This window comes from Microthrixaceae bacterium, from assembly GCA_016702505.1.
GTDB lineage: Bacteria > Actinomycetota > Acidimicrobiia > Acidimicrobiales > Iamiaceae > Aquihabitans.
On the sequence record JADJDU010000007.1, the window covers coordinates 57,672 to 173,014 of the forward strand.

106 protein-coding genes and 3 pseudogenes (2 of these 109 cut by a window edge) are annotated in these 115,343 nt (G+C 67.2%); 35 read left to right on the forward strand and 74 right to left on the reverse strand.

Annotated elements, in window-relative coordinates; genetic code table 11:
* A protein-coding gene (locus IPG97_07525) for an amidohydrolase family protein (GenBank protein ID MBK6856383.1) crosses the window boundary here: on the forward strand, positions 1 to 3 show its end. Its footprint begins 1,158 nt before the window's first position; 3 of the gene's 1,161 nt are visible here — the last part of the coding sequence; its start codon lies off the left edge, out of view; the stop codon is at positions 1 to 3.
* A gap of 70 nt (positions 4 to 73) precedes the next feature.
* Positions 74 to 1,841, forward strand: a pseudogene (locus tag IPG97_07530) (DEAD/DEAH box helicase).
* Between the two features lie 9 nt (positions 1,842 to 1,850).
* Here the strand turns inward: IPG97_07530 and IPG97_07535 are convergent.
* Both IPG97_07535 and IPG97_07540 read right to left on the reverse strand, forming a co-directional pair.
* Complete coding sequence (locus IPG97_07535) at positions 1,851 to 2,435, reverse strand: YihA family ribosome biogenesis GTP-binding protein (GenBank protein MBK6856384.1); 585 nt, start codon at positions 2,433 to 2,435, stop codon at positions 1,851 to 1,853.
* 27 nt (positions 2,436 to 2,462) lie between these two features.
* Positions 2,463 to 3,404, reverse strand: a complete 942-nt coding sequence (locus IPG97_07540) for a hypothetical protein (protein MBK6856385.1) — start codon at positions 3,402 to 3,404, stop codon at positions 2,463 to 2,465.
* A 134-nt stretch (positions 3,405 to 3,538) separates the two neighbouring features.
* Between IPG97_07540 and IPG97_07545 the strand changes: the two genes are divergently transcribed.
* Positions 3,539 to 4,957, forward strand: a complete 1,419-nt coding sequence (locus IPG97_07545; protein ID MBK6856386.1) for a cellulase family glycosylhydrolase — start codon at positions 3,539 to 3,541, stop codon at positions 4,955 to 4,957.
* 173 nt (positions 4,958 to 5,130) lie between these two features.
* On the opposite strand, the gene IPG97_07550 is transcribed toward IPG97_07545, so the two are convergent.
* The 5 genes and pseudogenes from IPG97_07550 to IPG97_07570 all read right to left on the reverse strand — a co-directional run bounded on the left by IPG97_07550 (position 5,131) and on the right by IPG97_07570 (position 8,904).
* Positions 5,131 to 5,370, reverse strand: a complete 240-nt coding sequence (locus IPG97_07550; protein MBK6856387.1) for an EAL domain-containing protein — start codon at positions 5,368 to 5,370, stop codon at positions 5,131 to 5,133.
* Positions 5,367 to 5,744: an EAL domain-containing protein gene (locus tag IPG97_07555; GenBank protein ID MBK6856388.1), complete on the reverse strand. Its 378-nt coding sequence runs from the start codon at positions 5,742 to 5,744 to the stop codon at positions 5,367 to 5,369. Before IPG97_07555 ends, IPG97_07550 begins: the two co-directional genes overlap by 4 nt.
* Positions 5,668 to 7,164 carry a sensor domain-containing diguanylate cyclase gene (locus tag IPG97_07560; GenBank protein MBK6856389.1) on the reverse strand — a complete coding sequence of 499 codons (1,497 nt, stop codon included), beginning with the start codon at positions 7,162 to 7,164 and terminating at the stop codon, positions 5,668 to 5,670. Before IPG97_07560 ends, IPG97_07555 begins: the two co-directional genes overlap by 77 nt.
* 187 nt (positions 7,165 to 7,351) lie before the next feature.
* Positions 7,352 to 7,645: a hypothetical protein gene (locus IPG97_07565; protein MBK6856390.1), complete on the reverse strand. Its 294-nt coding sequence runs from the start codon at positions 7,643 to 7,645 to the stop codon at positions 7,352 to 7,354.
* A 116-nt stretch (positions 7,646 to 7,761) separates the two neighbouring features.
* Positions 7,762 to 8,904: pseudogene (locus tag IPG97_07570) on the reverse strand (Mrp/NBP35 family ATP-binding protein).
* 56 nt (positions 8,905 to 8,960) lie between these two features.
* Between IPG97_07570 and IPG97_07575 the strand changes: the two are divergent.
* Positions 8,961 to 9,704 (forward strand): helix-turn-helix domain-containing protein, encoded by a 744-nt coding sequence (locus IPG97_07575; GenBank protein MBK6856391.1) that lies wholly within the window; start codon positions 8,961 to 8,963, stop codon positions 9,702 to 9,704.
* A 28-nt stretch (positions 9,705 to 9,732) separates the two neighbouring features.
* On the forward strand, positions 9,733 to 11,148 hold the full coding sequence (locus IPG97_07580) for a cysteine desulfurase (GenBank protein ID MBK6856392.1): 1,416 nt from the start codon (positions 9,733 to 9,735) through the stop codon (positions 11,146 to 11,148).
* A gap of 631 nt (positions 11,149 to 11,779) precedes the next feature.
* Here the strand turns inward: IPG97_07580 and IPG97_07585 are convergent.
* The 8 genes from IPG97_07585 to ccmA are packed head-to-tail and all read right to left on the reverse strand — an operon-like array spanning position 11,780 to position 17,484.
* A complete protein-coding gene (locus tag IPG97_07585) occupies positions 11,780 to 12,322 on the reverse strand; it encodes a cytochrome c-type biogenesis protein CcmH (protein MBK6856393.1) in 543 nt (180 codons plus the stop codon).
* Positions 12,319 to 12,897: a redoxin family protein gene (locus tag IPG97_07590; GenBank protein ID MBK6856394.1), complete on the reverse strand. Its 579-nt coding sequence runs from the start codon at positions 12,895 to 12,897 to the stop codon at positions 12,319 to 12,321. Before IPG97_07590 ends, IPG97_07585 begins: the two co-directional genes overlap by 4 nt.
* A complete protein-coding gene (locus IPG97_07595; protein ID MBK6856395.1) occupies positions 12,894 to 13,793 on the reverse strand; it encodes a hypothetical protein in 900 nt (299 codons plus the stop codon). The genes IPG97_07590 and IPG97_07595 overlap by 4 nt, the downstream gene beginning before the upstream one ends.
* Entirely contained in the window at positions 13,706 to 14,830 is a 1,125-nt protein-coding gene (ccsA, locus tag IPG97_07600; protein MBK6856396.1) for a cytochrome c biogenesis protein CcsA, read from the reverse strand. Before ccsA (IPG97_07600) ends, IPG97_07595 begins: the two co-directional genes overlap by 88 nt.
* Positions 14,827 to 15,375 carry a cytochrome c maturation protein CcmE gene (locus tag IPG97_07605; GenBank protein MBK6856397.1) on the reverse strand — a complete coding sequence of 183 codons (549 nt, stop codon included), beginning with the start codon at positions 15,373 to 15,375 and terminating at the stop codon, positions 14,827 to 14,829. Before IPG97_07605 ends, ccsA (IPG97_07600) begins: the two co-directional genes overlap by 4 nt.
* Positions 15,366 to 16,154: a cytochrome c biogenesis protein CcsA gene (gene ccsA, locus IPG97_07610; protein ID MBK6856398.1), complete on the reverse strand. Its 789-nt coding sequence runs from the start codon at positions 16,152 to 16,154 to the stop codon at positions 15,366 to 15,368. Before ccsA (IPG97_07610) ends, IPG97_07605 begins: the two co-directional genes overlap by 10 nt.
* Positions 16,151 to 16,825 (reverse strand): heme exporter protein CcmB, encoded by a 675-nt coding sequence (locus tag IPG97_07615; protein MBK6856399.1) that lies wholly within the window; start codon positions 16,823 to 16,825, stop codon positions 16,151 to 16,153. The genes ccsA (IPG97_07610) and IPG97_07615 overlap by 4 nt, the downstream gene beginning before the upstream one ends.
* The gene (gene ccmA, locus IPG97_07620; protein MBK6856400.1) at positions 16,822 to 17,484 is read right to left on the reverse strand and encodes a heme ABC exporter ATP-binding protein CcmA; all 663 of its coding nucleotides are present in this window, start codon (positions 17,482 to 17,484) and stop codon (positions 16,822 to 16,824) included. Before ccmA ends, IPG97_07615 begins: the two co-directional genes overlap by 4 nt.
* Before the next feature lie 216 nt (positions 17,485 to 17,700).
* Here ccmA and IPG97_07625 point away from each other — a divergent pair, with 216 nt between their 5' ends.
* On the forward strand, positions 17,701 to 17,979 hold the full coding sequence (locus tag IPG97_07625; protein MBK6856401.1) for a type II toxin-antitoxin system Phd/YefM family antitoxin: 279 nt from the start codon (positions 17,701 to 17,703) through the stop codon (positions 17,977 to 17,979).
* The gene (locus tag IPG97_07630; GenBank protein MBK6856402.1) at positions 17,976 to 18,398 is read left to right on the forward strand and encodes a type II toxin-antitoxin system VapC family toxin; all 423 of its coding nucleotides are present in this window, start codon (positions 17,976 to 17,978) and stop codon (positions 18,396 to 18,398) included. Before IPG97_07625 ends, IPG97_07630 begins: the two co-directional genes overlap by 4 nt.
* A gap of 529 nt (positions 18,399 to 18,927) precedes the next feature.
* On the opposite strand, the gene IPG97_07635 is transcribed toward IPG97_07630, so the two are convergent.
* From IPG97_07635 to IPG97_07660, 6 genes are read right to left on the reverse strand one after another with little or no spacing between them, the layout of a single operon-like run.
* Positions 18,928 to 20,301, reverse strand: a complete 1,374-nt coding sequence (locus tag IPG97_07635) for an RHS repeat-associated core domain-containing protein (GenBank protein MBK6856403.1) — start codon at positions 20,299 to 20,301, stop codon at positions 18,928 to 18,930.
* Complete coding sequence (locus IPG97_07640) at positions 20,301 to 20,990, reverse strand: hypothetical protein (protein ID MBK6856404.1); 690 nt, start codon at positions 20,988 to 20,990, stop codon at positions 20,301 to 20,303. Before IPG97_07640 ends, IPG97_07635 begins: the two co-directional genes overlap by 1 nt.
* Positions 20,963 to 22,090, reverse strand: coding sequence for an RHS repeat protein (locus IPG97_07645; GenBank protein MBK6856405.1), 1,128 nt, complete (start codon positions 22,088 to 22,090; stop codon positions 20,963 to 20,965). The genes IPG97_07640 and IPG97_07645 overlap by 28 nt, the downstream gene beginning before the upstream one ends.
* 22 nt (positions 22,091 to 22,112) lie before the next feature.
* Positions 22,113 to 22,823: an RHS repeat protein gene (locus IPG97_07650; GenBank protein ID MBK6856406.1), complete on the reverse strand. Its 711-nt coding sequence runs from the start codon at positions 22,821 to 22,823 to the stop codon at positions 22,113 to 22,115.
* Positions 22,816 to 23,217 (reverse strand): hypothetical protein, encoded by a 402-nt coding sequence (locus IPG97_07655; protein MBK6856407.1) that lies wholly within the window; start codon positions 23,215 to 23,217, stop codon positions 22,816 to 22,818. Before IPG97_07655 ends, IPG97_07650 begins: the two co-directional genes overlap by 8 nt.
* Complete coding sequence (locus tag IPG97_07660; GenBank protein ID MBK6856408.1) at positions 23,186 to 23,689, reverse strand: hypothetical protein; 504 nt, start codon at positions 23,687 to 23,689, stop codon at positions 23,186 to 23,188. Before IPG97_07660 ends, IPG97_07655 begins: the two co-directional genes overlap by 32 nt.
* A 1,021-nt stretch (positions 23,690 to 24,710) precedes the next feature.
* On the opposite strand from IPG97_07660, the gene IPG97_07665 reads away from it, so the two are divergent.
* The gene (locus tag IPG97_07665; GenBank protein ID MBK6856409.1) at positions 24,711 to 25,724 is read left to right on the forward strand and encodes a class E sortase; all 1,014 of its coding nucleotides are present in this window, start codon (positions 24,711 to 24,713) and stop codon (positions 25,722 to 25,724) included.
* Between the two features lie 28 nt (positions 25,725 to 25,752).
* On the opposite strand, the gene IPG97_07670 is transcribed toward IPG97_07665, so the two are convergent.
* Positions 25,753 to 26,472, reverse strand: a complete 720-nt coding sequence (locus IPG97_07670) for an enoyl-CoA hydratase/isomerase family protein (GenBank protein ID MBK6856410.1) — start codon at positions 26,470 to 26,472, stop codon at positions 25,753 to 25,755.
* Positions 26,473 to 26,583: 111 nt separating this feature from the next.
* Here IPG97_07670 and IPG97_07675 point away from each other — a divergent pair, with 111 nt between their 5' ends.
* On the forward strand, positions 26,584 to 27,057 hold the full coding sequence (locus tag IPG97_07675; protein MBK6856411.1) for a YfbM family protein: 474 nt from the start codon (positions 26,584 to 26,586) through the stop codon (positions 27,055 to 27,057).
* A 16-nt stretch (positions 27,058 to 27,073) separates the two neighbouring features.
* On the opposite strand, the gene IPG97_07680 is transcribed toward IPG97_07675, so the two are convergent.
* From IPG97_07680 to IPG97_07690, 3 genes are all read right to left on the reverse strand, one after another.
* On the reverse strand, positions 27,074 to 28,900 hold the full coding sequence (locus tag IPG97_07680; GenBank protein MBK6856412.1) for a transglutaminase domain-containing protein: 1,827 nt from the start codon (positions 28,898 to 28,900) through the stop codon (positions 27,074 to 27,076).
* Positions 28,897 to 29,772, reverse strand: coding sequence for a DUF58 domain-containing protein (locus IPG97_07685; GenBank protein MBK6856413.1), 876 nt, complete (start codon positions 29,770 to 29,772; stop codon positions 28,897 to 28,899). Before IPG97_07685 ends, IPG97_07680 begins: the two co-directional genes overlap by 4 nt.
* Positions 29,773 to 29,910: 138 nt before the next feature.
* Complete coding sequence (locus tag IPG97_07690) at positions 29,911 to 30,876, reverse strand: MoxR family ATPase (GenBank protein ID MBK6856414.1); 966 nt, start codon at positions 30,874 to 30,876, stop codon at positions 29,911 to 29,913.
* A gap of 56 nt (positions 30,877 to 30,932) precedes the next feature.
* Here IPG97_07690 and IPG97_07695 point away from each other — a divergent pair, with 56 nt between their 5' ends.
* From IPG97_07695 to IPG97_07705, 3 genes are all read left to right on the forward strand, one after another.
* Entirely contained in the window at positions 30,933 to 31,370 is a 438-nt protein-coding gene (locus tag IPG97_07695; GenBank protein MBK6856415.1) for a nitroreductase family deazaflavin-dependent oxidoreductase, read from the forward strand.
* Between the two features lie 67 nt (positions 31,371 to 31,437).
* Complete coding sequence (locus IPG97_07700; protein MBK6856416.1) at positions 31,438 to 31,680, forward strand: prevent-host-death protein; 243 nt, start codon at positions 31,438 to 31,440, stop codon at positions 31,678 to 31,680.
* Complete coding sequence (locus IPG97_07705) at positions 31,677 to 32,075, forward strand: PIN domain-containing protein (GenBank protein ID MBK6856417.1); 399 nt, start codon at positions 31,677 to 31,679, stop codon at positions 32,073 to 32,075. Before IPG97_07700 ends, IPG97_07705 begins: the two co-directional genes overlap by 4 nt.
* Before the next feature lie 28 nt (positions 32,076 to 32,103).
* On the opposite strand, the gene IPG97_07710 is transcribed toward IPG97_07705, so the two are convergent.
* The 7 genes from IPG97_07710 to IPG97_07740 are packed head-to-tail and all read right to left on the reverse strand — an operon-like array spanning position 32,104 to position 40,984.
* Positions 32,104 to 32,931, reverse strand: a complete 828-nt coding sequence (locus IPG97_07710; protein MBK6856418.1) for a YceI family protein — start codon at positions 32,929 to 32,931, stop codon at positions 32,104 to 32,106.
* Between the two features lie 51 nt (positions 32,932 to 32,982).
* Complete coding sequence (locus tag IPG97_07715) at positions 32,983 to 33,600, reverse strand: TetR/AcrR family transcriptional regulator (protein ID MBK6856419.1); 618 nt, start codon at positions 33,598 to 33,600, stop codon at positions 32,983 to 32,985.
* Positions 33,585 to 34,379: an enoyl-CoA hydratase family protein gene (locus IPG97_07720; protein MBK6856420.1), complete on the reverse strand. Its 795-nt coding sequence runs from the start codon at positions 34,377 to 34,379 to the stop codon at positions 33,585 to 33,587. Before IPG97_07720 ends, IPG97_07715 begins: the two co-directional genes overlap by 16 nt.
* Positions 34,380 to 34,395: 16 nt before the next feature.
* Positions 34,396 to 35,556: an acyl-CoA/acyl-ACP dehydrogenase gene (locus tag IPG97_07725; GenBank protein ID MBK6856421.1), complete on the reverse strand. Its 1,161-nt coding sequence runs from the start codon at positions 35,554 to 35,556 to the stop codon at positions 34,396 to 34,398.
* 14 nt (positions 35,557 to 35,570) lie between these two features.
* On the reverse strand, positions 35,571 to 37,595 hold the full coding sequence (locus tag IPG97_07730; GenBank protein MBK6856422.1) for a biotin/lipoyl-binding protein: 2,025 nt from the start codon (positions 37,593 to 37,595) through the stop codon (positions 35,571 to 35,573).
* A gap of 12 nt (positions 37,596 to 37,607) precedes the next feature.
* The gene (locus tag IPG97_07735; protein MBK6856423.1) at positions 37,608 to 39,206 is read right to left on the reverse strand and encodes an acyl-CoA carboxylase subunit beta; all 1,599 of its coding nucleotides are present in this window, start codon (positions 39,204 to 39,206) and stop codon (positions 37,608 to 37,610) included.
* On the reverse strand, positions 39,203 to 40,984 hold the full coding sequence (locus tag IPG97_07740) for a DUF1446 domain-containing protein (protein ID MBK6856424.1): 1,782 nt from the start codon (positions 40,982 to 40,984) through the stop codon (positions 39,203 to 39,205). The genes IPG97_07735 and IPG97_07740 overlap by 4 nt, the downstream gene beginning before the upstream one ends.
* Positions 40,985 to 41,104: 120 nt before the next feature.
* Here IPG97_07740 and IPG97_07745 point away from each other — a divergent pair, with 120 nt between their 5' ends.
* From IPG97_07745 to IPG97_07755, 3 genes are read left to right on the forward strand one after another with little or no spacing between them, the layout of a single operon-like run.
* On the forward strand, positions 41,105 to 42,223 hold the full coding sequence (locus IPG97_07745; protein MBK6856425.1) for an LLM class flavin-dependent oxidoreductase: 1,119 nt from the start codon (positions 41,105 to 41,107) through the stop codon (positions 42,221 to 42,223).
* 39 nt (positions 42,224 to 42,262) lie between these two features.
* Positions 42,263 to 42,685 carry a hypothetical protein gene (locus IPG97_07750; GenBank protein MBK6856426.1) on the forward strand — a complete coding sequence of 141 codons (423 nt, stop codon included), beginning with the start codon at positions 42,263 to 42,265 and terminating at the stop codon, positions 42,683 to 42,685.
* Positions 42,682 to 43,041, forward strand: a complete 360-nt coding sequence (locus tag IPG97_07755; GenBank protein ID MBK6856427.1) for a DUF5615 family PIN-like protein — start codon at positions 42,682 to 42,684, stop codon at positions 43,039 to 43,041. The genes IPG97_07750 and IPG97_07755 overlap by 4 nt, the downstream gene beginning before the upstream one ends.
* Before the next feature lie 33 nt (positions 43,042 to 43,074).
* Here the strand turns inward: IPG97_07755 and IPG97_07760 are convergent, their stop codons facing one another.
* The 3 genes from IPG97_07760 to IPG97_07770 are packed head-to-tail and all read right to left on the reverse strand — an operon-like array spanning position 43,075 to position 47,222.
* Positions 43,075 to 44,004, reverse strand: coding sequence for a haloalkane dehalogenase (locus IPG97_07760; protein ID MBK6856428.1), 930 nt, complete (start codon positions 44,002 to 44,004; stop codon positions 43,075 to 43,077).
* 53 nt (positions 44,005 to 44,057) lie between these two features.
* Entirely contained in the window at positions 44,058 to 44,897 is an 840-nt protein-coding gene (locus IPG97_07765; protein MBK6856429.1) for a ribonuclease Z, read from the reverse strand.
* A gap of 27 nt (positions 44,898 to 44,924) precedes the next feature.
* On the reverse strand, positions 44,925 to 47,222 hold the full coding sequence (locus IPG97_07770) for an arylsulfatase (GenBank protein ID MBK6856430.1): 2,298 nt from the start codon (positions 47,220 to 47,222) through the stop codon (positions 44,925 to 44,927).
* Between the two features lie 115 nt (positions 47,223 to 47,337).
* Between IPG97_07770 and IPG97_07775 the strand changes: the two genes are divergently transcribed.
* The 6 genes from IPG97_07775 to IPG97_07800 all read left to right on the forward strand — a co-directional run bounded on the left by IPG97_07775 (position 47,338) and on the right by IPG97_07800 (position 54,426).
* Positions 47,338 to 48,024 (forward strand): TetR/AcrR family transcriptional regulator, encoded by a 687-nt coding sequence (locus tag IPG97_07775; protein ID MBK6856431.1) that lies wholly within the window; start codon positions 47,338 to 47,340, stop codon positions 48,022 to 48,024.
* Positions 48,021 to 48,434, forward strand: coding sequence for an alpha/beta fold hydrolase (locus IPG97_07780; GenBank protein ID MBK6856432.1), 414 nt, complete (start codon positions 48,021 to 48,023; stop codon positions 48,432 to 48,434). The genes IPG97_07775 and IPG97_07780 overlap by 4 nt, the downstream gene beginning before the upstream one ends.
* A complete protein-coding gene (locus IPG97_07785; protein MBK6856433.1) occupies positions 48,431 to 48,925 on the forward strand; it encodes an alpha/beta hydrolase in 495 nt (164 codons plus the stop codon). The genes IPG97_07780 and IPG97_07785 overlap by 4 nt, the downstream gene beginning before the upstream one ends.
* Positions 48,926 to 49,127: 202 nt before the next feature.
* Entirely contained in the window at positions 49,128 to 50,585 is a 1,458-nt protein-coding gene (locus tag IPG97_07790; GenBank protein ID MBK6856434.1) for a DNA-3-methyladenine glycosylase 2 family protein, read from the forward strand.
* A 32-nt stretch (positions 50,586 to 50,617) separates the two neighbouring features.
* Positions 50,618 to 51,106 carry a methylated-DNA--[protein]-cysteine S-methyltransferase gene (locus IPG97_07795; GenBank protein MBK6856435.1) on the forward strand — a complete coding sequence of 163 codons (489 nt, stop codon included), beginning with the start codon at positions 50,618 to 50,620 and terminating at the stop codon, positions 51,104 to 51,106.
* 23 nt (positions 51,107 to 51,129) lie between these two features.
* The gene (locus IPG97_07800; GenBank protein ID MBK6856436.1) at positions 51,130 to 54,426 is read left to right on the forward strand and encodes a DEAD/DEAH box helicase; all 3,297 of its coding nucleotides are present in this window, start codon (positions 51,130 to 51,132) and stop codon (positions 54,424 to 54,426) included.
* A gap of 21 nt (positions 54,427 to 54,447) precedes the next feature.
* On the opposite strand, the gene IPG97_07805 is transcribed toward IPG97_07800, so the two are convergent.
* The 10 genes from IPG97_07805 to IPG97_07850 form a co-directional block, all read right to left on the reverse strand.
* Complete coding sequence (locus IPG97_07805; GenBank protein ID MBK6856437.1) at positions 54,448 to 55,803, reverse strand: acyl-CoA dehydrogenase family protein; 1,356 nt, start codon at positions 55,801 to 55,803, stop codon at positions 54,448 to 54,450.
* Between the two features lie 55 nt (positions 55,804 to 55,858).
* Positions 55,859 to 57,076 carry a hypothetical protein gene (locus IPG97_07810; protein ID MBK6856438.1) on the reverse strand — a complete coding sequence of 406 codons (1,218 nt, stop codon included), beginning with the start codon at positions 57,074 to 57,076 and terminating at the stop codon, positions 55,859 to 55,861.
* A 99-nt stretch (positions 57,077 to 57,175) separates the two neighbouring features.
* On the reverse strand, positions 57,176 to 57,964 hold the full coding sequence (locus tag IPG97_07815) for a cytochrome c biogenesis protein CcdA (protein MBK6856439.1): 789 nt from the start codon (positions 57,962 to 57,964) through the stop codon (positions 57,176 to 57,178).
* Complete coding sequence (locus IPG97_07820; GenBank protein MBK6856440.1) at positions 57,964 to 58,488, reverse strand: TlpA family protein disulfide reductase; 525 nt, start codon at positions 58,486 to 58,488, stop codon at positions 57,964 to 57,966. The genes IPG97_07815 and IPG97_07820 overlap by 1 nt, the downstream gene beginning before the upstream one ends.
* Complete coding sequence (locus tag IPG97_07825; protein ID MBK6856441.1) at positions 58,485 to 58,877, reverse strand: hypothetical protein; 393 nt, start codon at positions 58,875 to 58,877, stop codon at positions 58,485 to 58,487. Before IPG97_07825 ends, IPG97_07820 begins: the two co-directional genes overlap by 4 nt.
* Positions 58,861 to 59,424: a copper chaperone PCu(A)C gene (locus IPG97_07830; GenBank protein ID MBK6856442.1), complete on the reverse strand. Its 564-nt coding sequence runs from the start codon at positions 59,422 to 59,424 to the stop codon at positions 58,861 to 58,863. Before IPG97_07830 ends, IPG97_07825 begins: the two co-directional genes overlap by 17 nt.
* 41 nt (positions 59,425 to 59,465) lie before the next feature.
* A complete protein-coding gene (locus IPG97_07835) occupies positions 59,466 to 60,113 on the reverse strand; it encodes an SCO family protein (protein ID MBK6856443.1) in 648 nt (215 codons plus the stop codon).
* A gap of 80 nt (positions 60,114 to 60,193) precedes the next feature.
* The gene (locus tag IPG97_07840; protein ID MBK6856444.1) at positions 60,194 to 61,594 is read right to left on the reverse strand and encodes an NAD-dependent succinate-semialdehyde dehydrogenase; all 1,401 of its coding nucleotides are present in this window, start codon (positions 61,592 to 61,594) and stop codon (positions 60,194 to 60,196) included.
* An 18-nt stretch (positions 61,595 to 61,612) separates the two neighbouring features.
* Positions 61,613 to 63,286, reverse strand: a complete 1,674-nt coding sequence (locus tag IPG97_07845; protein ID MBK6856445.1) for an alpha-glucosidase — start codon at positions 63,284 to 63,286, stop codon at positions 61,613 to 61,615.
* Between the two features lie 97 nt (positions 63,287 to 63,383).
* On the reverse strand, positions 63,384 to 64,820 hold the full coding sequence (locus IPG97_07850; protein ID MBK6856446.1) for a multicopper oxidase domain-containing protein: 1,437 nt from the start codon (positions 64,818 to 64,820) through the stop codon (positions 63,384 to 63,386).
* 187 nt (positions 64,821 to 65,007) lie between these two features.
* Here IPG97_07850 and IPG97_07855 point away from each other — a divergent pair, with 187 nt between their 5' ends.
* From IPG97_07855 to ppk2, 4 genes and pseudogenes are all read left to right on the forward strand, one after another.
* Complete coding sequence (locus IPG97_07855; protein MBK6856447.1) at positions 65,008 to 66,396, forward strand: wax ester/triacylglycerol synthase family O-acyltransferase; 1,389 nt, start codon at positions 65,008 to 65,010, stop codon at positions 66,394 to 66,396.
* Positions 66,397 to 66,468: 72 nt separating this feature from the next.
* On the forward strand, positions 66,469 to 67,743 hold the full coding sequence (locus IPG97_07860) for a hypothetical protein (protein MBK6856448.1): 1,275 nt from the start codon (positions 66,469 to 66,471) through the stop codon (positions 67,741 to 67,743).
* A gap of 91 nt (positions 67,744 to 67,834) precedes the next feature.
* Positions 67,835 to 68,188, forward strand: a complete 354-nt coding sequence (gene trxA / locus IPG97_07865) for a thioredoxin (protein MBK6856449.1) — start codon at positions 67,835 to 67,837, stop codon at positions 68,186 to 68,188.
* A 42-nt stretch (positions 68,189 to 68,230) separates the two neighbouring features.
* Positions 68,231 to 69,033, forward strand: a pseudogene (gene ppk2 / locus IPG97_07870) (polyphosphate kinase 2).
* A gap of 6 nt (positions 69,034 to 69,039) precedes the next feature.
* Here the strand turns inward: ppk2 and IPG97_07875 are convergent.
* The 4 genes from IPG97_07875 to IPG97_07890 form a co-directional block, all read right to left on the reverse strand.
* The gene (locus IPG97_07875; GenBank protein ID MBK6856450.1) at positions 69,040 to 70,911 is read right to left on the reverse strand and encodes an ABC transporter ATP-binding protein; all 1,872 of its coding nucleotides are present in this window, start codon (positions 70,909 to 70,911) and stop codon (positions 69,040 to 69,042) included.
* The gene (locus IPG97_07880) at positions 70,908 to 72,641 is read right to left on the reverse strand and encodes an ABC transporter ATP-binding protein (GenBank protein MBK6856451.1); all 1,734 of its coding nucleotides are present in this window, start codon (positions 72,639 to 72,641) and stop codon (positions 70,908 to 70,910) included. The genes IPG97_07875 and IPG97_07880 overlap by 4 nt, the downstream gene beginning before the upstream one ends.
* Positions 72,642 to 72,746: 105 nt before the next feature.
* Positions 72,747 to 74,540, reverse strand: a complete 1,794-nt coding sequence (locus IPG97_07885) for an ABC transporter ATP-binding protein (protein MBK6856452.1) — start codon at positions 74,538 to 74,540, stop codon at positions 72,747 to 72,749.
* Entirely contained in the window at positions 74,537 to 76,369 is a 1,833-nt protein-coding gene (locus IPG97_07890; protein MBK6856453.1) for an ABC transporter ATP-binding protein, read from the reverse strand. The genes IPG97_07885 and IPG97_07890 overlap by 4 nt, the downstream gene beginning before the upstream one ends.
* Positions 76,370 to 76,404: 35 nt before the next feature.
* On the opposite strand from IPG97_07890, the gene IPG97_07895 reads away from it, so the two are divergent.
* Together IPG97_07895 and IPG97_07900 are read left to right on the forward strand one after the other, a co-directional pair.
* Entirely contained in the window at positions 76,405 to 76,842 is a 438-nt protein-coding gene (locus IPG97_07895) for a DUF2752 domain-containing protein (protein ID MBK6856454.1), read from the forward strand.
* 157 nt (positions 76,843 to 76,999) lie between these two features.
* Entirely contained in the window at positions 77,000 to 79,366 is a 2,367-nt protein-coding gene (locus IPG97_07900) for a hypothetical protein (protein MBK6856455.1), read from the forward strand.
* Between the two features lie 21 nt (positions 79,367 to 79,387).
* Here IPG97_07900 and IPG97_07905 read toward each other — a convergent pair whose 3' ends face one another.
* Positions 79,388 to 79,906 carry a gamma carbonic anhydrase family protein gene (locus IPG97_07905; protein ID MBK6856456.1) on the reverse strand — a complete coding sequence of 173 codons (519 nt, stop codon included), beginning with the start codon at positions 79,904 to 79,906 and terminating at the stop codon, positions 79,388 to 79,390.
* A gap of 49 nt (positions 79,907 to 79,955) precedes the next feature.
* Between IPG97_07905 and IPG97_07910 the strand changes: the two genes are divergently transcribed.
* Complete coding sequence (locus IPG97_07910; GenBank protein ID MBK6856457.1) at positions 79,956 to 82,088, forward strand: S9 family peptidase; 2,133 nt, start codon at positions 79,956 to 79,958, stop codon at positions 82,086 to 82,088.
* On the opposite strand, the gene IPG97_07915 is transcribed toward IPG97_07910, so the two are convergent.
* Together IPG97_07915 and IPG97_07920 are read right to left on the reverse strand one after the other, a co-directional pair.
* Positions 82,070 to 82,552, reverse strand: coding sequence for a flavin reductase family protein (locus IPG97_07915; GenBank protein MBK6856458.1), 483 nt, complete (start codon positions 82,550 to 82,552; stop codon positions 82,070 to 82,072). The genes IPG97_07910 and IPG97_07915 overlap by 19 nt on opposite strands.
* 34 nt (positions 82,553 to 82,586) lie before the next feature.
* Positions 82,587 to 83,435: an MBL fold metallo-hydrolase gene (locus IPG97_07920; GenBank protein ID MBK6856459.1), complete on the reverse strand. Its 849-nt coding sequence runs from the start codon at positions 83,433 to 83,435 to the stop codon at positions 82,587 to 82,589.
* Between the two features lie 110 nt (positions 83,436 to 83,545).
* Between IPG97_07920 and IPG97_07925 the strand changes: the two genes are divergently transcribed.
* Together IPG97_07925 and IPG97_07930 are read left to right on the forward strand one after the other, a co-directional pair.
* The gene (locus tag IPG97_07925; GenBank protein ID MBK6856460.1) at positions 83,546 to 86,107 is read left to right on the forward strand and encodes an EAL domain-containing protein; all 2,562 of its coding nucleotides are present in this window, start codon (positions 83,546 to 83,548) and stop codon (positions 86,105 to 86,107) included.
* 61 nt (positions 86,108 to 86,168) lie between these two features.
* Positions 86,169 to 87,767: an acyl-CoA/acyl-ACP dehydrogenase gene (locus IPG97_07930; GenBank protein MBK6856461.1), complete on the forward strand. Its 1,599-nt coding sequence runs from the start codon at positions 86,169 to 86,171 to the stop codon at positions 87,765 to 87,767.
* Between the two features lie 13 nt (positions 87,768 to 87,780).
* On the opposite strand, the gene IPG97_07935 is transcribed toward IPG97_07930, so the two are convergent.
* The 7 genes from IPG97_07935 to tatA form a co-directional block, all read right to left on the reverse strand.
* On the reverse strand, positions 87,781 to 89,307 hold the full coding sequence (locus IPG97_07935; protein ID MBK6856462.1) for a DUF222 domain-containing protein: 1,527 nt from the start codon (positions 89,305 to 89,307) through the stop codon (positions 87,781 to 87,783).
* Positions 89,308 to 89,724: 417 nt separating this feature from the next.
* The gene (locus IPG97_07940) at positions 89,725 to 90,633 is read right to left on the reverse strand and encodes a phosphotransferase (GenBank protein ID MBK6856463.1); all 909 of its coding nucleotides are present in this window, start codon (positions 90,631 to 90,633) and stop codon (positions 89,725 to 89,727) included.
* Between the two features lie 18 nt (positions 90,634 to 90,651).
* The gene (locus IPG97_07945) at positions 90,652 to 92,040 is read right to left on the reverse strand and encodes an aspartate aminotransferase family protein (protein MBK6856464.1); all 1,389 of its coding nucleotides are present in this window, start codon (positions 92,038 to 92,040) and stop codon (positions 90,652 to 90,654) included.
* Positions 92,041 to 92,101: 61 nt separating this feature from the next.
* Entirely contained in the window at positions 92,102 to 93,826 is a 1,725-nt protein-coding gene (locus tag IPG97_07950; protein MBK6856465.1) for a PQQ-binding-like beta-propeller repeat protein, read from the reverse strand.
* A gap of 3 nt (positions 93,827 to 93,829) precedes the next feature.
* Positions 93,830 to 94,288: a TIGR03618 family F420-dependent PPOX class oxidoreductase gene (locus IPG97_07955; protein ID MBK6856466.1), complete on the reverse strand. Its 459-nt coding sequence runs from the start codon at positions 94,286 to 94,288 to the stop codon at positions 93,830 to 93,832.
* Positions 94,289 to 94,325: 37 nt separating this feature from the next.
* Positions 94,326 to 95,102 carry a hypothetical protein gene (locus IPG97_07960; protein ID MBK6856467.1) on the reverse strand — a complete coding sequence of 259 codons (777 nt, stop codon included), beginning with the start codon at positions 95,100 to 95,102 and terminating at the stop codon, positions 94,326 to 94,328.
* A gap of 42 nt (positions 95,103 to 95,144) precedes the next feature.
* A complete protein-coding gene (gene tatA / locus IPG97_07965; GenBank protein MBK6856468.1) occupies positions 95,145 to 95,312 on the reverse strand; it encodes a twin-arginine translocase TatA/TatE family subunit in 168 nt (55 codons plus the stop codon).
* Between the two features lie 67 nt (positions 95,313 to 95,379).
* Between tatA and IPG97_07970 the strand changes: the two genes are divergently transcribed.
* Entirely contained in the window at positions 95,380 to 96,216 is an 837-nt protein-coding gene (locus IPG97_07970; protein ID MBK6856469.1) for a hypothetical protein, read from the forward strand.
* A 14-nt stretch (positions 96,217 to 96,230) separates the two neighbouring features.
* Here the strand turns inward: IPG97_07970 and IPG97_07975 are convergent, their stop codons facing one another.
* Positions 96,231 to 96,527: a WhiB family transcriptional regulator gene (locus tag IPG97_07975; GenBank protein ID MBK6856470.1), complete on the reverse strand. Its 297-nt coding sequence runs from the start codon at positions 96,525 to 96,527 to the stop codon at positions 96,231 to 96,233.
* 167 nt (positions 96,528 to 96,694) lie between these two features.
* Here IPG97_07975 and IPG97_07980 point away from each other — a divergent pair, with 167 nt between their 5' ends.
* Complete coding sequence (locus IPG97_07980) at positions 96,695 to 97,948, forward strand: alpha/beta hydrolase (GenBank protein MBK6856471.1); 1,254 nt, start codon at positions 96,695 to 96,697, stop codon at positions 97,946 to 97,948.
* Between the two features lie 13 nt (positions 97,949 to 97,961).
* Here the strand turns inward: IPG97_07980 and IPG97_07985 are convergent, their stop codons facing one another.
* From IPG97_07985 to IPG97_08005, 5 genes are all read right to left on the reverse strand, one after another.
* Positions 97,962 to 99,983, reverse strand: coding sequence for a hypothetical protein (locus IPG97_07985; GenBank protein ID MBK6856472.1), 2,022 nt, complete (start codon positions 99,981 to 99,983; stop codon positions 97,962 to 97,964).
* 79 nt (positions 99,984 to 100,062) lie between these two features.
* The gene (locus IPG97_07990) at positions 100,063 to 100,386 is read right to left on the reverse strand and encodes a hypothetical protein (protein MBK6856473.1); all 324 of its coding nucleotides are present in this window, start codon (positions 100,384 to 100,386) and stop codon (positions 100,063 to 100,065) included.
* 101 nt (positions 100,387 to 100,487) lie between these two features.
* Entirely contained in the window at positions 100,488 to 101,603 is a 1,116-nt protein-coding gene (locus IPG97_07995; protein ID MBK6856474.1) for a family 1 glycosylhydrolase, read from the reverse strand.
* An 8-nt stretch (positions 101,604 to 101,611) separates the two neighbouring features.
* On the reverse strand, positions 101,612 to 102,397 hold the full coding sequence (locus IPG97_08000) for an SDR family oxidoreductase (GenBank protein MBK6856475.1): 786 nt from the start codon (positions 102,395 to 102,397) through the stop codon (positions 101,612 to 101,614).
* A gap of 123 nt (positions 102,398 to 102,520) precedes the next feature.
* Positions 102,521 to 103,711: a hypothetical protein gene (locus tag IPG97_08005; protein ID MBK6856476.1), complete on the reverse strand. Its 1,191-nt coding sequence runs from the start codon at positions 103,709 to 103,711 to the stop codon at positions 102,521 to 102,523.
* 164 nt (positions 103,712 to 103,875) lie between these two features.
* Here IPG97_08005 and IPG97_08010 point away from each other — a divergent pair, with 164 nt between their 5' ends.
* Positions 103,876 to 105,216 carry a hypothetical protein gene (locus tag IPG97_08010; protein ID MBK6856477.1) on the forward strand — a complete coding sequence of 447 codons (1,341 nt, stop codon included), beginning with the start codon at positions 103,876 to 103,878 and terminating at the stop codon, positions 105,214 to 105,216.
* Positions 105,217 to 105,274: 58 nt separating this feature from the next.
* Here the strand turns inward: IPG97_08010 and IPG97_08015 are convergent, their stop codons facing one another.
* The 8 genes from IPG97_08015 to IPG97_08050 all read right to left on the reverse strand — a co-directional run bounded on the left by IPG97_08015 (position 105,275) and on the right by IPG97_08050 (position 111,720).
* Positions 105,275 to 105,685, reverse strand: coding sequence for a PIN domain-containing protein (locus IPG97_08015; protein ID MBK6856478.1), 411 nt, complete (start codon positions 105,683 to 105,685; stop codon positions 105,275 to 105,277).
* Between the two features lie 5 nt (positions 105,686 to 105,690).
* A complete protein-coding gene (locus IPG97_08020) occupies positions 105,691 to 105,918 on the reverse strand; it encodes a hypothetical protein (GenBank protein ID MBK6856479.1) in 228 nt (75 codons plus the stop codon).
* A 116-nt stretch (positions 105,919 to 106,034) separates the two neighbouring features.
* Complete coding sequence (locus IPG97_08025; protein ID MBK6856480.1) at positions 106,035 to 106,451, reverse strand: PIN domain-containing protein; 417 nt, start codon at positions 106,449 to 106,451, stop codon at positions 106,035 to 106,037.
* 15 nt (positions 106,452 to 106,466) lie between these two features.
* Positions 106,467 to 106,757, reverse strand: coding sequence for a type II toxin-antitoxin system Phd/YefM family antitoxin (locus tag IPG97_08030; protein MBK6856481.1), 291 nt, complete (start codon positions 106,755 to 106,757; stop codon positions 106,467 to 106,469).
* A 943-nt stretch (positions 106,758 to 107,700) separates the two neighbouring features.
* Positions 107,701 to 108,810, reverse strand: a complete 1,110-nt coding sequence (locus IPG97_08035) for an RHS repeat-associated core domain-containing protein (protein MBK6856482.1) — start codon at positions 108,808 to 108,810, stop codon at positions 107,701 to 107,703.
* 1,093 nt (positions 108,811 to 109,903) lie between these two features.
* Positions 109,904 to 110,599 (reverse strand): RHS repeat protein, encoded by a 696-nt coding sequence (locus IPG97_08040; GenBank protein ID MBK6856483.1) that lies wholly within the window; start codon positions 110,597 to 110,599, stop codon positions 109,904 to 109,906.
* 40 nt (positions 110,600 to 110,639) lie between these two features.
* Entirely contained in the window at positions 110,640 to 111,392 is a 753-nt protein-coding gene (locus IPG97_08045) for an RHS repeat protein (protein ID MBK6856484.1), read from the reverse strand.
* A 22-nt stretch (positions 111,393 to 111,414) separates the two neighbouring features.
* Positions 111,415 to 111,720: an RHS repeat protein gene (locus IPG97_08050; protein MBK6856485.1), complete on the reverse strand. Its 306-nt coding sequence runs from the start codon at positions 111,718 to 111,720 to the stop codon at positions 111,415 to 111,417.
* A 593-nt stretch (positions 111,721 to 112,313) separates the two neighbouring features.
* On the opposite strand from IPG97_08050, the gene IPG97_08055 reads away from it, so the two are divergent.
* Together IPG97_08055 and IPG97_08060 are read left to right on the forward strand one after the other, a co-directional pair.
* Positions 112,314 to 113,549 (forward strand): hypothetical protein, encoded by a 1,236-nt coding sequence (locus tag IPG97_08055; protein ID MBK6856486.1) that lies wholly within the window; start codon positions 112,314 to 112,316, stop codon positions 113,547 to 113,549.
* Positions 113,550 to 113,577: 28 nt separating this feature from the next.
* Positions 113,578 to 114,270 carry a maleylpyruvate isomerase family mycothiol-dependent enzyme gene (locus tag IPG97_08060; protein ID MBK6856487.1) on the forward strand — a complete coding sequence of 231 codons (693 nt, stop codon included), beginning with the start codon at positions 113,578 to 113,580 and terminating at the stop codon, positions 114,268 to 114,270.
* A gap of 16 nt (positions 114,271 to 114,286) precedes the next feature.
* Here IPG97_08060 and IPG97_08065 read toward each other — a convergent pair whose 3' ends face one another.
* On the reverse strand, positions 114,287 to 115,343 hold the 3' portion of the coding sequence (locus tag IPG97_08065) for a magnesium chelatase (GenBank protein MBK6856488.1). 350 nt of this gene lie beyond the right edge of the window; the window shows 1,057 of its 1,407 coding nt (coding positions 351–1,407); its start codon lies off the right edge, out of view — the gene reads right to left on this strand; its stop codon occupies positions 114,287 to 114,289.

Consider the following 115,343-nt stretch of genomic DNA (forward strand, 5'->3'; position numbering starts at 1 on the left):
TGACCCTCAGATAGGGGTTTGTGACGAAGCGGTGCGAGACTGGTGGAGTTCACCGAGCCCGTGGAGCCGTTCCATGTCAGACGACGTTCCATCCGGGACCGACCAGATCACCGACCCCGCCGGGGGATTCGCCGAGTTGGGCCTCCGTCCCGAGGTGCTGCGCGCCCTCACCGGGTTGGGCTATGAGGAACCGACTCCGATCCAACGCGAGGCCATCACCGAGATCGTGGCCGGCCGCGACCTGGTCGGTCAGGCCGCCACCGGCACCGGCAAGACGGCGGCATTCGCCCTGCCCATCTTGGAGCGGGTGGTGGAAGGTGCCGCTCCCGAACCCTTGGCTCTGATCCTGGTCCCGACCCGAGAACTTGCCGTCCAGGTGTCCGAGGCCATCTACAAGTACGGCCGCCACCTCGGCACCGAGGTCCTGCCCATCTACGGTGGCCAGCCCATCGTCCGCCAGCTCAAGGTCCTCCAACGGGGCGTGCACGTGGTGGTGGCCACCCCGGGCCGGGCCATCGATCACATCAACCGGGGCACCTTGAACCTGGACCACGTGGAGATCGTGGTGCTCGACGAGGCCGACGAGATGTTGGACATGGGCTTCGCCGAGGACCTGGACGCCATCCTCCAGGCCACCCCCGACACCCGCCAGACCGTCCTGTTCTCGGCCACCATGCCTCCCCGCATCGAGGCCATCGCCCGGCGCCACCTCACCGACCCGGTGCGGATCCGCATCCAGGCCGAACAGACCCCCCGAAGGCGAGGCACCCCGGGTCAGTGAGAGGGTCTACGTGGTGGCCCGGGCCCACAAGCCCGCGGCCCTCGGTCGGATCCTCGACGTCGAGGCCCCCGAAGCTGCCCTGGTGTTCTGTCGGACCCGCACCGAGGTCGACGAGCTCACCGAGACCCTCAACGGAAGGGGCTATCGGGCCGAGGCTCTCCATGGAGGTATGGATCAGCTCCAACGAGACCGGGTCATGGGCCGTCTGCGCTCCGGGGCCGCCGACCTGTTGGTGGCCACCGACGTGGCCGCCCGTGGCCTCGACATCGACCATCTGACCCACGTCGTCAACTACGACGTTCCCTCGGCCCCCGAGTCCTACGTGCATCGGGTGGGCCGGGTCGGTCGAGCCGGTCGAGAAGGGGTGGCCATCACCCTGGCCGAGCCCCGCGAACGCCGTCAGATCTCCAACATCGAGAGGGTGGCTCGACGCAAGCTCTCCCCCGAGAAGGTGCCGACGGTGGCCGACCTGCGCGCCGCCCAGAACGAACAGATCTTGGGGTCTCTGCGCGAGGCCCTCGAGGCCGATGATTCCGCCCGGTTCCTGCCCGCGGTAGAGGCTCTGGCCGGCGAGTTCGAGCTGGCCGACGTGGCTGCCGCCGCCCTCAAACTGGCCCACGATGCCACCAGCGGCAGCGCGGTCGACGACCAGGAGATACCCGACGCCGCCGATCGTCCCCGACGCGACCGTGGTGATCGGGACCGCCCGGACCGGGATCGTGGCCCGCGTGACCGAGATCGTGGCCCCCGACCCGACCGTGACCGGGGTGACCGGGGGGGTCGAGACCGGGACCGCAGTCGGGGCGGCGATGGCGACGTCGACAAGCTGTTCATCAACGTCGGCAAGATGGATTCGGTGCGCCCCGGTGACCTGGTCGGGGCCATCACCGGTGAGAGCCGGCTTCAGGGTCGAGACATCGGGGCCATCCAGATCTTCGAGAAGTTCAGCCTGGTCGAGGTACCGGCCGGATCAGCCGAAGACGTGATCCGGGCCATGCGCAACACCACCATCCGGGGTCGCAAGGCCACCATCAGGCGAGACCGGGGCCGCAACGACTGACCCGGTCGATCACTCGGCCAGCCACTCCCGGACCTGGTCGGCCAGGCGGTCGATGCCCACGTTCTTGGCGGCGCTGACCCAGATCACCTCGTTCTTCTCCAGGCCGCAACCCTCGGCCACGTCCTTCTTACGCTTCTCCCGCAGCGAGGACTTGACCTTGTCGTGCTTGGTGGCGATCACCGCGAACGGCAGGTTCTCGGCGCGCAACCATTCCAGGAGCTGCACGTCGAGCTTGGTCGGGCCGACCTCACCGTCGACCAGCACCATGATCATCACCAGTTCCTGGCGCTCGGTGAGGTAACCCTCGATCATCTGTTGCCACCCGGCCCGCATCGACTTGGACACCGCGGCGTAGCCGTAGCCCGGGCAGTCGACCACGGTGGTGCCGTCGGGCAGCTCGAACAGGTTGAGGAGCTGGGTCCGACCCGGGGTCTTGGAGACGTGAGCCAACTTGTTGCGCCGGGCCAGCGCGTTCAGCAACGAAGACTTGCCCACGTTGGAACGGCCCACCACCGCCACCTCGGCCGGGCTGGGGGGGAGCGCGTCGAGCCGATCGGCGGACTTTACGAAGCGGAGCTGAAGCGGCTGTGGCACGCCTGGCAGCGTGCCACAGCCGGAACCTCAGGGGATGGGTTGAGCCTGTCCGGAGTTGACGTCGATCATCATCCCCGACCCGTCGACGGCCACGAAGTCCGATCCCTTGATCTGGCTCAACGTCTGGAGCTGGTCGTTGTCCCACCGCTCGTCGGGGGCTCCGGACATGTACCACGAGGACCCGTTGTCGGCGATGATGGCCCCATAGGTCTTGAGGGCCACGATGATCGGGCGGACCTGGGCCGGATAGTTGTTCTCGTTGACCGTCGACTTGAGGCGGAACCGTTGGCCCATGGCCGGCCGGTTGACATCGGTGCTGGAGCTGGCGAAGTGGCTGGCGGGCCACAGGTACGTGCGCCGGGACTGGGGCACGGTCATGCGGATGGCGTGTTCGATCTTGCCTGCCGCCACCTCGTCGTAGCGGACCAAGCCGGGGACGATGGGTAAGCCAGCGGCGTCAGCGGAGGTCCAGCCCAGCGGACGTTGTGCGTTGGAGCGCAGATCCCAGATGGCACCGGATCCGGCGTGCCACGTTCCGTCACCGTTGGGGTAGGCGGCATACAGCTCATAGAGCTTGCACTCGGCTGGCTCCACCATGAGGATGTGGCGGTCGCCGTCGCTGTCGGGCCCGCCCTCGATCGGTGGGTTGGCGGGGACCGGGTAGCCGCCATGGTCGCTCTCGTCGTCGTACTCGAAGGTCACGTTCACCTTGGGCTGGCCGGGGGCGACCACCACGAACGGGATGCCGATGGGTCCGCCTTCCCACAATCCAGAACCGAAGTCGGCCTTGAGCCCTTTGGTGGCACCGACGGTGTTGACCAGGTTGGTGGAGTTGGTGAGAACCGGGGCGTTGGTGACCGGTGCATGCCAGTGGCTGTTGGACGGGAACATCGGGCATTCGGTGCCCGGAACCGTCGGGCCACAAGCGGTCAGCACCGCGGCAACCGCTACGGGAACGAGCCCAGCCACGGCGAGGCGACGACGGCGAAGGAGAGCGGGGAGAGCCATGCCCGTTGCATCGGCAGGTTCGCCCGGCCTCTACACCCCCGATCCCACAACCGAGCGAAGGCTCACGTTCACCGTCCGTGAGATACCGTTAGCCCATGGCCACCACCACGACGTCCAGTTCTCGGCGGTTTCATCGCCTTTCACGCCGCCGGGGTTTGGCCGTCGTTGCCGCCGTAGCGGCGCTGGCCTTCCCGCTCGGATCGACCACCAGCCCAGCGTCGGCCAAGGCCGACACCGGCCCCGGACCCGTGGCGAGGTGGGGCACCGTCACCGGGACCGACGGCCGGGTGTACATCACCGACAGTTCGGGACGGGCCCAGATCTTCCGGGGTTTCAACGTCAAGACCTCCGAACCGGCCGCCGACGTGACCGACCAGATGCTGGAGGCCGCCACCGCCCGGGGCATGGACCACGTCCGGGTCGGATTCTTCTGGCAGCACCTCGAACCCGAGATGGACCAGATCGACGAGTCCTTCCTCGACCAACTCGAGATCGTCTTGGACCGGGCCGAGGATCACGGCATCAAGGTCATCTTGGACATGCACCAGGACGTCTACGGCGAGAAGTTCGGGTCCCACGGTGTCCCGGCGTGGGCCACCCGTGACGACGGCCTGCCCTTCGAGGAGCAGGACAACTGGTTGCTGTCCTACCTCCAGCCCGCGGTTCAGGCCGCCTTCGAACACCTCTACGAGGACGCCGATCTGCGCCAGCAACAGATCGACGCCTGGCTGGCTGTGGTCAACCGGGTGAAGGACCACCCCGCGCTGTTCGGCTACGACCTCATGAACGAACCCTTCGGGAAGCAGCGACCCGGTGAAGACATATTCACCTCCGCGGCACGGGTGGAGCGCGAGCAGCTCACCCCCATGTTCCAGCGCCTCACCGATGCCATCTCGGCGGTCGACGCGGACCACTGGGTGTTCTTCGAACCGCCGAACCTGGCCTCGCTCGGTGTCGCCACCAGCCTGGGCCGCATCACCGGACCCAAGGTGGCCTTCTACCCCCACATGTACGACCCAGACATCGAGATCGCCACCTACTCCCCCGACGGCAAGATCGAGATCAACCCCGAGTTCTTCACCAAGTGGCGCGACGCCATCACCACCTACACCGACAAGTACCCCATGCCGATGCTCGTCGGGGAGTGGGGCATCGCCCACCCCGACCTACCCGGCATGGACGAGTTCGTCGACCTTTCGCTCCAGACGATGGAGGAAGTGACGTCGGGCTGGTCGATGTTCCAGATGTGCCGGGGCGGCGGCTACTGCCCCTTCGACGAGGCCGGCAATGCCAGGCCCAACATCGGGCGCCTGTTCCAGCCTTACGCGCGGGCCATCGCCGGACGCCCAGTCCGCACCCACTGGGATCACAACACCCAGACGTTGAAGATCACCTTCACCGACAACGACGCCCAGGGCCCGACCACCATTTACCTGGACCGCGGCGCCACCTACCCCGAGGGCTACGTGGTCGAGACGTCTGACGCCGACGGGTCGTGGACCGAGGCATCATGACGCCAACACCGACATATTGATGGTCGACACCCCCGACACCGGCGGTGAGCACACGACCACGACCGTGGTGGGCAACCGTCCCCCAACTGCACCCGGCGCTCAGCCGATGGCACGGGAACCCAACTACACCGGTTGACCCCTGGGATTGGCGACCTGAGGTTGTCGGCCCGGGCTCAGGGTCGGGTCGACAACCAGTCGGTCAGTTCGTCGGCCGGAGCGGGCCGGGCGAACACGAAACCTTGCACTGCGGGACAGCCCAGCTCGGTCACCACATCGAGCTGATCGACGGTCTCCACGCCTTCGGCCACGCAAGACAGCGACATGGCCTTGGTCAGCTCCACCACCGACCCCACGATGGCCCGACTCCTGGGATCGTCACCGGCGCGCACCACGAAGCTCCGATCCAACTTCACCGTGTCAACCGGCAGACTCTGGAGGTACCCAGAGATGAGTATCCGGTGCCGAAGTCGTCGATGGCGATCCGCGCCCCGAGGGCCCGGAGTTGGCTCAAGAACTCGGCGGCCTGCTCGGGGTCGGGCAGGATGCCGCTCTCGGTCACCTCGAAACCGATCCACGCCGGGTTCACGCCCGTCAAGGTCAAGATCCGGGAGATCTGTTCGACCACCGCCACCGAGCCGAGCTGGGTGGGCGAGAGGTTCACCCACACCACGAAGGGGTGCTCGCGGGTCTGGTTCCAAGCGATGGCGGCCTCACATGCCTGGGTGAGAACGGTCTCGAACAGGGCGGGGATGAGACCCACCTCCTCGGCCACCGGGATGAACAGCACCGGTGGCAAGATCCCGCCGGCGGGGGCTTCGCAACGGGCCAAGGCTTCGGCCCCGAGCACCATGCCGTCTTCGAGGCGCACGGTCGGGTTGAAAGTGGACGACGATCCCGTCACCTTCGATCGCCTCCCGCAACACCCTCTCGATGCGCACCCGTTCGGCACCAGCCTGGAGCATCTGATCGTCGAACACCTCGACTCGGCCCCGGCCCCGTTCCTTGGCGTGGTATAGCGCGGTGTCGGCGTCTCTCACCAGTGACCGCGGGTCCTCGGGCGGATGGATTGACAATGCCGCCCCGACGCTGGCCCGGAGGACCACCCGGTGATCACGAACCGTGTAGGGCACGGTGAGGGCGGTCAACAGTTCTTCACCCACCCTCACCAGGTCTTCGGGGCCATCGACCTTGGGCACCAAGACGATGAACTCGTCTCCCCCGAAGCGGGACACCAGCACCGGGTCCTCCACCGCTTCCTCGAGACGTTCGGCCACGGCCCGCAGCACCTCGTCGCCGAACTCGTGGCCCAGGGTGTCGTTCACCAGCTTGAACCGGTCCAGGTCGAGGAACAGCACCCCGACGTTGCCGTCCTCGGCCGCCTCAGCCAGCCGTTCGGAGAACATGGCCCGGTTGGGTAGGCCGGTGAGCGGGTCGTGCATGGCCTGGTGGCGCAGGTCGCGCTCGCGGGCGTCCTGGTCGATGGCGATGGCGGCCAGGCGAGACGCCAGCGACAGCACCCTGGACTCCGTGTCAGACGGGTGCCCGGCCTCGGTGCGATAGATGTCGATGGTTCCGAGCTGGCTGCCGTCGTTGAACGATCGGATCGGGATCGACCAGCACGCCCGGATCCCATGGGCGGCCAGCACCGGGGCCAGCTCGGCGTAGGCCGGATCGGTCGAGATGTCGGGGCTGAACTGGCCGACGTCGGCGTGGAAGGAGCCCGACCCTCCTGGGCCGCCGACTCGGGGCCGAAGCCCGATCAGGGCACCGATCACCGGAACCGGCAGATGCGGGGCGATCAGGGGGTGGAGGGCTGAGTCGACGGGGTCGTACTCCATGATGCAGGCCGAGGCGTGGGGATCTCGGTGCTCCAACAGGTCGATCACCCGATGGAGGACCTCACCTAGCGGTTCCCCGGCGCTCAGGCGGTTGAGCACGAACATCTGGTCACCCAGAAGGGCCAACTCCGACGCGGGATCGGCAATGCGCACGGCAAAGGCCATCACCCCCACGTCGCTGTCGCCCAAGCGGTTCTCGACCCACACGTCGAACAGCGGCGCATCCCCCGGTGCAGTGTTGAGGTGTACGGCCACGGTGGCGCTGCGCCCGGTTCCGCCCACGCCGCGTCGAAGCAGGTCGGCGGCCACCTCGATCTCGTCGGATCGCACCAGGTCCAACACCGGTGAGCCGACCAGGTCGCGCCCCACCGCCCAGCCCCAACGCCACCGCCTCAGCACTCGCCCAGATGACCTGCAAGGTCGTCGTCGACCACCACCACGCCCACCGGGTTGCCGTCGCGGTCCCGCCGGGCCTCGGTGAGTCGACGCTGGAGGGCGCCTCCACCTCGGCCGCCACGTGCCGGACCGCCTCGACAGGAACGCCACCCCCCGCACCTCACCGACGTGCACCCCGCCAACCGATACCGGCACTGCGATGTCGGTGGCCGGTGTCGCCACCACCGAGGCCCTCCACCACCGGCACCAGCGCCGCCGGCGACGGAACGCCGTCGGCCAACGGCGGGACCGGACCCCGCAGCCAAACCGACAGCGATCCCCCGGCCATCTGCTCGGCCAGCACGGCCAGTGATCTCAGGTGAGGATCGTCGTGGGCATCCAGGACCCCGAGCGCGTGGATGGCCGCGAGCGTCGCCCGGCTCTCCACATCAGCATCGGTTCCCGTCGACGTCACGCAGGCACCTTCCCCCAGGGATGTTCCTCCTGTCGGCGGGGCCGGTGAGATCTTGACCCTTGTACCGGTATGTGGCGCCGGTCACGCAGGGTGGGGGTTGATCGGCGGGACCGGGTTCAGCCGTTGAGCAGCGACAGCCCGGGGTTGTAGCGGCGGGTGGGAGCCAAGGCCACGTCGACCTGCTCGGCGATGGCGGCGAAGGCCTGTGATGCTTCGCTGCCGGGGTCGGCGGCCACCACCGGACGGCCCTCGTCGGAGCCCTCTCGCAGGTCGTTGCGAAGCGGGATCTGACCCAGGAGGGGCACGTCGAGCTTGTCGGCCAGTTCCTGACCACCACCGGCCCCGAAGATCTCGTAACGAACACCGTCGTCACCGGTGAACCACGCCATGTTCTCGATCACACCCTTGACCTCGAGGTGCACCTTCTCGGCCATGGCCGCCGCCCGCTGGGCCACCCGCTGAGCCGCGGGTTGGGGGGTGGTCACCACGTAGACCTCGGCGCGGGGCAGGAACTGGCTGATCGACAGCGACACGTCACCGGTGCCGGGTGGGAGGTCGATGATCAAGAAGTCGGGTTCGTCCCAGAACACGTCGGTGAGGAACTGCTCCAGGGCCTTGTGCAGCATCGGTCCGCGCCAGATCACGGCCTGGTCCTCGTTGGCGAAGAACCCCATGGAGATGCAACGCACACCGTGGGCCTCGGGCGGCACCAGCATGGAGTCGATCACCACCGGGTCGTGGGTGATGCCGAGCATCTTGGGGATGGAGAAGCCCCACACGTCGGCGTCGACGATGGCCACCGAACGACCTCGTTGGGCCAAGGCCACGGCCAGGTTGGTGGACACCGACGACTTGCCCACGCCGCCCTTGCCCGAGGCGATGAGCAGCACCCGGGTCCGGCTCGACGGATCGGCGAAGGGAACGGCTCGACCTTCGGCGTGACCGTGGGCCTGGTTGGTTCCGGCGGTGGCGGCCGGGTTCCCGTTGAGCTGCTGGCGCAGGCCGGCCAGCTCCTCGGCGGTCATGGCGGTGAAGTCGACCCGTACGGCCCGAACCCCTTCCAGGGCAGTGACCGCTTCCTCCACCCGACGGGTGATCTCGTTCTTGAGCGGACACCCCGGAGTGGTCAGCGCCACCAACACCCGCACCGCGCCGTCGGACTCCACCACTTCCTTGAGCATCCCGAGGTCGACGATGCTGCGATGCAGCTCGGGGTCCTGGACCGGACGGATGGCCTCGATGATCTCAGCTTCGGTGGGCACGTTGGCTTCCTGACGTGGGGAATTTCTCCTACAGACATAGGTAGAATACCGGGGTGACCTCGGCGAAGTTCAGTCCGCGGGAGGCTCCAGCCCTCAGCCCCACCGACTTCGCCTCCGCGGTCTCGGCCCTCACATCGGCCTTCGGCGATCCCACCCGACGAGACATCTACCTGTTCGTGCACGAGCAGCCCGACGGGGTCACCGCCACCGAGGTGGCCGAGCGGTTCGAGCTCCACGCCAACGTGGCCCGCCACCACCTCGACAAGCTGGTGGCCGGCGGCCACCTAGAGGTGACCATCGGTCGGATTCCGGGGCCGCCGGGCGCAGGCCGGCCGTCCAAGCGATACCGCTCCCGGGCCGAGGCCGTGCTGGTAGAGCTGCCCGTCCGCCACGACGAACTGATCATCACGCTTCTGGGTCGAGCCCTGGCCCGTTTGCCCGAGGCCGAGGCCACCGCCCTGGCCGAAGAGGTGGGTGTCGAGTACGGCCAGACCCTGGCCGCGGCGATGGGCCAGGTCGGCGATGCACAGCGTTCGTTCCGCGCCGCCCTCCACTCCGTCGCCGATGCCCTCTCGGCACACGGGTTCGCGGCCCACGCCGAGGAAACTCCAGGTGGTCTGCGCATCGTGTCCGACCACTGCCCGTTTGGTGACGTCGCCTTGGAACACCCCGTCATCTGCGCCGTCGACCGGGGAATGGTCAGAGGAATGCTGGGCGCCCTCTACGGCGAGGCCGCCGCCGAGACCGAGGCCTCCCGAGCTGGCGGCGACCCCACCTGCATCACCTCGGTGGGCTGAGCCCACGGTACGCCCTTAGGCTCGAGCCGTGTCGCTATCGCCGCACCGGGCCTACCTGGACCACTCCTCCACCACTCCGTTGCGGCCCGCGGCCCGGCGGGCCATGGTCGAGGCACTCACTTCGTTGACCGGCGACCCGGGCCGAATCCACCAAGAGGGCCTCACCGCCCGAGTGGCGTTGGAGACGGCCCGCGATCACGTCGCCGGGCTCGTCGGGGCCAGAACCCGGGAAGTGGTGTTCACCAGTGGAGCCACCGAAGCAATCGCCGCTGCGGTGTGGGGTGGCGCCACCCGGGCCACCGACCGCACCGGCACGCCGGGCCATCAGGTGGTCACCGCCGTCGAGCATTCCGCGGTGCGACTGGCGGCGGGGCGAGCCGGACCGGTCACCGTGGTTCCGGTCGACGGGACCGGTCGGGTTGACCCGACCGGGGTGGTCGACGCCATTGATGCCCACACCTCGATGGTCCACATCCAGTGGGCCAACCACGAGGTGGGCACCATCCAGCCGGTAGCCGAGGTGGTCTCGGCCTGTCGCGAACGGGGGGTCCTGGTCCACGTGGATGCCGCCGCCGCGGTCGGGCGCTTCGACATCTCTTTCACCGACCTGGGCGCTGATCTCATGTCGGTGAGCGGCCACAAGTTGGGGGGACCAGCCGGCACCGGAGCCCTGCTGGTCAGACGGGGCCTGCGCATACCGGCGCTGCTGGTGGGCGGCGATCAGGAGCGAGCCCGGCGGGCCGGGCTGGAGCCGGTGGCCCAACTGGTGGGGTTGGGCGCGGCGTGCGAAGAACTTTCGACCGTCGATCCTGATGGCGCGGTCCGCTGGGCGAGCGAAGCCGCCGAGGCCGACCGGCTCTCGAACCGCATCCGAGAAGTACTCGCCTCGATCGAAGGCATCGAGCAGTACGGCAACGTCGACCACCGCCTCCCCCACCTGGTCTGTGTCGGCGTGGAAGGGGTGGAGCCCCAAGCGGTGCTGTTGGGCCTGGACCGGGCCGGTATCGCCGCCCATTCCGGCAGTGCCTGCTCGTCGGAATCACTGGAACCATCCCCGGTGCTGGAGGCGATGGGCATCGACGCCCACCATTCATTGCGGCTGTCGGTGGGCTGGAACACCACCGATGCCGACGTCGACCGCCTGGCCGCCAGCCTGCCCTCGGTGATCCACGACCTGCGGGCGCTGCGAGCCAACCCTGATCAGCCTCGGACGGTTGTCGTTCGGGGAACGGAGGTGGACGAGGATGTCGAGGATGTCGAGGCGGGGGTAGTGGCGGTCGGCGCCGAGAGGGCCTCGTCGATCCGCTCGGCCAACTGCTGTTGTTCTATGACCGAACGGGCATCGGGCGAGGGGTCGTGGGCCTCGAACTCCTCCAGGTACTGCTTGGCCAGTTCGAACTCGCCGCGCCGAAAGGCCAGCACCGCCCGAAAGGCCCGGGCATAGCTGTAGTTGGGGTCGACCTCGATGGCGGTCTCCACCAGTTGTTCGGCAGCCTGTTCCAACGACGCCGCCTCGTCACCTTCGGCCAGCGATGCGGTCAGGCCGATCTGCCAACCGAGCCAGGTGTTGGCCACCGGGTTTCGGGGGTCATCGTCGAGCACCGCCTTGAAGCACTCCACCGCGGCGGCAGGTGACGCCGGGTTGATCTTCTGCACGCAGGCCTGGGCTCGTTGGCTGGCCGACTGCTTGACGTCGACGCCCCCGGTGATGGTGTCTCCCGCCTCCCGGGCGCCCATGGAACGGGCCACCGTCCAACCAGCCACCAGCGCGAACGCCACGACGCCCGCGGCCACCAGCGCGGCTCGGCGACCGTCACGGGGCGCACGGGCGTCGGCGAAGCCCTGCTTCTGCTCCTCGATGGCCCGCAGCACCTCGGCGGCGCGGGCGGTGTAATCGTCTCTGAGGGCGCGGTGATCGGCGTCGTCGAGGTCGCCGGCGTCATGTTCGCGGTCCAAATCTGTGATGGATCGCAGCAGGAAATCGCGCTGTTCTTCGAGGGCCGCCAGTTCATCGGGGTCGAGCCGAGCGGTCCGGCGTGGCTGCTTGGACGGCGACCGAGCGCCTGCCTTGGCGGTCACGTCGGGACCTCCCCGTCGACACCCGTCCCGTCGGCAACTGTCCTGTCGGCGCCCGTGGCCCCATCACCGCGCTGGTCCGCGGCCAGCGCCGCGTTCACCAGTTCCCGGTCGGCCTCGGTCACCTCGACCCGGCGCGGTTTCCAGTCCCCGAACCGCCACCCCAACGCTCCTACAGCCAGCACCGCACCCGCCACCGGCAGGGCCCACACCAACGCCCCGAAACCCGATCCGGCCGGGTCCAACAGAAGCTGACGGCCATCGGGGTAACGAGACGCCACATAGTCACGGATCTCTTCGTCGGAGTCACCGGCTTCGAGACGTTCCGCGATCAACACCCGGACGGCCTCCGCGGCCGGGGTGTCGCTGTTGGCCACGGCCTGGCTGGCACACGACGGGCAGCGGATCGACTTCTCCAGGTTGCGGGCCCGTTCCTCCATGGTGGGCGGGTCGCCGCCCAGAGTTCCCACCGCCAGCAACGCCCCGACCACCACGGCCATGGCCACCCACGGCCACCACCCCTGCCTCACCGATCCGCTCACGGGTTGGTTCCCGCCGTCGTCGACGCCTCGGCGGCAGCAGCCGCTTCGAAGCTGTCGATGGTCGCGTCGAGTTGCGCTTGGGTGACACCGCTCACGAACCGCTCCGCCACGTACCCGGTGGGGGTCACCAGGTAGGACTCGGGGACCTTGGCCACCCCCCAATCCAAGGCGGTACGACCCTGGTCGGAGTCGAACACGGTCCAGTCTCCACCCCGTTCGGCAAAGAACTTTCGCACCGCGTCGGCATCGTCGGAGTAGACGACGCTGATGACCCGGGCGTCACCGGTCTTGGCGTGGGCTTCGGAGAACTTCACCAGTTCGGGGTGTTCGGTGACGCACGGGGCGCACCAGGTGGCGAAGAAGTTGACCACCACCCACCGGTCGGTGGCGCCGATGTCGAACGGTTCACCCAACAGCACCTCACCGGCCACACCCGGGGTTCGCTGGCCGATCAGCTTGCTGGTGGACTTTCGTTCGGTAGCCGGATCTCGGGTGGCCAACAGCGCCACCAACAAGATCACCACCACCCCGGCCACCACCGCGGCGGCCAGCGCTGGACGACGGGGCCCGTTCATCGCGACACCGGTGCAGTCCCGACGCGCCGCCTCCCAGGGAAGATGGCCATCAACGAACCGATCGCCATAACGCCACCTCCGATCCACAGCCACACGATCAGTGGCTGAACGATGATCTTCACCGATACCGAATCGTCGGCGCCGGGCAGGTCGGTGAGGGTCAACAGCACCGAGTCTCGAGCGGTGTTGCGCACCGACGGCTTGCCGATCTGTTGGGTTCCGTTCACGAACTGCTGGATGGCCGGCTCGAACACCTTGCCGCCCACGTCGAGCTTGGCCCCGACCTGTCGGCGGGCCGCGGTCACATCCGACGTCGGCCCCAGGTAGGTGATCTCATGTCCTCGTACGGTGACGGTGGAAGGACATCCCGGTGCCGACTCCACGCACAGGCGGGCGTCGCGTTCCACCGAGTAGCTGTTGGACGCTGCCAATGCCACCGCGATCATCAGCACCCCGATGTGGACGATCATCCCACCGTTGGCTCGGCCGGTGAGGCCCCGCCACCCTTGACGTCGGGTGGCCAGGTAGAGCTGGCGGATTGCGGCACCGCCGGCGAATCCGGCCAGGAAGAACGCCAGCAGCGGGGCCAGGCCCCGGGCCCCCAAGGCCACCGCCAACGCCAACAGCCCAGTTCCGAACCAACCCGGCCACAACAGGCGGGTCCGCAACGTCTCACCTGATGCTTTGCGCCATGGCAGCACGGGGGCGACAGCCATGAGGAACAACAGCACCAACCCGATGGGTGTGGTCATGCGCTCGAAGTAGGGCTCGCCCACGGTCACCCGTTCGGCCGACAGCGCCTCGGAGATCAGGGGGAACACGGTGCCCAACAGCACCACGAAGGCGAAAGCGGCGAACACGATGTTGTTGAGTAGGAACGCACCCTCGCGTGACACCGGGGAGTCGATCGGGCCGGGGACCGCAACCGGTCACCCCGCCATCCGACCAGGCCCACGGTCACGGCCACGATCACCGCGAAGAAGCCCAACAACAGCGGCCCGATGGCCGACTCGCTGAAGGCGTGGACCGAGTCGATCACACCCGAACGGGTCAGGAACGTGCCCAAGATGGTGAGGGCGAAGGTGGCGCACAACAGCGACAGGTTCCACACCCGCAACATCCCTCGTCGTTCCTGAACCATCACCGAGTGCAGGTAGGCGGTGCCGGTCAGCCACGGCAGGAACGAGGCGTTCTCGACCGGGTCCCACGCCCAGTACCCGCCCCAACCCAGCACCTCGTGGCTCCACCAGGCGCCGGCCACGATGCCCATGGTCAAGAACATCCAGGCGATCAGCGTCCACCGGCGGGTCTCCACCAGCCAGCCTTCACCCAAGCGTCCGGTGACCAGCGCCGCCACCGCGAAGGCGAACGGCACCGTGAAGCCGACGTAGCCCAGGTACAGCATGGGCGGGTGGAACGCCATGAGGGGATGGTTCTGCAACAACGGGTTGGGGCCGGGGCCGTCGAGCGGCGGGTCGGCCAGCACCCGGAACGGGTTGGCTGGGCCGAGCATCAACCCGAAGAAGAACAGGCACACCGCGAACATCACGACCATCGCCCAGGCCACCAGCGGGTCGTTGAGGCGGTCCCGGAACTTGATGACCACCGCCACCGAGTAGCCAGCCAGGATCAGCCCCCACAACATGATCGACCCCTCCAGCGCCGACCACAGGGTGGCCACGTTGAACAGGGCGGGGGTGGAGTGCGACCCGTTGTTGGCCACGTACTCCAGAGAGAAGTCCCGGGTGATGAGGGCCCGTTCCATGGCCGCCACCGCCAGCACCGCGCCGCCCAGGACCATGAAGGCGTAGGTGCGTGACATGCGCAGCAGGTCGCTGCGACGACCCCTCAGTCCCACCGCCAGGGTGACGATGCCGCCAAGGGCTCCGACCAGGGCTAGGACGACGCCGCCCGTGCCCAGAGCGGCGTTCACGAGGCTTCGGGCACCCGGTCGGGATGCTGTTCCTCGTAGTCGCCGCTGTCGTCCTTCTTGTAGTCCTCGGTGTGTTTGACCAGCAGCCGGTCGCTGTCGAACTCGGTGCCAGCCGCGTTCCAGGACCCTTCGGCCACCACCGGCAGCCCGGGCTTGAACAGCGCCGGCTCCTTGCCGGTGTGACGGACCTTCACCGCCACGCCCCGGTAGGCCACCGAGAACACCTTGGCGTTGCCGTCGTCGACGGGCTCACCGACCACCACTCCCTGGAGGCGGAACCGGTCCCGGCCGAGGGTCTCCTGCTGGGCCACCGCCTCGTCGGCGTTGCGGTAGTAGAGGCTGGCTCCACGGGCCTGGATCACGATGAACACCACCACCACAGCCAGCCCGGCCAGCACGCCGACCGCCACCCAGCGACGCGAGCTTCGGCGCCGCGGGCTCTGATCCGACGCCACTCGGGGGGTCAGGTCCAGGCCACCCTCGTCCAGGTCGCGGTCGTCGGGGGTGTCGGGCCCGTCGGGATGGCGAGGCGTGGTCACATCCACCGCCGATCCTCGGGTGGCACCTGGCGGCCCACGGCCCGACCCCGACGAATGGTGTACACGGCGTACCCCTTCTCCTCCAGGCGAGCCCGGACGTATTCCAGTCTGAAGCGGTGGATCATGAGCCACCCGTAGACGGCCACCGCCACCAGCATCCCGAACATGAGGGCGAACAGCTTGAGCCCGTCGATGGTGGGGTCGAGCCGGCTGATGGTGGCGGGCTGGTGGATCCCCCGCCACCAGTCCACCGAGTAGTGCACGATCGGGACGTTGGCGAAGGCCACCAAGCCGACCACCGCGGCCCGCTTGGCCCGCACCACCGGGTCCAGGACAGCCGAGCGCAGGGCCAGGTAGCCGACGTAGACGATGAGCATCAGCAGGGTGCTGGTGAGGCGTGGGTCCCATTCCCACCAGGTGCCCCAGGCGATGTGACCCCACACCGATCCGGTGGCCAGGGTCAACAGCGTGAACACCACGCCGACCTCGGCCGACGACGCGGCGAGCAGATCCCAGCCTTCCGTCTTGCGGATCAGGTACATCACGCTGGCCACCGCGGTGACGAAGAACGCCAGGTAGCAGGCCACCGCCACCGGCACGTGCACGTACATGATCCGGACCAGCTCACCCATGCTGTTCTCCGACGCGTTGGCGCCGCTGTCGGGGGGTGAGATCACCAGGGCCACGGCCAGGAACACCGCCACCGCCACCGCCAAGAGCACCCCGAAGATCCGGCTACCGCGCGAGGCGGTGCCGTCGGGGTGCATTCGGAACAGGGGGTTCAAGGCTCCTCCAGGAGGTTTTCGAAGGCCAGGATCCCGATCACCAGGTAAAGGAGCGCGAAAACCGTCAGCAGCCCCAGCCAGCGCCAGCCCGACCCGGGGGTCTGGGCGTAGGCGGCGGCGAAGGCCTGCGTGGCCGATATCAACACCGGTGCCACCACCGGCAGGACCAGGAGCGGCAACAGGGTGTCTCGCACCCTCATTCCCGCCGACAAGATGCCGTAGAGCGAACCGACCGAGGCCAGACCGACGGTGGCGGCCAGGCAGGTGGCCACCAGCAGCGGAGCCCCGTGGGGGGTGGTCCCGTAGAACAGCGTGACCCCGGCGACCAGCACCGCCTGAAGCACCAGCAGATGCACGGCGATGCCGGCCACCTTGCCCAGGAAGATCCCCGCCGGGTCCAGGCCCGACAGCCGCAGGGCGTCGCCTATCCCGTCGGCGGCCTCCACCGAGAACGAGCGTTGCAACGCCAGCAGGGTGGAGAACAGCACCGCCAGCCAGAACAGGCCCGGCGTTGCCTCGCCCAGGATCCGCCGGTCGGGGTCCAACGCAAAGGCGAACAACACCAGCACCAGCACCCCGAACGGGATCACCTGGGCCATGACCACCCGGCTGCGCATCTCCAGGCGCAGGTCCTTCTCCAACACCAACCCGGCGTCTCGGAGGATGGTCATGACGCCACCGTCTCACCCGACGGCACGGCCGCGATACCTCCGGCGAGGTGAACCGTGCGATGGGCGACCACCGCGGCCCGATCCAGTTCGTGGGACACGAACACCACCGTCGCCCCGGCGGCCACAGCATCCACCATCAATCCGTCGACCAGGTCGCGGGCCTGCTGATCGAGGGCGGCGTGGGGTTCATCCAGCAGCCACAGCTCGGGCCGACGGGCCACCAGCACCGCCAACGCCGCCCGTCGACGCTGCCCGGCCGAAAGCCTGGCCACGGCCACGTCGGCCAACCTCCCGTCGAGGCCCAGCCTGGCCATGGCCGCGTCGACGTCGGTGGCCCGAGACCGACCGGCCCGGGCCCAGAACGCCACGTTGTCGGCCACCGTCAGGTCGGCGTAGAGCCCGCTGCCGTGTCCCAGCAACCCCACCCGCGACCGGACCGGCCGGGGGTCGGTCCGCAGGTCCACCCCGAGCACCTCAGCCGTACCGTCGACCACCGGAACCAGCCCGGCACAGGCCCGCAGCACCGTGGTCTTTCCGGCCCCATTAGGCCCCTGGAGCAGCACGATCTCACCGGCGCCCACCTCGAGGTCGACGCCGGCCAGGGCGGGGAACCGCCCAAGCAGGCAGACCGCCTGACGAAAACGAACGACAGGATCCATGGGGCCTCACAAGGCTACCGACCCCCCAACCAGCCCCACCAACCAGAACACCCAGCGGCGAAGCTTCGGTCCAGCTACGGCCACAACCGCGATGACGTCACGAACGCAGCCTGGTCAGGGCAACAGCGAGGCGATCTCGCAGAGCGGGGATCTCATCGACGGGCCGGACGAATGCGGGCCATGACCTCCGACAATGAAAGTAGCTACAATACGTCTATGAAAGTCGCTACACGTGACGAGGTCGGCGTGCGCGACCTCAAGAACCACCTCAGCCGATACCTGGACCGAGTGAAGCGCGGCGAACAGATCATCGTGACCGAGCATGGCAAACCCATCGCGCGGCTGACAGCCGTCGATGAGTCGACCGATCGCCTTGCAGCTCTCGTCGCGTCAGGCGCAGTCCGCCCACCGACGAGCAGGCAGCGGACGCGACCAAGCCAGCGCATCATGGCGAAGGGTTCGGTGAGTGACCTCGTCGCGGAGCAGCGGCGGTGATCACCTACGTCGACACGTCCTCGCTGCTGAAGCTGGTCATCGACGAGGACGGCTCGGACCAAGCTGAGTTGATCTGGGACAGTGCCGATGTGTTGGCATCCGTTTCCCTGGTGGTGGTCGAAGGGCGAGCCGCGCTAGCTGCGGCCCGGCGCGACGGGCGCCTCGACGCACGTCAGCACCGGCGCGCGATCCAAGAGTTCACCGCGCTCGTCGAGGGGATCTCGGTCGTGGAGGCCACCGAACAACTCGTCGCCGACGCCGGGGACCTTGCTGAGGCCGAAGCATTGAGAGGTTACGACGCAGTCCACCTTGCCGCGGCCATCACCATCGAGGCGAACCTCCTCACCAGTGCCGACACTGCGCTATGCGAGGCAGCACAGCGTCGCGGCCTACACGTCGCTAACCCCCTGGGGCCATAGCGGACTAGCCCCAATACCGTTCAGTTGGATTCCGAGGATTGTGGGCGTGGGTGGTCCGATGAGCAACCCTGGGGAGTGCGGCGAGCGTCAGCAACAAATCCTGAACGTCTTGTCCAACCACTACCGCGTCCGCATCCCAGCGGCCACCAACTAGCCATGACCACGCCGGCTACACACACATCCACAGTCCCCGGACAGAACCCCCATAGGAGAGGCTGCCCAGCACGCGGAACTCGTCGACCCCGGTTCAGGGTTAAACCATCCCGGCACACTACTCAAAGTAGATACTTCACAGACAACAGTCCAATACCCGTCGTGAGGCAGAAGACGAATATTGACCTTGGGAAAGCCCAAACAATAATTGCATAAAATGACGCAAAAGGAATTCTCGACATCTCCGCTCTCAGTTCTTCAAGCGAGCGGAGATGTCGCCGAATGACAAACCAGGAAACCGGGTACATCAAAACCGCGATACCGCTAGATGCCCATATCGCCACGATAGTGCTCCGAAGAGCGTCTCGCATACTCACTAGTCGGGGTCCGGCCAGAAGGCTGACCGAAGGCGATCAGCCACCGGCAATACTACTTCGCCGGCCATCTCTAGACAAAACTGAGCCACATCGCCGACTTCATCCAGATTCTTTGTAAGGGCATTCGAAAGACCAGCAGACATTGCACTCAAAGCAACGGACGTAACAGCCCAATAACACTGGGCAGAGGTGGGATCGGTACCGCACTCAATCACCATCTCCAGGACCGAGGACACGGTTGAAACAACACTAGCGGCCTTTGCGTAACCTCCGAATACGAGAACCCCGATTCCAGATTCAGATGTTGCAGCCGCAGCCGCAATACAAATCCCAGATACCAGCCCGCTCACTGCCCCCACTCTTCCGGCGGCTACACGGGCAGCTTGAGCACCCCTACAAGAACCGTTCGTGTTCTTTCCAAATGCACACTCCAGCTCGACGCCGATGGTCTCTTCAATGAGGCCGGCTGGCGTGCATGGGGCGTCTCCAAACGGCCCGCAGAGGCCGGTCGGGTCTGATCCGTTGGCGGGGTTTCCGCCTACATATCCGTAGGGTTCTTCGGTGATCGCCACTAGCGGGTCGACGGATGTGAATTGGCCGGTTGTGGGGTCGTAGTGGCGGGCTCTTAGGTAGATGTAACCGGTTTCGGGGTCGTGGTATTGGCCGGTGTATCCGTTGAGGAGTTGTTCGAGCCACCAGTTTGTGTTGGCTGTGATTTCGCCGTGGGCGTTGTAGGTGATGGTGTTTCGGGTGGTGCCGTTGGCGTTGGTGGTGAGGCGGGTGGAACCTTGGTGGTCTTGGTGGAAGTATTGGACGTCGCCGGTGGTGTTGATCTGATAGATCGGTGTCCCGCCCGGCCCGTAGATCACATACGCGCTCTGGGCGCCTTGATGCTCCGCTAGCAGCAACGGCAAACCACCGCTGGCGGTCCAGGTGTGTTCTTTACGCCACTCCACACCTGTACCGCTGGTGTTGTCGAGTTGTTTGGCGGTTCGCATGCCGGTGGTGTCGTATTCGTAACGCCACGTCCTAGTCGGCGCCCGGAACACGCCGATCACATCGACCGCCACATCAGTTTGCGTCCATGACCCGATCGTGAACGTCCCGGTGCCGGTGAGCGGGATGATCATGGTCGTCGACGCGTGTTGGGCGGGATCGAACACCACGATCCCTCCACCCAAGTCGGCTTCGGTTGTCCCAACACCGAGGACACCGGTGCCGGTCGGGTCGATAGCGGTGACCGAAACCATGACCGCCATGATCTCACCCGACAACCCGCCCTGCCCGGTGACAGCGACTTCGACCGGCGTGTTCGACTGGAGCGTGTCACACGGGCTGGCGTCGCAGATGCCGGTGCCGTTGGTCGTGTCCACTAGGCGGGTGGGGCGTCGAGCAGATCCAGGCCGAGACCGGTGTCGTTTCCGGTGGGAATCTTCCAATACCCCGTCACCGCCACCCTGATATTGGTCGGGCCGGCGGCGTGGAGGGTGATGGTCCCGTCAGGGTTCAACGGAACGGTGAACACCCCCGCGGCACCGACACTGCCTGTTTCCCACACCAACTCACCCGCAGCCGCATCCCCCGACGGGGCGACACGAACCTGCCCGCCGTTGGCGTGTTGGGCCAGGATCGACACGGTGACTGCGTTCACGCCTGTGGCTGGGATCCCGCCTCGTCCGGCGGTGGCGATGTCGGTTTCACCCGCGGGGAGCGTCCCGCACGGTGAGCCGTCACACACACCTGTTCCCGACACGGATTCGGCGGTGACCGTGGGGGTGAGCGGCCAGTAGTTCAGGGCCGGAACCCACGGCGACGGGGCCCGGAAATAGCCGACCACATCGACCGACACATCCACCCCCACCCCAGACGCCAGGGTGATCGTCCCGTTCCCAGCCAGTTTCGCGGTGACGGTCTGAGCAGTGGTTTGCCCGGTGTTGAGTGGGAGGGTGCCTGCGGCGGCGTCACCAGCCGGGTTCACTTCCAACCAGCCATCAGCAGTGGTGCCTGACGCGATGATCGACACCACCACCGCCGTCACCCCACTGGCGGGTACACCGCCCACACCGGTGACCTGGACTGCGACAGGGTCATCGGCGGCGATCCTCGCGCACGGGGCACCATCACACGTCCCCGCCCCCGTCGTCGTATCGACGATGCGGGTAGCGGGACGGGGACGTACTGGCGGGCGGTGTCGTCTTGCCACGTCGTGGGCAGGACCGCCGAAGTCATGCGGTTCTCGGCATCAAACCCATACGTTGCGGTCGTTCCCGACGGGAACGTCATCGAGGTCCGGTTCCCGCGGGCGTCATAGCCATAGGTAGTCGCGTCAGCGGGTGGGGTCCCACAATCACCGCCCTCGACGGTTTGCGATGTCCAACACAGCCGTTGGGCGGGGTCGAACACCTGCAACACCCCGTCCGCGTCGACCAGGTTCGTGGCCGCATCAAACCCGAACCCCTCCGTCCCCGTCGAAGTGAGGCGGTCCCGGTCGTCATAGGCCCACGACTGGTTCTGGCCAGCGACCACGCCGGTCCCGGTGACGGTGGTGACCTGGCCCTTCAGGTCACGGGGCCCATAGGAGAGGCTGCCCAGCACCGTGGAACCGCGGTTCCAAGACACACCGACCATCCGATCAGCGCGGTCAAAGCTGTAGACGTCACGGTTCTGTGAGGACACCGGGAACACCGTTTCGGACCAGTTGCTGTTCTCGTCATAGCCGAACGTGGTCAGCCGCCCGGTCCAATCCGTTACCGACTCCAACCGTCCCGCATCATCGAATTCTCTGGTCACCGCTGTGGTCTGGCCGGGGTAGGAGATCGAGGTCAGGTTCGACATGTCATCCCAGCCATAACCCGTGGAACGACCATTCACATCGGTGTGGGACTTCAACCTCGACCGGCCATCCCAGACCCACATCTCAGTATCACCACCCCGCGACGCGTGGGTACGGCGACCAACCTGGTCATAGACGATCCCCTCCACATCGGGTGTGGCCGGGTCGGCGTAGTCGACACCGGTCGGACGGCCCGCCAAGTCATATGCGTACGTGATGCAACCGGTCTTGGGCGAGGAAGCGCAGTTGCCGCCCGGTTGGGTAACCGACCCGAGGTGGCCCTCATCGTTCCACGTGTAGCCGGTGGTCGCGTTGGCCGGGTCGGTCACCGACTCGAGACGACCTAGCCCGTCATAGCCATAGGACCCATTGGCCGTTCAGTTCGTTCACGAACCTGGTTCGGCGTCCGTCAGGGTCATACTCGTAGGTACGTGCCCCCGGACCGGGTGGATCCACCACCTCGAGACGATCCACCACGTCATACCCATAGGTCGTGACATCGCCTGTGGTGACCGTCGCTGACAACCCGGTCTCCACCCGGTTCATGTTCCCGTTCAGGTCGTAACCGGTCTTCACCCGGTTCCCCAACGGATCGGTCTCCTCGATCACCCGACCAAACTCATCAGACACCAACACCGTCTTCCACAACTGCTGGTCAGCGCCCACCAGATTGCCTTTCGGGGCCACCACCCACTCCAAACGCCCGATCGGGTCATAGCCCATCGACGTCTTGTTCCCCAACGGGTCCGTCACCGACTTCAAATCCCCAGTACCGGGATCATAGGAATACGCCCAGTGCTGGCTACGACCGTCGATCACCTCCACCAGATCATCCCGACGCACCGGGTCATACACCAACGACGTCGACGCCTCCACAGGCGTGCCCACCGCGTCGACCACCGTCTCGGGCATCCCATCAGCGTTATAGGCAACCGTGGAGGTCACCACATTCACAGTCGACGCTGGCAACGGGGCCGCGGTCTCACCCACCGACACCGACGTCACCTGATCAAAACTGTTGTAGGTCCAACGCGTCACCCGCCCCGACGCATCCCTAGCCATCTCCCCGGTTCCCACGAGCATCGTTGTCGAACACCACCACCCCAGCCGGAGAGGTGACTTGTTCCAACGCCAACGTCACCGGATCCCGCTCATAGGTGACCTCTTCCTCCAACGCGGTGCCTGGTGCCATCGTCCGGCCCTCGATGACACCAGCGGTGTCGTAGTGGTCGATGCGTTGACGGCCCGACGGAAACGTCACCACCGTCGACCCCGGACCCGGCGTAAAGAAATCAAACCTCGTCACCTGACCGGCCTCATCGGTCTGGGTGTGCAGACGACCCTGATGGTCATAGGAGTTCACCACCTCCGGGCCCACCGGCTGATGACGGGGCTTGAGCACCCGGATCACCCGATGCTCACCGTCATAACCAAACGACCACCCCGTCACCAACATCGGTGAAAGACGTCAAATTGCCAGCCGGGTCATACCCGAACTGGATCGACCGATCTCCAACCAACGGATCATCGGCCACCGAATCCAACCGGGCACCGTCCCACTCGAAAACAAGACGCCGCCCCGCCTCGTCCTCCATGAACTCAACCTGCCCGCCCGACCCATAAAACAAACTGGTCTCGTTGCCGAACTGGTCACCCAACCCCACCAGACGCCCCGACGCATCAAACCGGAACACCTCGAAATGGTTCCGGGTAAACACCCAACCCCCACCCGCAGTCTCCACCAACCCGGCGCTGAACCGCCCCGGCGCCCCCCACACACCGCCCGACCTCGAGAACGGGACCGTCGCCCCCGTCTCCTCCACCACCGTCACCGCATCAGACCCATCCACCCGCACCCGCATCGACAACAAAGACGACCACCCAAACCCCGTCGGCCCATCCACCGCCGCATCCGACGACGAAAACATCAACCCAAACCCCAAACCAGCCCCCCGCCCCGACACCGACAAACCCGGCAACCCAAACCAGAAATTCCCCGTCCTCGTATCCACCGGATCACCCTCATCCGTCCGGCACGCGCACGGATCCTTCAACGACCCGCCAGGACGATTCGACTCGGTGTCGGGCCGGGTGCTCGTCGGACACCCCGGTGGCTTGACCCCAACCGCATTCGGGCCAAGATCAGTGAAGAACCTCGACCGGTACTCCAACCCGCTCCCACCCTCAAAGGTCCGAGTCGTCGTCACCTTCAAGATCACCTCACGACTCGCCCCGTCATTACGCCAAATCGAAATCACACGATCAGACTCATCAGGAGCCGGGTACTCACCCCACCCCGGCATCCCCGGCGTCCCAGACTCACGCCGTGCCTGGAACCGGAAATTGGTCTCAGCAAGCTGCTCCCCAGACGTCTCCAGCACCGTATAAACCGCGTCATAGGTCGCGCTGAAATACCAGCGATAAGGCTCCAAACCAACCCGCCCCGCCTCGTCCGCCCTCAACCACGAACCCCCACCAGGTACCCACAACCTCACATAGGCCACCGTCGGATTCCCCGCATGCCGGAACGTCACCGTCTGCGCCGACGAACACCACACCCTCGGAGCCGACCCGACATCACTGCCAGGCGCAACCTCAACCGGCAGAAACGGAGACCCAGGATGATCCCAAGGCGGCCGAGCCGCCACCGGCCCCGCCCCAAACATCACCCCAACCGCCGCCCCCAACACACACACACACACACACAGAAACCGCGCGAACCCGACCAATCCTGGAACCCGTCATAACGCTAGTTATCGGCACCGCCCTTCGGAAGTTGAGGACCATCTTCATGTCGCCTCCATCGAGCAGTGCGGCGCGTTCACCGGCCATGCTGGTCATTCCACTGCCGACCGGGACACTGTCGACCGGGAACGATCTAACCCCGTAGGCTTGGCGGGGCGATGGGGTTCGGCGGGGTTGGGCCGGTAGCCTGCCGGGCCGATGGTGATGTCTCGGGTACTTGGCGCGGTGGGGCGCGTGCTGGTCACGGCGGGGGTGCTGACCTTGTTGTTCGTGGCCTACCAACTGTGGGGCACCAACATCCACACCGCCCGGGCGCAGGACTCCCTCGAGAAGGAGTTCGAACAGGTCCTGGCCACCGCCTCCACCACCACGGTGCCGACCACGACCACCTCGACCACCGCACCCGGCCCCACCATCCCCGGAGAGGTGCAGGACCTGGTGGCGCCGGTATTGGCCCCAGCGAACCTGCCGTTGCCTGCCTACGGAGACCCGATCGCCCAGCTCAAGATCCCCCGAATAGGGGTGGATTCGGTGGTGGTAGAAGGCGAGAGCCTCGAACAGCTCAAGCGGGGACCCGCCCACTACCAGGGCACTCCCCTTCCCGGTCAGCGGGGCAACTCGGCCATCGCCGGTCACCGCACCACCTACGGGGCACCGTTCCACAACCTGGACAAGCTGGCCCCCGGCGACCAGATCATCGTGGAAACCATGCAGGGCAAGTTCGTCTATGAAGTGGACGTTCCGCCGTTCATCGTCAAGCCCGAACAGGTCGAGGTCCTCGACGACAAGGGCGACAACCGCATCACCCTCACCGCCTGTCACCCCAAGTATTCGCTGAAGGAGCGGATCATCGTGACCGGGGTACTGGTCGGCCAGCCGGCGCCACCGATCGAAGGCCAGGAGCAGGCCCGCCAAGAGGCCGCCGAGCTGGCCAGCGAGAACGCCGAGGCCGCGCCGGCCGGAAGATCTGAGATCGACGGCGAGTTCACCGCCGACTCGGGATCACGGGGTCCCGCCATCGTGTGGGCTCTGGTGTGCGCTGGGGTGTGGCTGGCGGCGTGGGCGGCATCCAAGAAGCTCGACGCCAAGGTGGGTCGGCGTCGCAAGAACCGCTGGCTGCTGACCTGGAGTCCTTACGTGGTCGGCCTACCGATCTTCTTGGTGTGCCTCTACGCCTTCTTCGAACACCTCGCCAACCTGCTTCCGGCCAGCTTCTGAAACCTTCGGGTCCGTTCTCGACCGCTGGCTACCGGCCTCGGAACTGGGGGGATCGGCGGTTGCGGAAGGCGTCGATGCCTTCGGCGAAGTCGGCGCTGGTCCAGGCCCGGTCGAAGGCGGCGGCCACGTCGACATCTTCTGGCGGTGTTGCCTCCAGGCGGTTGAGCATCAGCTTGTGGCCGGCGATGGTGAGCGGTGCCAGGGTTGCGATCTGTTCGGCCCAGGCCAAAGCCTCGGGCAACGCACCCTCGCGGTTGACCAAACCCAGGAGTAGGGCCTGGTCGCCCTTAACCACCTCGGCCGCCAACAAGATGGCACGGGCCACGCTGGGGCCGGCCATGGTGGCCACCCGCTGTACGGTCCAATGGTTGACCATCAGCCCGAGCTTGGCGGCCGGTACCCCGAAGCTGGCATCGGCGGTGGCCACCCTCAGGTCACAGGCCACCGCCAGCTGGGAGCCAGCCCCCAAGGCTGATCCTTCGATGGCGGCGATGGTGGGAAAGCTCACGTCTCGGAGACGGTCGAGCACACCCTGAAGCAAGGCGGCAAACGACGAATCCTCGACCCCGGTCAGGTCCGCTCCCGAACAGAAGTGGCCGCCGGCACCGGTGAGGATCAGGACTCGGGTGGGGCGACCGGCCGCACCCTCCAATGCCGAGGTCAACTCCGCCAATGTCTGGTGGTCGAGCGCGTTGCGACGCTCCTGGCGGTCCAAGGTGATGACGGTGATGGCGTCGTCACCGGCCACGCCGGGCGCCCCACGAGTTTCGATGTGCACGGTCACTGCGTCTCCCGACGGTCTGAGGCCAACGGCGCTGGACCCTACCGCCCGAGCTCGAAGCGCCCTAGGGTTCGCCAAATGGGGATGGTCTCGTTCTGGGTTCCGGTGTCGGCCGCCGAAGCAGAAGCACTGGCGGAGGGTCGGCTCGATCCGTGGGATCTGCTCGAAGACGAGCGATGTGTAGACGTGGACAAGGCCTGGCACGGCATTCACGCCGCGCTGACCGGCGGCGTCGACGAAGTGGACACCGCGCTGGGCCAGGTCGTCATGGGCGGGACCGAGTTCGGCGAAGACGGCGGCTACGGCCCGCCCCGGCTGGTCTCGGCCGAACAGGTGCGGGCCGCCAGCACCGCCCTAGACGAGCTCGGCCCTGGCGGCTTCGCCGAACACCTCGACCTGACCGAGCTCACCCGCCTGGGCGCCTACCCCGGAGTGTGGGACGAGGACGAGGACGAACTGCGGGCCTGGCTCGGCGACGCGTTCGACCTGCTGGCCGCCACGTTCCGCCACGCCGCGGCCCGAGGTGATGCCGTACTGGTCATGTTGTCCTGAGCCGACCTCGATCCGCTCATCGATCGATGCTGACCTCTTCGAGCAGCGCATCCACCCGCTGACGGGTTGACGCGTCGGGCCCTACCGGCGCGTAGAGGGCGTCGTCCACGGCTCGGCCGACATCGGCTACGCGGGGGTCACCGACCCTGGCCGCCAGGAGCGCGGCGTACGCGGTGGCGGTCTGGGCGTCAGCCCGAGGCTGGCCCGTGCTTCGGCCCCATTCTTCCAACCGTGACTCGGTCACCGCGGCCCAGCCCTGGGGACGAGACCGGCGGGCGGCCACCGTTCGCCGTACCAGGTGGAACACCGCCCAACCTGCCAGACCGACGGCGGCCAGCCCCACCAGCACCTGCACCCCGTGCTCCACCAGCCACTGGCCCGCGGCGGGCTCGGCCCGGTCGGCGCCGGCCAGGGGAACCGACGCGGTGGGATCGAACGGAACCCAGCCCAGGTCGGGGAACCAGACCTCGGCCCAGGCGTGGGCATCACGCTCCCGGACCACATAGGTGCCGGTCAGTGGCTTGGCTTCGCCGGGGACGTACCCGGTGACAAGGCGAGCCGGGATTCCGTTGACCCGAGCCATCACCACCAGGCTCGACGCCACCTGTTCACACCATCCCTCTCGGGCGGTGAACAAGAAGTGGTCGACCACGTCGACACCCTTCGGGGACAGGGCGGCGTCGAGGGAGTAGCGGGTGGTCCGGCCCATCCACCGCTCCAACGCCCGGACCTTGTCGTAGTTGGACGTGAAGCCTTCGGTAGCGGCCAACGCCGCGTCGCGAACCCTCGGTGTGGTCTCGGGGTCCGCCGCGTAGCGCAGGGTCACCTCCTCGGGGATCGGTCCATCGGCGGCGCGCAACACCTCTTCGGTGAGCGGACGACGGCGGCTGACCGCGGTGTAGGTGGCTCCTCGCCCGAACGCCTCGGCCCCGGTGAACACCGAACCATCGGCGGTCTGCACCACCTGGGACGCGGCATCGACCGAGACCGCCGACGCCGCGGCGAAGACCACGTCGCTGTAACCAGCCTCTAGCCGGAACCGCTGGACCAGCACGTCGTCACCGGTGGCTCCCAGATCGAATCGATCATGGGCCAACTCGCCCTCAGGCGTCGCCGCGAACCGACGAGGTTGGCTCTGCGTCCAGGTCCGGCCGTCCCACTGGTCGAAGATCTGTCCCCTCCAGAACGTGGCCCGGTCGGCATCGACGGTGAACACCACCTTGTCGGTCAGATCGGGGCGGTCGGTCATGTCCAGCCGATCCGAGGCCAGCACCGGCCCGGCCCCGTCGCCGTCGACCTCGAGGCGGGGGCCTTCACCCAACGACACCGGCCGACTGATCACCGGCACCACGAACGGTGCCGCCACGAAGATGATGGCCAGCACCGCCAGGGCGGCGGCCACGCTCGACACGGTCAGGCCCCTCCGAGGTGGGACCGGTTCGGTCCCCCTGATCGGCGGGGCCATGTCGGTGCCGACTCGATCGGCCACCACCAGGACCACCACCACCAGCACCGCCAGAGCCAGCACCCCCTGGCTGCCGGTGAACATCGAAGTCGCCACCGCGCCAGCCCGGATGTGCAAGAAGGCGGTGACCATGGCCATGCCCACTGCGGTGGCCGACAGCGGGGTGCCGGTGCGGATCAGCGCGGTCAGCACCCCGATCAACGCTCCACCGGCGAAGCCGACCATCGGTGGACCACCGGTCAACCCGACGATGATCTGCCCGACCGAGCCCATCATCAACACCAGGGCCGCGCCGAGGCCGACACGGAGCACGGTGTCGACGTCGTCCCAGTCTCCCGGGCGTCGCCGAACGGTGCGGTGGCCGGTGGCGGGGCTCATGCCCCGATCTCCACCACCGGCCAACCTGGCGGGGCCGAACCCGGGGTGCCGGGCACGGCCCGGGCCAGGCGCCGGCCGGCGTCGACCGGGTTGGAGACCCGGGCCACAACCGGGCCGCCCACCTCACAGGTGGCCAACACCAGTTCACCGCCGCTGGCCAACACCGCCCGGGCCGCGCCCAGCCCGTAGGAGGCGGCCCGCTCGGCCTCGACTCCGAGGCCGGTCAGGTCCACCACCACGGCCTGGCCCACCGGGGTGGGCGGCTCCAGTTCCTTCACCACCAAGGATCCGGTACGGGCCGATGTGGGCCAGTGCACCAGGTGCGGCGGGTCACCAGTCACATAGGGCCGGACCGAGCGCACCAGATCCCCGGCCAACGCTGGGCGGGCCACCGGGTGGGGTCCGGCGTCGACGGGGGCGGGCGCCGGATGCCATGTAACCGCCAGCGGCTTGGGGGCCACCTCGACGGCGTAGGGAAGCTCGATCTCGTGCACGCGGCGGGCAGACAGCACCCCCAGCGGGGCAGTGACGCGCACCTCCAGACGTACCCGTTGGAAGAGCCCCCGCTGGTCGGCCAGGTGCTCGACCTGGCCGATTCCGGGCGAAGCGCAGTGGGCCCACGGTCCGGTGGGGTCCAGGGCCCGGATGCTCAGCCGCCCGACACCGCCGTGGAGGTCGACATCGATCAGCACGGTGTCGCCCACCGTGACATCTCGCGGTGAGCGAGCCTCGACTGTGACCCGGCGCACCATCACCACCGGCACCACCGACCCAACGACCACCATGGCCATGGCAGCAGCCACCAGCACCGACGCCGACTCGGCGTCGGTCGACGGAGACGGCGACACCAAGATGAACGCGGTCCCCACCACCAGCCCCCATCCCAGCCCGGTGAGACGGGTCCCACCGACCCGGTCGAAGCGAACGCCTCGGCGGCGACCGCGGCCACTGCGGCCGCCAGGGCGACCTCGACCACCGGCCGGGCGGCGAGACCACCACGGTGCCAAGGTCTATCCCCGAGGGACCGGGGTCCGGGCCACGATGTCGGCGATGACCCGGCGGGCGGCGCCGGTGTCGACCACGCCACCCACCGCCACCCTATGAGCGAAGGACGGCGCCGCCACGGCCTGCACATCGTCGGGGGTCAGGTGGGTTCGGCCGCTGACCACGGCATGGGCCCGGGCCGCATGCAACACCCCAACCGTGGCCCGGGGCGACGCCCCCACCGTGATCTCGGGGTGAGTTCGGGTGGCGGTAGCCAGGTCGAGGACGTACTCGACCACTGCTGGGGCCCCATGGACGTGGCGGACTGCCTCTATGGCGCCGGCCGTCGCCGACGGGTCCGTCACCGGAGCCAACGAGGCAAACACGTCGGTGCCACCTCGCCCGGTCAGGATCTCCCGCTCGGCATCACGGCTGGGAAGACCCATCGACACCACCATGGCGAACCGATCCAGTTGGCTCTCGGGCAGCGGAAACGTACCGATCTGGCCGTAGGGGTTCTGGGTGGCGATGCAAAAGAACGGGGCCGGAAGCCGGTGAGTCGTCCCGTCCACGGTGACCTGGTGCTCCTCCATCGGCTCCAGCAGGGCGGCCTGGGTCCGCGGCGAGGCCCGGTTCACCTCGTCGATCAGCACCACGTTGGCGAACAACGGGCCGGGCCGGAACGTCCAACTCCCGTCCACCGGCGAATAGACCGAGGTGCCGGTGATGTCGGTGGGCAACAGGTCGGGAGTGCACTGCACCCGCCCGAACCGTCCGCCCACCGCGGCGGCCAGGCTCTTGGCCAACAGCGTCTTGCCGGTACCGGGCAGGTCCTCCACCAACAGGTGCCCGCCGGCCAGCAGCGCCGTCACGGCCAGCCGGACCTCGGCGTCCTTGCCCCGCACCGCAGTCGACACCGCCCGGACCAGAGCCCCGGCCAGGCCGATGGCCCCATCGAGTTGGTGCTGCGCCTCGGGTACCACCACGGTCATGGCGCAATGGTGCCACGGACGGGCACGACAAGGTCACCGTGCGCCAGACTGCGCCCATGCCGCTTGAAGGACATTACGAACCCGCCACCTGGTCGGTGGCCGCCGAACAGGTAGAGCTCTATGAGTCTTCGGGAGGTACCGAGGGCACCGTGCTCAACGGCGCGGTGTGCGTGGTGCTGTGGACCCGGGGCCGCACCAGCGGACACGTCCGCAAGTCACCGGTGATCCGGGTGACCGACGGGGAGCGCTACGCGGTGCTCGGGTCGATGGGTGGCGCCCCCAAGGACCCGAGTTGGGTCGGCAACATCCGCGCCGACAACCTGGTCAGCCTGCAAGACGGCCCGGTCATCGGCGACTACACCGCCCGCTTCCTCGACGGTGAAGAGCGGGCCGAGTGGTGGACCCGGGCAGTCGAGGCTTGGCCTCCCTACGAGGAGTACCAAACCAAGACCGACCGTGTGATCCCGGTGGTGTTGCTCGAACCCCGTCGCTGATCTACCGGTTGGGTTTGCGGCAACAACCTACCGATTGAGCCCTGCTCAGATCTGATAATCTGATTTCGTGCCTGATGTGACCGCCACTGATGCCGCCCGCAACTTCGCTGCTCTCCTCGATGCCATCGAGCACCGAGGAGAGCACTTCACCATTGTCCGTAGAGGCAAGGCCATCGCTCATCTCGAACCGACGGCCCGTGGAGGAGGGGCAGACGTGAAGGCACTCATTCGCCGGCACCGGCCGGACCCGGATTGGTCGAGCGACATCGACGAGGTCCGCTCCCTACTCGAGGTCGAAGACCGAGCGTGACCCGACTGCTGCTCGACACAACGTTCCTCATCGACGCTGAACGCTCGGGAGACATTCTCGATGAGTTCATCGAGGACGACGACGACGTGGCCGTCGCCGCAGTGACGATCGCCGAGCTGCGCGTCGGTGCTCTGCTCGCCGATGGAAGGCGTAGGACGACCCGAGCCGCGTTTGTTGACGAGGTCATCGACACGATCCCCGCCCTCGGCTACGACCTCGACGTTGCTGAGGCCCACGCCGAGCTCTTGGTCCAGGTCCGCGCGCAGGGCAAGCCCCGTGGCGCCCACGACTTGATCATCGCTGCGACCGCCAAGGCCTTCGACCGCACAATCGTCAGCGCCGACGACGGCGCCTTCCGCGAGCTGCCGGGCATCACGGTCCGCGGCCACCGGTAACGCACCACATGCAAGAACCGAGTGACTGCTAGCGGGTCAGCAGGAGCTGGAGCTCGAGGGTGCCTGTGTCGGACACCGACAGGACCACGGGGGCCGAGGGCACCTCGACATTGAAGTCGGCGAAGGTGATCTCGGTGGATCCGACGATCACCACCGTCCCGTCCACCAACTTGGCCTCGATGGCCATCTCGATCGACTTGGTGGTGCCCTTCACGGTCAGGTCGCCTACGGCGGTGGCGGTGACCGTCTCCCCATCGGCGGCTCCTGCACCCAACTCGATCGGCTCGGTCAGTTCGAAGGTTGCAGTCGGGAACTGATCGGTGGACAGCGCCGACTGAACCCGATCGTCGCGTCGGCTCTCGTTGGTGGTGATCGTGGTCATGTCGACCTCGAAGCTGCCCGACGTGACCGTGGTTCCCTCGATGGCGATCCCGCCGGTCACGTCGCCGGTGCGTCCCACCGCTTCGGTGGCGCCGACACCGGCCAGTTCCTCGTCGATTCGAAAGCCCACGAAGGATCCGGTGGCGCTCTCGTAGTCGAACTCACCGGTCTCGTTGTCCACCGTCCAATCACCCTCTATTCCGTCCGCCGTCGAGGCCCCGGCCGTGGTATCCGAGGGGTCCGATGGGTCGGTTGCCCCGCTGTCACCAGCCGTGGTGGTGGTGACCTGCGCGGCAGCGTCCTCGAGGTTCACCTCGTCGGGGGCGTCATCTCGAAGGAACCAGAACAAGAACCCGCCCACCAGCACCACGATCAACGCTGCGCCCACGATCAGCGGAGCTTTGGATCTGGACCCCTTGGACTGGGACCCGTCGGAGTCGGGAGTTGCGCCGGTTTCGTCCGAAGATGCGTTCATCACGGCATGATGCCAGCGAACCACCTAAAGCGGACGGAAATCAGTCGCCACTCACCGGTGGCCGATGGCACCGTCGAGCATCCGGGCCCACTGGTCGACGATGTGGCGACGGCGAGCCGAGTCGTCGGTGAGCAGGTTGGCCAGGCCCAGGCCTCGGGCCAGGTCCAGGGTGGCCTGGATCGATTCCCTCACGCCGGGAACCGACTCGTCGGCGCCGAGCAGTTCCACCACCAGCCGGTGGACCTGACGGCCGATCCGCACCTCCAACGGCACCACCTGTTCGGCCAACTCCGGTTCGGCCGCGGAGGCCACCCACAGGGCCAGCGCAGCCCGGAACATCGGCCCGGTGTAGAGGTCGACCACCAGTTCCACCACCCGGTGGGTAGTGAGCCCCCGACCTTGGGCGGCGGCCTCTTGCATCTGGGCGCGGATCTCAGCGGAGCGCTGTTCGGCCACGTGTTCGACGGCGGCCACGAACAACACCTCACGGGTCGGGAAGTGGTGTTGGGCCGCACCCCGCGACACCCCGGCCCGTTCGGCCACCACCGCCACCGTGCTGCGGGACCAGCCGATCTCGGCCAAGCTGGCCACTGCCGCCTCCAAGAGCTTGGCCCGGGTGGCTCGGCTTCGGTCCTGCTGAGGTTGTCGGCTGGTCAGGTCGCCCACGATGGTGGGCGCTTCTCCAAGAAGGCGGTGATCCCTTCCCGCGCCTCCTCGGAGGCGAACAGCCGGGCCGACATGAAGGCCAAGTCCTCGGCCCGCTCCTCGAACGCCTCCAACAGGTCTCCGGTCATCAACGGCTTGGTCTCGGCCAGGCCCTGGGGCGAACAGGCCCGGAAGGCGTCGAGCACCGGGGCGGTGATGGCACCAACGTCGTCACCGGCCTCGGTCACCAAGCCGATGCGGGCCGCCTCGTCGGCGTCGAAGCGCTCGCCGGTGAGCAGGTAGCGCGACGCAGCTCGGTCGGTGAGGCGAGGCAGCACGGTCAAGGAGATGATGGCGGGGGCCACCCCCAAGCGGACCTCGGTGAAGGCGAAGCTCGAAGCCCGGCTGGCCATCACCAGGTCGCAGGCCCCCAGCAGACCCAGGCCACCGGCCCGGACGTTGCCGTCGACCACCGCCACCACCGGTTTGGGCAGCTCCACGATCTGGCGCAACAAGCCCACCAGCCGTTCGGTGCCGGCCATGGGTCCACCTTCTCGGGCGCTCTCGGCCAGGTCGGCACCGGCACAGAAGGTGTTACCGGTGTGGGTGAGGACCACAGCCCTGACCGATGGTTCTATCCCCGCCACCGACAGGTGGGCGGTCAGCTCCCCCACCAGTCGGGCCGACAGCGCGTTGCGGTTGGCGGGCGAATCCAACGTGAGGGTGGCGATCCCGTCGGCGATCTCGCCGTGAACCAGTTCAGGTTCCTGGTTCGGCTCGGGCTCTTGGTTCGTCTCGGACATGGCCATCTCGCCCCTCTCAGTAGGACTTGGGAAGGCCCAGGCTGTGCTGGGCCACGAAGTTCAAGATCATCTCCCGGCTCACCGGAGCGATGCGCATGAGCCGCGACGCGGCGATCAGCGTTCCCAGGCCGTACTCGCTGGCCAGGCCGTTGCCGCCGTGGGTGTGCACCGCGGTGTCCACCGCCTTCACCCCCGCCTCACCCGCCGCGTACTTGGCCATGTTGGCGGCCTCGCCCGCCTCGATGTCGAGGCCGGCGTCATAGAGGGTGGCGGCCTTCTGCATCATCAGCTTGGCCAGCTCCAACTCGATGTGGGCCACGGCCAGCGGGTGGGCGATGCCCTGGTGGGTGCCGATTGGCTTGCCTCCCCACACCGTGCGCTCCTTGGCGTAGCCGGCACCCTTGTCCAGGGCGTAGCGCCCCATGCCCACGGCATAGGCCGAGGCCATGATGCGCTCCGGGTTCAGGCCAGCGAAGAGCTGGGCGATGGCGGCGTCCTCCTCGCCGACCAGCGCTTCGGCGGGCAGGCGGACGTCTTCCATGAAGAGCTGGTACTGGTTGTCGGGAGCCACCAGGTCCATGTCGACTTTGGTCTTGTCGAACCCGGGGCTATCGGTGGGTACCACCAGCAGCACCGGCTTGAGGGTGCCGGTGCGGGCGTCCTCGGTGCGGCACACGATCAACACGTTGTCGGCCACGTCCACCCCGGAGATGAACACCTTCTGGCCGCTCAACAACCAGTCGCTGCCGTCGCGACGGGCGGTGGTGGTGATGCGATGGGAGTTGGACCCGGCGTCGGGTTCGGTGATGCCGAAGGCCATGATCGACGAGCCGTCGGCCAGGCCCGGCAGCCACCGGCCCTTCTGCTCGTCGGTACCGAAGCGGGTGATGACCGTGCCGCAGATGGCGGGCGACACCACCATCATCAACAGGCCACAGCCCGCCGCGCTCAGCTCCTCTTCCACGATGGCCAGCTCGTACATGCCCTGGCCGCCCCCGCCGTACTCCTCGGGCAGGTTCACCCCGAGGTAGCCGAGCTGGCCGGCCTCGGCCCACAGTTCGTCGAGTGACTGGTCGGCCCGGGCCTTGGCCGAGGAGTAGGCGTAGCCGTACTTGGCGCCCAACTGGGCCACCGCGGCGCGCAGGGCTTGTTGTTCTTCGGTCTCGGTGAAGCTCATGGTTCCTGTCTCTTTCAATCCGTTGCCTGAACGACGGCCAGCACCTGACCGACATCGACCTGTTGGCCTTCGGTGACCGCCAACTCGGTGACGACACCCGCCGCTGGAGCCCGCACCTCGTGTTGCATCTTCATGGCCTCCAGCCACAACAACACCTGACCTTCGGCCACCTCGTCTCCCGCCGCCACCGCCACCCGGATCACCGACCCCGGCATGGGGGCCAACAGCGACCCCGGTGCGGTCTGAAGTGACGGATCGGGGAACCGACCGACCGGCTCCAGAGCCACCGAACCCCGGGGCGAGTCGACCACGGTCAGCCCGTCGTGATGGGTCACCTCGAAGGTGGTTGTCACACCGTCGACGCCCAGCACCACCCGACCCACCTCGGCACTGATCAGGTCCGGTGTCGGTCGCTGTTCGTCGGGGGTGTGCAGGCCATGACGATCAAGCCAATACCGCACCACCATCTCGGTGTCACCGACGAGGTACCGCTTCTCTTGGGGTTGGGACCACACGTTGCGCCACCCGCTGGGCACTCCGGCCAGCACCGGTGCAAGGCGCCGGTTCAGAGCGGCTTGGCTCAGAGCCCCGGCCAGGGCCCACAGCCACCGGTCTTCGGCGGCCACCAGCGGCCGGGCCAAGCCGTCGGTACCGGTCAGTCCGTGGCGGTCCAAGAAGGCTGTGTCGGTGTCGCCAGCCGCGAACCCTGGGTGATCCAGGATCCGCACCAGCAGGTCCCGGTTGGTGTGGACGCCGTGGATACGGCTGCGACGCAGCGCCGCACCGAGACGACGGGTCGCGTCGGCACGGGTGGGGGCCCAGGCGATGACCTTGGCCAGCATCGGGTCGTAGTGGACGCTGACGTCCAGCCCGCTCACCACCCCCGAATCGACCCGCACTCCCCCCGGCCGTGAGCCGACCGAGAACTCGACGTCGGAGCCCGGCACCTCGAAGCGGTACATCCGCCCGCTCTGGGGTTGGTAGTTGTTGGCGGGGTCCTCGGCATAGATCCGGACCTCGATGGCGTGGCCGCTCGTCGGCGGAGGATCGGCCCCGGGCAGGGGTTCCCCGGCGGCCACCGAGATCTGGAGGGCGACGAGGTCGAGTCCGGTGGTGCATTCGGTGACGGGGTGTTCGACCTGGAGTCGGGTGTTCATCTCCAAGAAGAAGAAGCGTCCGTCGTCGTCGGCCAGGAACTCGACGGTGCCCGCGCCCTCGTAACCGATGGCGCGTGCCGCGGTCACCGAAGCCTCGAACAGGCGCTCGCGCATGCCCGGGATTCGTTCCACCAGCGGCGACGGTGCCTCCTCGACGATCTTCTGATGCCGGCGCTGGATCGAGCACTCCCGCTCGCCTACGGCCCACACCGTGCCGTGGCGGTCGGCCATCACCTGGACCTCGATGTGGCGCCCGGTGGCCAGGTAGGTCTCGCAGAAGACGGTGGGGTCGCCGAAGGCCGACGCCGCCTCCGAGCGCGCCGCCTCCAACTCGTCGGGCAGGTCGGCCAGGGCCCTCACCACCCGCATCCCACGACCACCGCCGCCCGCCGATGCCTTCACCAGGACCGGTAGGTCGGCTTCGGTCACCTCGTCGGGGTCGAGCTCGGCCAGTACCGGGACCCCGGCCTCGGCCATGAGCCGCTTGGACTCGATCTTGGATCCCATGGTGGCGATGGCGGCCACCGGCGGGCCGATCCAGGTGAGACCAGCGGCCATCACCGCCTCGGCGAAGGAAGCGTTCTCGGACAAGAACCCGTAGCCGGGGTGCACGGCGTCGGCTCCGGCTCGACGGGCGGCATCGATCAACAGGTCGGCCCGCAGATAGGTATCGGCGGGGGCGTTGCCCGCCAGTCGAACGGCGGACTCGGCCTCGCCCACGTGGGGAGAACCAGCGTCGGCATCGGAGTGGACGGCCACCGTGTCGATCCCCAGGTCCCGACAGGTGCGGAACACGCGGCGGGCGATCTCGCCCCGGTTGGCCACCAGCACCGAGGTGATCGGAGCGGGGGTGACGGGAGTGTTCTTGGCGGTGTCGGTCATCGGTGCCACTCCCTACATCCGAAAGACGCCGAAGCCGGCGGCGCCCTTCACCGGGCCGTTGTGCACCGCGGACAGAGCCATCCCCAACACGGTGCGGGTGTCTCGGGGGTCGATGATCCCGTCGTCGAGCATCCGCCCCGACAAGAACATGGCCAGGGATTCGGCCTCGATCTGGTCCTCGATCATCTGGCGCATCACCGCGTCGGCCTCCTCGTCGTACACCTGTCCTCTGCCTTCGGCGGCCTGACGGGCCACGATCGACACCACCCCGGCCAACTGGACCGGGCCCATCACCGCCGACTTGGCGTTGGGCCAACTGAACAGGAACCGGGGCTCATAGGCCCGACCGCACATGCCGTAGTTGCCGGCCCCGTAGGAGGCACCCATCACCACGGTGAGGTGGGGCACCTTGGAGTTGGACACCGCGTTCACCATCATCGCCCCGTGCTTGATCATCCCGGCCCGCTCGTACTCCTCGCCCACCATGTAGCCGGTGGTGTTCTGGAGGAACAGCAGGGGCGTATCGACCTGGTTGGCGAGCTGGATGAACTGGGCGGCCTTTTGGGATTCCTCGCTGAACAACACGCCCCGGGCATTGGCCAGGATGCCGATGGGGTAACCGTGGATGCGGGCCCACCCGGTGACCAGCGATGAGCCGTAGAGCGGTTTGAACTCGTCGAAGTCGGACCCGTCGACCACCCGGGCGATCACCTCGCGCGGGTCGAAGGGCACCTTGAGGTCGCTGGGCACGATGCCGAGCAGTTCCTCGGGGTCGTGCACCGGTTCGGGGGCGTCGGAGGCGGGGGTGGGACCCTGCTTGTGCCAGTTGAGCCGGGCCACGATCCGGCGCCCGATGCGGATGGCGTCGGGTTCGTCTACGGCGAAGTAGTCACCCAGGCCCGACACCCGAGAGTGCATCTCGGCGCCGCCCAGGGATTCGTCGTCTGATTCCTCACCGGTGGCCATCTTCACCAGGGGCGGCCCGGCCAGGAACACCTTGGACCGTTCCTTGATCATCACCACGTGGTCCGACATCCCCGGCACGTAGGCCCCGCCGGCGGTGGAGTTGCCGAACACCAACGAGATCACCGGGATCCCCGCCGCGGACAGCCGGGTGAGGTCACGGAACATTGCCCCGCCGGGGATGAAGATCTCCTTTTGGGTGGGTAGGTCGGCCCCGCCCGACTCGGTGAGGTTGATGACCGGGAGCCGGTTCTGGCGGGCTATCTCGTTGGCCCGCAGCACCTTGCGCAACGACCACGGGTTGGTGGCCCCGCCCTTGATGGTGGGGTCGCTACCCCCGATCAGACATTCGACCCCTTCGACCACCCCGATCCCGGTCACCGCACTGGCTCCGACCGCGAACTCGCTGCCCCACCCGGCCAGGGCCGACAGCTCCAGGAACGGTGAGTCCTCGTCGATGAGCATCTCGATGCGTTCGCGGATCAGCATCTTGCCCCGCTGACGGTGGCGGTCGACGTACTTGGGACCGCCGCCGGCTACGGCCTTGGCCTGTTCGTCGGTCACCGCTTCGAGTTGGGCCAACAGCGCTTCCCGGTTGGCCTGGTACTCAGGGCTGGTCGGGTCGACCGACGTGCGCAGGACGGTCATCGGTTGGCCTCCTCGACCAGAACGGTCGGCATGTCGACGTGGCGGGACCGCAGCCACTCACCCAGAGCCTTGGCCTGGGGATCGAAGCGGGCGTTGGACGACACTCCCTGACCCAAGATCCCCTTTATCACGAAGTTGAGCGCCCTGAGGTTGGGCAGGACGTGGCGATCGACGTCGAGACCGGCCGTCTCGGGCAGTAGCTCAGCGAGTCGGTCGACGGTGAGGAAGTGGGCCAGCCAGGCGAAGGCGACGTCGTCAGCCACCCACACCCCAATGTTGGCCGAGCCCCCCTTGTCGCCGCTGCGAGCCATCACCAGATCCCCGAGGGGGCGGCGGGTGGTGGACGAGCCCGCCACCGCAGCCGACAGGGGTGCCAGCTCAGGCTCGGGCACCGGCTCCAGGATCCTCGTCTCGGTCGGCGGGGCCACGTCGACGCTGGCGCCGTCGGCCAACACCGCGACGTGGGGGACGGTGGCGGCGTCGACGAAGGCGGGGATGAACACGCCGTAGGGCGAGCCGCTCGACGGCGGCGCGGTCACGTGGAACCCGGGGTAGCTGGCCAGCGCCAGCTCGATGGCGGCGTTGGAGAACGCTCGGCCCACCGGTTCGGGTCGGGCGCTGCGGACCACGCAGTGGAGCAGGGCGCTGGCCTCCTGTTCGGTGTCGGCATCGGGGCGGTCGGTCCGGGCCAACGTCCAGCGGACCTGAGGGTCGCGGCCGCCAACCGATGAGGCCGGTCCGTACCCGGCGGCCGCCATCTGGGCCTGCACCAGGTCGGCCTTGGCTTCGATGTCTAGCCCGGCCAGCACGAACACCACCTCGTTGCGGTATCCACCCACCGCGTTGACGCCCACCTTTACCGTCGGCGGCGGCGGCTCCCCCACCGCCCCCGAGATCTTCACCCGGTCGGCTCCGTCGCGGGTGAGGGCCAGGGTGTCGAACCGGGTGGTCACATCGGGCCCGGCGTAGCGGGCCCCGCCGATCTCATAGAGAAGCTGGGCGGTGACGGTGTCGACCGTGACCGCCCCCCCGGTTCCGTGGTGCTTGGTGATGACGCTGGACCCGTCGGGATGGATCTCCGCAACTGGGAAACCCGGTCGCAACAGGTCGGTACCGGGCGGGAGCGAGGTGAACCCCGAGAAGTTGCCGCCGGTGGCCTGGGTCCCGCACTCGACCACGTGACCGGCCACCACTGCACCGGCCAGCGCGTCGAGGTCATCGGGTGACCAGCCGAAGTGGTGGGCGGCCGAGCCCACCACCAACGACGCGTCGGTGACCCGGCCGGTGACCACCACGTCGGCCCCCGAGTCGAGGGCGGCCACGATCCCCCATGCCCCCAGGTAGGCGTTGGCCGCCAGCGGTGCCGAACCGTCGGGGCCGTGCAGGCCGAGCTCGTCGACTCGGCCCGAGAGGTCGTCGCCCTCGACGTGGGCCACGGCCGCTGACAGACCCAGCCGGCCGGCCAGGTCACGGACCGCAGTGGCCAGTCCGGCGGGGTTGAGCCCCCCGGCGTTGACCACCACCTTCACCCCGGCGTCGAGAGCCAGACCCAGACCGTCCTCCATCTGGCGCAGGAAGGACCGGGCATAGCCCCGCCCCGGGTCCTTGAGCCGGTCCATGGCCAAGATCAGCATGGTCAGCTCGGCCAGGTAGTCCCCGGTGAGATAGTCCAGTCGCCCACCGGTGAGCATCTCGCGCACCGCCGCCTCACGGTCTCCGTAGAACCCCGACGCGTTCCCTATCCGCACCAGGCCGGCGGCTTCCCCTGACGTGGTCATCCCCGGAACTCTGACACCTCAACACAAATCAATCAAGCGCGCTTGCTTTATTCCAGGAGGAAACGGGCTGGTCCTATGCTCGCCGCACCCGCCCTGTCCCTCGCCTGATCTGGACCCGCCGTGTCGATTCACCTCCACTGGTTCCTGCCCACCGCCGGCGACAGCCGCAGCGTGGCCGGCTGGGGCGCCACCGAGGCGCAGCGGACCGCCGACCTCGCCTACCTCACCCAGGTGGCCCAAGCCGCTGACCGCCTCGGCTTCGATGCCGTGCTCACCCCGACTGGCACCTTCTGCGAGGACGCCTGGATCACCACGGCCTCCCTCCTGTCGGCCACCGAACGACTGCGGTTCCTGGTGGCATTCCGACCCGGCCTCATCTCACCGACGTTGGCCGCACAACAGGCCGCCACCTTCCAGCGGATGAGCGGAGGTCGCCTCCTGTTGAACGTGGTCACCGGAGCCAGCGAGGTCGAGCAACGCCGCTTCGGCGACCACCTCAACAAGGACGAGCGCTACGCCCGCTGCGACGAGTTCCTCGAAGTCCTGCGGGGATGCTGGAACGAGGGCGGCTTGGATTTCGAGGGTGACCACTTCCACGTCGACAACGCCATGGTCGCCGACCCCACCCTCCCCCGGCCACCGATCTTTTTCGGGGGAAGTTCCGACGCCGCCCTGCGGGTGGCCGCCCGTCAGTCCGACGTTTGGCTCATGTGGGGAGAACCGCTCGAAGCGGCCGCCGAGGAACTGGGCCGCGTCAAGGCCCTGGCCCAAGCCGAAGGTCGCACCCTCGAGTACGGGATCCGCTTCCACACCATCGCCCGGGACCGAGCCGAAGATGCCTGGGCCCAGACCGACCGCATCATCGACTCGCTCTCCCCCGAGACCATCGCCGAGAGCCAGAAGGTGATCGCGGTACAGAGCGCCTCGGTAGGCCAGGCTCGCATGAACGCACTGCACGGCGGCTCGGTGGACAACCTGGTGGTGGCCCCCAACCTGTGGGCCGGGTTCGGCCTGGTCCGGGGCGGGGCCGGCACCGCCCTCGTGGGGAGCCACGAGGAGGTCGCCGAACGAATCCGCGAGTACCACGCGATCGGCTTCACGCACTTCATCCTCTCCGGTCAGCCCCACCTCGAGGAGGCGTACCACTTCGGCGAGGGTGTGACGCCCCTACTCCGTCGGGACGGCCTGCTGGCCCCGCTACCCATGCCCGCCCTCACCGGCATACCCCAATGGGCGTGAACCGGGCCGCCGTAGTGCAGAAGCGATACAGTGCACTACATGGCGACGTCGACCTCCTACCGGCTGGACCCTGACCTCAAGGCGCGTCTCGCCGCTCAGGCCACCGCCGAGGGAGTGGCTGAGACCACCCTCGTGACCCGGCTCCTCGCCCAGGGCCTATCGGCCATCGAACACCCGGGGGTGGTGTTCCGACCGGGCCCCAGCGGGTGGCGAGCGGGTCTCGCCGGCGGTCCCGACGTAGACGAGGTGATCCGGGCCCTCCGGGCATCTGGGGCTACCGGCGAGAACGCCGTGGCCGCCGCCGCGGCCGACCTCGGAATCGACACCCGGTTCGTGCACATTGCCGTGGACTACGCGGCCGAGAACATCGACGAGATCGAGGCTCGACTGCTGGCGAACGAGACGGCCCTGGAAAGGGTCCGACGCCTGACCGCAGCACGCGCCACCGTCCTGGCCGAGTGAGGTTCCTGCTCGACGAGATGTACGGCGAGCAGCTGGTCGAGCTTCTTGCCCGGCACGGCCACGATGCGCTGCACGTTCGGGCCATCGGCCTGGGCGGGGCACCCGATGCTGACGTACTGGAACGAGCCGTCGCAGACGACCGCAACCTCGTCACCGAGAACGCCGTCGACTTCCTCCCGCTCCTCGACCAACGCCAGGCTGCTGGGCTCCCGATGACGACCGTGATCGTCGCCCTGAAGACGGGGCGGGGTGCGGGCGGAGCCCTGCACTCGCGCCTGGCCGACGATCTCCAAACCTGGGCCGCTGACAATCCGACCCCCTATCAGCACGCCCACTGGCTCCCAACCAGCGGTTGAGACAGGAGCACAAGGCCCCAAACGGCGTCAGCGTCAAACGGTGGAGTCGATGAAGTCGATGACCGTCTGGGCCAGTTGGGGACCGCAGTCCTCCTGGAGGAAGTGCCCGCCGCCTTCGGCCACAGTGTGGGGCTGACCGGCGGCTCCGGGGATGCGCTCGAGGAACGGGGCGTCGCCTCCCTTGGTGATGGGGTCCTGGTCACTGAAGGCGCACAGCACCGGACGGTCGAAGCGCGACAGCACGTCCCAGGCGGCCACGTTGTCGGCGCTGGCCGGATCATCGAGCGAGGTCGGCACCAGGGTGGGGAAGATCCGGGCCCCGGCCTTGTAGGAGTCGTCGGGGAACGGAGCGTCGTAGGCGGCGACCACCTCGGGCGGCAGGTCCGAGGCGGAACCGCCGTTGACGATGGCCCCGACCGGGAAGTGCTCGGCCTCCTGGGAGAACTTCTGCCATGCCAAGAAGGCGTCGCTCATGGCGCCGTGGCCCGTAGGTAAGCCGGTGTTGGCCACGACCAGGCGGGCAAAGCGGTCGGGCTGGGCCGCCACCAGCCGGAGACCGACCAGGCCACCCCAGTCCTGACCGAAGAAGGTGATGTCACGTAGGTCGAGCTGGTCGAACAGCAGCGCCGCCATCCACCCCACGTGGCGGGCGTAGCTGTAGTCGTCCATCCGGGTCGGCTTGTCGCTGCGCCCGAACCCGACCAGATCGGGAGCCACCACCCGATGGCCCGCCGCCACCAGCGGCGGGATCATGTGGCGGTACAGGTAGCTCCAAGACGGCTCACCGTGCATCAACAAAACCGGGGCGGCGTCGCGTGGACCTTCGTCGAGGTAGTGGACCCGCAAGGTGGCCTCATCCGCACCAGCATCACTGGGGTCGGCGGGAATGGAGGCGTAGTGGGGCGAGAAGTCGTAGTCCGGCAAGTTCTCGAAGCATTCGTCGGGGGTGCGGATCACGTCCATGGTTCGGTCTCCTCAAGATCTGGCTTTGCGGTCGGGCTGGTGGGTGGGCACGGTCAGGTCGGGTCTACGTCGACGCGGAGCAGGTCGTCGCCCATCTCGATCCGACCCGTGAAATGGGCGGCAGCCAGCTCCCGCCAGTCGTCGCCCCCGCCGGAGGGGAAGGCCGGCACGTAGTGGGTGAGCACCAACGTTGACACGCCGTTGCGGGCCGCGGTCTGGGCCGCTTCCTCCACCGAAGAGTGGTAGTCGAGGGTGTCCACCAGCCGTTGGATTCCGATGGCCGAGATGATGTCCTTGCGAATGGCGGTGTGGACCAGAGCTCCAGCACCAGCGCAAAGCTCATCGAGACCGATGCAGGGCACGGTGTCACCGGCCACCACCACCGAAGCGCCACCGTGGTCGAAGCGGAATCCGATGCTGGGATGCACCGGCTTGTGATCGGTGGGCGCGCAGATCACCGTCGCCTCGCCTGCCACCTCGACCGGGCCGTCCTCCACCTCGACCACCTCGACCGGGGGCCGGTACCCGAGGTCGGCGTGGTGGGCCATCCGATAGCCGATGTCGGGACCGAGAGCTGCCAGGAGGTGATCGACCACCTCACCGGTACCGGGTGGTCCGACGATGGTCAGCGGGGTGGGAGCGAAGCTCATGACCCACCTGGTGGTGATCACATCGGTGAGGTCGGTCAGGTGGTCGCTGTGCAGGTGGGTGATCAACACCGCCGACAGTTGCGACGCCGCCACCCCCGCCCCGGCCAGGCGCATGAGCACACCCCGCCCGGCGTCCACCAGATAGTGGCTGGAACCAGCGGTCACCAAGGTCGACGGACCGGCCCGGTTGGCGTCGGGCAGTGGGCTTCCGGTACCCAGGAGGGTGACCGAGATGGGGCTCATCGTTGACCGTCCTTCATCTCCGCGTCATTACTGGCGAGCCATGGCCGCAAGGGCTTCGGCTTCACGGGCGGCGGCCTCGGCGTCGTCGTCGGCGCTCGGGGGAGCGTCGTGCACCTGTACGACTACCTCGTGCAAGGTGCCGCTGAATGGGAACGGTCCGTCGTAGCGGGTGCTGACGGGCGAACCATGGTCGTACCCCACGCTGGCCCCGACCGAGGAGAACATGAACACCAACTGGGGAATGTCAACACCGCCGGCATCCGCACCGTTGACCACTAGGTCGATGCGCCCGGTCCGGCCCCGACCCACCCGCACCCGGGCGGTGAGGATGGCATGACCGTGAGGGATCGCGACCGTCGATTCGGCCACCGCATGGTCGTCGAAGGCGTTGTAATCGACCACCAGCCGGTCTCCCTGCACGAACACGGTGAAACCGGAGTTCTCAGTGCCCAACGCGAACAGCACCCCCTCGTCACCCGCGGCCCTGGTGACGCGCCCGGTCAGGTCGAAGGATCGGGCCCCGATGGCCGCAGCCGCCTGCCCGGGGAGCGGAGACATGGGGGGCCGGTACACGTAGCGCATGGTGGGCGGATGCGGTGAGTTGACCCGGAACCGGGCCCCGAACAGTTCGACCAGGCGGTCATCCATCGGCAGCACCCCGTGACGTTCGGCCTCGGCCCACCACAGGTCCTGGAGCTCGGCCAGTTTGTCGGGGTATGTGGTGGCCAGGTCGTTGGTCTCCGACCAGTCCTGAGACAGGTGGTAGAGCTCCCACGGCTCGGTGTCGAAGTCGGCCCCTTGGGTGTGGCGACACACCGCCTTCCATTCGCCCGCCACCAGGGCCCGGCTGCCCATCATCTCGAAGTACTGGACGGTGTTGGTGGCCGGTGCATCGGGGTCGCTCAACACGGTGGCGAAGGAACGTCCGGTCACGGGCATCTGCTGGAGCCCGCGGTAGACGTCGGGCGGGGTGACGCCGACCAGCTCGTAGATGGTGGGGACGATGTCGGACACGTTCACGAACTGCGGCCGCTTGGATCCGGTCACAGCCGGGTCCAAGCCCGCGGGCCAGTGGACCACCAGCGGCACGTGGACCCCACCCTCATGGGTGTTCTGCTTGTACCACCGGAACGGGGTGTTCCCGCACTGGGCCCAACCCCACGGATAGTTGGTGTGGCTGTGGGGTCCACCGATCTCATCGAGGCGTTCCACCGCGGCGTCCACATCTTCGGCGATGAAGTTGAAGTACTTCATCTCGTGCATGACCCCGGTGGGGCCGCCCTCCTGGGAGGCGCCGTTGTCGGCCATCACGATGAAGATGGTGTTGTCGAGCAGGTCACGCTCCCTCAGCCCTTCGACCAGGCGTCCGATCTGGTCGTCGGTGTGGTCCAAGAACGCAGCAAACGCCTCCTGGAGGCGGGCGGCGAACCGTCGCTGGTTGTCGGTCAGATCGTCCCACGGCTCGACGCCGGGGTTGCGGGGGGACAGGACGGTGTCGGGCGGGATGACGCCCTCGTCGATCTGACGCTGGAACCAACGCTGGCGCACCACGTCCCAGCCCTCGTCGAAGCGTCCCCGGTACTTGGCCAGGTATTCGGGTGGGGCCTGGTGGGGGGCGTGGGTGGCCCCGAAGGGCAGGTAGGCGAAGAAGGGGCGGTCGGGGCGGACCGCGGTCGAGTCCGAGATCATCCGCAGGAGCTGGTCGACCAGGTCCTGGCTCAGGTGGTAGCCGTCAGCCGGGCCTGCCGGCGGCTCGACGTGGTGGTTGTCGCACACCAGGTCGGGGTGGAACTGGTCGGTTTCACCCTCGAGGAACCCGTAGAACCGGTTGAAGCCCCGAGCCAGCGGCCACTGATCGAAGGGTCCGGCGGCCGATCCCTGTTCCATGGGGGCCAGATGCCACTTGCCGGCGCAGAAGGTGGCGTAGCCGGCCTGACCCAGGACTTCGGCCACGGTGGCGGCATGGTTGGAGATGTGACCCAGTTGGTTGGGGAACCCGGTTCGGAAGTTGGACAGGGTCCGCATCCCCACCGCGTGCTGGGAACGGCCGGTGAGCAGCGAGGCCCGGGTGGGTGAGCACAGCGGTGTCACGTGGAAGTTGGTGAACTGAACGCCGGCCGCGGCCAGGGCGTCGATGTTGCCGGTGTCGATGTCGGATCCGTAGCAGCCCATCTGAGCGAAGCCGGTGTCGTCGAGCAGGACCAGGACCACGTTGGGGGCGTCGGGCCCGGGATGGGCCGGTTCGTCGAACCAAGGCTGGGAGTCGGCCAAGGTCCGGCCGATGCGACCACCGAAGCCGGACTGAGGTTCGTGGGTGTCGCCCATTTCTGACTCCTCATCGGGCCGACCCCCTGTCGACCTCACGACGCAGGGTACTCGAACTCCCAAGATTTGCAAGTAGCACTCTCATTATCTGGACGAGGCTGGTATCGTCGAGACCGTGCCGTCCGCCACACCCGCCGCCACACCCGCCGCCAAACCCGCCGACACGGTGCCGGTAGACGGGCGCACGGCGCGCCGACAGCGAGGCCGGGCCGCGGTGATCGAGGCGGTGGTAGACCTGCTGAGCGAAGGCCACGTACCCCCCACCACTGCCGAGGTGGTGGCCCGGGCTGGGATCTCCGAGGCCACGCTGTTCCGCAACTTCGGGCGCCTCGACGACCTCCAACTCGAGGCCAGCACCACGTTCTTGGCTCGCCACGCCCACCTGTTCGAGATCCCCGAGATCGGCCAGGGGCCCCTCGACGCCCGTATCGAGCGTCTCGTCGTGGGCCGGGCCGCACTGTGGGAGGTGATCGGTCCCGTCGTCCGACTGGGGCGGTCCCGGGCCGTCGACAACCCGGAACTGGCCGACCTCCTGCGAACTAGCCGCCTCGCCCAGATCGACCAGGTCAAGACCCACTTCGCCCCTGAGCTGACCGCGCTCACGCCGACGCAACAAACCGACCGGGCCGCGGTCATCGCCTCGATCACCGGGTTCGAGTCGTGGGATCTGCACCGTCACGACCTCTCGCGTTCGACAAGTCGTGTCCACCTGACGTGGTCGGGGGCCCTCACCGCCCTGCTCGGACCCACACCCGTCGAAGCCACCGCCCCCAACCGCGCCGCCGGGAGGAAGAACCGATGACCGAATGGACCCACCCCGAACTGGAGCGATGGGCGAGCCGCGGCACCATGATCGAGGTGAACGCCCGAGCGACCACCCATCGGGTGTTCGTGGTCGACGTTCCCGGCGACGAGGCGACGACCGAGCCGTTGGTGGTCATCCACGGATTCCCCACGTCCTCGTTCGACTTCGCCCACGTGGTCGACGAGCTGAGTCGCAACCGACGGGTGGTGGTGATGGACCTGCTCGGCTTCGGCCTGTCGGCCAAGCCCGACCAGAGGTACTCGATCGAACTCCAGGCCGACGTGGTGGCCGGGGTCCTCGCCCGCCTCGGCATCGAACGCTTCGCTCTGCTCACCCACGACATGGGCGACACCGTGGGGGAGAGCTGCTGGCCCGGACCATCGACGGCTCCTGGCCGGTCACGGTGACCCGCCGCATCGTCACCAACGGCAGCATCTACATCGACATGGCTCAGCTCACCACCGGCCAGCTCATGTTGCTCGACCTGCCCGACGCCGCCGCCGAGTCGGGTCCGGGGCCCGAACTGCTGGCCGCAAGCCTCTCGGCCACCCTCGCGCCAACCAACACCGGGATCGACATGTCGGGCCACGCCGAACTGGTGTGCCACGACCGTGGTGACGCCCTGCTCCCTCGCACCATCCGCTACATCGAGGACCGACGGGCCAACGAGAGCCGCTACACCGGGGCGATCGAGACCCACCCGTCCCCGCTGCACGTGATCTGGGGCCCCGAGGACCCGATTGCGGTGCCCGCGATGGCCGAGCGCCTGGCCTCCACCCGCCCCGACGCAACTCTCACCTGGATCCCCAACACCGGCCACTACCCCCAGTTGGAGGACCCCGCCGCCTGGCTAGCCGCCGTCACCACCGCCCTGACCCACACCGCCCATCGCTTCTAGGGCAAGAACTGGCGACTGGACAACCCCTTCTCGCCCCAGAACCGGCCGGGGACGGTTGGCGTCTCGTTCTGGGGCAAGACCTGGTTGCGGAGCACCCGGTTCTTGCCCCAGAGCCGACCCGGGATCTTGCCCCAGAGCCGTATGAGACTGGGATGTCGGAATTCCGCTAGCTATCGAGTGAGGGGCAGGGGACACTGGGATGGTGTTCCACGACTTCGAGCGTTGCTATCGGGCGGTGCAGTCCCGTGACGCCCGCTTCGACGGGTGGTTCGTGACCGCGGTGAACACCACCGGCATCTACTGCCGTCCCAGTTGTCCGGCCCGTACCCCCAAACCAACCAACCTGACGTTCTTCCCCACCGCTGCCGCGGCGCAGAGAGCCGGGTACCGGGCCTGCAAGCGTTGTAGACCCGACGCGTCACCTGGTTCCCCGGAATGGAACGCCCGCCAGGATGTCGTCGCCCGCGCCATGAGACTGATCGCGGACGGGGTGGTCGACAGGGGCGGGGTACCAGATCTGGCGATGAGGCTGGGCTACAGCCAGCGTCAACTGGAACGGTTGCTCGTGTCCGAACTCGGTGCAGGTCCGCTGGCGATTGCCCGGGCCCAGCGGAGCCAGACGGCCCGGGTTCTCATCGAGACCACCACCATGCCGTTCGGCGAGGTCGCGTTCGGGGCCGGATTCTCCAGTATCCGCCAGTTCAACGACACCGTGCAGTCCGTGTTCGCCGTCACCCCGACCGAGATGCGACGACGGCCCATTCAGGCCGACGCCATCCCCACGGTGGGGGAGATCCAGCTTCGCCTCCCCTACCGGGAACCTTTCGACCCCGCCGGGGTGTTCGACCACCTGGCGGCCAACGCCGTGCCGGGGCTGGAGGAGCTGCGCGAGGGCGCCTTCCGTCGAACGCTTCGTTTGCCCCATGGTCCGGGTCTGGTGGCGTTGCGACCCGGTGGCGGTCATGTCTCCCTGAAGGTCCACCTCCACGACAACCGGGATCTGACCACCGCCATCGCGCGTTGTCGGCGGTTGCTGGACCTCGACGCCGACCCCGAGGCCGTCACCGCCCACCTCAGCGAAGATCCGGCCTTGACCACCGTGGTGAACGACCGACCCGGCCAACGCCTCCCCGGCACCGTCGACCCCCACGAGCTCGCCATTCGCGTGGTCATCGGCCAACAGGTCTCCCTCGGAGCGGCCGCCACCCACAGCCGACGCCTGACCGAGACCCACGGCACCCCCATCGCCTCTTCGATAGCCGATCACGACGGTTCGTTGACCCACCTGTTCCCCACCAGTGAAGTCCTCGCCGAGCTCGATCCCACCACGTTGGCCATGCCTCGCTCCCGGGCCCGGGCCGTGGTCGACTTGGCCCGATCCTTGGCTCAGGGCAAGGTCGACCTCGACCCCGGATCGGACCCGGCCCGCTCCCGTCATCAGCTCGCCTCGATCGCCGGGATCGGGCCCTGGACCTGTGAGATGGTGGCGCTACGAGGCCTCGGAGACCCCGATGCCTTTCCCGCCACCGACCTCGGGGTCACCCGCACCGCTGCCTGCCTCGGCCTCCCCACCAAGGCCGGTCCCCTCACCGCCCACGCCGAAACCTGGCGCCCCTGGCGCTCCTACGCCGTCACCCACCTCTGGAGCCATCGACCGTGACACCCAACAGACCTACTTCTCCACCTCGCCAGATCCGTTTCCGGGTGATCCACAGCCCGATCGGACCGCTGACGGTGGCCGGCACCGATCGGGCGTTGACCCACATCTGCATGCAGGACCAGGCCCACCCGCCCGCCGACCAGGCCGACTGGATCGAGGACCCCGCCGGGTTCGGAGACGTGATCGCCCAGCTCGAGGCCTACTTCGTCGGTGAGCTGACCGAGTTCGACATCGAGCTCGACCTCGAGGGGACCGAGTTCCAGAAGCGGGTGTGGGCCGAGTTGTTGACCATCCCCTATGGCCAGACCCGCAGCTACGGAGAGATGGCGCGCAACCTCGGCAAACCGGGAGCCTCCCGGGCGGTGGGCTTGGCCAACGGCCGCAACCCGGTGAGCATCATCGTCCCGTGCCACCGGGTAATCGGGGCCGACGGCTCACTCACCGGCTACGGCGGCGGCCTGAACCGTAAGGAAATCCTCTTGGAGCTCGAGCAAATAGGATCGAGGCTTCCGTTGCCCTAGGCACGTCCGCGTTTGATCCGCCAATGTCGACCCTCCCTCACATCTCCGAGTTGGCGCAGTGCCTCAAGGACGAGTTCGGCGACCGCACCTTTCAGCGCGGAACCAACTACGCCAGCCGGAGCCGGGCCACCGTCGTCCAGAACCAACCCGGATACCTGACCGGCGTGGTCCAAGGGTCCAACTACGAGCAGTACCACTCCACGGTGAGCTGGGCGCGTGTCGGTCACCGAATCGATGTGAAGGCCGAATGCTCCTGCCCGGTCGGCTATCGCTGCAAGCACGCGGTCGCCCTGATCCTCACCGCTCAACGCCAATCCCCGCCCTCTCCGGTGGCCTCGACCTGGCGCCAGGCGCTGTCAGGGCTGGTCAACACCACCGCTCCCGATGGTGACGAGTCTCGCCTCGGCTTGGAGATCGTCTTGACCGTCGCCCATGCACGCCACGGCCAGACGACGGGACCCATGTTGTTGGTGCGGCCCGTGCGCCTCGGCAGGAACGACAAGTGGGTCAAGACCGGAGCGACATGGCGCGACCTGAGCCAGTACGCAGTGTTCCGAAGCTACAGATCCACTCCACGCCTGAATTCAGATCAGGCCTCGGTCCTGGGTGCCATGGCCGCCAGCGCCCAAATGACCTACTACAGCGAGCCCGGCCCGGTGCCGCTCGAACGCTTTGGGCCGACGTTGTGGTTCCACCTGCGTCAAGCCGTCGATACCGGGATCGTGTTCTTGGAGTCCGATGCATTTCCGGCTGGCGCTGCGCTGTCGGCCACCGCTGCCACCGCGCACCTGGACGTGGTCGCCAACCAGTTCCAGCCCGGGTCGCTCGATGTGGCAGCCCACCTGAGCGTCGACGGCGAGCGGGTCGAGCTGACGCCGGGCGGGTTCCAGTTCCTGGGCAATCCAGCTCACGGATTGGCCATGCTGGAGGGTCAGTGCCTCAGGCTCATCCCACTCGACGCACCGTTACACACCGATCTCACCCGCCTGTTCGGCGGGCCACCCCTGGTAGTGCCCGCCCAAGAGTCCGACGAGTTCTTGGACGTGTACCGGCCGGTGCTGGCCCGCCAAGTCGCGATCGGTTCCTCGGACGGTTCGGTCGCGACGGCGGGCCCGACCTTTGATCGCTTGGTGTTGATCGTCGAAAGGACAGACCCAGACACCACGCTCCTGATCTGGAGGGCGCGCTACCGCCGCGGCGACCGAGTCTCCGACCTTCCGCTGAACTCCCCCAACCGTTTCGCCACCCCCTCCCGAGACCTGGCCGCCGAGGACCTGGCCGTCAAACAACTCGACCTCCCAGTCACGCTTCCGGCCCCGCTGGACCCCTACCTGCGCCAGGACCTGGTGGACCATCGGGGCCGGCCAGCCGACATCGCGGTGCAGGGACTCGACACCGTCGCCGTGTTCGACCTGGTGGTGCCGTGGTTGGAAAGCCGCGGATCCGTGGCCGTCGAGGTCGTCGGCGGGTTGCCACGACCGAGCGAAGCCACCGCCGACCCGTTGTTCTCACTGTCGGTGTCCGAGCCCATGAACCCACCGGGTGGGCCGGCATTGGACGGCACGGACTGGTTCGACCTGCAGATCGAGGTAAGCGTCGACGGAGAGGCGGTCGATTTTGCGTCACTGTTTGCCGCCTTGGTTCAAGAGCAGGAGGTGCTGTTCCTTACCAGCGGGAGCTGGCTGCGCCTCGACCGACCCGAACTCGCCAAGCTCCGCGAGCTGCTGTTGGAAGCTCGGGGCTTGGCTGACCCCACCGGCTCCGAAGTGGCACGGCTCAACCCGTTCCAGATCAGTTGGTGGGATGAGCTCACGAAGTTCGGGGTGGTGGAGACCCAATCGGCCCGGTGGGAATCAAACGTGGCCCGGATGCGAGCCCTGTCGGCACCTGAGCCCGTTTCGGTGCCCACCGGACTTCAAGCCGAGCTGCGCCACTACCAGCGCGACGGTCTCGACTGGTTGGCGTTCCTACACCGCAACCGTCTGGGCGGAATCCTCGCCGACGACATGGGCCTGGGGAAGACGGTCCAGATCCTGGCCCTCTGCCTCCACGCGTTGGAGGCCAACGGTGCGGCCCGGTTCCTGGTGATCGCCCCCACCAGCGTGGTCGAGAACTGGCACCGGGAAGCCCGCCACTTCGCTCCCGAACTACGCGTGGTCACCATCACCGAGACAGAGAAACGCCGGGGGACCACCCTGGACGAAGCGGTGGGTGAGGCCCAACTGGTGGTCACCTCCTACGCGTTGTTCCGAATGGAGTTCGACCAGTACCAGGACTTCGCCTGGGAAATGTTGTTGATGGACGAGGCACAGTTCGTCAAGAACCGAACATCCAAGATCTACCAGTGCGTGCGCCGGCTGGATGCCAACACCAAGATCGCCATCACCGGTACGCCATTGGAGAACAGCCTCATGGACCTGTGGTCGCTCCTGTCGATCACCGCACCCGGGCTCTATCCCGATCCCAAGCGCTTCTCCGACGTGTACCGGATTCCGATCGAAGCCGGGCGAGGAGCAGAACACCTGGCCACCCTGCGCCAACGCATCGCCCCGCTGATGCGGCGCCGCACCAAGGACCAGGTGCTGGCCGAGCTTCCCCCCAAGATCGAACAGACCATCGAGGTCGAACTCAACCCTCGCCACGCACGCCTTTACCAGGCCCAGCTCCAGCGCGTCCGCAAGAAGGTGCTGGGCCTGGTCGACGACGTGCAGCGAAACCGTTTCGAGATCCTCACCTCTCTTACTCTGCTGCGCCAACTCGCCTTGGATCCGGCCCTGGTAGACGACAGCCACGACTCCGTCGGATCAGCCAAGCTCGACCGGCTCATCGACGACCTCACCCAGGTGGTTGCCGAGGGCCACAAGGCACTGGTGTTCAGCCAGTTCACCGGCTTCTTGGCCCGAGTTCGGTCCCGTCTGGACGAAGCAGCCATCGACCACAGCTACCTGGACGGGCGTACCCGCAAGCGAGCCGAGGCCATCGCCGCGTTCAAAGACGGCGATGTGCCCGTGTTCGTCATCAGCCTCAAAGCCGGCGGATTCGGGCTGAACCTCACCGAGGCGGACTACTGCTTCGTGCTCGACCCGTGGTGGAACCCCGCGGTAGAGACCCAAGCCGTAGACCGAGCTCACCGCATGGGCCAGACCAACCCGGTGGTGGTGTACCGCTACGTGTCCAGCGGGACCATCGAGGAGAAGGTGATGGAGCTAAAGGCCCGCAAGTCCGACCTGTTCTCCCGTGTACTTGACGGCGAGGACGGGGCCCTGTCGGGACCGCTCAGCGCCGATGACATCCGTGGCCTGCTCGACCTTGCTGAGTGAGCTCGGACCGACCGCTGAGCGCTACTGGTTGCGAGGCAGGTCTTTGAACGGGGCCGTCTTCTCGTTGCCGGGCTCCTTGGGCAGCCCCAGAACCCGTTCGGAGATGATGTTGCGCTGGATCTGATCGGTGCCGCCGTAGATGGGCGGGGCCTGGGCCCACAGAGCCATGCCGGTGACCATGGGCAGGAACGGGTTCCCGGTGGCCTCGGTGATGGCCGCGGCCTCAGCGCCACCCTTGTAGCTGTGAAGCATTCCCGACGGGCCCACGATCCGCAGAGACAGATCGCGGCTGAGCCTGGTCATGTCGCTCATGGACAGCTTGGCGAGGTTGGCCATGCCGGGCAGGTCGACACCGGCTTTCTTGGCCGCCTTGGCCCGCAGGTTGCTGAAGCGGGCGATCTCACCCAGGGTGTGCAACCGGACCAGGTCCTGTCGGATGGTCGGGTCGGTGTTGGTGCCGTTGCCTCGGGCCAGGTCCATGAGGAGCTTCGCCCCGCCGGCCAGCCCAGGTGCGGCCCGGCGAGGACCGGCCTTGGAGGTCCCCTTGCCGGAGGGCACCGGTGCCGCCACGAAGTCAGAGCACGGGCGGTCGAGGTGCCCGGCGACGGTGCCGGGCATGGCCATCCCCCCGGCCGCCGACCCGCCCCCGGCACCGAGTCCGGACCGCTCGTGCATGAGGGTGGTGTTGGTGACGGCCCACCCGTTGTTGCGCCCACCGATGATGGCGGAGTCGGGGACCCGGGCATCGGTCAGGAACACCTCGTTGAACATGGCATGACCGGTCATCTCGACGAGGGGCCGGACCTCGATTCCGGGCTGGTGCATGTCGATGGAGAACCAGGTGATGCCCTGGTGCTTGGGCACCTCGACATCGCTCCGGGCGATGAGCATCCCCATGTCGGCCACGTGCCCGAGCGAGGTCCACACCTTCTGGCCGTTGACGATCCACTCATCGCCGTCGCGGTCGGCTCGGCACGTGAGCCCGGCCAGGTCCGACCCGGCTCCCGGCTCGCTGAAGAGCTGACACCACGCCGCCTCGCCGGTGACGATGGCCCGCACGTAGGTATCGATCTGTTCCTGGCTGCCGTGGGTGGCGATGGTGGGCGCTGCCAGGAGGAGGCCAAGGCCACCGGGGGCGCTCAAAGCCCCGAAGGCACCGATCTCGGACTGCACCCGCACGGCGTCGTTACGGGCCAGGCCGCGCCCGTAGGCGTTGACCGGAAGTCCCGGGGCCGACCAACCCGCCAACCCCAGGCGGCTCCACCACTCCCGCACGGTCAGCGCCGGGTCCCAGTTGTCCTCCAGGAAGGCGCGGAGCTCGTCCACGACGTCGTCGGTGTTGGATGGCTCGACCGTGGACGGATCGGTGATGGTCATCGGATAGCTCCCCTGCGTGACAGCACACCACCCCTGCGGTGCAGGTGGATTGCTATTAGCTCTTGACCGCCTGGTCAAGTAGGTGCGGGTCGCGGGGGCGTTCGAGGCGCTTCAAGCCCACGCGGGCCGTGCGCCACGCCGAATCGGCCAACAGCAGGGCCAATGCCACCGCCGCCACCTCGTGGATCTCGAACACCAAGCCCAGCGCCGCCACATTGACCGCGCCCAGACCGAGCCAGGATCGAGTGGCGGCAAACCCCTCGCTCAACTTCTGATGACCACCACCGCGCAGCATGGGCAACAGGTAGGCCAAGGCTCCCCACACGATCTGGATGAAGCCTCCCACCACCAGCACCAGCAACCAGTTGCCGGTGAATGGCAGCCGGTCGTAGCGCTCTGCCTCATAGGCGGTGGCCAGCACCGCGGTCGACATCCACAGCGGACCGATCCACAGGGCCAGGATCCGAGGTCCGGCCCAATCGAACTGGCGCCTGGTCACGACCGGCATGAACGCCAGCAGCATCAGGATCCCATAGCCGTACGCACCGAGGGCCACGAACAGGATCATCGTCCGTTCGAGAACTATCCCCGCCGCCGCGACCACCACCGCCACCACCTGGAAGCCCAGGACCGAACCGAGCCGGGCCGAGGTGACCCGGTGGCTCATGCGGCTCCGTCCCACCGTCGAACCGAAGAACGGGAGGGTGGTGAGGATCACCAGTCCCACGAACCCCAACAAGTTGAGCGTGGCATGGGCGGCCCGCAACTCGGGACGGGCCCCGTCGCTCACCATGTACACCCCGACCCCGATGGCGGCCACCGCCAGCACCAGCGCGGCCACGTATCCGCCTACGGCCACATCGAAGCGGCGCTCTGACCCGAGGGCTACCGTCGACACCAACAGGTAGGCGAGCAGCGCCAGCCCGACCAGGTAGGCCACCCCGGCTCCAGCCGTGATAGCCGTGGCCAGCTCCAGCTCTCGGCCGGCCACCACTCCGACCGCCCCGACCACCAACAGAGACCGTTGCGCCATGACCGCCCACCCCGCTGGGGCCGGTGCTGCCGACCAGGTCACTGTCAGCATCAACGTGACCCCGCTGATGGCTTGGCCCACCCCGCCGGCCAGCACCAAGTGAAGGGGCATCCACCGTTCCTGACCTGACGCTGCCGCGGCCGCCGCCACCACCAGGAAGGCCAGAGACAATCGCAAGGTGGTTCGGGTCTGGCGATGACTCTCCCTGACTCGCCCGTCAGAGGTTCTGCTGGTTGTCATGACGTTTCGACTCCTCCCCCGCTCCCAATGCGACCATACCGACCCGACACCGCGCGTTCTACGTACCGATAACGCGCCCCCGGCGGTCGGGCCGGCTGGTCAGAGAGGAAGGGACGCCCCGCCGAATCGGGTCTGGAGCTCACCCATCCACTGGGCCCACACCCCGGTCACCTGGAGGACCCCGAGCACCACCAGCATCCCGCCGCTCACCTGCATGATCCCCTGGTAGTGACGCTTCACCACGGCAAAGGCCGACATGGCCCGGTCGAAGGCGAGGCCGGTGATGAGCAGCGGCAGGCCCAGACCCAAGCAGTAGATGGACGACAACGCGGCACCCCGGGCCGCCGAGGCCTGATCACTCGAAGCGGCCAGTCCCAACACCACGCCGAGGGTCGGTCCGATGCACGGGGTCCAACCCAGCGCGAAGGTGACCCCGAGCAGCGGCGCGGCCCACAGGCCCTTACCCGGCAACTTGTGGATGCGGACGTCGCGGTTGAGGAACGACACCCGGCTGAGCACGCCGGCCAGCAGCAACCCCAAGATGATCGTAACCACGCCGAAGATCTGGCTGAGCCCGACGGCGTGACGGGCCATGGCATCGCCGAAGCTCCCGAACAGCGCACCGAAGGACACGAACACCAACGCGGTACCGGCCACGAAGCCCAACGTGCCGAGCAGGACCCGACGAATCGCGTCACCGGTACGAGGGGCCTCAGCGCTGCCACACATCTCGGCCGCCGACATCCCCGTTGTATAGGAGAGGTATGCCGGCACCAACGGGAGCACGCACGGCGACAGGAACGAAACCACGCCGGCGGCGAAGGCGATGGCCGCGGCCACCAAGAGGGAGCCGTCCTGCACCCGATCTGCCGCTACGGACAACAGCATCAGGCTCGCACCTCGTCGAGCGCGGCCAAAACTTCTTCGTCATCGAAGTCGATAGCACCCGGGAAGGTGCCGACCACCTCTCCCTCGGGGTCCAACAACACCGTGGTCGGGACTCCCAGGGCGCTGAACGTGCGCTTGAACTCGTTGCGCCGGTCTCGCCACAGCTCGACTTCGAGGCCGTGCTTGGCGATCTTGGCGTCGATCTCGTCTTCCACGTCGGCGGCGTCGAGGTTGACCGCCACGATCCGGATCCCGTCGGCGGAATCCGACTCGGCGAACTCCTGAAGCCCGGCCAACTCCTCGTCGCACTCACGACACCACGTGGCCCAACTCACCAGCAGGACCGGTTCGCCAGCCAGATCGGCGACCGACACCGGCTCTCCGGTTCTCAGGTCGGCCACCGCGTAGTCGGTACCACCACCCCCGCCGCCACATGCAGCCAGAAGCGACATGCCCAGTAGCGAAACGACCACGACCACCACGGCGCTGAAAGTCGAGGCCTTGGGCCGAGTCGAGGCACTCATGGGTCCTTCACCACGATCAGGTAGCGCTGGTCCTCGGTCACCGGGCAATAGCCCTCGTAGGTACCGGCCTTGCCGTAGCGGAGGAACAACTCCTCACCGGCGTCGACCAGGTACGGACCGACCGAATGGCGGACCACGTCCTCGTTGCGGATCCGGATGTAGTCGCCCACGGTGAACTCCAATCGGGACGGCATCACCGCCACCTTCTCCCGGGCCTTGAGCCGATCGTTGGTGCCCTTGGGAACCACGATCTCGATGGTCTGGGGTTCACGTTCGCCGCCCTGGATCATGGTGATGCCCACCACCACGCCGACGGCGGCCACCACGGTCACGATGACCGCGGCGACCAGCCACCGACGCGACGACCTGGTCTCAGGGTGCGGTGTCACGGACCTCGGCCTCCACCACGACCTCGCCGGCGTTCTCGAAGGTGAGGGTCACCTCGATGGTCGACCCTGTCTCCAACGGTGCGACCAGATCCATCAGCATGATGTGGAAGCCACCCGGTTCGAGGCTGACGGTCTCACCGGCCGGTACCGGGATCTCGTCGACCTCGGCCATCTCCATCATGCCGCCGCCCGTGGTGTCACCCCCGGCCATCTTGGTCTCGTGGATCTCGACCTTGCCGGCCACCGCGGCGTCTACCGATGCATCGAGCAACGCATCATCGGTGTCAGTGCCGTTGTTGATCTGGAGGTAGATCGCGCCCTTGGTGGTAGCCGATGGCGATGTCCGGGCCCAGGCCCCGTCGATGGTCAACTCACCGGCCGGAGCGGTGGTGGTGGCCGCTTCGGTGGTGGTGGTGGTGGTGGCCTCGGCCACGGTGGTGGTCGTGTCGTCGGAGGCGTTGTCGTCGCTGCCACAGCCAGCGAGCAGGAGACCGGCCCCCAGCAGAACTGCGGCGGAACCGGTGGTGATGCGGGACTTGACGTTCATGGGTGTCTCTCCTGGTTGATGCTTATTTGGGGAGGTCTTGGTCAGGCCGCGTCGGCCCGGTCGAAGATGGCGTTCAGATCAGCGGTCATGTCGGCGCTCTCGAACCCGAAGGGCCACTCGACGACCACCGTCCCGGTGTCGTCGACCACGTAGGTGACCGCGGTGTGCGACACCTCGTAGGCGTCGTCACCTGCTTGGTGGTCGGCCACCTCGAACTGCACCCCGAAGGCGTTCGTGGCGTCCAGAAGCTCGGCGGGATCCTCGGTGCGGAGGCTCACGGTCCGCTCGAAGAAGTGCCCGAGGTAGGCGTCGAGCACCTCGCCACTGTCGCGGTCGGGATCGACGGTGACCATGGCGACGGAGACGCGCTCAGCTCGTTCATCGCTCAGGTCACCCATGGCGACGCTCATGTCGCTCATGGTGGTGGGGCAGATGTCGGGGCAGGAGGTGTAGCCGAAATACACCAGCATCAACCCGCCCGCATCGGCCTTCATGGTGACCGGCGTGGCCGGATCGGAGGCGTTGGGCAACGTCACGGTCGAGACATCCAATGCCGGAGTGCGAACTACTCCGGCCAGGGATAGGGAACCATCGCCGCTCCCGTCGTCCCCACAGGAGATGAGCACAACCGAGGCGACCAGAACCGCAACCATCAAACCCAGCCGACGTAGCGATCGTCCCGCATTCATGTGAACGACGATACAAGCAGACCGGAAAACGCCGGGGGCCGTCTGTCACCAGCCCATATGACTGACGTCACACTGGGGTGTCAGCCCCAGTCGACGGCGACGTACTTGGTCTCCGTGTAGGCCAACAGCCCCTCATGGCCACCTTCACGGCCGAGCCCGGACTGCTTGACCCCACCGAAAGGAGCAGCAGGATCCGACACCACGCCCTTGTTGATCCCGACCATGCCGGCCTCGAGTTGTTCGGCCACCGCCATCCCCCGCCCGAGGTCGCCGGTGAAGACGTAGGCAATGAGACCGTGCTCCACGCCGTTGGCTCGGGCCACCACATCCTCACCCGGTTCGAACGGGCTGATCGATGCCACCGGACCGAACACCTCTTCAGACAGCAGAGGCGAATCCGCCGGCACCTCCGACAGCACCGTGGCCTCGTGGTACCACCCGCGTCGAAGGTGAGCCGGTCTACCGCCGCCGGTGAGCACCCGGGCCCCGCCATCGACACCGGCTTGCACCAGGCGTTCCACCTTGGCTCGGCCGGCCTCGTCGATCAGCGGGCCGAGACGGGTGGCCGGATCCAGACCCGGCCCCACGGGCAACGAGCCCATGGCCACCGCCAGGCGACGGGCGAACTCGCCGGCCACCGGGGCTTCCACCAGGAACCGGTTGGCGGCCGTGCAGGTCTCGCCGTTGTGACGAAGCTTGGCCACCATCGCCCCCTCGACGGCCAGGTCCAAGTCGGCATCGGCGAAGACCAAGAACGGCGCGTTACCTCCCAGCTCCATCGAGCAGTTCACCACCCTCTGGGCTGCCTGGGCCAACAACACCCGGCCCACCTCGGTCGAGCCGGTGAAGGAGAGCTTGCGCACTCTTGGATCGCCCAGCACCGCGGCGGTGACACCCCGGGCATCGACGGTGGGGATCAGGTTGACCACGCCCGAGGGGGCACCGACCTCGTCGAGAGCCTGGTGCAGAATGGCCTCCAACGCCACCGCGGTCAACGGCGTCTGAGCGGCAGGCTTGGCCACCACCGTGCAGCCGGCGGCCAGGGCCGGCCCCACCTTCCGGGTGAGCATGGCGGCCGGGAAGTTCCACGGGGTGATCAGGTAGCTGACCCCCACCGGTTGCAGCATGACCACCTGGTGGCCACCGCCGCCCGGGGCCCGTACGACCGAACCGTGGAGACGAACCGCTTCCTCGGAGAACCAGCGGAAGAACTCAGCGGCGTAGGCCACCTCACCCCGAGCCTCGGCGATGGGTTTGCCGTTCTCCCGGACGATGGTCTCGGCCAGCTCGTCGCTGCGCTCGACCATCAACTCGAAGGCCCGGCGCAAAACTGTGGAACGAACCCGAGGAGCGGTGTCGCTCCATTCGGGAAAGGCTGCGGCGGCGGAGTCGACTGCGGCAGAAGCGCCCGCCACCTCCACGTCGACCACGGACGCAAAGGGCTCCTCGGTGCTCGGATCGACGACCTCGATGTCAGTCATCTTCCACCTCCGTCTCCCTCACGACTGTTTCGGATCCAGGACCACGGCACAATGGCCAGGGATGTGAACGCTCCCAGCCGACACCACCACGGCTGGGTCGGTGGCACACAGCACCTGGCTCCCCACCGGGATCGGCACCGTTGCGGCCACGGCCCCGAAGTTGATGGCCACCACCGTCACCTCGAGCTCGTCGTTTCGCTCGTAGACCAAAACGTCGGGCCACGCCGGGTCCGCATGCCGCAGCGACAGGGTTCCAGCGTGCAGGCTCGGGCGTTCGGCGCGCAACGCCAACAGAGCCCGGTAGAGCTCCAGCATCGACCCCTCGACCTCGTCCTGGGCGGCCACGTTGCTGGCCCGATAGCCCGGGTGCACCGGCAGCCACGGCACGGCCTCGGCGGTGGTGAAGCCAGCGTTGGCCTCACCGCTCCACTGCATGGGGGTGCGGACCTCGTCGCGGTTGAGCCGTTCGGGCAACCGTTGGAGAACGGCTTCGGGAACCCACCAGAAGAACGACCGGGCGATGGGATCCCGAGCCTCTCGTAGCCGCATCGGCGTGTTGGCCATGGCGATCTCCTGGCCCTGGTAGATGGTGGGCACACCTCGCAGCGTGCACAACAACACAGCGAGGGTGCGGGCCTTGGCCTCGTCTCCTCCGACCCGGTCGATCAAGCGGCTGCGGTCGTGGTTCTCCAGGACGTAGGTGGGTTGGAGCGGCGGCGGGAACTCCTTCTCGTAGGCCTCGATACGGGACCGGAAGAAGTCGGCGTCGTAGCTGTAGGCCAAGAAGTCGAACAGGAACACCAGGTGGAGGCCGTCACCATCGCCCAGGTACCGGCGCAGCGTGTCGGGGGTTCCGAACACCTCACCGAGCAGCACCCGTTCGACGCCATCGCCGTCGGCGAACTCGTCGACCACGGCCCTCAGCTCGCGGGCGAAGCCGAAGTTGTCCTCGGTGTTCTCGGTGAACGGGCGCTGCCACAGCCGGGTCTGGTTGCCGTCGACCACCGGCTTGAACGGGTTGTCCCGGAAGTGGCGGTCCTTCATGACATAGCCGAAGATGTCGAGCCGGAAGCCGTCGACCCCTCTTCCCAGCCAGAATCGCACGGCGTCGAATGCCGCCTCCTTGACCTCAGGGTTGCGCAGGTTCAGGTCGGGCTGGAACGGCAAGAAGGTGGCCAGGTACCACTGCTGACGATCGGGGCCCCACTGCCACGCCGTCTTGACCTCCATCACCGAGCGCCAGTTGTTGGGCGGTTTGCGCCCACCCTTTCCGCGACCGTCACGCCAGATGTACCAGTCCGACTTGTCGTTGGAGCGGCTGGCCCGGCTCTGGGCGAACCACGGGTGTTGGTCCGACGTGTGGTTGATGACCAGGTCGAGCATGACCCGCAGGCCTCGCTCGTGGGCTTCGTCGATGAGGCGCTGGGCGGTGTCGAGGGTGCCGTACTCGGGGGCGACATCGCAGTAGTCGGAGATGTCGTAGCCGTAGTCCTCTTGGGGACTGGAGAAGAACGGGCTCAGCCAGATGGTGCCCACCCCCAGGTCGACGATGTGGTCGAGGTGGTCGATCACACCTTGGAGGTCACCCAGGCCGTCGCCGTTGGAGTCGGCGAAGGATCGTGGGTAGATCTGGTAGATGACGGTCGACTTCCACCATGGCTCACCACTGGAACTGCGCACCGGTTCGGTCATGATCGCAGCGTAGGGGCGGCTCCCCGAACGCGGCGGAGGGCCGGCCCGAAGGCCGGCCCTCCGCTTGGGGGAGGTGAGTCAGTGGGAGAAACCGAACTCAGTGACCGCCCCCGGTGGCCTCCACGTCACCGGCCTGGAAGATGCCCAGGGCACCCTTGCCGACGTTGGCGAACTTGTGGGTGACGATCAGGTACAGGCCAGCCTCGTCGAAGGTGAACTCCACGTACCCACCCTGTGACGGTTGCAGGTCCAGGGCCTGCGCTCCGCCCTGGCGGCCGTCGGGACTCAGCAGGAGCGTGCCCTCCTTGAACACCGTGTCGAAGATGGTTCCCACGATGTGGAAGGCGCTGTTCTCACTGGGACCGGCGTCGAGGACCCAAGCCCGGATCCGCTGGCCGGGCTCGACCCGGATGTAGGACTCGGCGGTGGCGTACTGGTTCACGTAGCCGTTGAAGACCACGGCGTCCCAGGCCTCGTTCTGCATCTTCTTCAGGTCTCCAGGCCCGTCCATGGGGCCGGTGTAGAGCTCTGACTGGACGAAGATGTACTCGGCGTCGACGGGGGGCAGGTTGGGCGGATCGATGATGATCCCGCCGAACATGCCGTTGCCGATGTGGTGCAGGGCCGGTGACGTCCCGCAGTGGTACATCCACATGCCGGCGTGCTTGGCCTCGTACTGGTACACCAGGCTCTCGCCCGGCTCGATGGTGCGCATCTCGTCGTTCCAGGCCACCTTCGATGCGTGGAAGTCGACCGAGTGACCCATCTTGCCGTTGTTGGTGAGGGTGATGGTGAAGATGTCACCCACCTTGCCTCGCAGCACGGGTCCGGGGAACTGCTTGTTGAAGGTCCACATCTCCTGGGTGACGCCAGGGGCGACCTCCAAGACCGTCTCCTCGGCCGACATCTCGATCTTGTGCTCGGTGCCTCCGGGGGCGGGCTGGAGCTTGTTGTCGAACGGCTTCCAGTCGGCGGCTGGGGTTGCGGCGAAGTCGATCTCGGCGCCGGTGGCCGCGGCCTCTTCGGCGCTACCTGCGGTGCCGCCGCCACCTCCACCTCCGGAGCCGCCGGTGACGGTGATAGCGGCTTCCATGCCGGCATCACGGTGACCGGCGACCGTGCACCAAGCCAGGGTGTCGGCCTGGAGCCCTGGGACCACGATGGTCTCGCTGGCACCGGGGTCGAGCATCTTGGTGCCGATCTCTCCGTTCACGGTGAAGTCGTGGGGCATGGCGCCCTTGTTGGTCACCTTGAAGGTGATCTCGGCACCGGCCGGTACCTCGATCTTGCCGGGCTTGATGTAGAGGTCGCCCAGTTCGACGTCGATGGTGACGGGGCCGCTGGACGCCCCACCGCCGCCACCACCGCCGTCACCGGACTTGGAGATGCCGATGCCGACGGCCACGATGGCCGCGACCATGCTGAAGGCGGCGATGGCCACTGCCACCACCACCCAGTTGTCTCGCTTGTCTTGGGGACTGCTGGTGGGTGGTGGCGCCGAAGTGGGCGCATTGGAAAGGGTGTCGGTGGACATTGGCGATCCTCCTTGATCTGTCCGGTTCCTCCGGTGACCAGATTTATTCCGTAACGGCTGGAGAAATAGAGCACAAGGTCCCGATCACTTCTAGAGATGACCCCGATGCGCGGCATCGACCCAGGGGCCGCACCAACGAGCACAAGGTCCCTAGGCCCAGAACCGAATGTGGACCACCATCGAAGGAATGACTCCCTCCCCGCCTCGGGTTGCGGCCGAGCCCCATGTGAGCGACGCCGACGCCTTCGCTTTCCGTATGGAGCGAGACCGGGTGTTGCGCTCCACCATCGTGGCCATCGCGGTGCTGGATCGGTCACCGGACTGGGACCACCTCCGCCGCAGGGTCGACCGGGCCACCCGCCTGGTCCCCTCGTTCCGTCAGCGAATCGCCCCATCTCCGTTCAACCTGGCGTCTCCCCGCTGGATCACCGACCCGGACTTCGATCTCGACCGCCACCTGAATCGGGTGAAGATGGACGAAGGCAGCGACCTAGCCCAGGTGCTGTCACTGATCCACAACATCGAGGAGGTGGCCTTCGACCTCGACCACCCGCCGTGGGAGATAACCCTGCTCGACGGGCTAGCCGGGGGTCGAACCGCGCTGGTGCTAAAGGTGCATCACGCCCTCACCGATGGCATCGGGGGAATCCAGATCGCCGGCCACGTTGTCGACCTCGATCGCACCCCCGTCGAGATGGACCTGCCGCCCGCACCGCTGCCGGGACGCCACGGAGGCATGGCCGATCTAGCCGAGGCGGTCGGTCACGACCTGGCCCGCATCGCCGATGCCGGGAAGATGGTGGCGTTGCACGCTCCGGCCACCATCGCCTCGTCGATCACCAACCCCATCGGCACCGCCCAGGAGGTTGCTCGCACCGCCGGTTCCCTCTACCGCCTGGTGCGTCCCGTCGTCGCCACCCGATCGTCGTTGATGACCAGACGGGGCTTGGATCGCAACTTCCACCACCTCGACGTCCCGCTGCACCCGTTGCGAGCGGCCGCGGCCCGCGTGGACGGGAGCCTCAACGATGCCTTCATGGCTGGCGTGGCCGGAGGGTTCCGCCTCTACCACGACCGTCACCTCGTACTGACCAACACGTTGCGCTTCACCATGCCGGTGAGTCTGAGGTTGGACGACGACGGCCCTGGCGGCAACCACATCTCCCTGGTCCGCTTCGACCTTCCCGTGTGCGGCGCCGACCCCGAGCACCGGATGCGCCAGATCGGAGCGGCGTGCCGGGCCGAACGTCGCGAGCCTTCGCTCCAGTTCAGCAACCAGGTCGCTGCCGCGCTCAACATGTTGCCGGTCGGGTTCGTGGGGGCCATGCTCAAGCACGTGGACGTGGTGGCCACCAACGTCCCGGGCTTCACCGACCACGTCTACGTGTCGGGAGCCCGCCTGGAAGCGTTCTACCCGTTTGCCCCCACCCTCGGCACTGCCGCCAACGTGGCCCTCATGTCCTATGGCGACACCTGCCACATCGGCCTGAACACGGACAGGGACGCGGTTCCCGATCCCGAACTCTTGCTGCGTTGCCTGCGAGAGTCCTTCGACGAGTTGGTGGCGCTGGGTTAGGTGCACCCGAGGGCCGCTAGGTTTCTGCACGGTGCCTGCACGAAGTTGGCACGGTGACCAACAGGAGCCTCCATGCACCGGAGATCACGCCAAGGCCGACCGTCGATCATCAGCATCGCTCTGACCGCCGCCTTGGTCAGCGCGCCGGTCCTAGCCGGGTGCAGCGATGACAGCACCAAGACCGCCTCACCGACTGGCGACTCAAAGGTGACGACGACCGAGCCCACCACGACTCCGCCAGAGACCGGCCCCGTCGAGTTCAGCGACGGGGACTTCTACGCCGTGCCCGACCCCCTCCCCACCTCTCCCCACGGAACGCTCCTGCGCTACCAGGAGGTGAGCCCGTCGGTGGTCGAAGGGGCCACCACGTTCCGAATCCTCTACCTGTCGAAGTCCTTGGCTGGCGACCCGATCGCCGTCTCGGGAACCGCCCTGGTCCCGGAGGTACCGGCCACCGGTGACGGGCGGCCGATGTTGACCATCGCCCACGGCACCACCGGCATCGCCGATGAGTGCGCTCCGTCCAAGGACCCCGGGTCCGAACTGTTGTTGATGGGCGGCCCCATCGAGAACGGATGGCTGGTGGCGATGTCGGACTACGAGGGACTCGGCACCCCCGGTCGCCACCCGTACCTTGTCGGTCCCAGCGAAGGTCGCAGCGTGATCGACGCCATCGTGGCCGCCCGCGCTCTGCCTGGTGCCGACGCCGGATCCCAGCTCGCCATCGCCGGCTACTCCCAGGGCGGACACGGTGCCCTGTGGGCCAACGAGGTGGCCCCCGAGTGGGCACCCGACCTCGATGTGGTCGGCACCTTCGCCGGTGCTCCGGCCACGGAGCTGGACGTGATCCTGTCGGCGGCACCCAACATCCCGGCCCTGTCGGGCTTCGCCTTCATGATGATGGCGGGGATAAAGCAGTCCTATCCCGATGCCGACCTGTCCACGCTGCTCACCCCGGCCGGCATCGACGCCCTGGACAATGTGGACACGGGGTGCGTGAGCGATGTGATGGGTTCGTTCTCTGCCAACGAGGACGGCCCGCTCATCAAGGCGGACGGGCCCGCCACACCCGAGTGGAAGAAGCTGGCCGCCGACAACAACCCGGGTTCGGTGGTCACCGACGACCCGGTCCTCATCATCCACTCAGAGGTAGACCAGGTGGTGCCGGCCACCCTCAGCGCCATCCTCCTCAGCCGCATGTGTGCCACCGGTCAGGCCGTGGAACGACGGGTGGTGGCCGAGGGCTCTCACACCGGTGCGGCCCCGCCTGCCTACCTCGATGCCCTCACGTGGCTGACCGACCGTTTCGAGGGAAAGCCGGTACCCCCCTCCACCTGCCCGTCCTGACGGTAGAAGCCCCGAACGTGGGCACAGCAACGGGTTGTGTACCCCATGGGGTATCGATACCCTGGCTCTCACGTCCACTCGAGGAGCAGATATGACCGTGGAACTGACCGCCGCCAACTTCCAGGACGCCATCGAGGGCGAAGGCATAGTGCTCATCGACTGGTGGGCCGAGTGGTGCGGGCCGTGCCGCATGTTCGCCCCCGTGTTCGAGGCATCGGCCACCAACCACCCCGACATCACCTTCGCCAAGATCGATACCGAAGCCGAGCCCGAACTGGCGGGCATGGCTTCGATCCAATCCATCCCCACCCTGATGGCCTTTCGTGACGGGATCTTGGTGTTTCGTCAGTCCGGAGCCCTGCCCGCGGCGGCGCTGGAAGACCTGATCTCCCAGGTCCGCGGCCTCGACATGGACGAGGTGAGAGCGCAGGCCCAACCGTCCTGAGTCCTCTAGCGTCGCGGTCTCCGCTCGACATAGGAGCAAGTCATGTCCGCTGGCGCGCCGCTCGACAAGAAGGGCTGGATCGAGTCAGCCTGGTACGACAAGGAGCTCACCCGCCTCCAGCGGGAGCTGGTGAAGCTCCAAGAGTGGGTTCGCGCCGAGGGCTCCGGGTCTGCGTCCTGTTCGAGGGCCGTGATGCTGCCGGCAAGGGAGGCGCCATCAAGCGGATCACCCACCGGACCAACCCCAGGGTGGTCAGGGTCGTGGCCCTCGGCACCCCCACCGAGCGAGAACGGTCGCAGTGGTACTTCCAGCGCTACGTGGCCGAGCTACCCGCCGCCGGAGAGGTGGTGCTGTTCGACCGCAGTTGGTACAACCGAGCCGGGGTCGAACGGGTGATGGGGTTTTGCACCGAAGCCGAATACCAGGAGTTCCTACGCTCGTGCCCCGAGTTCGAGCAGATGCTGATCCGATCGGGGATCATCCTGGTCAAGTACTGGTTCTCGGTCAGCGACGAAGAACAGGAACGACGGTTCCTGGAGCGGATCAACAACCCGGCCAAGCGGTGGAAGCTGAGCCCCATGGACCTCGAGTCCCGCGCTCGCTGGGCCGACTACTCGCGGGCCAAGGACACCATGTTCGACCACACCGACAGCGACCTGTCGCCGTGGTGGGTGGTCGAAGCCGACGACAAGCGCCGGGCACGGCTCAACTGCATCAGTCACCTTTTGGACCAGGTGCCCTACGAGGACGTGACCTCGGCGCCCTTGTCGCTACCGGAGAGACAGGCCGACGATCACGACCGCCCTCCCCACAAGCGCCAGAGGTTCGTGCCCGACCGGTACTGACCGACGTCAGGCCACGTCGGTGTCCAACTCCACCGCCGGCGCTTCGAACTGGGCGTTGTACAACCGGGCGTAAGCGCCATCCGCGGCCAGCAGTTCGTCGTGGGAGCCCTGCTCCACGATTCGACCAGCCTCCATCACCAGGATCGTGTCGGCATCACGAATGGTGGACAACCGGTGGGCGATCACGAAGCTGGTCCGGTCGCTGCGCAAGGCCGCCATGGCCCGCTGGATCAACACCTCGGTGCGGGTATCCACCGAACTGGTGGCCTCGTCGAGGATCAAGATCCGCGGGTTGGCCAGGAACGCCCGGGCGATGGTGAGGAGCTGCTTCTCTCCGGCGCTGACCGACGAGCCCTCCTCGTCGATGACGGTGTCGTAGCCGTCGGGCAGCGAGTGGACGAAGCGGTCCACGTAGGCGGCTCGTGCCGCGGCCAGCACCTCGTCCTCGGTGGCATCGAGGTTGCCGTAGGCGATGTTGTCCCGAATGGTTCCACCGAACAGCCACGTGTCCTGGAGGACCATCCCCATGCTGGAACGGAGGTCGGCACGGGCCATCTGCGAGATGTCCACACCGTCGATGGTTATGGCCCCGGCGTCGAGGTCGTAGAAGCGCATCAACAGGTTGACCAGGGTGGTCTTGCCGGCACCGGTGGGACCGACGATGGCCACGGTGTGACCGGGCTCGGCCCGCAGCGAGAGGTCCTCGATCAACGGCTTGGCCTGGTCGTAGGAGAAGGCGATGTCACGGAACTCGACCAGGCCGCCTACCTCTCGGCCTCCGAGATCCACCACCGCCTCGTCGTGTTCCTCGGGGGCGTCGAGCAGTTCGAAGACCCGCTCGGCCGAGGCGATACCCGACTGCATCACGTTGATCATCGACGCCAGGTGGGTGAGGGGCTGGCTGAAGGACCGGGAGTACTGGATGAAGGCCTGGATGTCACCGATCGACATCTGACCCGATGACACGCGCAGGCCGCCGAGCAGGGCGATGGCCACGTAGTTCAAGTTGCCGAAGAACATCATCGCCGGCTGGATGATCCCCGAGATGAACTGGGCTCCGAAGGCGGCACCGAACAGCTCGTCGTTCTTGGCGTTGAACCGAGCTTCGACGTCGTCTTGACGGCCGAACACCTTCACCAGCGAGTGACCGGTGAACACCTCTTCGACCTGGGCGTTGAGGGCCCCGGTGTGCTTCCACTGCTCCACGAACCGCAGCTTGGACCGCTTGGTGATGGCCTTCATGGTGAAGATCGACAGCGGCACGGTGATCAGCGTGGCCACCGCCAACAGCGGATCGATGGTGACCATCATGATCAACACGCCGACCATGGTCAGCGACGAGTTCAGGATCTGGCTCAGGGTCTGCTGGAGGCTCTGGGCCAGGTTGTCGATGTCGTTGGTGACCCGGCTCAACAGGTCGCCGCGGGGTTGGGAGTCGATCCAGCTCAGCGGTATCCGGTTGAGCTTGTCCTCGACGTCGCCCCGGAGGCGGAACATGGCCCGTTGGACCACCCCGGCCAACACCCACGCCTGGATGTAGGACAGCACCGTGGCCGTGACGTACATGGCCAGGACCCCGAGCAGGATCCCGTGCATCTTGGAGAAGTCGATGCCCGTGCCGCTCATCAGGCCCGTGACGATCACGTTGGTGGCCTGACCCAGTCGGTTGGGAGCCAACACCAACAACACGACGCTCACGGTGGTGAGGACCACCACCGCGCCCACACCGACCCGCTCGGGCCTCATCAACGTGGCCAGCCGGGCGGTGGAGCCCTTCAGGTCCTTGGACCGTTCCAGCGGCACACCAGCCGAACCGAAGGCGGGCCCGGCCGGGCGGCGAGCTTCTTCGGGCGGGCGCACGGCGGGCTTGTCGGTCATGCCGCTTCCTCCGCCGTGTCCTGGGACGCCACGATCTCGGCGTAGGTGGGACAGGTGGCCAGCAACTCGCGGTGGGTACCCAACCCGACCTGTTGGCCGTCTTCCACCACCAGGATCTGATCGGCGTGGATGATCGTGGAAACCCGTTGGGCCACGATCACGGTGACGGCCTCGGCCACCACCGGGGCCAGGGCGGCCCGCAGCTTGGCGTCGGTGGCCAGGTCCAGAGCCGAGAACGAGTCGTCGAACAGGTAGATGTCGGGTTTGCGCACCAAAGCTCGGGCGATGGCGAGACGTTGACGCTGACCCCCTGACACGTTTGATCCCCCCTGGGCGATGGCGGCGTCGAGGCCACCGGGCATGGCGGCCACGAAGTCGGCACCCTGAGCCACCGTCAACGCCGCCCACACTTCTTCCTCGCTGGCGGTGGGATCGGCCTGGCGCAGGTTGTGGGCCACGGTTCCCGAGAACAGGTAGGGCTTCTGGGGGACCAGACCGATCCGACTCCACAGAACCTCGGGCTCGATCTCACGCACGTCGACGCCGTTCACCACCACTGAGCCGCCGGTGACGTCGAAGAGCCGAGGGATCAGGTTGACGATGGTGGACTTGCCCGACCCGGTGCTGCCGATGATGGCCAAGGTCTCACCGGCCCGAGCGGTGAAGGAGATGTCGCTCAACACCGGCACGTCGGCCCCGGGGTAGCGGAACTCCACGTCGCGCAGCTCCAGCGATGCCGGCCCGGCCAACGCTGTCACCGGCTGGGCCGGGGCGGTGATCGAGGCCGTGGTTCCCAGCACCTCACCGATCCGTTCGGCGCTGACCGATGAACGCGGGGCCTGGCCCACCACGAACGTGGCCATCATCACCGCCATGAGGATCTGGATCAGGTAGCTGAGGAAGGCGATGAGCGCACCGACCTTCATGTCCTGGGATGCGATGCGGTCACCGCCCAGCCATATGGCGGCCACGCTCGACGCGTTGAGGACCAGCACCACCAACGGGAACATCACCGCCATCAGCCGACCGGCCCGCAGCGACGTCTCGGTCAGGTCCCGGTTCACGGTCTCGAACCGACCGCTCTCGTGGGTTTCGCGGCCGAAGGCCCGCACCACCCGGATGCCGGTGATCTGTTCCCGCAGGACCATGTTGATGCGGTCGATGCGCTCCTGCATCAGTTGGTAGAGCGGGAGCATCCGGCTGATCACCACCGCCACCGACCCGACCAGCACCGGTACTGCCACCAACAACATCAGCGAAAGCCCGGCATCCTCGCGCACCGCCATGACCACACCGCCGGCCATGGTGATGGGAGCGGCCACCAGCATGGTCACGCCCATCATCACCAGCACCTGGACCTGGGTCACGTCGTTGGTGATACGGGTGATCAACGAGGACGCACCGAACTTTCCGACGTCTTGGGCCGAGAAGCCGGTGACCCGATGAAACAAGTCCCGGCGGACATCACGTCCGAAAGACATGGCCACGCGGGCACCCATCCGCACCGCGGCAACGGCGAAGATCACCTGCACGACGGTGACGACCAGCATCACCCCTCCGGTGCGCCAGATGTAGGCCGAATCGCCCCGCACCACGCCCTTGTCGATGATGTCGGCGTTGAGGGTCGGCAACAGCAGGGTGCAGATGGTCTGCACGGTGGTCAGCGCCACCACCACCCACAGCTCCCTGCGGTACGGGCGGAGGTGGCTGCGCAGCAGTTGGATCAGCAATGGGTCCCCTACCTCGAAGGCAGCACGGAAAACCGAGCCGGGCCACCCTACGGAGCGGTCACCTCACTCACACAACTCTCCGAACCGGAAATCGGTCACTCTCGATCACGACGCCGGGTCGACAGCCAGACCGCTCACCCAGGCGGCGTACAACCCGGCATAGCGGCCACCGGCGGCAACCAGGTCGGCGTGAGGCCCGATCTCCACTAGGCCACCTTCGGCCACCACGCCCACCCGATCAGCGCGAACCGCGGTGGACAACCGATGGGCGATCACCACCACCGAACGGCCTTCCATCAGCCGGCCCATGGCCTGTTCGACCAGGAGCTCGGTTCCGGGATCCAATGACGATGTCGCCTCATCCAGGACCAGCACGGCTGGATCGGCCAGCGCGGCCCGGGCCAGCGAGACGAGCTGTCGTTCACCGGCGGACAGTCTTGATCCTCTTTCGTTGACCTCCGTGTCGAGACCGTCGGGGAAGGCCTCGAACCGCTCCAACAGACCCAATGCGACCAGCGCGTCCTCCACCTCCCGATCCGAGGCATCAGGTCTCCCGATCCGGACGTTGTCGCGGATGGTCCCGGCGAACAGGAACCCCTCTTGGGGGACCACGGTGATGCGGGATCGCAGGACCCGAACCGGAGCGTCCCTCAGATCGACCCCACCAAAGCTGACGTGACCATCGGAAGGGTCATAGAGCCGGGCCATCAGCTTGGCCAGCGTGGACTTCCCGGCGCCGGTGGGTCCGACCAGCGCCAGCTTCTCACCGGCGGATAGGACCAGCGAAACATCTCTCAGGACGGCAGGACCGGTCCCGTAAGAGAAGGTGACGTCGTCGACCACCAGGTCTCCGCGCCCGGGTAGGGCCACCGTGCTCGGGGCCTCGGCAAGGTCGGGCTCGGTGTCCAACAGGGCGAACAGCTTGTTGAGAGACGCCCCCGATGACTGGACGGTGTTGAACAACTGGGAGAGCTGCTGGACGGGCTCGAACAGGTTGGACAGCGTCAGAACGAAGAAGGCCACCGTGCCCACCGTCAGGGACCCGTCAGCCACCAGCCGGCCCCCGATCCCCACCACCAGCGCAGTGCACAGCAGCGAGGACCCTTCGATCACCGGCAGGTACCAGGCCTGGATCCGCACCGATCGCATGTGGGCCTCATACAGACCCTGATTGCGTCGGGCGAACCGCTGCACCTCGACATCCTCACGGCCATAGGCCTGGATCACCCTCACCCCGCTGATGCCCTCCTGCAGCGCGGACAGGGTGAGGCCGATGCGGTCGCGCACGGTGAGGTAGGCGTCGTTCGACTCCCGTTGGAAGCGCACCGAGGCGGCCACCACCACCGGGAGCGGCACCAGACACATCGCCAGCAGCGTCGGCGACACCGCGGCCAGCACCACCAGCGAGCCCACGATGAGCAGGCAACTCGACACCAGTTGGATGAGACCCATCTGGACCAGTTCCTGGAGCGAGTCGACGTCGGAGGTCATGCGGGAGACGACCACCCCGGCCTTCTCCCGGTCGTAGAAGGGCATCGACAGGCGAAGCAGATGATCGAAGACCCTGACCCGCAGGTCACGCAGGAAGCCCTCACCGGCCCGACTCACGAGGAGCACCTGCATGCGGGCAGCCAGGTACGCCACCACCGCTACCGCCGCATAGGCCACCACCGCCCGATCGAGGACCTGGCCGTCACCTGGCCGAATGCCGTGATCGATGCCGTAGCGCAGCAGTAGCGGTCCGGCCAATACCGCCGCAGTCGACACCACCACCAACGCGCTGGCTCCGACCACCTCCCGGCGGTAGGGACCCAACATCTGGGCGGCCCGACCCAGTACCCGCCCGGCCTGGCGACGGTCGAGACGATCATCGGGGTCCACACCAGACATGGGCATCATCGGCCCGAAGCTCCCGCGGTCTCCTCACGAGCCGCCGCCGAAGCCAAAACCTCGCGATAGCGCGGGCTATTGGCCAGCAGTTGCTCGTGGGTGCCGTCGGCCGCCACCCGACCGTCGTCGATGAGCACCACCCGATCGGCCAGGGCGATGGTGGCCGGTCGGTGAGCGATGATCACCGTGGTCCGTCCGGCCATGACCTCGGCCATGGCATCCCGGATCTCGTGTTCCTTGGTCGGGTCGACCGCCGAGGTTGCGTCATCGAGGATCAGCACGCGGGGGTCGGCCAGGATGGCCCGGGCGATGGCGATCCGCTGCCGTTGCCCTCCAGACAGGGAGAAGCCTCGTTCGCCGATCTCGGTGGCGTAACCCCGCGGCAAGGCGGTGATGAAGTCGTGGGCCCCGGCCAGCCGGGCCGCCCGCTCCACCAGGCCGATTGGGGCGTCAGGGTCGGCGAAGGCGATGTTGGCGGCGATGGTGTCCGAGAACAGGAACGTCTCCTCGAACACCAGGGCCACGGTTCGACGCAGCTCGACCAGAGACACTTGGCGAACGTCCACCCCGTCCAGGCGCACCTCGCCTGCGTCCACATCGTGGAACCGACACACCAGGCTGGCCACCGTCGACTTGCCCGAACCGGTGGCGCCGACCAGGGCGACGGTCTGCCCTGCGGGAACGTGCAGATCGAATCCGTCGAGAACCGGTGCTCCTCTCCCGTAGGCGAAGCTGACCCCGGCCAGGTGTAGGTCTCCTCCGTCGGGCGGCAGCGCCACCGGTGACCGCGGCGAGACCACCAGCGGCTCGGTGGCGAGGACCTCGTGCACCCGCTGGGCCGATGCCGCCGCCCGCTGGGCCATGGCCACCACCCAACCCAGCATCCGCAGCGGCCACACCAACAGCACCACATAGGCGTTGAACGCGACCAGGGCTCCGAGCGCCAACTCCCCGTCGATCACCTGGTGCCCGCCGTAGCCCAACACGGCGATCAGCCCGACGCTGGGGAGGATCTCCAACGCGGGCCAGAACCGAGCCCGTATCCGAGCTCCCTCCATGGACACCCGGTAAAGGTCATCGGCCTCGGCCCCCAGCCTGGTGGCCTGGGCCGGTTCGGCCCCGAACCCCTTGACCACGCGGATGCCGGTGACGGTCTCCTCCACCACGGCGGCGAGCTCGGCCGATTCCTGCTGCACACCCACCATGGTCGGGTGCAACCGGGTCGAGAACCGCTTGGCCAAGATGTTGAGCGCTGGCAGTGACCCCAGCGCCAACAGGGTGAGCATCGGGTCCATGGATAACAGCACCACCAGCACCGCCAACACGGTGGCGAGGTTGGCGATGGTCAGCGGCACCAGAACGACCGCGTTCTGGATCTGTTGGAGGTCGTTGTTGGCCCGACTCATGAGCTGACCGGTCTGCTGGGAGTCGTGGTAGGCCACGTGTAGCCGCTGGAGGTGGGCGAAAATGCGGTCCCGGAGGACGGCTTCTGTCCGACGAGCTTCCCGGAAGGCCCAGTACCGCCTCAGCCCGGTGAAGGCGGCCACCACCAGGCCGGCCCCGGCGATGGCCCAGGCGTATCCGGTGACCACCGAGACATCGCCTTCTTCCATCCCCCGATCAATGGCCGCACCCACCAAGCGGGGCACAGTCACCTTTCCCAAGGTCCAGATCAGACCGGCCGCCACCCCGACGAGGATCCCCAACCTCTGGTCCCAGAGTTGACGACCGATCAGACGCCAGCCGTCACGAGCCGACGGCACGAAGTCGGTGTCCTGGTTGGCTCGATCGGTGATGGCAGCTTCTCCCGGGTCCCCTCGGTCACGGTACCGGGCCATGCCGATCGGCAACGTGCTCGTTTACCCTTGTCCCCATGTCCGCGTCCGCCGAGGTTCGCCCCCTGGCCGAGTTGCCCGCCTCTTTCTGGTCCGGTCCCGTGACCGTCGGGGCGTTGGCCGTTGTCGGCACCGCGGCGCTGGCCGTGGTCGACCCCAGTGCCCGCAACGTCCCGCTGTGCCCGCTGAAGGCCATCACCGGGCTCGACTGCCCGTTCTGCGGGTCGCTGCGTGCCGTACACGCTCTGACCCAGCTCGACGTGACCACAGCGTTGGACCACAACGCCGTGTTCACACTGTCGGTGCCGCTGCTGGTGGCCGGATGGGTGATCTGGTTCGTCACCAGCCGAGGTGTGACCGCTCCGGGCTGGTGGCGCTCGACGCCCGCTTTGAGGATCGGCCTCGGCGCGTTCATGTTGACGTTCGCGGTGGTGCGCAACCTGCCGGCGTTCTCCTGGCTGGCCAGCACCGCCTGAGGTGCCAACCCGTGGGCCTTTAGGCCCAGGTCATGGGCCTAAAGAACCACGAATAAAGGTGAAATTCGATCATCTACTCGCCTTTTCGGTTTCGATGGGGTAGAAAATGTGGCACTAGTCACGGCGGGGGGAAGCGCCAGTCACGGAGGAGAAAACCGTGCGACTCGAGCAGTTGGTTCTGTACAGCCCTGGGAGCGACGACCGTCTCCGCTTCGGCCCTCACGTCACCGTCTTCGCTGGCCTCGGTGCCGTCGATCGCATGGAATTGATCGAGACCATCGTCGACGCGTTGACCGGACGTCTGTCCAACGCTTCGGTGGTGTTCACCGATCAGGCCGGTCGGCGCGTCTTCGCCGACCGCACCGGTGCCACCTTCGCCGATGACGGGGTGGAGGCTCCCGGCCCCACCGACCTGTTGGGTCGTGACCCATCGGCGGTGGCCGGCCTGCTGACCCTGACCGCAAGCGACCTGGGCCTGGGCTTGGACGTGACCGCGACCCAGGTCGCCGATCAGCTAGCGGGGGCACGAGCCAACCTGGCCGAACTGCACGACGATCACCTCCAGGCCATGGAACTGGTCGACGCCTTGGAACGGGGCCGTCGTCACCTCCGTGAGCTGGATCAACAGATCGCATCGGCCGACGACGACCGGGCCCGGTGGATCTGGCAGGAGAACCGCCGCCGCCTGGATCAGCTCCGCACCGAGATGGCGATGCTGGGCCGGGGTGAGGGCGCCAACGACCGAGTCATCTTGGGATCGGTCGACGCTTTGCGCACCGCCGGCGCGACCTGGGGCGACCTGGCCACCGAGGCCTCGGAGTTGGCCGACCGACTCGTAAACCTGCCCCGGGTCTCACCCGAGGACCTGGCCCGGGTGGCAGCCACCCCCGAAGCCCCGCCCACCACCTTCCTGGCCCGCCTCGACGCATGGCGCGCCGCTCACGACGCTCGGCGCACCGCCGAGGCCGAGCTGGCCGACCTCACCAGGCCTTCGGCTACCCCCACCGACCCGTTGGTGGAGCACTTCGCTCGGCTCGACCAGGACAAGTTGTGGACCGCTCACAACCGGTTGACCCGGACCGCAGACAAGTACCACGCCCTCAGCGCCATGGAGGGGCCGGCCGAGCCCGACGACACCGAGAACGAAAAGGTCGTCGAGGCGGCCCACCTCGAGGTGGTGAAGGCCCAGAGGATCGCCGATCAGCGGGTACGCCCCGGAATGATCGCGGCCGCTGCCCTGACAGGGTCGGCGGTTCTCGCCCTGGTCAACGGGATGCCAATCGTGGCGGTGCTGGCTCTGGTCGGAGCCGCGGCTCTGGTCCGCTTCTTGGTGCTCGAGCCCCGCCGTGATCTGGCCGAAGCCGCTGCGGCCGAGATGGACGCCCTGAACCGCACCGGCGTCAGCTCGTGGCTCGGAATGCATCTTCGACGTCTGGACGACGTCGCCGACGCCGCCGACCGGGTCCGGTTCGAGAACGTCGCCAACAGCTGGATCGTGGCCCAGGTGGAATGGGAGGAGATCTCCGGTGGCCGCACCCCCGAGGAGCTGACCCTTCGGGCCGATGCCGTGCGGGACCGCGCCGCCGCCCTTGACTCGAGGGCGGTGTCACGCAACCGAGACGAGGCTCGGATCCAGTGCGAGAGCGCGGCCGCCACCGAGCGCTCGGCTCGGGCTTCTCTGGCTCGAGGGCTCGAGCACTACGGGTTCAGCGCCGCATCGGTCGCCGACCTGGATCCCGAACAACTGGCCTCGGCCATCGACCGGCGGATCGAAGCGGGGCGCACCGCTCGGCGGGCGGTGAAGTTGGCTTCGCTGCGGCGACGGGAACAGGAAGCCGCCGATCACCTCGACTCCATCCTTGCCCGTCTCGGCTTCACCGAAGGCGGCTTGGCCGTCCGCCTGGAACGGGCCATTCAGGCCGTGGCCGCGGCTCGCCAGCGTGAAGAATTGAACCAAGGCCGCCGTGACCGCACTGAGACCGAAGCCGAGATCGCCCGGCTCGGTGTGATCGTCAGCCGCACGGCACGGGCCGACTGGGCCGAGCTCGCCGACTTGGAGGACGAGCCTGTGGATCCCGATGTCTTGGAAGATCGTCGCCGGGAACTAGCTGGCCTGTTGGCCGCCAACGCCGATCCGGATCTGGTCGGGGTGGAACACCGGTACCGGGTCGGTCTGGCCAAGGTCCGCGAGCTGGAGTCACGACTCGAGAGCCTGTGCTCGGCCCGGCCCGAGAACATCGAGACCCGTCTAAGCGAACGCTGCAACCGCACCGCGGTGATCGACGGCACCGAAGAGAGCATGCCGTTGTTGATCGACGACGCATTCGCTCCTCTCGACCTTCCCGAGAAGACCGATGTGCTCGACCACCTGATCCGGCTCTCCCACCTGACCCAGGTGGTGATCCTCAGCGACGACCCAGTGGTGACCCGCTGGGCCCGTGCCCGGGTAGCCCACGAGCCGGTCACGCTGTACGAGCTCGAGTCGTCTGCAGCTCCGGTAGAGCCGGCCTATTCGGCTCGCTGAGGACGGCTCGCCTGCCGCCGATCAATCGATCCGGCGCAGGTCCTGTCGGTAGCGGACGGCTCGGGCCACGTAGGACTCCATGCCGTGACGTACATACTCGGTGTTGACCGCGTCCAGGCGGATCTTGGCCGGCACACCTAGGGCCATCGCTCGGGGTGGCACCTCGACCCCACCGCTCACCACTGCCCCCGCTCCCACCAACGCCTGCCGACCGATGACGGCCTGGTGGAGCACGATCGACCCGGAACCAACCAGCGCGCCGTCCTCGACGGTGCATGCCTCCAGGTGGGCCAGGTGACCGATGGTGCACTCGTTGCCGACCACGGTCGGCCACATCGGGGTGGTGTGGAGCACGGCACCATCCTGGATCGAGGTCCGGTCGCCGATCTGGATCGAACCGTCATCACCTCGGAGCACGGCCCCGGGCCAAACCGATGACTCGGCGCCGATCGTGACCGAGCCGATGATCACCGCTTCGGGGCTGATGTAGGCGGAGGGGTCGATCACCGGAACCTGCGAGCCGAGGGCGTAGATGGGCATGGCCTTGACGGTACCGCCGTATCGTCTCGGCGTGATGCCCGAATCCCCCATGCCACCTCAGCCACCGACCCGACCAGCCACCCGCTCGATGTGGGGTCACGATGTGGAAGATCCCTTCGCCTGGCTCATCGATCCCGACGACGCCGACACGCTCCCCCACCTCCGGGCCGAGAACGCCTGGACCGAGCTCGTCACCGAACCCCTGGCACCGCTACGAGAAGAGGTGTTCGAGGAGATCCGTCGCCGAACCGACGAAACCGACATGTCGGTCCCAGTGCGAGACGGGGCGTGGTGGTATCTGGTCCGTACCGAAGAAGGCCTGTCCTACCCGATCCACTGCCGTCGACCCGACGACGGAACCACCGAGCGCCCCATCGACGACCCAGCAGCCGAACAGGTCGTCTTGGACCTGAACCTGTTGGCTGAGGGACATGGCCACCTGGGTCTCGGGGTGCTCGACGTCAGCCCCGACGGCAACTGGGTCGCCTACGCCGTGGACTTCGACGGGGACGAGCATCACGACCTTCACTTCGCCGATCTGCGGCCGCTGGCCGAAGGCAAGCCCGCGGTGGAATCCCCCGAGGTGATCCCCGGCGTGGCGTACGGGTTCGCGTGGTCGGCCGACTCCGGGACCTGTTGGTACACATTGCAAGACGATGCGTTCCGGCCCGACCGGGTGATGCGCCACCACATCGGGACCGACCCCGCTGAGGACGTGTTGGTCTTCACCGAAGAGGACCAACGGTTCCACGTGGGCGTTGGAGCGTCACGGTCTGGTGCGCTGGCCGTGATCACCTCGGCCAGCGCGGTGACCAGTGAGGCGTGGCTACTCGACGCCACCGACCCCGCCGCCGAGCCCCGACAGGTGGCGGCCCGGGAACAAGACGTCGAGTACTCGGTGGCTCACCACGGCAGCGGCCTGTTCGTCCTGTCCAACCATGACGGTGCCGCAGACTTCGCCCTGTGGCGAGCCCCGCTTGACGGACTGACCGTCGGTCCGAGGTCGGAGTGGACCACGGTGCTGGCCCACCGGAAGGGATGCCGCCTCGACGGGGTCGAAGCCTTTGTCGATCACCTGGTGGTGCATGGTCGGGTCGATGCCTCCACGGCGTTGTGGTTGGTCGATCCAACCACAGGCGACACCCGACGGATCCAGCCAGACGAGGAGGTCGGCACCCTGGGCCCATCGGCCAACCCGACATTCGACACCGACCGCTACCGGTTCAGCTACCAGTCGCTGACGACACCTTCCACCCTGTACGAGCTCGACACCACCTCGGGTGACCGGGTGCTCCTCAAGCGCCAGGCGGTGCTCGACGGCTTCGATCCCAGCCAGTACCGCTCGGCCCGGGAGTGGGCCGTAGCCGAGGACGGAACCCGTGTGCCGATCTCGCTGGTGTGGCGGCCTGACCGTCGTAACGAGGGCCAACCATCGCCTTGTCTCCTCTACGGCTACGGCGCCTACGAGGCCAGCATGGACCCGTGGTTCTCGGTGGCCCGGTTGTCGCTTCTCGACCGCGGCATGGTCTTCGCCATCGCCCACGTCCGCGGCGGCGGAGAGTTGGGTCGGGCCTGGTACGAGGCTGGCAAGTTCGACGACAAGCAGAACTCCTTCAGCGACTTCGTGGCCTGTGCCCGGCACCTGGTCACTCAGGGTTGGACGACACCGGACCAACTAGTGGCCCGGGGTGGAAGCGCCGGAGGACTGTTGATGGGCGCGGTGACCAACCTCGCCCCGGAGATGTTCGCCGCCATCGTGGCCGAGGTTCCGTTCGTGGATCCGCTGAACACGATCCTCGACCCCTCCCTCCCGCTCACCGTCATCGAGTGGGAGGAGTGGGGCGATCCGCTCCACGACCAGGATGCCTACGGGTGGTTGGCGGCCTATAGCCCTTATGAGAACGTCAAACCCGCCACCGAGGTCACCTATCCAGCGGTGCTGGCCACCGCGGGGCTGAACGACCCCCGGGTTGGTTTCCACGAGCCGACCAAGTGGGTGGCTCGGCTGCGACAGCAGGGCCATGGCATCGGACCGGCCGACGATCCGAGGCCGGTGTTGTTGAAGGTGGAGTTGGCCACCGGCCATGGCGGCCCCAGCGGTCGTTACGACGCGTGGCGCGACGAAGCGTTCGTGCTGGCTTGGGTGCTCGACCAGAGCGGAGCTCAGGCCAGATCGGCGTAACCACCCCGGAAGAACACCAGCGGGTTACCTTCGTGGGTCACCGACAGGTCGTGGACCTCGCCGAGCACGATGTCGTGGTCGCCGGCCTTGTGCACCTGAGTGAGCGTGCAGTCGATCCAGGCCAGTGCCCCGGCGATCCGAGGCTCGCCGAGGGGTGAGCGGTCCCACCCGATCGATGCGAACTTGTCGGCGTCCTTGGACGCGAACACCCGTGACACTGCTTCTTGGTCAGCGGCGAGCACGTTGATGCAGAAGCGACCGTTCTCGCGCAGCTTGGGCCAGGTGGAGGAACGGTGATCCGCGCAGAACCCGACCAGGGGCGGATCCAGCGAGACGGAGAAGAACGAACCGATGGCCAGTCCGACGGGCTGGTCCTGGTGGTGGCCGGCCACCACACAAACCCCCGTGGGGAAATGGCCCAGAACCTGGCGGAATCGTGCGCTGTCGAAGGCGGACTCGGTCATTCGGATTCGTCTCCCGGAGTTTTCTGACGGACCGTCAGACTAGGGCAGACGAGAGCGCCACCGTTAGGCCCTCGGATGCGGCCTGCACCTCGAGGACCGAGGTCCCCTCGGCCATAGACCTGGCTTCGTTCAATAGCCGATCGATGGTGTCGTCGGAATGGGAAGGGTCGTGGTGGAACAACACCAGACGTCGTGCCCCTGACTCAGCCGCGACCCGCACCGCGTAGTCGACGGTGCAGTGGCCCCAGTCGGACTTCATGGCGAACTCGTGGGGCTCGTACTGGGCATCGTGGATGAGCAGGTCGGCGTCGCGACAAAGTTCGAGCACGGCCGGGTCGACGTAGGTGGGATCGGCAGGTTGTTGGTGGTCGCTCACGTACACCACCGACAGGCCGTCGATCTCGACCCGGTAGCCGTTGGTCGGTCCGGTGTGGGGGACGTCTGCGGCGGTGACCCGAGCCCGACCCCATTCGAGTTCGGTTCCCTCGAAGTCGTCGAAGGTGATGTCACCGGCCAGATCCTGAGGTCCAACCGGGAAGAACGGGGGGTGCATGAAGGTGCGGAAGGCATCGCCCAGCGAGCACCCGTCGCTGCGACCGTGGATCGCCAACGACGAGCCCGTGCGATGGATAGGGGTGAAAAACGGAAGACCCTGGACGTGATCCCAGTGCAGGTGGGTCACCAGGGCGAGTCCGCGGAACGGTTGATCGGCGCCGGCCAGGCTTTCACCAAAGAAGCGAAGCCCGGTGCCGAGGTCGAAAATCACCGGGTCGAGCCCTGGGGCCTCCAGGGTCACGCACGCGGTGTTCCCGCCGTAGCGCTGGTTGGCATCGCAGTAGCAAGGCGTGGACCCCCGTACCCCCCAAAACGTGACGTTCACCATGCTGTTACTCCTGGCACCCGTGCTGTTGCCCCTGGCACCCCTTGGCCCGTCGAACGGTAGTCAATAGTTCACGGTCGGTCACCAGGTGTGACCCATTCCACGTTTGTCGCATGGCGGTGGCGTCTGGGGTCAAGTGCTCAACACCGAGCCGAGACTGCCGACCCAATGAGGTGATGATGGCGAAGCCGTCGCCGAGGGGGGCGCTGCACCGCCTGGAGAGCAGGGTCGACTGGACCCAGGACGGAGACACGGACCAACGCGCCCGTGAACGTCTCTTCCGTCAGCGCTACGTCGTGGTGGCCGCTCTGGCCGTAGCCGTCCTTGTACTCCCCGAGATCTCTCGGTCGCTGGCCATTGCCATCCTCATCGTCGGGTTGGGCTTCAACGCCATCGGACACCTGGTGTCACGGCGTTCGGGGCGGATCCCGTTGTGGCTGTTCGCCACCGACCTGTCCGGATGCATCGGGTTCCCGCTCCTGTACCCGGTGACGATGGTTCCCGCTGCGTTCATGGCCCTCACCATCGTCGCCATGGCCGCCACCCTCAACTGGGGGGGGGGCGGGGGGGGGGCGCCGGGCCGGGGCGGCCGCCCCCCGGCGGGGCCGCGCCAACACCTCAACGGAGTGATCGACGGGCTCGATGCCGCCCTGTGGATCTGCTCGGTGGCCGAGGATCGCATGACCTTCGTGAACCAGCGGGCGATCGCCATGCTCGGCTGGAGCGAGGAGCAGTGGCTGGAACCAGGCTTTTGGGCGGCCAGGGTTCACCCCGACGATCTCGACACCACCCAGACCGCTCTGAACCGTTCGATCACCCTCGGGGTAGACACCGACGTCACCTACCGGTTCCGCACCTTCGACGGGCATTGGGTACACCTGCACGACCGGATCACCGCCGATGTCGACAGCAACGGTCAGACCAAATCCCTGCGGGGTCTCAGCCTCGACGTGTCCGAACAGTTCCGCATCGAGCAGCGGGTCAACCAGTACGCCGACATCGTCGACCGCATCGACCTGGCCCTGCTGGTCTTGCGCCTCGACGAAGGTCCCGACGCCACCCTGGTGATGGACGGCGCCAACGCCGCCGCCAGCCGGCTCGTTCACCGTGACCTCCACCCGCTGATCGGTACCGCCTTGGAGGACGCCTTCCCAGCACTGGCCGGTTCGCGGCTGCGGACCCGGTTGGCGTTGGTGATCGAGCGCGGCGTGCCACTGCGGGTTGATGACCTGCTGGTGCGACCGACCCGCGGCGAGCCCAGGGTGGTAACCCTGCGGGCCTTCCCGCTCACCGGCCGGTCTGTCGGCGTCTCGCTCCAGGACGTGACCGAATCGGTGGCGGCATCGGAGGCCCTGCGCCGCCAGGCCCTCTACGACAGCCTGACCGGACTGCCCAACCGTCGGTTGCTAGACGAGGAGCTCCATCGGACGTTGAACCGGGACCCGCTTCCGGGCGAGACGATCGCCCTGTTGGTGATGGACCTCGACCAGTTCAAGGAGGTGAACGACGCCCTCGGCCACCACGTCGGCGATCAGCTCCTGCGCAGCATCGGCGACCGGCTCACCCGCGAGCTGAGCGACTCGCTGGTGGCCCGCCTCGGTGGCGACGAGTTCGCGGTGGTGCTCTCGGGTCTGGTCGACGAGGCCGACGCCCGCCGGGTGGCCGATCGCATCCGCTCCACGTTGGCCGAACCCTTCGTTCTCGAAGACGTCCGCCTCCAGTCCAACGCCAGCATCGGCATCGCCCTCTACCCCGAGCACGCCCGAGACGTCCCCACGCTCATCCAGCGAGCCGACGTGGCCATGTACATGGCCAAACGGGCCGGAGCGGGGGTGGCCGTCTATTCAGCCGAGCACGACCGTTCGAGCATCGAGCGACTGACGCTCATCGGCGACCTGCCCGAGGCCGCGGCCGCCGGCCAGTTCGTGCTCCACTACCAGCCGTGCGTGGCCCTGCGCACCGGCGAGGTGGTGCGGGTCGAGGCCCTGATCCGCTGGCAGCACCCCCGATTCGGCCTGCTCCCCCCGGACCAGTTCGTAGAACTGGCCGAGCTCTCGGGGGCGATCCAGCCCATGACCCGTTGGGTCATCAGCGAAGGTCTGGCCGCGGTCAAGACGTGGCGCGATGCCGGGTTCCCGATCGGGCTGGCGGTGAACCTGTCGGTGCGCAACCTCTATGACCCCGACTTGGTGGACCACCTCCAATGGGCCCTGCTCGACCACGGTGTCCGCGCCGGGGACCTGGTGTTGGAGCTGACCGAGACCGAACTGATGGATGATCCGTCCTTGGCCCGAGAGGTGTTCACCGCCTTCGGAGACCTGGGGGTCAACACCGCCATCGACGACTTCGGCACCGGGTACTCCTCGCTCACCTACCTGCGCGACCTTCCGCTGCAAGAGATCAAGATCGACAAGTCCTTCGTGGCGGAGATGCACCGTCGCAGCGACGAGTTCACCATCGTGCGCTCGATGATCGATCTGGGCCACAACCTGGGCCTGGAAGTGGTGGCCGAAGGCGTGGAGCACGCCGATGACCTTCAGCTCCTCCGACGCCTCGGCTGCGACCTCGGTCAGGGCTATCACTTCAGCCGGCCGCTCCCCCTCGACGAGTTGCTGGTGTGGCTGGAGCAGTGGGAGAAGGCTGGCGCCGGAGAGGTCAGCCCGACTCGGAAGTGACCGTTAGCTGACGCTGCGTCAGATAGCAGCGCGATCGGGCACCTCGGTACGATCTGGCGCCATGACCGCACCCGATCTCGCCGCTGCCGCCACCGTCACCGAAATCGCCTCGGGCGTCGTGGAAGCCGCCACCCGTCGCCTGGCCGCCGCTGGTTCGATCGACGACCACCAGGTCCTCGCCTATGACCTGGCCCACGCCGCCGCTGCGGTCGCCACGGCCAAGGGCCTGTTGGACTACGGCGCCAAGGGGGACATCGAAGGGCGTATCACCTGCGCCTTCGTGGCCGATGCCGTCGGTGAGCTGGCCGGCAAGTTGTTCGGGCGCGAGGCCGACTGGGGCGTAGCGCCGGGAGCGCTCGACGGTACCCGGGACTTCCTGACCCGCTTCCGGGCCCCCGAGTTCCTGGCCGGCATCAACGAGGCTGGCCCCCGTCACCTCGACGACGACTTCGAGCTCGTGCAGGACACCTTCCGCCGCTTCGCCGACGACAAGCTCAAGCCGATCGCCGAGCACATCCACCGCACCAACGGCGACGTGCCCGAGGACATCATCTCCGGCCTGGCCGAGATGGGCGCTTTCGGTCTGTCCATCCCCAGCGAGTACGGCGGCTACGGCGAAGGTGGTGAGGGCGAGTACATCGGCATGGTGGTGGCCACCGAGGAGCTGTCGCGCGGTTCGCTGTGTGCCGGTGGTTCGCTCATCACCCGTCCCGAGATCCTCACCCGAGCCCTCATGGCCGGCGGCACCGAGGAACAAAAGCAGGAGTGGCTGCCCAAGCTGGCCACCACCGAGGTCATGAACGCGGTGGCCGTCACCGAGCCCGACTTCGGTTCGGACGTGGCCGGCGTGACCGTGACCGCCACCCCCACCGAGGGCGGCTGGCTCATCAACGGAGTCAAGACCTGGTGCACCCTGGGAGCCCGTGCTGACGTGTTGTTGCTGCTGGCCCGCACCGACCCCGACAAGTCGCTGGGACACAAGGGCCTGTCCATGTTCATCGTGCCCAAGGAGCGAGGAGACAGCCACGGCTTCGAACTGATCCAGCCCGCCGGAGACGGTGCTCCCGGCGGCGGAAAGATGGAAGGCCGCCCGATCGACACCATCGGCTACCGGGGCATGCACTCCTATGAGATGGCCTTCGACAACTGGTTCGTGCCGGCCGGCAACCTGATCGGTCTCGATGGCGGTCTGGGCCGTGGCTTCTACTACCAGATGGCCGGTTTCGAGAACGGCCGCCTCCAGACCGCAGCACGTGCGCTAGGCGTGATGCAGGCCGCCTATGAGGCTGCCCGCCAGTACGCCGAGGACCGCAAGGTCTTCGGCCAAGCCATCGGCGAGTACCAGCTCACCCAGGCCAAGCTGGGCCGCATGGCGGTGATCATCCAGGCCAGTCGCCAGTTCTCCTACGTGGTGGCTCGCCTGATGGCCAAGGGCGAAGGCACTGCCGAGGCATCGATGATCAAGGCCTACGTGTGCAAGGCCGCCGAGTGGGTCACCCGCGAGGCCATGCAGATCCACGGCGGCATGGGATATGCCGAGGAGTACGACGTGAGCCGCTACTTCGTCGATGCCCGGGTCCTGAGCATCTTCGAGGGTGCCGACGAGACCCTGTGCCTCAAGGTCATCGCCCGACGCCTGGTCGCCGACGCCAACAACTGACCCCAACGTCGCCTCAGGCGGCGTCGGGCCTTCCGAGATCTCGGATTCGCTGTTGGATGAGCAGGTCCATGCGGGCTTCTTCGATTGGATCGAAGGGGTCTTGGTCTTGATCTGCCCACAGTGGTCGAGGTCTGCGGGTGAGCACGTCAGCAAACCTGGTGCGAGGCGAGGTGAACGGGGTTTTGAGTCCGTGGACCACATCTGGCGGTGTGTCGGGCGGGGCACCTGACAGTTCGGTGCCATCAGGTCTGGCCACTCGGATCTGGCCAGTCACGGAACGTGACAACACGAACCCGTTGTGCACGGCCCGATGGTGGTGGGGGCACAGAAGCACCAGTTCGTCTAGCCGGGTGCGCTTGCCGATCTCGTAGGGGACGGTGTGGTGGGCGTGGCACCACCGGGCGGGAGCATCGCAGCCCGGGAACACACAGCCCTGATCTCGTTGGTCCAAGACCACCCGTTCACGACGGGTGGGGTGCCGCCGGGTGTGAGTGGCACCCAGGATGTGGCGGCTGCCATCTAGGCCGAAACGCACCAGCAGGTCGGTCACGTCGGCATTGCACATCGCCTGTTCGGCGATGGAGCGAGCCAGGGAAGTGCCGCCGTCGAGCAAGCACCGCCGACGGCCGATATCGGCCAGGTCGCCTACCGGCTTGCCCAACATGTCATCGGCATCCCAGGACAGAGTGACCTGGGCCCGCGCCTGGGCTGCACCCGGAGCGGCCGTAGCGCCCGCGGTCGTAAATGCCGCCAAGGCATCAGCCCGGTGCGCGGCCCGAGGCTTGTTCTGGTCGATGGTGATGGCGCCGGCTCGCATCCCCTCATCGATCCACTTCTCCAGCATGGATGACAGGGCGGCACCGGTGACAGCATCGACGTCTCCGTTCAGGTGCCAGCGACCTTGGAACGTCTGCGAACACGTGAAGGTGTTACGGCTCGGGTCACCGGCGGGCTCGGGACCATCGTCTTGGTCGGTGGAGGCGAGCGCCATGAGCCGCCACCTCTCCAGCACCGTTCGGGCCTGAGCCACGGTCAACGGCGCGATCCATCCGACCAGCTCGGATTCATGCTCGGCGAAAAGCTCCTCGACGCCACGCCGAGCTTCTGCCAACAGCCTCACCTTGGCTGTACCCAGCCGCCCTGAAGATGCCGCCTCATCGACGACGGGGCACGCCCGCAACACCCGCCCCGCCCCGACCAGGGCATGGGCGTGAGGCCGGGCCAGCTCAGTTCGGTTGGCCAGCCACGTGGCCGTGGACCTGGCCCCGTCAATGACGCCCAGACCCCGGGTGTCGAACGAGTCGGTGAGACGGGCCAACACCGCGTCGACCCGACCAGCCAGCTCCGCCACCCCCACCAGCGCATCAACCACCTCGCCATCGGTCAGGTTACCCACCGACCCCACCAACAGTTCAGACACCAACAGCAGGGCTTGATCGACCCCGCCATCACCACCCGAAACCGGCGTTCCGCCGCCAGCACCAGAGGCGCGACCACCAGGCTCATCGCCCGGTTCAGGAGCCTCAGCCGAATCGTCCACGACCTCACTCTATCGAACATATGTTCGACATACAACCCCACTTCACCATTTGACGTCGACCACCACCCGCCCCGCGACGGTCGACCGGCCCCACCAGATCAAGGCGACTTCTCCACAATGGGAGGCTCCGACCTGACCAACCACCACGACTGTTCTCCCCGGGTCCACGTTCAGACAAAGCCCATTGATTGTCGGTAGGAGAGATGTAGCCCAGCATCCAGCCACTTAGATCCGATCATGCGTCACCAAACTGGCAGGTCGAGGCTGCCGTCGGCGCCCGGCGTTTCTGATGCGACGATCACGCGGGTACTCCAGCGCCTGCGGGATCAAGGACAGATCAGATCCTCGGGTAGCGGGCCAGACGCCGTCTGGCACCGGGCCTGACGGTACGTTCCACGCCAGCCTCCGCTGTATGGGTCAGTGAAGGTGCCAGGTGTGGTCGGCGCCGTCTCGGAGGGACTCGATCCTGCGGGTGGCCTCGGTGGCCCACGCCGGGTTGCGGTCTCGTACGCCAACGGCCCAGGCCGTCACCCACAACTCGTACACGGCCAGGTAGGTACCGAAGCCGGGCCACGGGCGTGGGTCGAAGTCGAAGCCTTCCAGGAACCGATCCAGGCCCGAGGGGTCGGCGCCGTAGCGGGTCACGGCCACCACGGCCGGGGTGGCGTCATAAGACGGCCCTCCCCGACCGGCCAGCTCCAGGTCGGTCAGCACCGGTCCGCCCGCCGCGTCGATCACGTTGCCACGGTGCAGGTCGCCATGGACCACCGCCGCACCGAGCGGATCATCGGCCACCGCTTCCCGGTAGGGCACGGTCAACCGCGAGGCCTGGTCCCTCACGAACCGGGCTTCTGGATCGTCGAGGGGTAGTCCAGCCACCGAGTCGACGATGGCGGCCAGGGGGTCGAACTCGGGCACCGACCCGACCGCCACCACCGTTCGCTCCCGCAGCGTCCTGGCCAGAAGGCCCAAGTCATAGGAATCACTCGGGTCCGCGGAATCCACCCAGGACCAGGCGGTGACCAAATCTCCGTCCACCATCCAGGGCTGATCGACTGGCTCCACCAGGGGCGTGACCGGCACCTCGAGATCATCGAGGAGCAGGGCCAGCTGGACCTCCCGTCGAGCCGTAGCCCGGCTGACCTCCGAACCGGGACGAACCCGGACCAGCACCGGGCCTCGGCGCACCACCAGGGCGGCCCCATCTCTGATCACCTCAATGCGAGGTGTCAACGACGGACGTGTCGAGATGGGCATGGCGGCCAGAAGCCGGTCCAAGACCAGCTCGGCGGAACGGATTCGATGGGCTCGAGGGTCGCTCGACATGGGTGACCCTCGATCCGGTCAGAGGGGAGGCAGCGCCTGCTGCTCATCCATCATCTGGGCCATGAACATCTTGATGAACTCGTCGGCCTCGTCGCTCATGCCGCCGGCCACTCCGCCGTACACCGCACCGGAGGCAGCGGGCTCGTGGCCCTTCTCCTTGGCGTAGGCCACGGCCTCGGCCAGGTCGGCCACGAACGCGTCGACCACCCCGGCCTGGGTTTGGGGCCGGGTGACGGCCATGTGCAGGGCGTTGGGGTACTGCTGGCCGTTGAAGCGCCATCCCTTGGGCCGCATGTGGTCGTTGACGTGGTAGATGTCGAAGTCGTCGCTGGTGAAGCTGAACAAGAAGGTCGGTTCACCCAGGATCCGCAGCTCCGGGTGGCTGCGCACCGCTTCCTGCATGGCGAGCGACGTATCGAAGATGGCCTTGGCGTAGGCCCGGTACCCCTCTTTGCCGAGCTGCACCATGGCGGCCCAGGTGGCGGCCAGCAGACCGCCCGAACGGGAGCCGTCCATGCCCGGCGAGCAGTACTTGCCGCCGGTCCAGTCGGTGAGGAAGAAGTACTGGGAGTTGCGCCACGACTTGTCCCGGAACAGCACGGTGGATGTGCCCTTGAAGGCGTAGCCGTACTTGTGGGTGTCGGCCGAGATGCTGGTCACTCCGGGGAGACGGAAGTCGAACACCGGGATGTCGAGGCCCAGTTCCTGACCGAAGGGCAGGATGAAGCCGCCCAGACACCCGTCCACGTGGAGCGGGATGCCCTTCTCCACGGCCAGATCGGAGAGGGCTTCGATCGGGTCGATGGTGCCGTAGCCGTAGTTGCAGGCCGAACCCATCATGCCGATGGTCTGGTCGTCGATGTTGGCCCTCACCCAGTCCAGGTCGACCTGGGTGGTCACCGGATCCACCGGGGCCCGCCGAAGCTCTACGCCGAACAGGTGGCAAGCCTTGTCGAAGGCGGGATGGCCGGTCTCGGGCTTGATGAAGTTGGGGCGGGTCACGCCGCGGTCCTGAGCTGCCTTCTCGCGGTAGGCGAGAACGGCATGGGTGATGCTGCCGGTGCCGCCGCTGGTGACCAGACCGGCCGGCTCGCCGTCGGTCACGGCCTGAGCGTTGAAGAGGTCGAGGGTCATGGCCAGCACTTCACCCTCATAACGGGTGGCGCTGGGGCAGATGTCTCGCTGGAGGATGTTCACGTGGGCGTACAACCCGAACACCTCGTTCATGAACGAGTAGTGATCGTGATCGCCGCAGTACATGGTCCCCGAGACGCGCCCGGTCTCCCACGATTGGTCTTCTTCCTTGGCCAGCTGGGCCATTTCGGCCAGCACGTCACCGCGGTCGCGGCCCTGCTCTGGGAAGGTGCGGTTGACCGGGAAGCGGTCGGCGTAGGGATAGCTGCTCATGATCGTGGTCGTCCTTCCGCCCCCGAAACCGAGTGTTTACTCGGAGGGTACCACCGGTCGGTCAGTCCTGGACAGGCCAGCTCAACGCCGGTTCGGCCTTGGCGAAGGGCAAGAACATCGCGTAGGAGTTGTCGAAGCTGATGGCCAAGCCGGTCGGCAGCACCTTCTCCACGGTCACCGATGCCGTACCCGGGCCCTCGCCAAGCACCCACTTCTGGGGCTCACCCAGGGTTCCGGAGGCCACGTCGACGGTCCGCAAACTGCCCGTGTAGTCATCTCCCGAGAAGGTTGCCAGGCGAAGGACGGGTCCGGCGACCACTGTGGTCGACAGCGGGCTGTCTGGGAACAGGGTCTCCGAGGCCCAAGACACCCGGTTCGAGAAGGGCTTGGAACCGTCAGGCATGGCCGTCTGCCAGATGGGCTGGCCGGTGGCGAGATCCCACGCGGCCAAGCCACCCCTCTGGGTGCCACGGGTGGTGGTGGTCTCGGCGATCAGGCGACCCTCCAGCACCGCCACCGGATGAGCGGTTACATCGGCGGGCAGGGCCAGGCGGCTCGTCGCCCCGCTGCCCAAGTCGACGGAGGCCATGGTGCCATCGCCCACGGGCACGAACAGTCGATCACCGGTGGCCAAGACGTCGTCGTGTTCGAAGTGGCCAGCCAGATCGGTGAAGGCAACCCACCGGATCTGACCGGTGTTGCCATCCCAGCGGACAATGCAGGTGGAGCCGAACGACACCGTGGACACCAGGTCGGTGGTGCCAGGCACGGCAACCACCAGATCCGAGAAGTTCATCTTGGTGGGGAAGCTGCCGTTCTGCGGCGGGCACTCGGGTGTGACCGCCGATCGCGGCGTGCCCGACGCCGGGTCCAGCACCGACACCACCGTCGAACCGGGAACAGCGGGGTCCTGGTCGATCACCACCAAGCCGGCCTCGGAGAGGCTGACCTCACCACCGGTAGACACCAGCTTGCGTGTCCATCGAGGTGTGGCCGAACCGGTACCGAAGGCATTTATCTGGTCGTCGTCGGTGACCACCATCAGGGTGTCGCCTGCCACCAGGAAGCAGGCATCGCAGCCCACACCGACCTTGTCAGGCAGGTCGGCCTTCCACCGTTGCACTCCGGTCTCGACGTCGAGGGCCTGCAACTCGTCACCCAGGCCGACGAACACTGTGTCGCCGATCTGGGCCAGCTGGATGTTGGAGGTGTTCTTGGGCAGCGGCTCAGAAGTCCACATCGGTTCGGGGGTGTCCTCGCCCTCAGCGAGAACGGCCCGGGCCACGAAGTGGGTGTTGCTCGATCCGTCGTAGGTGAGCCCAACGATCTCGGGAGCCGAGCCTCCGCCGTCGACGGTCTTGCCCGCGGCGGCAGGATCTTCGAGGAACAGAAGCGAGCCGGGATAGAGCGAGAGATTCGAGGTGTTCAGCTCCCGAACGGTGTCGAACGCCTTGGACACCTCTTTGCCCACCGACCTCGTAAACAGCACGATCCCCGCGATCATGGCCCCGAGCAGCACGAACACCGTCAGAAAGCATCCGATGCCACGCCCCTTGCGCACCGTCACGCCAGGGCGGGTGACGGTGACGGTCAGGTCTGGAGTCCAGGGCTGAGCACCGATGCCACCGCCAAGATCGAAGGTGGCGGCGGTAGGACCTTTGGTCTTGGACTCGTCGGGCTTGTCAGCGGCAGTCCGGTGGTTACGACCACAAGACAGGCATGTGGAGAACCCGTCGGTGTCGGGCAGCGGCAGGAGGGAACCGCAGGATTCACACTGTCCAGCCATGGCTCAATAGCCCCCGCTCAGCTTGCGGTGATCCCACGAGACCACCTTGTCGACATTGACGCGCACCCCGACCCGCTTGCGGACCATGAACTCGGCGGCGCCGTCGAGGTCCTCGGCTGGGATGTCGTGGTAGCGCCGCAACACCCCGCGAGCCACCTCCATGATCGTTTCGTGATCCTCGACGATCTCGGCCCGGCCCACCATCTCGACGCCCCGGAGGTTCTCGTACTGGTCTCCGTCTTCGACCAACACCGTGATCCGGGGATCACGGCGGAGGTTCTGCACCTTCTGAGACTTGGCAAAGGTCTCGAAGGCGATGTCACCGTCGAGGAAGCCGTACCACATGGCCACCAGGTGGACCGTGCCGTCGTGGTTGTGGGTGGCCACGTTCAACGTGTGACGACCCTCGAGGAACTCGCGAACCTCGTCGGGGGTCATGCGGATCAGGTCTCGCCGGCTCATGGCTCGAAAACGTACGCCCTTCGGCGCGCTCGGGTTGTCAGCGCACGAGTTCCGGAGCGGGCGGGGCATCGAGTCGTCGCAATCCCTCCTCCACGGGCTCGACGCCTCCGCATCCCACCAAGCGGTCCACCAACGCCAGCGGCATCTCCTCCACCGATGACCCGATGGTGACGTGTCGTGTGGCCCCGGCCCACGTCGAGGGATGAAGGATCCGGCCCCAACCGGCGACACCCCAGACCGGAACCCCGGCGGCGTGGGCAACAGCGGCCACCGGCCACGAGCCCGGGGCGGTCGCCATCGTCGAAGGACCCACCGCCCAGGCATCGACCAGCACCAGATCAGCGGAGGCCACCACCGGACCGGCCTGTTCTGCGGCCACCGACTCGACGTTCACATCCAATCCCGCCAGCCGACGCTCGAACGGCCACGATTCGTCACCCGCCTCCACGATGGTCACGGCCACGTCCCCCCGCGCCACCAACGCAGGCGTGAAACGGTGGGGTCCACCCGCCACCACCACCGTGGCCCCTTGGGGCATGGCATGGCCAAGCTCGGTAACGGTGCGGTCCGACACCATCAGGTCGAGGCAACGCCACGCCTCATCGCCGGGGTCCGACGCCGTCACCACCCGGGCGCTCAGGGACCAGAGCGCACCGTTGGCCGGATGTCGTTCGGTCAATCTGCGGACGGCAGGCAGAAGGGCTACAGGGTCGGTTGAGAAGCCGGCCAGCGACTCGACAGCGGCGCGGACGACATGGTCCGCGTCGACATCTTCGGCCCGAGCAACGTGTCGGAGCCGTTCGATGGGGTGCACGGGCTTGGTCCGTGCGTGGCACCGCCCCGGGAGAAACCCGGGTCAGGCCTTGGTTTCGTTGCTATCGGTGGTTTCGGCCTTGGCACCCTCGTCGATGCCCTGCTTGAACTCCTTCTGAGCCTGGCCGAGAGACCGGGCAAGTTTGGGGAGTTGGCTGCTACCGAAGAGCAGGACGACCACGACGAGTACCACAATCCATTCAGGACCCATGCGCCGAGGCTACCTGACCAGACCGGCGCTGACACGCTCAGGCTCGGCCGCCCGTTCCGGGGACCCGGTGACCTCGCCGGTCTGGGAGGCTGCGGACATGCTCGAGTGCGTGGTCAACATCAGCGAAGGCGTCGATGACTCGATCATCGACAAGATCGCCCGACGGGCCGGCGACGACCTGCTCGACGTCCACACCGATCCTCACCACAACCGCAGCGTGCTGACCCTGGTTGGTGAGGACGCTCCCCGGGCGGTGACCGAGGAGGCCGTGGCCCGGCTCGATCTGCGACGTCACCGTGGGGTTCATCCGCGGATCGGTGTGGTCGACGTGGTTCCGTTCGTCCCTCTGGGCGACGCCACCATGGCCGACGCCGAATCGGCCCGGGAGCGCTACTGCGACTGGGCGGCCGAGAACCTCGGGCTCCCCTGTTTCACCTACGGCTCTCACCGCACCCTCCCCCACCTTCGACGGGAGGCCTTCGTTTCGTTGACCCCCGACCGCGGCCCCACCACCCCTCACCCGACCGCCGGGGCCGTGGCCGTGGGGGCTCGGCCGGTGCTCGTGGCGTTCAACGTCTGGCTTGCCTCCGTCGACCTGGACAGAGCTCGGACGGTGGCGGCGACCGTGCGTAGCGACCACCTTCGAGCCCTGGGCCTTCAGGTGGGCGATCGGGTGCAGGTATCCATGAACCTGATCGATCCCGAGGTGGTGGGACCAGCCGATGTCACCGACCGAGTAGCAGAGTTGGTGGGGGCCGGTGAGATCGTCGGTTGCGAGCTGGTCGGCCTGCTACCGCGAGCAGTGCTCGAGAGGGTGGATCCTGATCGTTGGATCGCGCTCGACCTTTCGGTGGAGCGCACCATCGAGCATCGGTTGTCGGTGAGGGCCAACCTCAGCGGTTGACCGTCCCCTCCGGGTTAGGCGCCGACGACGTCAGCCGTGTCTGCCTCTAGAGCGGCACGGCGAGCCGAGGAGCGTTGACGGCGGATGCGGCGACGTTCCCGCTCGCTCAACCCTCCCCAGATCCCGAACTTCTCCCCGTTGGCCAAGGCGTACTCCAGGCAGTCTTCTCGCACCACGCAGCCGCGGCAGACCTCTTTGGCCTCACGAGTGCTGGCGCCCCGTTCTGGGAAGAACAGGTCTGGATCGACGCCCAGGCAGTTGGCGAGATCCTGCCAGCCCTTGGTCTCGATTTCTTCGGATGCGTTTTGCATGGCGTTCCCCTGCGTCGTGTCGGGCGACGGAGCCGCTCGTACGATCGGTCACCTGCTAGGTGTGGCCCCGCCCGCCGCTCTTACCCGGCAGCCAATACCACGTTTGGAATTACAATAGTGTGATTGTCGTCGGTCCAGGCCGAGAGCGCAAGCGGAACTTGTGACCTATGCCTCTCCCGTTGGTCCGCACCCGGTCCTCAGCCTGGCTCGCGGCCGGTTCGTGGCTGGTGGTGCCGGTGGAGTGCGATGATCCATTCCCCGACATGACCCGCCGAGGTGAGACCGTGAACGATGCCGACCGACCGTGGGAACCCCATCCCGGCGCAGACGCCAGCTACGCGCTGTTCGAGAAGGAACGACGGGTGGTGGCCGACGACGGAACCCCGATCGCCTACACCGTCCGCAACCCCGACGGACCCGAGGTGCCGCTGCTGTTCGCCAGCGGCTGGTCGTGCAGCGACGCCTATTGGGGAAAGCTCCTGCCGGAGATGGAGCGGCGGGGCCACCCCTGCGTACTTCCCGACACCCGAGGCCACGGTCGCTCGGGGCTCCCCCGCTCACCCGGGCGCGGCGCCCGCAACCTCAGCCTGGACGACGTGTCGATGAACCGGATCGGACGAGACCTGGTCGGGGTCCTCGATGATGTCGGATTCGACCGGGCCGTGATGGTCGGGCATTCGATGGGGGTCCAGACCGCGCTGGAGGCCTATCGGACCGCCCCAGATCGCTTCCTGGGACTGGTGCTCATCGCTGGCACATCAGAGAACCCGGCCAAGAGCTTCTACGGCTACTCCATCGGCGACCGACTCTTCCCCATCGGTGCCGCCATCATGCGCATCTTCCCCGAGGTCCTCTCCCCGGTGTGGCAGACCATCGGCCCCGCCGGCGTCGGCCACTTCGGTGCCCGCCTGGCCAAGGCCGCGGGCCCGGGATGCAGCGCCGAGGACCTGCATCCATACCTGTTGCACCTGAAGACCACCGACCCGGCCGTCATCGTCTTGATGGCTGGAGCCATGCGGGCCCACTCGGCCACCGACCTGTTGGCGTCGATCAACGTCCCCACCCTGGTGGTGGCAGCCGGGGCCGACGTGTTCACACCAGCGCGGTGCTCCGAGGACCTCCACCATCAGGTCCCCGACAGCGAACTGGTCACCTTCCCCACCGCAGGGCACACCATCCCCATCGAGGAACCCGAAGCCATCGGCCGGGCAATAGACGACTTCGTCTCTCGCCGCGTCTCCCCGCTCCATCGGGGAACCAGGCCAACGTCCCCCAAGCCCCCGACCAACAAGACCGCAGCCAAGAAGACGCCAGCCAAGAAAGCCGCAGCCAAGAAGACCCCGGCCAAGAAGACCCCGGCCAAGAAGACCCCGGCCAAGAAGGCACCAGCCAAGAAGGCAGCAGCCAAGCCCGCCGGGTGACCCTGGATCCCGGCTAACCGGCTCGGCGACCGGCCCGGGACTGGTGACGCCTGGACTCCAAGAAGTCGACCAACACGTAGTCGCCGAGGGTGTCCGGAGTTGTGAAGAAGGCACGCCCCCGGTTCAGAGCGGTCAGCCGCTCTATGAACTCCTGGAGGTAGGGGGTGGCGTCGAGCATGAACGTGTTGATGCGGATGCCCTCACGGGTGGCGCGCATCACCTCGGCCAGCGTGGCGTCGACGGTCTCGCGGATCGGTGGGTAGTGGAACACCGGGTCGCCGTTGGCGTTCAGGTGGGCGGTGGGCTCACCGTCGGTGATCATGATGATCTGCTTGGTGCCGTGTTCGCGGGCCAGCAGCTTGCGCGCCAGCATGAAGCCGTGCTGCATGTTGGTGCCGTACACGTAGTCCCACGACACCTCGGGTAGGTCGCGGGGTTCGATGATGCGGGCCACCTCGCTGAAGCCGACGAGCCCCAGGTAGTCGCGTGGGAAACGGCTGCTGATCAGCGAGTGCAGGGCCATGGCCACCTTCTTGGCGGCTAGGAAGTTGTCTCGCATCGGCATCGACAGCGACAGGTCGACCATGAGCACGGTGGCCGAGCGGACGCTGTGCTCGGTCTGTTCGATCTCGAAGTCTTCCGGTGACAGTCGCACCGGGGTGCCTCCGCCACTACGGGCCACCGCGTTGCGAATGGTGCGCTCGATGTGGAGGTTGAACGGGTCACCGAACTCGTAGGGCTTGGTGTCGGCTGACCGTTCGTGACCGATACCGGTGCGGAGCAGTTCGTGCTGACCGAAGCGGTCCCGGGCCCTCTTGGTGAACAGCTCCGACAGGGCATGGCGACCGACCTTGCGCAGCCCCGCGGGCGTCAGCTCATATCGGCCCTCGCGGTTCTCGATCAGCCCCGCTTCTTCGAGCAGACGGGCCAGCTCAGCCATGCGCTCCAGGCTGTCTGCCGCCTCCTTGCCGAGCAGCTCACGGGCCCGATCCAAGTCGACGTCGGCCAGAGCGCCGGGGTTGGCCGCACCCCGCAGGAGCTGTTCGAGCTGGTCCAGGTCCCCGAGCTCACCCATCACCTGGGCGGCATCGGCGAAACCCAGCGGGTCCTGACCGCTGAATTGGTAGCGACGGTTCCAGCCCGCATCGGGGAAGGCCCGCTGAAGGTTGGCCGAGAGCTGGTCCATCTGCCAGCTCAAGTCCAGGTCTTCGAGCAATGCTTGGGCCAGACCCTCGAGCTGAGCGCGCTGCTCAGGGGTCATCGAGTTGAGCATGGCCTGCATGGCGGCCATGCGTTGCGCCATGGTCTCGAGCAGTTCGTCGAGGTTGCGGGGGTTCTCTGGGAAGAAGTCGCCGTGGCGTTCCATGAACCCGCCGAAGTCCGGCTCCCGACCGGCGGCGCGGTCTTCGAGCATCTGGTTCAGCTCGGCCAGCATGTCCTTGGTGCGGGCCATGGACTCGGGCGAGACGTCGCTCATGGCTCCGGCCATCTGGTTGAACCACCGCTGCGCCAGTTGTTGGCGAAGCTGATCGAGAAGGTCCTCGAACCGTTCACGGGCCTGACTGGAGGCGAAGTCGTATCGCTGGAGCTGTTGCACCATCCCGTTCAGGTCGGGCGGCAGCAGGTCGAGCTCCATCCGTCGCTCGGCTATGGCCTGCTCGGCAATCTCGCGGCGGCGGGCATCGCCGGACTCGGTCGCCGTCGCTTCGATCTCGTCGATGGCGGAACGCTCCATGTCCACCACGTCACGAAGCTGTTGGGCGATGTCTTCGTAGACCCCGCCGAGGTCGTAGTTCTCGAGGCGTTCCCGCCGCTGCTGGCGGAGCCGCTCCATCAACTCCTTGATTCCTTGGACCCGCTCGCCGTTGCGGTCACTGAAGCCGGAGTTGAGCATCCGCCGCAGCGCCGCGTTCAGGTCCCCGTGATAGAGCAGGTCGTCGTTGATCTCCGCCAGCACGGAGTCGGCGTCCAGATCGAACCCGACCTGGGTTCCGTCCCATCGGGAGTAGCGGAAGTGGGGGCGCTGGGGAGCCACCGGCTCAGGCTACGCCCGAGACCGAAGGAGCGGTCCCGGGCGTAGCCCGACGTGTCGGCGGCCAGGTGGAGGGGCTACCTCACATAGACACCTCGGTGCCGCTCGCCGCGGTGGAGGTACCGGTACCCGAGTCGGTGGACCCGTCGCTGGAGGTTCCGTCGGCCTCATCGCAGTTGCCCTTGCCGGGGTGGTCGCCCTGATCGGTCGAGGGGGCTTCCTCGGTCGAAGGAGCTTCGGTGGATGGGGTCTCGGTCGTTGGGGCCTCGGTGGTGGCGGGAGCCTCGGTGGTCTCGGTCTGAGCGTTGGCCACGGCGGCACCGCCTAGGGCAAGGCCGGCCACCAGGGCGGCTCCGGCGAGGAAGCGGAACGGACCCGACGAGGCGGGGGAAGGGTTGGGGGACATGGGGTGTGCTCCTTGGTGAGCGGTTGGGATGCAGCCAGTGAACGGACCCACCCTCTGAACCCCCTGGCGACTTCCTGGGAAATCGCTGAGTCCGCAACCTCTCAGATGAACGCGCCCACGATCTTGATGCCACCGGCGGAGGCTTCGGCCACGATGTCGGCCAGCTCGCGCCGGTACTGGTCGCGCTGGTCGGGTTCGGCCAGCGATGTGGGGGCGTCGACGACCATCAGGTCCCGATCCGGCAAGGCATCGGCCAGGCGGTGCAGGGAGAGGGCCAGCCCTTCGGGCCAGGGGACGTGACCGTCGGGGCCGGTGGCCAGCGCCTGGGGGTAGGGCGACCACGTCCGGTCGGCGGCCACCGCCACGGCGTGGCGGTAGCTGAACCCGATCACGTCGAAGGCTTCGCGGCTGCCGGGCACGTCCACCGGGGATCGACCGGGAACGACCAACGTCTCCTCGTTCAACAGTCGTACCCATGACCGCCACAGCACCTCGTCCACCTCGGCCGCCGCCACCTCGGCCTCGGCCGAAGGGGGAAGGCGGGGGTCGTCTCGGGCGGGGAACATCGGCGCGATCCACTGGGCGGTGGCCACCGGTCTCCCGCTCTCGGCCAGGCGCAGTGCGGCCTCGACCGCGGCCTGGTGGACTCCTTCGAGGTTGCGGGCGAACCCTCCCCCGTCGTCGACGCGACCGGGTGGGCGGGTGCCGTCCAACCAGGCCCGCTTGGCCCACAGGGTTGGTTCGAGGATCGGGATCCAACCACCCACCACATCTCCGACCAACTCCCCTGCCGTCTCCACGAAGCGAGCCCAGTGGTAGCGGCGGGTGCGTTCGTCGGCAAAACCGCGCTCGTCGTGGGCGAACCACCCGGGCAGGTCGCCCGCCACCAGGGTGGCCCACACCGTCAACCCATGTTGTCGGGCCAGGGTCAGGGCGGCCCGCAGGTGGTCGACTGCATCGGCGTCGAGTCGACCGTTCACCGGTTCCAGGCGGGCCCAGTCCAGCGGGACACGAATGGCGGTGACGCCCCCTTCGACCAGAGCCTCGAGGCCTTCGGTCACCGATGCCTGTTCCAAGACGTCGGCGCTTCGATAGGGGGCGGCCGGTCTGGCGCTGTCGGCCCGCCACGCGGCTAGATCAGAGGCGGCGCCTGGCGTCTCCCACCCCGGCACACGCCAGGGTCGACCTCGCCATGGACCGACGGGGGCGGTGTCCATGGGCCCGCTCAGCCGAAGAGCTTGGAGTAGTCGGCGCCGCGGCGAAGGTGGTGGCCACCGTCCACCGGGATCGACGTGCCGGTGATCCACGACGATTCGGGTCCGGCCAGGAAGCGAACGGCTTCGGCGATGTCACCGACGGTGCCGGCTCGGCCCAGCGGCATGTTCTCGATGTAGTCGTCCATGAGCGGACCGCCCGCGGTGATGAAGGCCATCAGCTCGTCGTCGACGATGCCGGGCTGGACGCTGTTGACCCTGATGCGGTCGTCACCCAGTTCCTCGGCGGCGTAGCGACAGGCGTGATCGATGCCCGCCTTCGACGCGCCATAGGCCCATAGGTGGCGGTGGGGGAAGCCGCCCGCACCCGATGAGATCGCCACCACCGAGCCGCCGCCGTTGGCCCGCATGGGACCCACGGCGTGTTTGATGCACAGGATGGTGCCCATCAGGTTGAGGTCGATGGTGGCTCGCACCGCAGCCTCGTCGGCGGACTCGAACGGTCCGATGTGCAGCGACCCCCCGGCGTTGGCGATGAGCACGTCGAGGGTTCCCTCTGGTCCGCAGGCGGCCGCCACCGCCGCCTGCACTTGGTCCTCGATGGTGACGTCGGCCGCAATGTGACGCACCTCGGCCCCGACCGCGGCCACTGCCGCGATCTGGGCGGTGGCCTCGACCAGGCGAGATTCGGTGCGCCCGCAGATGGTGACGGTGGCACCGTCGGCGGCGAGACGGCACGCCACCGCCAGCCCGATGCCGCTACCCCCGCCCGTCACCAGGGCGAAGCGACCACGCAGCGAGTGGGACGGCGTGGAGGGGCTGGTGGCGGTGTCGGTCACGTCCGCCAGGGTAGACAGTCCTTGACCGCCGGGTCCTCCGTCAAGGGCCTGTCAGCGCTGGCGCTGCGCCCGGTCGCCGTCTCAGTCGTCGCTACGTCGGTCTGTGACCCAGTCGAGGATCACGCCGTTGTAATCGGCGGGGACCCCCGGAGCGGTGTTGAGGAGCGCCGAGTTGGTGGCCACGTGCTTGTCGCAGACGTTGGTTCCCGAGTTGAGCCCGGGGTTGTCGACGCACAGCTCCAACGAATCGGATCGGCTGGTGGGGCCCTGGGCTTGGATGGCCATGCGCACCGGGCGGGCAGCACAGACGGCCGAACCGAGGGTAGGGGTCGTACCGTCGGGCAGCGGGCATGTCATGGGCAGGTAGGCACAGGTGTTGGTGTCTCCAGCGCTGTACACCTGCATCACCGGAACCTGGAGCCGACCATCGCTGATGAGCAGATGCGGTTGGTTGGCCGCATCTGCGATCTCGGGCAGGATCCGCTGCTGGAAGATGGCAGCACCCTCGGGGGTACGGGCACACGGTGACCCCATGGCCATCTGCTCGAGCTCGTAGCTCTGGTTCATCACGCCGGCATCGGCCACGAACGCGGTGGGCTCAATGCCCTGTTCCTGAAGGCCCCACGCAACGCTGTAGCTACCAGCCGACCCGGCGCTCCCCCCGTGGAGGAAGAAGTCGTCGGTCGGGTACTGGGCCATGACGAACTGGATCGCCGCTTTGGTGGCCAACATGCCGTTGGTCTTGGGGGTCTGGCCGTCGGTCAGGTTGGGGTTGTTGGGGTCGACGTTGTTGGCGCCGCTGTACATGTCGTGGCTGCACATCGACACCGCCAGCATCCGGTAGCCGTCAGACAGACCAGCCACCCGCCCTTCGAGGTTGGTGCTGGTGACGTCGGGACGGAGACGGCTGTAGGGCTCCTCGGACTTGTTCTTGACGCCGCCGGCCACGCTGCCATCGGGGTTGAAGTAGCCGACGCCGCCGCCATGCATACGAACCCACAGCGGGCGCGAGGCGTTGTCGTCCGAGCCGACCCGGCGGCCGACCACGAAGGTCTGGTAGCCCGAGACGGCGCACGGGTAGGCGAGGTTCCGGTAGTAGTCGAAGGTCCAGCCGTCCTCTTGGCGCGTCTCGATGAGGGTGATGGAACTGACGTCGCCGGGTGTGCTCAGACACCCCGACAGGACGCCGGCCAAGATGAGCACCGGCGCCAGGAGCAGGCCTCGCCGCCGGAGACGTGGGCTCGTCGTGAAGGTTCCCTTGGAGGTCAGCATCTGAGAAGTGATACCCGTCTCACCTGGCAGTTGGCTGTGAACCGGCTGAGACGTACCTGCCACCGTCGTGGCCCCGTCACGACTCGACCCCGACATACGATCTGGCTGCCGACAACCAATAAGGGTGGACCGTGGACGACGGCGGGACGATCCCGGAGAACTCGATGCCGTCACCCGTTTCCAGACCTGGGGCTCTGCCCGATCGACTGTGGGTTCCCGCCTTGGCCGGGTTCGGCCTGGCCCTGCTGTTCGCCATCGCCTTGGTGGTGCGGGCCGAGGGCGATGTCTCTTTGCTGGTTCACGCCGCCCCCCCGTGGACGGACCCAGCCACCGCCCGCTCGTCTCTGACCGTTCAAGACGACGACGACGGCTTCGACGGCCAGTTCTTCTATCGCCTCGGTGTGGCCCCCTGGACCACCGACGACTCGGTGGCCGGGGTCACCAACGACCTACCGGCGCTGCGCAACGCCCGCTGGGGTTACGGCGCCCTGGCTTGGGCGGCCAGCGGCGGCGACCCCGACCTGGTTCCGTGGTCGCTGGTGGCACTCAACGTGATGGCCGCCGGCGCCTTGGGCGCGGTCGGGGGCGGTCTGGCCCGCCATGCCGGGCGTCATGCCGGATGGGGCGTGTTGTTCGTGCTGTGGCCCGGTTTCGCCTATTCGCTGTCGCTCGACACGTCCGAACTGGTGGCCACCACCATGGCTCTGGGCGGACTGTTGGCGATACGCCACCAGCGATGGCTGGGGGCCGCCGGCCTTCTCGCCGCCGCGGTGCTCACCCGCGACACCACCCTGGTCATCCCGGCCGGGGTCCTGGCCGGGGGTTTTACCGGCGCTCTCCTGGCCCGCACTCCCAAGGCCACGACGGCCATCGAGGACGTCACGCCGCCATCGGCACCGATCGCCGATGGGGTGACGGAGCCGAGTACCGGACCGACGTCGGCCCTCTACGCAGCAGGCGCTGGCGGTATGGCCGTAGCCGCGTTCGTGGCGTGGCAGTTGGTGCAGCGGGCCCGGTTCGGTGAGCTGCCGTTGACGTCGTCAGGAGACAACAACCTGTCCAGCCCTTTCGGTGGGCTCGTCGAACAGTTGGGTGGGGTACTGCCGCCTTCGTCGGGTCCCGATGCCTTCCGTCTGCTTTCGATGATGGGCCTGATCGCCCTGATCGTGGCCGCCTCCGTGGTTGGACGTAGGTTCCGGACCGCCGTTTCCGGCCAGCTTCTCGACCGGTCGCACCGGTTCGGCGAGTTGGCCGCATGGTCGATGGCCGTGGGCGTGGTGGTGTGTCTCAACGCCTACCTGTGGTCAGGGGCCACGGCGTTCATGCGCGCCGGCACCGAGGCGGCAATGCTGTCGATCCTGATTGTGTTGGACGCACACGCACTGACCCTGACCTCAACCCGGTCACGACCACAGGGGCGAAGCCCCCTGCTGGTCATCGTCGCCGTCGGCCTGGCCGGACTCTGGCTACTCACAGCGTTCGCCCAGGTCGCCAAACTCGCCTGAGAAGGACCCAACCCATCTCCCGCAAGCGGCGACCAGGCACCCATTTGGAACTGGAAGGTCAGGGCAGCAGCGTGAAAGCGTCCACGTGGCGGGGTCGCACGACGTGGAAGTGACGGCGGTCGAGGGTGGCAATCTCGGTGGCCGAATGTCGCTCGGCGAGCGCGATGACCGACGCGTCGGTGCCTCCGAGTGGCAGGTCGCGGTAGAGGCCGACGAGCTCATGGACGCGCTGCCAGTCGGTGTGGACGAGTTCTTCAACGCTGAACAGGTCGGCGGCGATATCGGCATAGAGCGCTAGTTCAGCGTTGACTCCGACTTGGCGGTGCAGCAGATAGGCCGCTTCTGCGATCACGAGGCCAGTGGTGAGCAACGGGCCCGCCGCTGTGGCGAGAAGTTCGAGACACGCGTCGTGGTCGGGGTCACTGCGATCACCGAGAGCAACCAGCGGACCGGTGTCGACAATCAACACAATGTTCAGTCGCTGCCGAAGCCTTCGGCGAGCATCTCATCGGCGTCGCGCGCGAACCGGGTGCCGTCGGACGCGCCGATCCCGGCGAGCGCAAAGTTCCGTCGCGGCCGAGAGGCCCGCACATGCTCGTTCAGCGACTCGGCGATCAACGCTTCGATCGTGACTCCGCGACGCTTGGATTCGGCCCGCAACACCGCGAGCAGCTCCTCAGACAGCTCCACGGTCACAGACATGGCTGCCAGTCTAGAACCACCCAGGGTGCATCCCGCGGGTGTACCCCGCGGGATCACCGCAATCGAGGTAGGGCGTTTCAGCAGCCGACCAGCGCGACACCACAGGTCGGTGGACCTCATGGGAGATCCTCGGGGGTCACGATGTCGATCTCGGTGATTGCCTTGGGGAAGTCTCGGGTGTTGTTGGTGATGAAGCGGTCCGCTCCGGCCACAACGGCCGTGGCCAGGTGCACGGCGTCGGCCGCCCTGAGCCGGTGGCGGGCGCCCAGGGCTGTGGCCAACTCCGCGATCTCCATGTCTACGGGCAGAAGGTCCAACCGAGCGAGAAACCCAGCCAACGCGGTGACCTCGTCATCAGCGTTCTCGCGACGTGGCTTCGCCAACACCTCGGGCAAGAGCAGAACCGAACCGATCCCTACCGTGGCGGTACCGGCGCCGGAGGCGGCAGGAGCGAAGAGACGGCGCACCGGATCCCCAACTGGATGATCCCGGACTGCGGCGTAGATCAGAACATCAGCGTCGAATGCGTCCACGAGCCGGGTGCGGTTTCAGCGATCTTGTCGGCCGGCGCGCACTTCGGCCACGAGCTCGTCGGCACGCCCCGGTGTCACCCCTGCGCCGGCGGAGAGAGGCTGCGAACGAGCAGACACGAGTAGTGCCCGGATCTCTGCCGCTTCGGACAGGGCGGCCTCGGCACGCCGACTGCGGAGCCGATCGGGCCGCACCAGTACCGCTACCGGCCGGCCATGGCGGGTCAGCGTCACCTCTTCCCCGCGTTCGACCGCGTCGATCAGCCTGGGCAGTTCAGCCCGGGCAGCGCTCACGTTGACAGCGGCCATGATCTGATTGTACCACCATGTACACCTCTGCACATTTCGAGCACTGGTCTCACGCAGTTGTTCGACGAACCGACCGACTACCTCGTTCTAGCGAGCGTTCGACACCTCACGTCGGCATTGCGCACCTACGAGGGCGCACTTCTAATCGGCTCCTCAGTGGATCTGGCCTCCTCCTAGGAAACCGAGATCTCGAGCAAGATGCAAGACATCTTCAGCATCTGCCCGACTCGATTTGCGGACCGACAGGCCTACAACCTGACCCGATGCAAGACTTAGGCGGAGGACGTAATCAGTTCTGAGGAACCAACGAGATCGGCCAAAATCCATTGAGCTAATTTCCGACCACTTCCATCGTCGTCGGAACGGCCAGCACCGACGGATTCCTTCCTCGTCAAAGACGAACGATACAGCCTTAGCACCTGTCAGAAATAGGGAAAGCGAAAATGCGACCATTGCGATGCCAACCATTCCTTCTGAGAGAAACGCTGGCAGTAATGGAACAATCATCACCACGGCCCCAAACATCATTCCACCAAACTCATTCGATCTCACCATTGCCGCGCCTGCAGAACGACATTTACTCACTATTGGGACACCCTGCAGCAAGGCCCACCCGGGAGGCGAAATTAACCAAGAGAAGATCACATCCTCACTTAGACCTGAAACGCCAAAGCGCTGTTGCTAGCCAAAGGCCACTCACGACTGCCCCACACGCATACAGTAGCGCCATCAGGCGACGGCTCCACCTGAGGTATTGACGCTTGCTCAGTCGGCAACGCATCGGGATCCGCAGCCGATCGTTGTTCCTCTGGATCATGTCGTACCGCAACTCCACCCCGGATGCCAGGAACCGGTTGAAGGCCCGATCGCTTAGGCACCCAACTGTTAGCAATACCATAAAGATCAGACACATGGTCGCTGCAATCACCTCGTCCATCAACGGCTACCATCGAAGGGGTGATGGAAGGCGAAACCATCGAAACGTTCGACCAAGAAGACCGGAGGCGCCCTCCAAGCCTAGCCCTAGTTCCTCCGCTATCTGACCTGATTGGGATATCGTAACTCCACCCTGTAGCACCTTGACACTACCGCCAGCTGAGACGAAATTGCCTTCTACAAAAGCGTTAACCTCATCTCGACAGGGGGCCTTACCAGTCGAAATCCACCCTGCCCGCACAGCCCCGGACCAGCCAGCGGTACCAACTCCTACCTCGGGACCGATGAAGACGTCACCATAGCGGGTTATAACGATATTCAGTCCACCGCCCGGCCCCGCGAGGATGTTACCAATAGGAACGAACTTTCCAAGATCGATTGTAATGTAATCTGGGAGTCGATTTGGCCCTGGCAATGCAACCTTCGACGCGCAGTCGATAACACTGCCGAGCACATCGCCCCAGTCTTTCGGATTGCCGCAGTCGCTCAGCCCGCTCGGATCCGCTCGGTTTGCTGGGTTTCCACCGACGTATCCGTAGGGTTCTTCGGTTAAGGCGACGAGCGGATCTTGGGTTGTGAATTGGCCTGTTGTGGGATCGTAGTGGCGGGCTCTTAGGTAGATGTAGCCGGTTTCGGGGTCGTGGTATTGGCTGGTGTATCCGGCTAAGGGTTGTTCGAGCCACCAGTTTGTGTTTGCGGTGATTTCACCGTGGGCGTTGTAGGTGATGGTGTTGCGGGTGGTTCCGTTGGGGTTGGTGGTGAGTCTGGTGGAGCCTTGGTGGTCTTGGTGGAAGTATTGGACGTCGCCGGTGGTGTTGATCTGATAGATCGGTGTCCCGCCCGGCCCGTAGATCACATACGCGCTCTGTGCGCCTTGATGCTCTGCGAGCAGCAACGGCAAGCCGCCGCTGGCGGTCCAGGTGTGTTCTTTACGCCACTCGGCACCGGTGCCAGCGGTGTCGTCGAGTTGTTTGGCGGTGCGCATGCCGGTGGTGTCGTATTCGTAACGCCACGTCCTGGTCGGCGCCTTGAACACGCCGATCACATCGACCGCCACGTCAGTTTGGGTCCATGATCCGATCGTGAACGTCCCGGTGTCGGTGAGCGGGATGATCATGGTGGTCGACGCGGGGGGGGGGGGGCCCGGGGGGGGGGGGGGGGGGGGGGGGGGGGGGGGGGGGGGGGGGCCGGGGGGGGGGGGGCGGGGGGGGGGGGGGGGGGGGGGGGGGGGGGGGGGGGGGGGGGGGGGGGGGGGGGGGGGGGGGGGGGGGGGGGGGGGGGGGGGGGCGGGGGGGGGGGGGGGGGGGGGGGGGGGGGGGGTTGGGCGGGGTCGAACACCACGATCCCGCCACCCAAGTCGGCTTCGGTGGTCCCAACCCCGAGGACTCCGGTGCCGGTCGGGTCGATAGCGGTGACCGAAACCATGACCGCCATGATCTCACCCGACAGCCCCGCCTGTCCGGTGGCCGCGACTTCGACCGGTGTGTTCGACTGGAGCGTGTCACACGGGTTGTTGTCGCATATGCCGGTGCCGTTGGCGGTGTCGACGAGACGGGTGGGGGCTTCGAGTAGATCCAGTCCGAGTCCGGTGTCGTTTCCGGTGGGGATCTTCCAATAGCCCGTCACCGCGACCCTGATGTTGGTGGGGCCGGCGGTGTGGAGGGTGATGGTGCCGTCAGGGTTCAACGGCACGGTGAACACCCCAGCGGCACCGACACTGCCTGTTTCCCACGCCAACTCTCCCGCCGATGCGGTCGCGTTGGGCGCGACCCTGACGTGGCCACCAGACGCGTTCTGGGCCAGGATCGACACGGTGACCGCGTTCACCCCGGAAGCGGGGATCCCGCCTCGGCCAGCGGTGGCGATGTCGGTTTCACCCGCCGGGAGAGTTCCGCACGGTGAGCCGTCACACACACCTGTTCCTGACGTGGATTCGGCGGTGACTGCGGGGGTGAGCGGCCAGTAGTTCAGGGCCGGCACCCACGGGGACGGGGCCCGGAAATACCCGACCACATCGACCGACACATCCACCCCCACGCCGCTGGCCATGGTGATCGTCCCGTTCGCTGCGACCTTCGCGGTCACGGTCTGAGCCGACGTTTGTCCGGCGTTGAGTGGGAGTGTCCCGGCGGCGGCGTCACCAGCGGGGTTCACCTCCAACCAGCCATCCGATGTGGTGCCTGACGCGATGATCGACACCACCACCACCGTCACCCCGTGGCGGGGACACCACCCACACCGGTGACCTGGACTGCGACGGGGTCATCGGCGGCGAAGCGGGCACACGGGGCACCGTCACACGTTCCGCTGCCGGTGGTGGTGTCGACGATGCGAGACGCGGGGACGGGGACGTATTGGCGGGCGGTGTCGTCTTGCCACGTCGTCGGCAACACCGTGCTGGTCATGCGGTTCTCGGCATCAAACCCATACGTTGCGGTCGTACCCGACGGGTAAGTCATCGAGGTCCGGTTCCCGCGGGCGTCATAGCCATAGGTAGTCGCGTCAGCGGGTGGGGTCCCACAATCACCGCCGGGAGCGGTCTGCGATGTCCAACACAAGCGTTGGGCGGGGTCGAACACCTGCAACACACCATCCGCGTCGACCAGGTTCGTGGCCGCATCAAACCCGAAACCCTCCGTCCCCGTCGCTGTCAGCCGGTCCCGGTCGTCATAGGACCACGACTGATTCTGGCCTGCCACGGCCCCGGAGCCGGTGACGGTGGTGACCTGGCCCTTCAAGTCACGGGGCCCATAGGAGAGTGCTCCGAGCACGGTGGAGCCGCGGTTCCATGTGACGCCGACCATCCGATCAGCGCGGTCAAAGCTGTAGACGTCAAGGTTCTGTGAGGACACCGGGAACACCGTCTCGGACCAGTTGCTGTTCTGGTCATAGCCGAACGTGGTCAACCGCCCGGTCCAATCCTTGACCGACTCCAACCGTCCCGCATCATCGAATTCTCTTGGTCACCGGTGTGGACTGGCCGGGGTAACCAATCGACGTCAGGTTTCCGCTGTCGTCCCAGCCATAACCCGTGGAACGACCATTCACATCGGTGTGGGACTTCAACCTGGACCGCTGATCCCACACCCACATCTCAGTATCACCGCCCCGCGACGCGTGAGTACGGCGGCCGACAGCGTCATAGGTGATGGTGGTGATGTCGGGGGTGGCCGGGTCGGCGTAGTCGACACCGGTCGGACGGCCCGCAAGGTCATACGCGTAGGTGACACAGCCGGTCTTGGGTGAGGAAGCGCAGTTGCCGCCCGGCTGGGTCACCGACCCCAGGCGGCCCTCACCGTTCCACGTGTAGCCCGTGGTCGCGTTGACCGGGTCGGTCACCGACTCGAGGCGACCAAGCCCGTCATAGCCATAGACCCATTGGCCGTTCAGTTCGTTCACGAACCTGGTTCGGCGTCCGTCAGGGTCATACTCGTAGGTACGTGCCCCCGGCCCGGGCGGATCCACCACCTCGAGACGATCCACCACGTCATACCCATAGGTCGTGACATCGCCTGTGGTGACCGCAGCTGACAACCCGGTCTCCACCCGGTTCATGTTCCCGTTCAGGTCGTAACCGGTCTTCACCCGGTTCCCCAACGGGTCGGTCTCCTCGACCACCCGACCGAACGCATCAGACACCAACCTGGTTTTCCACAGGTCAGGGTCAGCGCCGACCAGGTTGCCTTTCGGGGAAACCACCCACTCCAAACGCCCGATCGGGTCAGCAGCCCATCGACGTCTTGTTCCCCAACGGGTCCGTCACCGACACCATGTCCCCAGTTCCGGGATCATAGGAATACGCCCAGTGCTGGCTACGACCGTCGATCACCTCCACCAGATCATCACGGTGCACCGGGTCATACACCAACGTCGTCGACGCCTCATCAGACGTGCCCGCCGCGTCGACCACCGTCTCGGGCATCCCATCAGCGTTGTAGCCAACCGTGGAGGTCACCACATTCGCAGTCGACGCTGGCAACGGGGCCGCGGTCTCACCCACCGACACCGACGTCACCTGATCAAACAAGTTGTAGGTCCAACGCGTGACCCGCCCCGACGCATCTGGAAATTGGCCCTCCCAGCCCGCTTCATCCTCAACGTCGACCGACCCGGAACCCAAACCCTCACAAAGGCAACGGTCGGATCACCAGAATGCACGAACGTCGCCGTCTGCCGCGACGTACACCACGACCTCGGAGCCGACCCCGCATCATCCCCCGCCTCAACCGGGACCAACGGCGTATCAACCGTCAACGAATCAGGATCACCCCAGGGAGGCGGACCCTCCACCCCAGCCACCGGACTGGCCAACACCAGCCCACCAATCAACAAACAGAGAGAGAGAGAGAGAGACCACCGACACCCGACCAAACCCTGAACCCGTCATAACCGGGATTATCGGCTCCCCTCCGCGGAACTTGAGCCGTCTAGCCGGGGGCTGGGGGCTGTGGGGGCGCGGGTCTACGCGGTCACAGGCAAACTCGGCAAAGACGAGGTGGCGCAGTTGCTCACGGTCATCGCCGGGTCGCCGGGGTCGGCGAAGTCGGATCCGACGGGCATCGGGGGGGCTGGGAGAGGGTGGCCCCCTGCTGCGGGGGACGGTTCGTAGACTCGGGCGCCGTGCTGGAACGGCTGGGGGTGATCGACAACCGAAGCCGTCGCTGGATCGCCGCCGGGCTGGGCGTGGTGCTGGTCACGGCGCCGTTGTGGGGTTCGGGGCCGGGCAACGACCTCGACGTGGCCAACGTGTTCCGGTCGGGCCGATCAATCGCCCGCCACGGCACCTACCGGCCGAGCCGAGCCCCGGGGGCACCCGTACACGAGGCGCTGGTCGGCGTGGCTGACCTGGTGGGCGGCACCGTGCTCACCAATCTGGTTTCACTGGTGGCGGCCGGGTTCTTGTTGTGGGGTCTCGACCGGTTGCTGCGCCGAGAAGGCGCGGGGCCCGGGGCCCGGTGGGCGGTGGGCCTGGTGGCGGCCAATCCTTGGTTCGTGGTTGCGGCCACGTCCTCCACCGACTACGTCCTGGCGCTCGCCCTGACCGTCGGGGCGGCCAACGCTCTCCGAGAAGGAAGGGCCGGATGGGCTGGAATCCTGGCGGCCCTGGCCATGGGCACGCGCGTCGGATCGGTCACCCTGGTCGCCGCGGCCCTTGTCGCCCACGCCACCGAACCGGTCCCCGACCCCACTCGCCGCAGCGGCGACCAAACCAGGTCGGAGGTGGGGACCCGGCGACGAGACCTTGCAGCCACCGCCCTGACGGCCGTGCTTGGAGTCGTGGTGTTGTTCGTGCCGTCGGCAATCCAGGCTGGGGGACTGGCCTTTGCCGAGAACGACTTCTCCACCTCGTCACTGACCGTGCAGATCGGACGCGCCGCGGTCAAGGACCTGACGTTGCTGGGGGTGATCGGGTCGGTGTTGGCGCTGGCCACCCTTCCGGCCGTGATCAAAGCGCTGGGCCGGTGGCGGACGTCGTGGCTGGTCCGCTTCTCCGGGCTCGGCCTCGTCTTGTCCCAGCTCCTGTTCATCCGGTTCCCGTGGAAGCTCCCCCACCTGCTGCCGACGCTGATCTGCGGAGCGATCCTGTTGGCCACCGCGCTCGGACATCGGGCCCGTCCCACCCTCTTGATGGCACTGGTTGCGGTTCAGATCCTCTACGGGGTGGTGCAGGTCGACGTGATTCGACCCGACGACCCCGATCAGGCCACCGGTGCCACCTTCGTCCTGGACGTGAGCTGGGGCCCGGTGATCACCGACCTCCGATGCCGCCGCCAACACCCCGACCCGCACCTCGGACGCCAGAAGGTCGAGGTGGAGGCGGCATGGAACTGTTCCCAGCCCTTCGGTGCCCAGTGACGGTTCGTCACCGTTAGTCTCCGGCCCCATGACTCTGGGGACCGACACCATCGACTACGCCGCCATCTACCGGGGAGTGCGCCAACGCGTATCGGACCTGGTGCGGGACCTTCCCGCCGTCGACCTGGCCCGAGAGGTGCCGGCCACGCCCGGATGGTCGGTGCGAGACGTGGTGGCCCACCTGGCCGGGGTCACGGCCGACAGCGTGGAAGGCAACACCGAGGGCTTGGCCTCAGACGCCTGGACCGCCGCTCAGGTTGACGCTCGACGGGGCCGGTCCATCGCCGAGCTGTTGGAGGAGTGGGACCGGTGCTCGGCGCTGGTCGAGCCCGCCATCACCGACCTGCCGGGCCTGATCCGGATCATGTTGTTGACCGACGCCGCCAACCACGAGCACGACATCCGGGGAGCCCTCGGCCAGGCCGGGGCCCGCGACTCCGACGTGATCAACTTCGCCTTCAACGGAGTCGCTCCCGCCCTGGGTGCCCAGCAGGGCGAGCTCGGGGCGCTGCGAATCGTCCACGACTCCGGCGAGATGGTGATCGGCGAAGGTGATCCCACCGAGACTCTGACCACAACCCGATTCGAGATCGTGCGGGCCGCGGTCGGTCGACGCTCCCCCGACCAGATCGCGGCTTGGGACTGGTCCGGCCAGCCCCGTCCCGCGGTGATGGTGTTCTCGATGTTCGCTCCGGGCCGAAGCGAACCCTTGGTCGAATAGATCGAGGCGGAGCGCCTCAGCGCGAGTGGTAGGTGGAGCGGGTGCCGGTGTGGTCGGAGTCCTTGTTGAGGCGCTTGGACAGGTGCAGACCTTCGAGCACCAACTCCACAGCGCTGGCCACCACCGCAGGACGTTCGTCGTCTCCGACAAGGGCGATCACCGCATCGCGCAGAGCAGGGATCTCGGTGGCCAAGGCCACGTCATCTCGGGCGGCCACATCCTCTCCGGCGTGTACGACTCGACCGTCGTCGAACGCCTCGATCACCTCACGGAGGCGAGCGATGTCGAGTCGGTCCCGGAACACGGTGAGCACGGACTGACGGAGGAGGCGATCCAACACCTCGCCCCCGTCGTCGTCGAGGGTGTCCAACTCGACCTTGCCCGACGTGGAAGCCACCAGGGCTTCGAGGTCGCTGACCCGGGGAACCACCTCGGTCTCTCCTGCCCTCAACGCCCGGCGGGCGGCGTTGGCCACCATGGTCTCGGCGTTGGCCACCGTCAGCCGAACCGACACGCCCGAGCGCTGGTTGATGTGGGTGCTCTGGCGGGCCAACTGGGAGAAGGTGGCCACCACCTCGGCCATGAACGCCGGCACCGCGACCTCCAGCCCGTCACCGTGGACCAGCGCCGCCTCCTGGTCGACGATGGCCATCTCGGTGGCCACATCCAGCGGGTAGTGGGTTCGGATCTGGGCCCCGAACCGGTCCTTCAGTGGGGTGATGAGCCGACCGCGGTTGGTGTAGTCCTCGGGGTTGGCCGACGCGAACAGCACCACGTCGAGCGGGAGGCGAACCTTGAACCCCCGGATCTGGACGTCTCGCTCCTCGAGCACGTTGAGTAGACCGACCTGGATCCTCTCGGCCAGATCGGGCAGCTCGTTCATGGCGAAGATGCCCCGGTTGGTCCGGGGAACCAGCCCGTAGTGCAAGGTGAGCTCGTCTGACAGGTATCGGCCTTCGGCCACCTTGATGGGGTCCACCTCGCCGATCAGGTCGGCGATCGAGGTGTCGGGGGTGGCCAGCTTCTCGCCGTAGCGGGTGTCTCGATGTACCCAGGTGACCGGGGTGTCGTCA

Excerpts from the sequence above, each read along its gene's own strand:
- IPG97_07850 (MBK6856446.1), bottom strand. The coding sequence starts at position 64,820 with ATGTCCACCGACACCCTTTCCAATGCGCCCACTTCGGCGCCACCACCC.
- IPG97_07835 (MBK6856443.1), bottom strand. The coding sequence starts at position 60,113 with ATGAATGCGGGACGATCGCTACGTCGGCTGGGTTTGATGGTTGCGGTT.
- IPG97_07740 (MBK6856424.1), bottom strand. The coding sequence starts at position 40,984 with ATGACCACGTCAGGGGAAGCCGCCGGCCTGGTGCGGATAGGGAACGCG.
- IPG97_07815 (MBK6856439.1), bottom strand. The coding sequence starts at position 57,964 with ATGCTGTTGTCCGTAGCGGCAGATCGGGTGCAGGACGGCTCCCTCTTG.
- IPG97_07810 (MBK6856438.1), bottom strand. The coding sequence starts at position 57,076 with ATGACAACCAGCAGAACCTCTGACGGGCGAGTCAGGGAGAGTCATCGC.
- IPG97_07690 (MBK6856414.1), bottom strand. The coding sequence starts at position 30,876 with ATGACCGTGGTGGTACCCGAGGCGCAGCACCAACTCGATGGGGCCATC.
- IPG97_07860 (MBK6856448.1), top strand. The coding sequence starts at position 66,469 with ATGCACCGGAGATCACGCCAAGGCCGACCGTCGATCATCAGCATCGCT.
- IPG97_07840 (MBK6856444.1), bottom strand. The coding sequence starts at position 61,594 with ATGACTGACATCGAGGTCGTCGATCCGAGCACCGAGGAGCCCTTTGCG.
- IPG97_07710 (MBK6856418.1), bottom strand. The coding sequence starts at position 32,931 with ATGAACGCATCTTCGGACGAAACCGGCGCAACTCCCGACTCCGACGGG.
- IPG97_08035 (MBK6856482.1), bottom strand. The coding sequence starts at position 108,810 with ATGATCATCCCGCTCACCGACACCGGGACGTTCACGATCGGATCATGG.
- IPG97_07730 (MBK6856422.1), bottom strand. The coding sequence starts at position 37,595 with ATGACCGACACCGCCAAGAACACTCCCGTCACCCCCGCTCCGATCACC.
- IPG97_07995 (MBK6856474.1), bottom strand. The coding sequence starts at position 101,603 with ATGGACACCGCCCCCGTCGGTCCATGGCGAGGTCGACCCTGGCGTGTG.
- tatA (MBK6856468.1), bottom strand. The coding sequence starts at position 95,312 with ATGGGTCCTGAATGGATTGTGGTACTCGTCGTGGTCGTCCTGCTCTTC.
- IPG97_07955 (MBK6856466.1), bottom strand. The coding sequence starts at position 94,288 with ATGAGCCGGCGAGACCTGATCCGCATGACCCCCGACGAGGTTCGCGAG.
- IPG97_07930 (MBK6856461.1), top strand. The coding sequence starts at position 86,169 with ATGACCGCACCCGATCTCGCCGCTGCCGCCACCGTCACCGAAATCGCC.
- IPG97_07780 (MBK6856432.1), top strand. The coding sequence starts at position 48,021 with ATGACCGAATGGACCCACCCCGAACTGGAGCGATGGGCGAGCCGCGGC.
- IPG97_07770 (MBK6856430.1), bottom strand. The coding sequence starts at position 47,222 with ATGGGCGACACCCACGAACCTCAGTCCGGCTTCGGTGGTCGCATCGGC.
- IPG97_07675 (MBK6856411.1), top strand. The coding sequence starts at position 26,584 with ATGGGGATGGTCTCGTTCTGGGTTCCGGTGTCGGCCGCCGAAGCAGAA.
- IPG97_08060 (MBK6856487.1), top strand. The coding sequence starts at position 113,578 with ATGACTCTGGGGACCGACACCATCGACTACGCCGCCATCTACCGGGGA.
- IPG97_07725 (MBK6856421.1), bottom strand. The coding sequence starts at position 35,556 with ATGAGCTTCACCGAGACCGAAGAACAACAAGCCCTGCGCGCCGCGGTG.
- IPG97_07915 (MBK6856458.1), bottom strand. The coding sequence starts at position 82,552 with ATGACCGAGTCCGCCTTCGACAGCGCACGATTCCGCCAGGTTCTGGGC.
- IPG97_07590 (MBK6856394.1), bottom strand. The coding sequence starts at position 12,897 with ATGAACGGGCCCCGTCGTCCAGCGCTGGCCGCCGCGGTGGTGGCCGGG.
- IPG97_07805 (MBK6856437.1), bottom strand. The coding sequence starts at position 55,803 with ATGACCATCACCGATCCGTCCACGGTCGAGCCATCCAACACCGACGAC.
- IPG97_07920 (MBK6856459.1), bottom strand. The coding sequence starts at position 83,435 with ATGGTGAACGTCACGTTTTGGGGGGTACGGGGGTCCACGCCTTGCTAC.
- IPG97_07720 (MBK6856420.1), bottom strand. The coding sequence starts at position 34,379 with ATGTCCGAGACGAACCAAGAGCCCGAGCCGAACCAGGAACCTGAACTG.
- IPG97_08020 (MBK6856479.1), bottom strand. The coding sequence starts at position 105,918 with ATGTCTGTGACCGTGGAGCTGTCTGAGGAGCTGCTCGCGGTGTTGCGG.
- IPG97_07950 (MBK6856465.1), bottom strand. The coding sequence starts at position 93,826 with ATGGCTGGACAGTGTGAATCCTGCGGTTCCCTCCTGCCGCTGCCCGAC.
- IPG97_07845 (MBK6856445.1), bottom strand. The coding sequence starts at position 63,286 with ATGACCGAACCGGTGCGCAGTTCCAGTGGTGAGCCATGGTGGAAGTCG.
- ccmA (MBK6856400.1), bottom strand. The coding sequence starts at position 17,484 with ATGGATCCTGTCGTTCGTTTTCGTCAGGCGGTCTGCCTGCTTGGGCGG.
- IPG97_07885 (MBK6856452.1), bottom strand. The coding sequence starts at position 74,540 with ATGATGCCCATGTCTGGTGTGGACCCCGATGATCGTCTCGACCGTCGC.
- IPG97_07735 (MBK6856423.1), bottom strand. The coding sequence starts at position 39,206 with ATGACCGTCCTGCGCACGTCGGTCGACCCGACCAGCCCTGAGTACCAG.
- IPG97_08030 (MBK6856481.1), bottom strand. The coding sequence starts at position 106,757 with ATGGCCGCTGTCAACGTGAGCGCTGCCCGGGCTGAACTGCCCAGGCTG.
- IPG97_07760 (MBK6856428.1), bottom strand. The coding sequence starts at position 44,004 with ATGGACGTGATCCGCACCCCCGACGAATGCTTCGAGAACTTGCCGGAC.
- IPG97_07925 (MBK6856460.1), top strand. The coding sequence starts at position 83,546 with ATGGCGGTGGCGTCTGGGGTCAAGTGCTCAACACCGAGCCGAGACTGC.
- IPG97_07975 (MBK6856470.1), bottom strand. The coding sequence starts at position 96,527 with ATGCAAAACGCATCCGAAGAAATCGAGACCAAGGGCTGGCAGGATCTC.
- IPG97_07615 (MBK6856399.1), bottom strand. The coding sequence starts at position 16,825 with ATGACCATCCTCCGAGACGCCGGGTTGGTGTTGGAGAAGGACCTGCGC.
- IPG97_07945 (MBK6856464.1), bottom strand. The coding sequence starts at position 92,040 with ATGAGCAGCTATCCCTACGCCGACCGCTTCCCGGTCAACCGCACCTTC.
- IPG97_07875 (MBK6856450.1), bottom strand. The coding sequence starts at position 70,911 with ATGACCGACAAGCCCGCCGTGCGCCCGCCCGAAGAAGCTCGCCGCCCG.
- IPG97_07895 (MBK6856454.1), top strand. The coding sequence starts at position 76,405 with ATGTCCGCGTCCGCCGAGGTTCGCCCCCTGGCCGAGTTGCCCGCCTCT.
- trxA (MBK6856449.1), top strand. The coding sequence starts at position 67,835 with ATGACCGTGGAACTGACCGCCGCCAACTTCCAGGACGCCATCGAGGGC.
- IPG97_07910 (MBK6856457.1), top strand. The coding sequence starts at position 79,956 with ATGCCACCTCAGCCACCGACCCGACCAGCCACCCGCTCGATGTGGGGT.
- IPG97_08010 (MBK6856477.1), top strand. The coding sequence starts at position 103,876 with ATGCCGTCACCCGTTTCCAGACCTGGGGCTCTGCCCGATCGACTGTGG.
- IPG97_07855 (MBK6856447.1), top strand. The coding sequence starts at position 65,008 with ATGACTCCCTCCCCGCCTCGGGTTGCGGCCGAGCCCCATGTGAGCGAC.
- IPG97_08005 (MBK6856476.1), bottom strand. The coding sequence starts at position 103,711 with ATGCTGACCTCCAAGGGAACCTTCACGACGAGCCCACGTCTCCGGCGG.
- IPG97_07665 (MBK6856409.1), top strand. The coding sequence starts at position 24,711 with ATGTCTCGGGTACTTGGCGCGGTGGGGCGCGTGCTGGTCACGGCGGGG.
- IPG97_07545 (MBK6856386.1), top strand. The coding sequence starts at position 3,539 with ATGGCCACCACCACGACGTCCAGTTCTCGGCGGTTTCATCGCCTTTCA.
- IPG97_07660 (MBK6856408.1), bottom strand. The coding sequence starts at position 23,689 with ATGTTTTCGTCGTCGGATGCGGCGGTGGATGGGCCGACGGGGTTTGGG.
- IPG97_07650 (MBK6856406.1), bottom strand. The coding sequence starts at position 22,823 with ATGGCTAGGGATGCGTCGGGGCGGGTGACGCGTTGGACCTACAACAGT.
- IPG97_07765 (MBK6856429.1), bottom strand. The coding sequence starts at position 44,897 with ATGAGCCCCATCTCGGTCACCCTCCTGGGTACCGGAAGCCCACTGCCC.
- IPG97_07680 (MBK6856412.1), bottom strand. The coding sequence starts at position 28,900 with ATGAGCCCCGCCACCGGCCACCGCACCGTTCGGCGACGCCCGGGAGAC.
- IPG97_07625 (MBK6856401.1), top strand. The coding sequence starts at position 17,701 with ATGAAAGTCGCTACACGTGACGAGGTCGGCGTGCGCGACCTCAAGAAC.
- IPG97_07940 (MBK6856463.1), bottom strand. The coding sequence starts at position 90,633 with ATGTCGAGCGACCCTCGAGCCCATCGAATCCGTTCCGCCGAGCTGGTC.
- IPG97_07800 (MBK6856436.1), top strand. The coding sequence starts at position 51,130 with ATGTCGACCCTCCCTCACATCTCCGAGTTGGCGCAGTGCCTCAAGGAC.
- IPG97_07990 (MBK6856473.1), bottom strand. The coding sequence starts at position 100,386 with ATGTCCCCCAACCCTTCCCCCGCCTCGTCGGGTCCGTTCCGCTTCCTC.
- IPG97_07980 (MBK6856471.1), top strand. The coding sequence starts at position 96,695 with ATGCCTCTCCCGTTGGTCCGCACCCGGTCCTCAGCCTGGCTCGCGGCC.
- IPG97_07820 (MBK6856440.1), bottom strand. The coding sequence starts at position 58,488 with ATGAGTGCCTCGACTCGGCCCAAGGCCTCGACTTTCAGCGCCGTGGTG.
- IPG97_07655 (MBK6856407.1), bottom strand. The coding sequence starts at position 23,217 with ATGTTGGTGACGGGGTGGTCGTTTGGTTATGACGGTGAGCATCGGGTG.
- IPG97_07905 (MBK6856456.1), bottom strand. The coding sequence starts at position 79,906 with ATGCCCATCTACGCCCTCGGCTCGCAGGTTCCGGTGATCGACCCCTCC.
- IPG97_07890 (MBK6856453.1), bottom strand. The coding sequence starts at position 76,369 with ATGGCCCGGTACCGTGACCGAGGGGACCCGGGAGAAGCTGCCATCACC.
- IPG97_07750 (MBK6856426.1), top strand. The coding sequence starts at position 42,263 with ATGGCGACGTCGACCTCCTACCGGCTGGACCCTGACCTCAAGGCGCGT.
- IPG97_07830 (MBK6856442.1), bottom strand. The coding sequence starts at position 59,424 with ATGAACGTCAAGTCCCGCATCACCACCGGTTCCGCCGCAGTTCTGCTG.
- IPG97_07695 (MBK6856415.1), top strand. The coding sequence starts at position 30,933 with ATGCCGCTTGAAGGACATTACGAACCCGCCACCTGGTCGGTGGCCGCC.